104 protein-coding genes and 1 pseudogene (1 of these 105 cut by a window edge) are annotated in these 115,343 nt (G+C 62.3%); 50 read left to right on the forward strand and 55 right to left on the reverse strand.

Annotation, left to right across the window (positions count from 1 at the left end; all coding sequences use genetic code 11):
* On the forward strand, positions 1-1,001 hold the 3' portion of the coding sequence (locus FHT79_RS00835; protein ID WP_097542663.1) for a pyridoxal phosphate-dependent aminotransferase. Its footprint begins 202 nt before the window's first position; the window shows 1,001 of its 1,203 coding nt (coding positions 203-1,203); its start codon lies beyond the left edge, outside the window; it ends in the stop codon at positions 999-1,001.
* Positions 1,002-1,012: 11 nt separating this feature from the next.
* On the opposite strand, the gene nac is transcribed toward FHT79_RS00835, so the two are convergent.
* A complete protein-coding gene (gene nac / locus FHT79_RS00840; RefSeq protein WP_028759096.1) occupies positions 1,013-1,972 on the reverse strand; it encodes a nitrogen assimilation transcriptional regulator NAC in 960 nt (319 codons plus the stop codon).
* A 182-nt stretch (positions 1,973-2,154) separates the two neighbouring features.
* Between nac and FHT79_RS00845 the strand changes: the two genes are divergently transcribed.
* The 6 genes from FHT79_RS00845 to FHT79_RS00870 all read left to right on the forward strand — a co-directional run bounded on the left by FHT79_RS00845 (position 2,155) and on the right by FHT79_RS00870 (position 6,781).
* On the forward strand, positions 2,155-2,934 hold the full coding sequence (locus FHT79_RS00845; protein ID WP_097542528.1) for an SDR family oxidoreductase: 780 nt from the start codon (positions 2,155-2,157) through the stop codon (positions 2,932-2,934).
* Entirely contained in the window at positions 2,931-3,638 is a 708-nt protein-coding gene (locus FHT79_RS00850) for an amino acid ABC transporter permease (protein WP_097542529.1), read from the forward strand. Before FHT79_RS00845 ends, FHT79_RS00850 begins: the two co-directional genes overlap by 4 nt.
* Positions 3,635-4,393, forward strand: coding sequence for an amino acid ABC transporter permease (locus FHT79_RS00855; protein WP_028755771.1), 759 nt, complete (start codon positions 3,635-3,637; stop codon positions 4,391-4,393). The genes FHT79_RS00850 and FHT79_RS00855 overlap by 4 nt, the downstream gene beginning before the upstream one ends.
* Complete coding sequence (locus FHT79_RS00860) at positions 4,390-5,154, forward strand: amino acid ABC transporter ATP-binding protein (RefSeq protein ID WP_028755772.1); 765 nt, start codon at positions 4,390-4,392, stop codon at positions 5,152-5,154. Before FHT79_RS00855 ends, FHT79_RS00860 begins: the two co-directional genes overlap by 4 nt.
* A 31-nt stretch (positions 5,155-5,185) precedes the next feature.
* A complete protein-coding gene (locus tag FHT79_RS00865) occupies positions 5,186-6,022 on the forward strand; it encodes an ABC transporter substrate-binding protein (RefSeq protein WP_028755773.1) in 837 nt (278 codons plus the stop codon).
* Between the two features lie 84 nt (positions 6,023-6,106).
* Positions 6,107-6,781, forward strand: coding sequence for a 4-carboxy-4-hydroxy-2-oxoadipate aldolase/oxaloacetate decarboxylase (locus FHT79_RS00870; protein ID WP_028755774.1), 675 nt, complete (start codon positions 6,107-6,109; stop codon positions 6,779-6,781).
* Positions 6,782-6,867: 86 nt separating this feature from the next.
* Here FHT79_RS00870 and FHT79_RS00875 read toward each other — a convergent pair whose 3' ends face one another.
* On the reverse strand, positions 6,868-7,902 hold the full coding sequence (locus FHT79_RS00875) for a LacI family DNA-binding transcriptional regulator (protein ID WP_063475819.1): 1,035 nt from the start codon (positions 7,900-7,902) through the stop codon (positions 6,868-6,870).
* A 166-nt stretch (positions 7,903-8,068) separates the two neighbouring features.
* On the opposite strand from FHT79_RS00875, the gene FHT79_RS00880 reads away from it, so the two are divergent.
* From FHT79_RS00880 to iolD, 8 genes are all read left to right on the forward strand, one after another.
* Positions 8,069-9,043: a substrate-binding domain-containing protein gene (locus FHT79_RS00880; protein WP_028755776.1), complete on the forward strand. Its 975-nt coding sequence runs from the start codon at positions 8,069-8,071 to the stop codon at positions 9,041-9,043.
* Between the two features lie 112 nt (positions 9,044-9,155).
* On the forward strand, positions 9,156-10,154 hold the full coding sequence (locus tag FHT79_RS00885) for an ABC transporter permease (protein ID WP_028755777.1): 999 nt from the start codon (positions 9,156-9,158) through the stop codon (positions 10,152-10,154).
* Between the two features lie 10 nt (positions 10,155-10,164).
* Positions 10,165-10,977: an ATP-binding cassette domain-containing protein gene (locus FHT79_RS00890; RefSeq protein WP_028755778.1), complete on the forward strand. Its 813-nt coding sequence runs from the start codon at positions 10,165-10,167 to the stop codon at positions 10,975-10,977.
* Between the two features lie 92 nt (positions 10,978-11,069).
* A complete protein-coding gene (locus FHT79_RS00895; RefSeq protein ID WP_183902855.1) occupies positions 11,070-11,975 on the forward strand; it encodes a sugar phosphate isomerase/epimerase in 906 nt (301 codons plus the stop codon).
* Between the two features lie 119 nt (positions 11,976-12,094).
* Entirely contained in the window at positions 12,095-13,267 is a 1,173-nt protein-coding gene (locus tag FHT79_RS00900; protein ID WP_028755780.1) for a Gfo/Idh/MocA family oxidoreductase, read from the forward strand.
* 78 nt (positions 13,268-13,345) lie between these two features.
* Positions 13,346-14,287 carry a sugar phosphate isomerase/epimerase gene (locus FHT79_RS00905; protein ID WP_028755781.1) on the forward strand — a complete coding sequence of 314 codons (942 nt, stop codon included), beginning with the start codon at positions 13,346-13,348 and terminating at the stop codon, positions 14,285-14,287.
* A 120-nt stretch (positions 14,288-14,407) separates the two neighbouring features.
* Entirely contained in the window at positions 14,408-16,321 is a 1,914-nt protein-coding gene (gene iolC / locus FHT79_RS00910; protein WP_183902856.1) for a 5-dehydro-2-deoxygluconokinase, read from the forward strand.
* Entirely contained in the window at positions 16,318-18,153 is a 1,836-nt protein-coding gene (gene iolD / locus FHT79_RS00915; RefSeq protein ID WP_028755783.1) for a 3D-(3,5/4)-trihydroxycyclohexane-1,2-dione acylhydrolase (decyclizing), read from the forward strand. The genes iolC and iolD overlap by 4 nt, the downstream gene beginning before the upstream one ends.
* A gap of 6 nt (positions 18,154-18,159) precedes the next feature.
* Here the strand turns inward: iolD and FHT79_RS00920 are convergent, their stop codons facing one another.
* Positions 18,160-19,083 (reverse strand): LysR family transcriptional regulator, encoded by a 924-nt coding sequence (locus FHT79_RS00920; RefSeq protein WP_028755784.1) that lies wholly within the window; start codon positions 19,081-19,083, stop codon positions 18,160-18,162.
* Positions 19,084-19,213: 130 nt separating this feature from the next.
* On the opposite strand from FHT79_RS00920, the gene FHT79_RS00925 reads away from it, so the two are divergent.
* The 4 genes from FHT79_RS00925 (at position 19,214) to FHT79_RS00940 (ending at position 22,182) form a co-directional block, all read left to right on the forward strand.
* The gene (locus tag FHT79_RS00925) at positions 19,214-20,062 is read left to right on the forward strand and encodes a class III extradiol ring-cleavage dioxygenase (protein WP_028755785.1); all 849 of its coding nucleotides are present in this window, start codon (positions 19,214-19,216) and stop codon (positions 20,060-20,062) included.
* Positions 20,059-20,433, forward strand: a complete 375-nt coding sequence (locus FHT79_RS00930; protein ID WP_028755786.1) for a glutathione S-transferase N-terminal domain-containing protein — start codon at positions 20,059-20,061, stop codon at positions 20,431-20,433. Before FHT79_RS00925 ends, FHT79_RS00930 begins: the two co-directional genes overlap by 4 nt.
* Before the next feature lie 31 nt (positions 20,434-20,464).
* Positions 20,465-20,872, forward strand: coding sequence for a DoxX family protein (locus FHT79_RS00935; RefSeq protein WP_028755787.1), 408 nt, complete (start codon positions 20,465-20,467; stop codon positions 20,870-20,872).
* Positions 20,873-20,997: 125 nt separating this feature from the next.
* Complete coding sequence (locus tag FHT79_RS00940; protein ID WP_028755788.1) at positions 20,998-22,182, forward strand: hypothetical protein; 1,185 nt, start codon at positions 20,998-21,000, stop codon at positions 22,180-22,182.
* A 15-nt stretch (positions 22,183-22,197) separates the two neighbouring features.
* On the opposite strand, the gene FHT79_RS00945 is transcribed toward FHT79_RS00940, so the two are convergent.
* From FHT79_RS00945 to FHT79_RS00980, 8 genes are read right to left on the reverse strand one after another with little or no spacing between them, the layout of a single operon-like run.
* Complete coding sequence (locus FHT79_RS00945; RefSeq protein ID WP_183902857.1) at positions 22,198-23,211, reverse strand: succinylglutamate desuccinylase/aspartoacylase family protein; 1,014 nt, start codon at positions 23,209-23,211, stop codon at positions 22,198-22,200.
* Positions 23,212-23,242: 31 nt separating this feature from the next.
* Positions 23,243-23,587, reverse strand: a complete 345-nt coding sequence (locus FHT79_RS00950; RefSeq protein WP_028755790.1) for a RidA family protein — start codon at positions 23,585-23,587, stop codon at positions 23,243-23,245.
* A 38-nt stretch (positions 23,588-23,625) separates the two neighbouring features.
* A complete protein-coding gene (locus FHT79_RS00955) occupies positions 23,626-24,936 on the reverse strand; it encodes an alanine racemase (protein ID WP_028755791.1) in 1,311 nt (436 codons plus the stop codon).
* Complete coding sequence (locus FHT79_RS00960; protein ID WP_028755792.1) at positions 24,929-25,882, reverse strand: amidohydrolase family protein; 954 nt, start codon at positions 25,880-25,882, stop codon at positions 24,929-24,931. Before FHT79_RS00960 ends, FHT79_RS00955 begins: the two co-directional genes overlap by 8 nt.
* On the reverse strand, positions 25,879-26,820 hold the full coding sequence (locus tag FHT79_RS00965) for an ABC transporter permease (RefSeq protein WP_183902858.1): 942 nt from the start codon (positions 26,818-26,820) through the stop codon (positions 25,879-25,881). Before FHT79_RS00965 ends, FHT79_RS00960 begins: the two co-directional genes overlap by 4 nt.
* Positions 26,817-27,779: an ABC transporter permease gene (locus FHT79_RS00970; protein WP_028755794.1), complete on the reverse strand. Its 963-nt coding sequence runs from the start codon at positions 27,777-27,779 to the stop codon at positions 26,817-26,819. Before FHT79_RS00970 ends, FHT79_RS00965 begins: the two co-directional genes overlap by 4 nt.
* Positions 27,776-29,290, reverse strand: a complete 1,515-nt coding sequence (locus tag FHT79_RS00975; RefSeq protein WP_028755795.1) for a sugar ABC transporter ATP-binding protein — start codon at positions 29,288-29,290, stop codon at positions 27,776-27,778. The genes FHT79_RS00970 and FHT79_RS00975 overlap by 4 nt, the downstream gene beginning before the upstream one ends.
* A 47-nt stretch (positions 29,291-29,337) precedes the next feature.
* The gene (locus tag FHT79_RS00980) at positions 29,338-30,405 is read right to left on the reverse strand and encodes an ABC transporter substrate-binding protein (protein WP_028755796.1); all 1,068 of its coding nucleotides are present in this window, start codon (positions 30,403-30,405) and stop codon (positions 29,338-29,340) included.
* Between the two features lie 217 nt (positions 30,406-30,622).
* Here FHT79_RS00980 and FHT79_RS00985 point away from each other — a divergent pair, with 217 nt between their 5' ends.
* From FHT79_RS00985 to FHT79_RS01005, 5 genes are all read left to right on the forward strand, one after another.
* Positions 30,623-31,408 carry an IclR family transcriptional regulator gene (locus tag FHT79_RS00985; RefSeq protein WP_028755797.1) on the forward strand — a complete coding sequence of 262 codons (786 nt, stop codon included), beginning with the start codon at positions 30,623-30,625 and terminating at the stop codon, positions 31,406-31,408.
* 333 nt (positions 31,409-31,741) lie between these two features.
* Entirely contained in the window at positions 31,742-33,094 is a 1,353-nt protein-coding gene (locus tag FHT79_RS00990; RefSeq protein WP_028757034.1) for an LLM class flavin-dependent oxidoreductase, read from the forward strand.
* Between the two features lie 9 nt (positions 33,095-33,103).
* Positions 33,104-33,955 (forward strand): ABC transporter permease, encoded by an 852-nt coding sequence (locus FHT79_RS00995; protein ID WP_028755799.1) that lies wholly within the window; start codon positions 33,104-33,106, stop codon positions 33,953-33,955.
* A gap of 40 nt (positions 33,956-33,995) precedes the next feature.
* Positions 33,996-34,979: an ABC transporter substrate-binding protein gene (locus tag FHT79_RS01000; RefSeq protein WP_028755800.1), complete on the forward strand. Its 984-nt coding sequence runs from the start codon at positions 33,996-33,998 to the stop codon at positions 34,977-34,979.
* Between the two features lie 9 nt (positions 34,980-34,988).
* The gene (locus tag FHT79_RS01005; RefSeq protein WP_028755801.1) at positions 34,989-35,759 is read left to right on the forward strand and encodes an ABC transporter ATP-binding protein; all 771 of its coding nucleotides are present in this window, start codon (positions 34,989-34,991) and stop codon (positions 35,757-35,759) included.
* Between the two features lie 90 nt (positions 35,760-35,849).
* On the opposite strand, the gene FHT79_RS01010 is transcribed toward FHT79_RS01005, so the two are convergent.
* Positions 35,850-37,664: a chloride channel protein gene (locus FHT79_RS01010; protein WP_028755802.1), complete on the reverse strand. Its 1,815-nt coding sequence runs from the start codon at positions 37,662-37,664 to the stop codon at positions 35,850-35,852.
* Between the two features lie 197 nt (positions 37,665-37,861).
* Between FHT79_RS01010 and FHT79_RS01015 the strand changes: the two genes are divergently transcribed.
* A complete protein-coding gene (locus FHT79_RS01015; RefSeq protein ID WP_028757039.1) occupies positions 37,862-38,296 on the forward strand; it encodes a MarR family transcriptional regulator in 435 nt (144 codons plus the stop codon).
* 30 nt (positions 38,297-38,326) lie between these two features.
* Here FHT79_RS01015 and FHT79_RS01020 read toward each other — a convergent pair whose 3' ends face one another.
* From FHT79_RS01020 to FHT79_RS01040, 5 genes are all read right to left on the reverse strand, one after another.
* Positions 38,327-39,235 carry a homocysteine S-methyltransferase family protein gene (locus FHT79_RS01020; protein WP_028756213.1) on the reverse strand — a complete coding sequence of 303 codons (909 nt, stop codon included), beginning with the start codon at positions 39,233-39,235 and terminating at the stop codon, positions 38,327-38,329.
* A gap of 120 nt (positions 39,236-39,355) precedes the next feature.
* On the reverse strand, positions 39,356-40,045 hold the full coding sequence (locus FHT79_RS01025; RefSeq protein WP_028756212.1) for an ABC transporter permease: 690 nt from the start codon (positions 40,043-40,045) through the stop codon (positions 39,356-39,358).
* 12 nt (positions 40,046-40,057) lie between these two features.
* Positions 40,058-40,783 carry an ABC transporter permease subunit gene (locus FHT79_RS01030; protein WP_028756211.1) on the reverse strand — a complete coding sequence of 242 codons (726 nt, stop codon included), beginning with the start codon at positions 40,781-40,783 and terminating at the stop codon, positions 40,058-40,060.
* Between the two features lie 12 nt (positions 40,784-40,795).
* A complete protein-coding gene (locus FHT79_RS01035; RefSeq protein ID WP_028756210.1) occupies positions 40,796-41,569 on the reverse strand; it encodes a transporter substrate-binding domain-containing protein in 774 nt (257 codons plus the stop codon).
* A gap of 47 nt (positions 41,570-41,616) precedes the next feature.
* A complete protein-coding gene (locus FHT79_RS01040) occupies positions 41,617-42,396 on the reverse strand; it encodes an ATP-binding cassette domain-containing protein (protein ID WP_028756209.1) in 780 nt (259 codons plus the stop codon).
* Between the two features lie 162 nt (positions 42,397-42,558).
* Here FHT79_RS01040 and FHT79_RS01045 point away from each other — a divergent pair, with 162 nt between their 5' ends.
* The 5 genes from FHT79_RS01045 (at position 42,559) to mctP (ending at position 47,074) form a co-directional block, all read left to right on the forward strand.
* Positions 42,559-43,023, forward strand: coding sequence for an Lrp/AsnC family transcriptional regulator (locus FHT79_RS01045; RefSeq protein WP_018246856.1), 465 nt, complete (start codon positions 42,559-42,561; stop codon positions 43,021-43,023).
* Between the two features lie 87 nt (positions 43,024-43,110).
* Positions 43,111-44,496, forward strand: a complete 1,386-nt coding sequence (gene mctS / locus FHT79_RS01050) for a sensor histidine kinase MctS (protein WP_097595534.1) — start codon at positions 43,111-43,113, stop codon at positions 44,494-44,496.
* Positions 44,493-45,164, forward strand: coding sequence for a two-component system response regulator MctR (mctR, locus tag FHT79_RS01055; protein ID WP_028757172.1), 672 nt, complete (start codon positions 44,493-44,495; stop codon positions 45,162-45,164). The genes mctS and mctR overlap by 4 nt, the downstream gene beginning before the upstream one ends.
* Before the next feature lie 247 nt (positions 45,165-45,411).
* Positions 45,412-45,609 (forward strand): DUF3311 domain-containing protein, encoded by a 198-nt coding sequence (locus FHT79_RS01060; protein ID WP_047612199.1) that lies wholly within the window; start codon positions 45,412-45,414, stop codon positions 45,607-45,609.
* On the forward strand, positions 45,599-47,074 hold the full coding sequence (gene mctP, locus FHT79_RS01065) for a sodium:solute symporter family monocarboxylate transporter (protein WP_047614624.1): 1,476 nt from the start codon (positions 45,599-45,601) through the stop codon (positions 47,072-47,074). Before FHT79_RS01060 ends, mctP begins: the two co-directional genes overlap by 11 nt.
* Before the next feature lie 80 nt (positions 47,075-47,154).
* Here mctP and FHT79_RS01070 read toward each other — a convergent pair whose 3' ends face one another.
* Positions 47,155-49,116 carry a methyl-accepting chemotaxis protein gene (locus FHT79_RS01070; protein WP_097595535.1) on the reverse strand — a complete coding sequence of 654 codons (1,962 nt, stop codon included), beginning with the start codon at positions 49,114-49,116 and terminating at the stop codon, positions 47,155-47,157.
* Between the two features lie 806 nt (positions 49,117-49,922).
* Between FHT79_RS01070 and FHT79_RS01075 the strand changes: the two genes are divergently transcribed.
* A complete protein-coding gene (locus FHT79_RS01075) occupies positions 49,923-50,117 on the forward strand; it encodes a diguanylate cyclase (protein WP_245434951.1) in 195 nt (64 codons plus the stop codon).
* Here the strand turns inward: FHT79_RS01075 and FHT79_RS01080 are convergent.
* The 12 genes from FHT79_RS01080 to FHT79_RS01135 form a co-directional block, all read right to left on the reverse strand.
* A complete protein-coding gene (locus FHT79_RS01080; RefSeq protein WP_047614622.1) occupies positions 50,090-51,160 on the reverse strand; it encodes an LLM class flavin-dependent oxidoreductase in 1,071 nt (356 codons plus the stop codon). The two genes, FHT79_RS01075 and FHT79_RS01080, sit on opposite strands and share 28 nt — an antisense overlap.
* Before the next feature lie 57 nt (positions 51,161-51,217).
* Positions 51,218-52,591: an LLM class flavin-dependent oxidoreductase gene (locus tag FHT79_RS01085; protein ID WP_168332942.1), complete on the reverse strand. Its 1,374-nt coding sequence runs from the start codon at positions 52,589-52,591 to the stop codon at positions 51,218-51,220.
* A gap of 37 nt (positions 52,592-52,628) precedes the next feature.
* Positions 52,629-53,378: an ABC transporter ATP-binding protein gene (locus tag FHT79_RS01090; protein WP_028757168.1), complete on the reverse strand. Its 750-nt coding sequence runs from the start codon at positions 53,376-53,378 to the stop codon at positions 52,629-52,631.
* Entirely contained in the window at positions 53,354-54,271 is a 918-nt protein-coding gene (locus tag FHT79_RS01095; RefSeq protein ID WP_097595539.1) for an ABC transporter permease, read from the reverse strand. The genes FHT79_RS01090 and FHT79_RS01095 overlap by 25 nt, the downstream gene beginning before the upstream one ends.
* 34 nt (positions 54,272-54,305) lie before the next feature.
* The gene (locus tag FHT79_RS01100) at positions 54,306-55,331 is read right to left on the reverse strand and encodes an ABC transporter substrate-binding protein (RefSeq protein ID WP_183902859.1); all 1,026 of its coding nucleotides are present in this window, start codon (positions 55,329-55,331) and stop codon (positions 54,306-54,308) included.
* A gap of 309 nt (positions 55,332-55,640) precedes the next feature.
* The gene (locus FHT79_RS01105) at positions 55,641-55,973 is read right to left on the reverse strand and encodes a hypothetical protein (RefSeq protein WP_097595542.1); all 333 of its coding nucleotides are present in this window, start codon (positions 55,971-55,973) and stop codon (positions 55,641-55,643) included.
* Between the two features lie 95 nt (positions 55,974-56,068).
* Entirely contained in the window at positions 56,069-57,166 is a 1,098-nt protein-coding gene (locus tag FHT79_RS01110; RefSeq protein ID WP_047612187.1) for a substrate-binding domain-containing protein, read from the reverse strand.
* A gap of 51 nt (positions 57,167-57,217) precedes the next feature.
* The gene (locus FHT79_RS01115; protein ID WP_028757289.1) at positions 57,218-58,258 is read right to left on the reverse strand and encodes an ABC transporter permease; all 1,041 of its coding nucleotides are present in this window, start codon (positions 58,256-58,258) and stop codon (positions 57,218-57,220) included.
* A gap of 18 nt (positions 58,259-58,276) precedes the next feature.
* A complete protein-coding gene (locus FHT79_RS01120) occupies positions 58,277-59,773 on the reverse strand; it encodes a sugar ABC transporter ATP-binding protein (RefSeq protein WP_097595543.1) in 1,497 nt (498 codons plus the stop codon).
* A gap of 107 nt (positions 59,774-59,880) precedes the next feature.
* Positions 59,881-60,774, reverse strand: a complete 894-nt coding sequence (locus FHT79_RS01125; protein WP_097595544.1) for an NAD(P)-dependent oxidoreductase — start codon at positions 60,772-60,774, stop codon at positions 59,881-59,883.
* A 1-nt stretch (position 60,775) separates the two neighbouring features.
* Entirely contained in the window at positions 60,776-61,321 is a 546-nt protein-coding gene (locus FHT79_RS01130; RefSeq protein ID WP_183902860.1) for a gluconokinase, read from the reverse strand.
* A 13-nt stretch (positions 61,322-61,334) separates the two neighbouring features.
* Complete coding sequence (locus FHT79_RS01135; RefSeq protein WP_047612176.1) at positions 61,335-62,099, reverse strand: SDR family oxidoreductase; 765 nt, start codon at positions 62,097-62,099, stop codon at positions 61,335-61,337.
* 134 nt (positions 62,100-62,233) lie between these two features.
* Here FHT79_RS01135 and FHT79_RS01140 point away from each other — a divergent pair, with 134 nt between their 5' ends.
* On the forward strand, positions 62,234-63,175 hold the full coding sequence (locus FHT79_RS01140) for a 2-hydroxyacid dehydrogenase (protein ID WP_097595545.1): 942 nt from the start codon (positions 62,234-62,236) through the stop codon (positions 63,173-63,175).
* Positions 63,176-63,185: 10 nt separating this feature from the next.
* A complete protein-coding gene (locus tag FHT79_RS01145; RefSeq protein ID WP_097595547.1) occupies positions 63,186-64,217 on the forward strand; it encodes an L-idonate 5-dehydrogenase in 1,032 nt (343 codons plus the stop codon).
* Between the two features lie 105 nt (positions 64,218-64,322).
* On the opposite strand, the gene FHT79_RS01150 is transcribed toward FHT79_RS01145, so the two are convergent.
* Positions 64,323-65,399: a LacI family DNA-binding transcriptional regulator gene (locus FHT79_RS01150; protein WP_047612170.1), complete on the reverse strand. Its 1,077-nt coding sequence runs from the start codon at positions 65,397-65,399 to the stop codon at positions 64,323-64,325.
* A 203-nt stretch (positions 65,400-65,602) separates the two neighbouring features.
* Between FHT79_RS01150 and FHT79_RS01155 the strand changes: the two genes are divergently transcribed.
* Positions 65,603-66,529 (forward strand): SMP-30/gluconolactonase/LRE family protein, encoded by a 927-nt coding sequence (locus FHT79_RS01155; protein WP_097595548.1) that lies wholly within the window; start codon positions 65,603-65,605, stop codon positions 66,527-66,529.
* Between the two features lie 63 nt (positions 66,530-66,592).
* Here FHT79_RS01155 and FHT79_RS01160 read toward each other — a convergent pair whose 3' ends face one another.
* Both FHT79_RS01160 and FHT79_RS01165 read right to left on the reverse strand, forming a co-directional pair.
* A complete protein-coding gene (locus FHT79_RS01160; protein ID WP_183902861.1) occupies positions 66,593-68,722 on the reverse strand; it encodes a VWA domain-containing protein in 2,130 nt (709 codons plus the stop codon).
* Positions 68,719-69,243, reverse strand: coding sequence for an RNA polymerase sigma factor (locus tag FHT79_RS01165; protein ID WP_183902862.1), 525 nt, complete (start codon positions 69,241-69,243; stop codon positions 68,719-68,721). The genes FHT79_RS01160 and FHT79_RS01165 overlap by 4 nt, the downstream gene beginning before the upstream one ends.
* A 224-nt stretch (positions 69,244-69,467) precedes the next feature.
* On the opposite strand from FHT79_RS01165, the gene FHT79_RS01170 reads away from it, so the two are divergent.
* Positions 69,468-70,379: an alpha/beta hydrolase gene (locus FHT79_RS01170; protein WP_047612163.1), complete on the forward strand. Its 912-nt coding sequence runs from the start codon at positions 69,468-69,470 to the stop codon at positions 70,377-70,379.
* Between the two features lie 3 nt (positions 70,380-70,382).
* On the opposite strand, the gene FHT79_RS01175 is transcribed toward FHT79_RS01170, so the two are convergent.
* From FHT79_RS01175 to FHT79_RS01220, 10 genes are all read right to left on the reverse strand, one after another.
* Positions 70,383-72,386 carry a CocE/NonD family hydrolase gene (locus FHT79_RS01175; RefSeq protein WP_047613383.1) on the reverse strand — a complete coding sequence of 668 codons (2,004 nt, stop codon included), beginning with the start codon at positions 72,384-72,386 and terminating at the stop codon, positions 70,383-70,385.
* 65 nt (positions 72,387-72,451) lie between these two features.
* Positions 72,452-74,083: an ABC transporter ATP-binding protein gene (locus tag FHT79_RS01180; RefSeq protein ID WP_183902863.1), complete on the reverse strand. Its 1,632-nt coding sequence runs from the start codon at positions 74,081-74,083 to the stop codon at positions 72,452-72,454.
* Positions 74,076-74,903, reverse strand: coding sequence for an ABC transporter permease (locus FHT79_RS01185; protein WP_047612159.1), 828 nt, complete (start codon positions 74,901-74,903; stop codon positions 74,076-74,078). Before FHT79_RS01185 ends, FHT79_RS01180 begins: the two co-directional genes overlap by 8 nt.
* Complete coding sequence (locus FHT79_RS01190) at positions 74,900-75,904, reverse strand: ABC transporter permease (protein ID WP_063475782.1); 1,005 nt, start codon at positions 75,902-75,904, stop codon at positions 74,900-74,902. The genes FHT79_RS01185 and FHT79_RS01190 overlap by 4 nt, the downstream gene beginning before the upstream one ends.
* Positions 75,905-76,001: 97 nt before the next feature.
* The gene (locus FHT79_RS01195; protein ID WP_183902864.1) at positions 76,002-77,591 is read right to left on the reverse strand and encodes an ABC transporter substrate-binding protein; all 1,590 of its coding nucleotides are present in this window, start codon (positions 77,589-77,591) and stop codon (positions 76,002-76,004) included.
* A 118-nt stretch (positions 77,592-77,709) separates the two neighbouring features.
* A complete protein-coding gene (locus FHT79_RS01200; protein ID WP_183902865.1) occupies positions 77,710-78,492 on the reverse strand; it encodes a carnitinyl-CoA dehydratase in 783 nt (260 codons plus the stop codon).
* Positions 78,493-78,498: 6 nt separating this feature from the next.
* Entirely contained in the window at positions 78,499-80,553 is a 2,055-nt protein-coding gene (locus FHT79_RS01205) for an acetate--CoA ligase family protein (RefSeq protein ID WP_183902866.1), read from the reverse strand.
* A gap of 4 nt (positions 80,554-80,557) precedes the next feature.
* The gene (locus tag FHT79_RS01210) at positions 80,558-81,718 is read right to left on the reverse strand and encodes an acyl-CoA dehydrogenase family protein (protein ID WP_183902867.1); all 1,161 of its coding nucleotides are present in this window, start codon (positions 81,716-81,718) and stop codon (positions 80,558-80,560) included.
* Positions 81,719-81,728: 10 nt separating this feature from the next.
* A complete protein-coding gene (locus FHT79_RS01215) occupies positions 81,729-83,219 on the reverse strand; it encodes a carnitine 3-dehydrogenase (protein ID WP_183902868.1) in 1,491 nt (496 codons plus the stop codon).
* Between the two features lie 7 nt (positions 83,220-83,226).
* The gene (locus FHT79_RS01220) at positions 83,227-84,129 is read right to left on the reverse strand and encodes a 3-keto-5-aminohexanoate cleavage protein (RefSeq protein WP_063475777.1); all 903 of its coding nucleotides are present in this window, start codon (positions 84,127-84,129) and stop codon (positions 83,227-83,229) included.
* A gap of 76 nt (positions 84,130-84,205) precedes the next feature.
* On the opposite strand from FHT79_RS01220, the gene FHT79_RS01225 reads away from it, so the two are divergent.
* Positions 84,206-85,216 carry a GlxA family transcriptional regulator gene (locus tag FHT79_RS01225; RefSeq protein WP_244604761.1) on the forward strand — a complete coding sequence of 337 codons (1,011 nt, stop codon included), beginning with the start codon at positions 84,206-84,208 and terminating at the stop codon, positions 85,214-85,216.
* On the opposite strand, the gene FHT79_RS01230 is transcribed toward FHT79_RS01225, so the two are convergent.
* Positions 85,203-86,066 (reverse strand): LysR substrate-binding domain-containing protein, encoded by an 864-nt coding sequence (locus tag FHT79_RS01230; protein WP_097542547.1) that lies wholly within the window; start codon positions 86,064-86,066, stop codon positions 85,203-85,205. The two genes, FHT79_RS01225 and FHT79_RS01230, sit on opposite strands and share 14 nt — an antisense overlap.
* Before the next feature lie 113 nt (positions 86,067-86,179).
* Between FHT79_RS01230 and FHT79_RS01235 the strand changes: the two genes are divergently transcribed.
* A complete protein-coding gene (locus FHT79_RS01235) occupies positions 86,180-87,085 on the forward strand; it encodes a DMT family transporter (RefSeq protein WP_183902869.1) in 906 nt (301 codons plus the stop codon).
* Positions 87,086-87,657: 572 nt separating this feature from the next.
* Positions 87,658-88,848, forward strand: a complete 1,191-nt coding sequence (fdhA, locus tag FHT79_RS01240) for a formaldehyde dehydrogenase, glutathione-independent (RefSeq protein ID WP_028757431.1) — start codon at positions 87,658-87,660, stop codon at positions 88,846-88,848.
* Between the two features lie 89 nt (positions 88,849-88,937).
* Here fdhA and FHT79_RS01245 read toward each other — a convergent pair whose 3' ends face one another.
* Positions 88,938-89,738 carry a transporter substrate-binding domain-containing protein gene (locus FHT79_RS01245; protein ID WP_047612136.1) on the reverse strand — a complete coding sequence of 267 codons (801 nt, stop codon included), beginning with the start codon at positions 89,736-89,738 and terminating at the stop codon, positions 88,938-88,940.
* 103 nt (positions 89,739-89,841) lie between these two features.
* Between FHT79_RS01245 and FHT79_RS01250 the strand changes: the two genes are divergently transcribed.
* Positions 89,842-92,205 (forward strand): EAL domain-containing protein, encoded by a 2,364-nt coding sequence (locus FHT79_RS01250; protein ID WP_183902870.1) that lies wholly within the window; start codon positions 89,842-89,844, stop codon positions 92,203-92,205.
* Positions 92,206-92,279: 74 nt separating this feature from the next.
* Entirely contained in the window at positions 92,280-92,864 is a 585-nt protein-coding gene (locus tag FHT79_RS01255) for a cysteine hydrolase (protein WP_132573379.1), read from the forward strand.
* A 63-nt stretch (positions 92,865-92,927) separates the two neighbouring features.
* Here the strand turns inward: FHT79_RS01255 and FHT79_RS01260 are convergent, their stop codons facing one another.
* From FHT79_RS01260 to FHT79_RS01280, 5 genes are read right to left on the reverse strand one after another with little or no spacing between them, the layout of a single operon-like run.
* Positions 92,928-93,785, reverse strand: coding sequence for a transporter substrate-binding domain-containing protein (locus FHT79_RS01260; protein ID WP_127429884.1), 858 nt, complete (start codon positions 93,783-93,785; stop codon positions 92,928-92,930).
* Between the two features lie 36 nt (positions 93,786-93,821).
* Positions 93,822-94,604 carry an ATP-binding cassette domain-containing protein gene (locus FHT79_RS01265; RefSeq protein WP_127429883.1) on the reverse strand — a complete coding sequence of 261 codons (783 nt, stop codon included), beginning with the start codon at positions 94,602-94,604 and terminating at the stop codon, positions 93,822-93,824.
* On the reverse strand, positions 94,601-95,341 hold the full coding sequence (locus tag FHT79_RS01270; protein WP_047614607.1) for an ABC transporter permease: 741 nt from the start codon (positions 95,339-95,341) through the stop codon (positions 94,601-94,603). Before FHT79_RS01270 ends, FHT79_RS01265 begins: the two co-directional genes overlap by 4 nt.
* A complete protein-coding gene (locus tag FHT79_RS01275; protein ID WP_028757250.1) occupies positions 95,341-96,060 on the reverse strand; it encodes an ABC transporter permease subunit in 720 nt (239 codons plus the stop codon). The genes FHT79_RS01270 and FHT79_RS01275 overlap by 1 nt, the downstream gene beginning before the upstream one ends.
* Positions 96,057-97,481: a M20 family metallopeptidase gene (locus FHT79_RS01280; RefSeq protein WP_183902871.1), complete on the reverse strand. Its 1,425-nt coding sequence runs from the start codon at positions 97,479-97,481 to the stop codon at positions 96,057-96,059. The genes FHT79_RS01275 and FHT79_RS01280 overlap by 4 nt, the downstream gene beginning before the upstream one ends.
* 177 nt (positions 97,482-97,658) lie before the next feature.
* Between FHT79_RS01280 and FHT79_RS01285 the strand changes: the two genes are divergently transcribed.
* The 10 genes and pseudogenes from FHT79_RS01285 (at position 97,659) to htpG (ending at position 109,585) form a co-directional block, all read left to right on the forward strand.
* Positions 97,659-98,294, forward strand: a complete 636-nt coding sequence (locus FHT79_RS01285; protein WP_028757248.1) for a GntR family transcriptional regulator — start codon at positions 97,659-97,661, stop codon at positions 98,292-98,294.
* Between the two features lie 320 nt (positions 98,295-98,614).
* Positions 98,615-99,300 (forward strand): annotated as a pseudogene (gene cysC, locus FHT79_RS01290) (adenylyl-sulfate kinase); the annotation flags it as partial.
* Positions 99,297-100,034: a sulfotransferase gene (locus tag FHT79_RS01295; RefSeq protein ID WP_047612118.1), complete on the forward strand. Its 738-nt coding sequence runs from the start codon at positions 99,297-99,299 to the stop codon at positions 100,032-100,034. The pseudogene cysC and the gene FHT79_RS01295, both read left to right, overlap by 4 nt.
* 304 nt (positions 100,035-100,338) lie before the next feature.
* Positions 100,339-101,349 carry a LacI family DNA-binding transcriptional regulator gene (locus FHT79_RS01300; RefSeq protein WP_183902872.1) on the forward strand — a complete coding sequence of 337 codons (1,011 nt, stop codon included), beginning with the start codon at positions 100,339-100,341 and terminating at the stop codon, positions 101,347-101,349.
* Positions 101,350-101,395: 46 nt separating this feature from the next.
* Positions 101,396-102,688, forward strand: coding sequence for a sugar ABC transporter substrate-binding protein (locus FHT79_RS01305; protein WP_028757244.1), 1,293 nt, complete (start codon positions 101,396-101,398; stop codon positions 102,686-102,688).
* Between the two features lie 71 nt (positions 102,689-102,759).
* The gene (locus tag FHT79_RS01310) at positions 102,760-103,692 is read left to right on the forward strand and encodes a sugar ABC transporter permease (RefSeq protein WP_028757243.1); all 933 of its coding nucleotides are present in this window, start codon (positions 102,760-102,762) and stop codon (positions 103,690-103,692) included.
* Entirely contained in the window at positions 103,685-104,578 is an 894-nt protein-coding gene (locus FHT79_RS01315) for a carbohydrate ABC transporter permease (RefSeq protein ID WP_028757242.1), read from the forward strand. Before FHT79_RS01310 ends, FHT79_RS01315 begins: the two co-directional genes overlap by 8 nt.
* Positions 104,579-104,580: 2 nt before the next feature.
* The gene (locus tag FHT79_RS01320) at positions 104,581-106,281 is read left to right on the forward strand and encodes a beta-fructofuranosidase (protein WP_063475771.1); all 1,701 of its coding nucleotides are present in this window, start codon (positions 104,581-104,583) and stop codon (positions 106,279-106,281) included.
* A gap of 13 nt (positions 106,282-106,294) precedes the next feature.
* Positions 106,295-107,341, forward strand: a complete 1,047-nt coding sequence (gene ugpC, locus FHT79_RS01325) for a sn-glycerol-3-phosphate ABC transporter ATP-binding protein UgpC (protein WP_063475770.1) — start codon at positions 106,295-106,297, stop codon at positions 107,339-107,341.
* Between the two features lie 351 nt (positions 107,342-107,692).
* Positions 107,693-109,585, forward strand: coding sequence for a molecular chaperone HtpG (gene htpG, locus FHT79_RS01330; protein ID WP_183902873.1), 1,893 nt, complete (start codon positions 107,693-107,695; stop codon positions 109,583-109,585).
* Between the two features lie 153 nt (positions 109,586-109,738).
* On the opposite strand, the gene FHT79_RS01335 is transcribed toward htpG, so the two are convergent.
* From FHT79_RS01335 to FHT79_RS01355, 5 genes are all read right to left on the reverse strand, one after another.
* Positions 109,739-110,653, reverse strand: coding sequence for an SMP-30/gluconolactonase/LRE family protein (locus tag FHT79_RS01335; RefSeq protein ID WP_097622444.1), 915 nt, complete (start codon positions 110,651-110,653; stop codon positions 109,739-109,741).
* 14 nt (positions 110,654-110,667) lie between these two features.
* Positions 110,668-111,618: an ABC transporter permease gene (locus FHT79_RS01340; RefSeq protein ID WP_047612104.1), complete on the reverse strand. Its 951-nt coding sequence runs from the start codon at positions 111,616-111,618 to the stop codon at positions 110,668-110,670.
* Entirely contained in the window at positions 111,615-112,562 is a 948-nt protein-coding gene (locus tag FHT79_RS01345; RefSeq protein ID WP_047612102.1) for an ABC transporter permease, read from the reverse strand. Before FHT79_RS01345 ends, FHT79_RS01340 begins: the two co-directional genes overlap by 4 nt.
* Positions 112,559-114,010 (reverse strand): sugar ABC transporter ATP-binding protein, encoded by a 1,452-nt coding sequence (locus FHT79_RS01350; RefSeq protein WP_063476234.1) that lies wholly within the window; start codon positions 114,008-114,010, stop codon positions 112,559-112,561. The genes FHT79_RS01345 and FHT79_RS01350 overlap by 4 nt, the downstream gene beginning before the upstream one ends.
* Positions 114,011-114,082: 72 nt before the next feature.
* A complete protein-coding gene (locus FHT79_RS01355) occupies positions 114,083-115,099 on the reverse strand; it encodes an ABC transporter substrate-binding protein (RefSeq protein WP_063475766.1) in 1,017 nt (338 codons plus the stop codon).
* Between the last annotated feature and the right edge of the window lie 244 nt (positions 115,100-115,343).

Here is a 115,343-nt window from a genome sequence, read left to right on the forward strand (position 1 = left end):
ACGGCACGCCGGCGCTGAAGGCCGCCATCATCCGGAAGTTCAAACGCGACAATAATCTCGACTACGATGCCAGCCAGATCGTCGTCTCCGGCGGCGGCAAGCAGGTGATCTTCAATGCCATGCTGGCCACCTGCAATCCGGGCGACGAGGTCGTTATTCCCACGCCCTCCTGGGTCAGCTATGCCGATATCGTCAAATTCGCCGGCGGCGTCCCGGTTCCGGTCCCCTGCTACGAGCAGGCCGGCTTCAAGCTGCGTCCGGAGGATCTGGAGGCGGCGATCACGCCGCGCACCAAATGGCTCTTCCTGAATTTCCCGAACAATCCCACCGGCGCGGCCTGCTCCCGGGCGGAGATGGCCGCCATCGCCGAGGTCATGCTGCGCCATCCCAACGTCTGGATCATGACCGACGACATCTACGAACACCTGGTCTATGACGACTTCCAGTTCTGCACGATCGCCGAAGTCGAGCCCAGGCTCTATGAGCGCGTTTTAACGATGAACGGCGTCTCCAAGGCTTACGCGATGACAGGCTGGCGGCTCGGCTTCTGCGCCGGGCCGAAAGACCTGATCTCCGCCGTCAGCAACGTCAACGGCCAGAATGGCGGCGGTATCGCGACGCTGACGCAGGCTGCGGCGACCGCGGCGCTTGATGGTCCTCAGGATCTCTTGAAGGAGCGTGCCGCGATCTACAAGGAAAGACGCGACTTCGTCCTCGACAGATTGTCTGAGGTGGAAGGGCTGCGGTGCCATCGGCCCGAAGGCGCCTTCTACATCTACCCCAATATCTCCGGGCTGATCGGCAAGACCAGCAAGGGCGGGCGAAAGATCGAGACCGACGTCGATTTCGTCATGGCACTCGTCGAAGAGCATCATGTCGCGACCGTGCAAGGGGCGGCTTACGGAATGAGCCCCTTCTTCCGTATTTCCTATGCGACCAGCATGGAAAAGCTCGGCGAAGGCTGCGCGCGCATAGCTCAGTTCTGCAGGGATATGCGCTGAGCGTAGCCCCCTCAGACTTTCAGCCGTGCCGTCAGCTCGAGAAGGATGTCGCGGACGGCAAGGGCCGGTTCCGACAGGGGATTCTGGTCGGAAACGCATAGCGACAGAGTTTCCTCGATCCGTGGTGAGACGAGCCGGCAGATCAGCGGCTCGCTCGATTCCGACACGATACGATCGGCAATGGCTTTCGGCATGATCGTCGCGCCGAGGCCGCTGCCGACCGCGCGGGCCAGCGTGCGGACGATTTCGACTTCGGCCACGACCTTCAGATTGGTGCGGGTGCGCGTGAAGGCGGTGTCGACTGCGCGGCGGACGAAATTATAGGCCGGCGGCAACAGCAGCGGTATTCCGTCGAGCGCATTGACCGGAACGGGTTTCGCATCCGCTTCGATCGCAAAGTCGCGATGCGCGACAAGAAAAAACTCTTCGCTGAGGATCGGTTCGAACCGGACGCCCTTGATCGGTCCGGTTCCGTGGAGAAGCGCCATCTCCAGCCGGCCGTTCATGATCATCTGGCTATAGGTCTGCCCGACGCTTTCGGTCAGATGCAGCAGGATGCCGGGATGGCGTTTACGGGTCTCCGCCAGGAGGTCGACCGATAGCGTGGCGGCACTGCTGAACGGCACGAGACCGACCGAGACGCGCCCGGCAAGCGAATTGCCGGCTGCCGACGCATCCGCTTGCGCCTGCTCCATCTGCCGAAGGATGATCTGCGCATGGCGATACACCGCATGCCCCGCATCGGTCATGCTGACGCCCTGCTGGCTGCGGATCAGCAGCTTGTGGCCGAAATGTTCCTCCAGTGCCGCAAGCTGCTGGCTGAGGGCGGGTTGGGCAATGTGCAAAAGATCCGCCGCTCGCGTGATGCTGCCGCTGTCGACGATCACGATGAAAGATTTGAGGCGTCTGATGTCCATGAGGATCGGGGTACCGTTCTGATGTGCGTGGCTTACATGTTTGCAGACGCGCAATGCTTTTGCAACGCGACACGGTCTCTGACAGCCCGAGGGACCGGTGATGCCGACATCACCTGTTTCTCTTCTTCGGCAGCCGTCTCGCCTCCATAACCGTTGCTTATTGCTCCAGAGATAATCGGTCTTAGGCAAGGGGTTAAAGCTTCGCTACTGTCTCGATCAACAACAAGGGAACGACAATGCCATTCTCCGACTACAAGACCGCACTGGTGACCGGCGCATCCTCCGGTATCGGCGCAGCCGTGGTTGAGCGGCTCCGCCGGGAGAACATCGAGGTCCATGCCATTGCCCGCAGCGCCGACGCGCTGCAGCAGCTGGCCGCACGCACGGGCTGCATCGCCCATGTCACCGATGTGACCGACCGTCAGGCCATGGCCGAGCTCACCCGCCGGGTGGAGTTCGATATTCTCGTCAACAATGCCGGCGTCGATCGGCCGAAGAAGTTCCTGGAAGCCGAAGAGGGCGATATCGATCTCATCGTCGACGTCAATCTCCGCGCAGTCCTGCATCTCTGCCGCCTGGTCGTGCCCGGCATGGTGGCGCGGGATCGCGGGCATGTCATCAACATCTCGTCGATCGCCGGCGCCTATAATTTCGGTGGCAACTCGTCCTATCACGCCACCAAGGCAGGGGTGAGCATGCTGTCCAACCAGCTGCGCATCGACGCCTTCGGCAAGCGGGTGCGGGTCACGGAAATCTGCCCCGGCCGGGTCGCCACGGATATTTTCAATCACGTCCACGGCGATGACCCGAGCATCCGCGAACGGTTCATCGACGGCTTCGAACTGCCGCAGGCAGCCGATATAGCAGACGCGATTGCCTTCGCCATCGCAGCCCCCGTCGCCGTCAACATCGGACACATGGAGATCACGCCGACACTGCAGGTCATGGGTGGCCTGCAGACGGCAAAGCCCCAGACTCCGGCAAAGACGGCTCAATCCGGGGAGCCAAATCCGTGAGCGGTTTCGACCTTTCGGCAATCCTGGCAAATCCGGAATATACCGCCATGCTGCTGCATGGCATCGAGATGACCTTCATCATCTATGCCGGTTCCTGGTCGATGGCGATGGTGCTGGCGCTTCTGCTGCTGGCTTTGCGTTTGTCGCCCTTTCGCTTTGGCGATCCGTTAGTCGCCGCTTACGTCTCCTATCACCGCAACGTCCCCACCCTGGTTCAGCTGATGCTGTGGTATTTCGGGATTTTCACCCTGATGCCAAGCGGGGTGTCGTCGTGGCTCGCCATCCATAATGCCGAGGCCATTTTCGCGGTGATCGGGCTCGGCCTCTGCCAGGCGGCTTATTTCAGCGAGGATCTTCGGTCGGGCGTGCGCTCGGTCAGCCCCGGCCAGATGCAGGCGGCCCGCGCCCTCGGCCACGGTTATATCTCGGCGATGCGTTTCGTCATCATGCCGCAGGGCGTGCGCAACGCATTGCCGCCGCTCATCAATCACAGCGTTTCCCTGTTCAAGAACAGCAGTCTGGCCGTCGTCATCGGGGCCTCGGAACTGACGCATGCCGTCAAGGAAATCGAGAACCTCAGCTTCCGGACCTTCGAGATCTACCTGATCGGCACGGTTCTCTACCTTTTCTTCTCGCTCGTGATCATGAGCATCGGCGCCTATGTATCGATGCGCACCGATCCTGCCAGGAGTGCGCGCGCATGATCCACGACATGATCGCCATCGTCCGGGACTACTGGCTGCTGCTCTTGATCGGCCAATATCCGAACGGACCGCTCGGCGGGCTCGCCAACACGCTGATCCTGTCGGCGCTCAGCATCGCTCTCGCCTTTCCGGTCAGCATCCTCTTCGCATTGGCGCGGCTCTCCAAGTCGGCGCTGCTGCGCTGGCCGGTCACGGCACTCGTCTATTTCACCCGGGGCGTGCCGCTGTTGATGCTCATCCTGTGGAGCTATTTCCTGGTTCCGCTCATGACCGGCGCCGATGTGCCGAGCTTCGTCACGATGTTGACGACGCTCGTTGTCTATCAAAGCGCGTTCCTGAGCGAAGTGGTCCGTGCCGGCATCGTCGCGCTCGGACCGGGCCAGATGGATGCGGGGCGTGCGCTTGGCCACAGCTATATCGGTGCAATGCGCTTCATCATCCTGCCGCAGGCGCTCTACAACATGATCCCGAGCATCATCTCCACCTTCGTCTCGACGATCAAGGACACGACGCTCGGCTACGTGATCAACGTGCCGGACCTGACCTTTGCCGCAAGCCAGGTCAACAACCAGCTGCTGACGCAGCCTTTCCAGGTCTTCCTCATCCTGGCGATCGTCTACTTCGCCATCTGCTGGACGCTCACCCACTTCGCAAATCGCCTCGAGCGGCGCATCACGCGGCGGCGTGCGGGACTTTCCGGCCTTCCCGCCGCCTCTCTGGTCGCGCCATCGAAAATCATCTCGGAGCAGCTATGACCATGACAGTCCCAGCACAGGAACAGCAGACGATCCGGCTTTCCCAGGTCTGCAAGAGCTACGGCGACTATCCGGTCCTCAAGGATATCGATGCGCAGGTGGCGCGTGGCGAGGTCGTGGTCATCTGCGGACCGTCCGGCTCGGGGAAATCGACGCTGATCCGCACGATCAATCGCCTCGAAGAGATCAACAGCGGCTCGATCACGCTCGACGGGCAAAACATTCACGCCGCCATGCGGGCAAAGGAACTCAACGCGCTGCGCAGCCGGATCGGCTTTGTGTTTCAGAACTTCAACCTGTTTCCGCATCTTTCGGTGGTCGAAAACGTGTCGATGTCGCCGATCCGGGTGAAAGGCGTGGCGCCCGACGTCGCCGAGGAGAAGGCGCTCAAGCTTCTCGATCGGGTCGGTCTTGCCGACAAGGCCCGGGCCTATCCCGGTCAGCTGTCAGGCGGCCAGCAGCAGCGGGTGGCGATCGCCCGCGCCCTTGCCATGGAACCGCCGGTCATGCTGTTCGACGAGCCGACCAGCGCACTCGATCCCGAAATGGTCGGCGAAGTGCTCGCCGTCATGAAGAGCCTGGCGTCCGAAGGCATGACCATGCTCTGCGTCACCCATGAAATGGGTTTCGCGCGCGACGTCGCGGATCGGATCTGGTTCATCGATGCCGGCCAGATCATCGAAATGGCGACACCCGAAGAATTCTTCAACAATCCACGCCATCCCCGGGCTCAGCGTTTTCTCGCTGATCTCCGGCATTGATACCAACCACCAAAAACAACGGAGAACAGCAATGAACTGGAAATGCCTAACCCTCACCGTCGCATTTGCCGGCATGGCGGCCGCCGTGCCCGCGAAAGCCGATCAGCTCGACAACATCATCTCGGCGAAAACCCTGCGCTGCGCGACATTCGCCGACGTTCCTCCCTTCGCCTCGCCCGATCCGAAGACCCGCGAAATGGCCGGTTTCGACGTCGACCTCTGCGGCGCCATCGCCAAGGAACTGGGCGTCAAGGCTGAAATCAAGCCGGTTTCGGTCGAGGCGCGTGTGCCCGAGGTCAAGCTCGGCCGCGTCGACATCACCGTTGCCAACCTTGCCTATACGCTCAGCCGCGCCGAGCAGATCCAGTTCAGCGATCCCTATTATCTCGCCAAGGAAATGCTGATCGTGCCGGCGGACGACGCCGGCAAGACGAAGGCCGATTTCGCAGGCCAGCGCATCGCTTCGACCAAGGGCTCGACGTCGGAAATGTCGATCAAGCTCAACAAATCCGACCCGCTGACCTTCCAGGATACCGCCTCTGCCTATCTCGCCGTCCAGCAGGGCAAGGCCCGCGGCATGGTGGCCAACACCATGACGACGACCAAATTCGTCAATGAATCGAAGAGCAAGGGCAAGCCGATGCGGATGATCGAGGAGCCGATGCTCTACCAGCCGATCGGCATCGGCATGGCCAAGGATCAGCCGGCGCTGACCGCCAAGATCAACGAGATCCTCCGCAAGCTCGACACATCGGGCGAGATCAACAAGATCTGGGACAAATGGCTCGGCCCGGATACCGAATACAAGATGAAGCGCACCGACAAGGTCGTATCGCTCTCCGAACTGAAGTTCGACCCGATCCCTTAAGACCTCGGCATCGTCCGATGACGATATCCAAACGAAATCAGACGGCGGGACATGCCCGCCGTCGGCCAACGATGGGAGGCACACATGATCCATATTAAAGATATTGCCGAACGGCCAAGCAAAGCCGATATCGACGCCGTTTCCAAATTTTCGCCCGCAACGATCCACGAAGCCCAAGGACGCCGCGGAGCCCTTTCCTCCCGCCTGAAGCCCGTCGACTACCGCATGAAACTCTGCGGTCCAGCCTTTACGGTAAAATGCGCGCCGCGTGACAACATCATGCTGCAGCTTGCCATCAACTACGCAAAGCCGGGCGATATCATCGTCGTCTCGGCGGGCGAATACGAAGAGGCCGGATCCTTCGGCGATGTCCTCGCCAACGCCTGCCTGGCAAAGGGCATCGGCGGTCTCGTGACCGACACCGGCGTACGCGACACGCTTCAGCTGAGGGAACTTGGCTTCCCGGTGTTCTCACTCAGCGTCTGCATCAAGGGAACAGTGAAGGAAACCATCGCGGCGGTGAACGACACGATCATCGTCGGCGGCGAAATCATCCATCCCGGCGACATCATCGCCGGCGATGCCGACGGTCTGGTGATCGTGCGTCGCCAGGAAGCGCAGGAAGTCGCCAGGCTGTCACAGGCCCGCGAAGATGCCGAGGCCGGCTATATCGCGGCATATAAGCAGGGTAAATCGGTTATCGAGGTCAGCAATCTCGAACCGGTGCTGAAAGCCAAGGGCCTCGTCGTCGACATCTGACGCGACAGCGCAATAGCTATCAGCCCTGCCACCTTATAGGGCGGCTGGTCTTTTCGGCCAGCCGCCTTATGCAAAACTAGAACGGTTCAAACACTTTCGGGCGTGATCGTTTCAAAGGGAACCACGCGCTGAAGGATGGTTGTACTGTCGCGGTGTTCGAGCGCTGCGATCATCGTGCCAATCAATTCGTCTGATATCTGATCCAAGGGATGGCACAAGGCCGCCATGATCAGGCCTTCCGTCAGGCCCTTGCGCGTTTCCGGGCCGATGTCGCGGCAGACGACCCTGACCTGATCCCGTTTTTCGGCAGGGGCTTCGCGAAGAGCACGCAGCACCCCGGAAATTCCCCCTCCAACGATGAAAATGCCTCTGAGGTCATCGAGTTCGGAAAGCAGCTGGCTCACGATCCGGTAGGCTTCCTGCGGCTCCTCATGTGTCGGTCTGCTGTCATCGACCTGAAGATGGGGCGCGTGCTCGCGCATATAGGATCGAAAGCTCGCATCGGAGACATCCTGGCACTGATAACGATGATTGCCGATGAACACGGCGATCCGGCCGGGCATCGGCGTGGTCTGAGCCAGAAACCATGCAGCGGTCCGCCCGAGTTTCCAATTGTCGGTGCCGACGAAGCCGGCGCGATCCCTGGCGGACTGATCGGTTATATAGGCAACAACCGGCTTTCCCCTCTCCTTGAGGGATTGGATGGTCTGCCCGATTAACGGGTGGTCACCCGCAATGACAGCAACTGCATCACAGCGTTTTCCGAGCGCTTCGAGCCGATCTGCAATATTTTGTGGCTCGAGGACATCGACGAAATCGACCACAGCCACGATTTTCTCGTGCTGGCGTCTCGCGGCGGCTTCCGTGATCTTGGAGCCGAACAGCCGGTAAAGCTCGCGGCTTGACTGCTGGAGAAGAAAGCCGAAACGATAATTCGGCAGGAGCCGCTGCCGGCGGTCCTCGATCACGCCGCGGCCATAAAATCCAATCTCTTCCGCGGCATTTTGCACCCTCTCGATCGTTTCCGCACGCACTGCGCCGGCACCTCCGAGGATGCGGTTGACCGTGGCGATGCTGACGCCGGAGGCCTGGGCAAGATCGGCAATGGTCGGTCTCTTCATGATATATTTTGTTCCATTCTTGGATGAAACGAAATGATATATTAATTTCACAGAAACGCAATAGACATTCCATTTCCAGATGTCAGTTGATACAAATATTCCAGCGAGTTGGGAGCCTTGCTTTGAGGAATTGTTACTCTCGACCGCCTTTTTGGGAGGAAATCACATGAGTTTTTCAATGCGCGCCGTACGCGGGCTGCTGGCTGGCGCTGTTTTCGTTCTTGGCGCTTCTTCTGTCCTGGCCGCGAATATTGCCGTCGTCGGCGGCAAGACCGACGACGAATTCTGGAGCCGCATCAAGAAGGGCGTCGACGACGCCCGGCTCGTCGTCGAGAAGAACGGTGGCTCCGTCAGCTATCTGCAGCTGCAGACCTACGACAATCTCGGGCCTGACGCCGCACAGCTCGTCCGCACGGCCATCAGCCAGGGCGTGACCGGCATCGTGGTGCCCGACTGGGTGCCCGAGGCGGAAGACGAGGCCATCAAGGCTGCCGTCGCTGCGGGCATCAAAGTCATCCTCATGAATGCCGGCAACATCGACAAGGCTCGCGAGCTTGGCGCGATCAACTATGTCGGCTCGGATGAATACACCGCCGGCAAGGCAGGCGGCGAATATTTCGCGTCCAAGGGTGCGAAAAATGTCATTTGCGTCAATACGCTCCCGGGTGCGGCAAACCAGGAGGCCCGTTGCAAGGGTGTCATCGACGGCATCACCGGAAAGGGCGGCACTGGCAAGCAGCTGCCGTTGCCGGCGACCAGCTTCGGCGATCAGACGGCGATCGCCGAGGCCGTCAAGGCGACACTGCTCCAGGACGACACCATCGACGGCGTCCTCAATGTTGGGGCTTCCGACGCTGATGCGGCTGCGAGCGGGATCGCTCAGGCGAACAAAGTCGGCAAGGTCGCGCATGGCACCTTCGACCTCAATGCCTCGGGCCTTGCCCGCATCAAGGACGGTTCGCAGACCTTTGCGATCGACCAGCAGCCTTACCTGCAGTCGCTGCTGGGGGTTTCGCTTCTCGCCGCGCATATCGACTACGGCACCAACCTGCCGACCGCACCGGTGCTGACCGGCCCGGGCATCGTCGATACGTCGAACATCGACGCCACCCTGGCCGGCGTCAAGGAAGGCGCTCGCTGATCGTTCGAAACGGGCTCCGACCCGCGGAAAAATACGCGGGTCGAAGTCTATCGGGCGTGCGGACCACCGCGTCCGCACGCCTGGAGATTCACGCCCAAACTGGGATAGGCATATGAACAATCTTTCATTCGGCAACCTGTTGCGCCGTCCCGAGGCGGGTGCATTCCTCGGACTTGTCGGCGTCCTCCTGTTCTTCGTCGTGTTCGGCAGCACCAAATTCCTGGAGCCCGCCGGCGCCGCAAGTTGGCTCAACGTCGCCGCCAATCTCGGCATTATCGCTCTTCCCATCGGACTTTTGATGATCGCAGGCGATCTCGACATTTCGATCGGCGCGATGATCCCCGCCGGCTCCATGACCGTCGCGGTCCTCTCGGGCTACTACGATCTTCCCATATGGGTCGGAATGTTCGGTGCGCTTGCCTTCGGCCTCATCGTCGGGCTGGTCAACGGCTACCTCGTCGTGCACACGGCCGTGCCTTCGCTGATCGTTACGCTCGGCACCCTCTTTGCGGTACAGGGCCTGATGCTTGGCACCTCGGTTCTCGTCACCGGCACGACGAGCGTGGCACTGACGGCCGACCCTTGGGCAAAGTTCCTTTTCGGGCAATTCCTGGGCGGATCGTTTCAGGTGATCATTCTGTGGTGGGTGGCCATCACCGCGATCTTCATCTTCTTCATTCACTTCTCGCCTTACGGAAACTGGATTTTCGCGATGGGCGGCGACAAGGTCAGTGCCCGCAACGCCGGCATTCCGACGACCCGCCTGACGATGGTTCTCTTCGTCCTCTCGGCGATGAGCGCGTCCTTCGTCGGCATGTGCCAAGCCATCCTGTTCAATTCCGCGCAGGTTTCGGGCGGGATGACATTCATCTTCAACTCGATCATCTCGGTCGTCGTCGGAGGTGTGCTGCTGACCGGAGGCTTCGGGTCCGTGATCGGGATCTTCTTCGGCACGATCACCTTTGCCGTCGTCAACCAAGGCATCTATTTCACGACCTTCGACCGCAATTGGTCGAGCCTGATCATCGGCGTGATGCTGCTCGTGGCCGTCCTGATGAACAATACGTTCCGCCAGATGGCGCTGACCTATTCACCCAAGAAGAAGAAGTGAGAGCTGAGACATGGCTGGCCCAATTCTTGAACTTGAAAACGTCAACAAGTCCTTCGGCCCGATCGATGTGCTCTACGACATCACATTGAGCGTTCATCCCGGTGAAGTGCTTTGCCTGCTGGGTGACAACGGCGCGGGAAAGTCCACCCTGATCAAGACGTTTGCCGGTGTCTACAAGCCGACGAGCGGCACGGTGAAGTTCGAAGGCCGGCCGATCGTCTTCCAGAATCCGCGCGAAGCTGCAGACCTCGGCATCGCAACGGTGCATCAGTTCGGCGGCACCTTTCCGCTGATGAGCATCGGCCGTTCGTTCTTCGTGGGGCGGGAGCTGACCAAGGGCTTCGGCCCGTTCAAGATCTACGACCGCAAAGCCGCAAATGAAATCGCCGTCAAGGCCGTGCGCGAGTTCGGCATCACCCGTATCGACGATGGCGATCGCCTGATCGGCGGTCTGTCGGGCGGGGAGCGGCAATCCCTGGCAATCGCCCGAGCCGTCCACTTCGGCGCCCGAGTGCTGATCCTCGACGAGCCGACCGCGGCTCTCGGCGTCAAGGAGGCGGCGCATGTGCTGCGCATTGTCCTGGAAGCGCGCCGTCGCGGCCTCGCCGTCATTTTCATCACCCACAACGTCATTCACGCCATGACGGTGGGAGACCACTTCGCGGTGCTCATCAAGGGTGCGAAGGCGGCAGATTTCCGCAAGGGCGAAAAGACACGCGAAGAGATCACCGACCTGATGGCAGGAGGCGAGGCCATGGCCGAACTCGAAGCCGAAATCGAAGCGTATTCGACGGCGCACAGCGGACATCCCCCGCCGGTCTGAGCGACCGCCGCAACGGATGAACTCCAGAAACTCTAATGAGCTCGCCTACGCCGGCGGGATGGCCCAGCACAATCATCGGACAGGTAACAGCCATGAAGATAGCAATCGACCCCTTTATGCATCGCCACCTCTCACTCGAAGAATTGCCCTCGAAAGTGGCCGAACTCGGATACGAGTGGATAGAACTCAGCCCGCGGGCCGATTTTCTCGAGTGGTTCAAGGCGCCGCGGGTGTTTCCGGCCCGCGCCAAAGCATTCAAGAAAGCACTTTCCGACGCCAAGGTCGGCATTGCCTCGATCTTGCCGATGTACCGGTGGGCCTCGAACGATGAAAATGAGCGGCAAGCTGCCGTCAAGCACTGGAAGCGCGCCATTGAGATCAGTGTCGAACTCGGCGTCGACACGATGAATTCGGAATTCGGCCGCGGGCCCCACCCGGACAAGGGTTCGTGCTACTGCTGCCATACCGGTTCCATGATCGAGGCCTGCGAAGACGCCTGGTGGCGTTCGATGGAAGAGTTGGTGCCGATCTTTGAAAAGGAAGGCATAAATCTGCACGTCGAACCGCACCCCGAGGATTGGTGCGAAACCCTGCAGCCAGCACTCGATATCATCAGGACGGTCAACTCGAAGAACGTCAAGTTTCTCTATTGCGCGCCGCATACCTTCTATTTCGGTGACGACACCAAGGCGATGCTCCGGGAAGCAAAGGACGTGCTCGCCCATGTCCATGTCGGCGACACCTTCAATCACAAGGCCTCCTCCGGGCTCCGCTACATCCTCAACCCTCCGGGCATGCAGGCCAGGGTGCACCAGCACCTGAACATCGGCCAGGGCGAGGTTCCCTGGGAGGATTTCTTCAGCACGCTGGCCGAGATCGGGTTCGACGGCATCATGACCGCATGTGTTTTCGCCTGGGAGGACAAGGCCGACCACTCCGGCAAGTTCATGCGCGCCGAAATGCAGCGCTTTGTCGACAAGTACTGGACCGCGAAATAACGCGCGATGCCCCTCCAGCGCTTCGCGATGCAGCCAGGTGATTGGCGCGAGCGACCGCGACCGGGGTTCTGCCCAGAACGCTCAAACATCACAGACATTCATTCCTGGAAGGACAGAAGATGATCAACGGAGAAAGAACCATCGAGCGCCCGCTGCGCTGGGGCATGGTCGGCGGCGGCCGCACCGGGCAGGTGGGCTACAAGCACAGAACCGGCGCCCAGCGCGATGGCACATACCGGCTCGTCTGCGGCGCCTTCGATCTCGACGCCGAGCGCGGGCGCGACTTCGGCACGAAGCTCGGCGTCGCCGCCGACCGGTGCTACGACGACTATAAGGAGTTGCTCGCCAAGGAGGCCGGACGCGAGGACGGTGTCGAGGTTGTCTCGATCGCCACCCCGAACTTCACCCATTACGAGATCACCAAGGCATGCCTCGAAGCCGGCCTTCATGTGATCTGCGAAAAGCCGCTGTTCTTCACCGTCGCCGAATGTGACGAGGTCGCGAGACTCGCCGAAAAGAAGGGCCTGATCGTCGGCGTCACCTACGGCTTCACCGGCCATCCGCTGGTTCATCAGATGGCGGCGATGGTCAAGAAGGGCATGCTCGGCGATATAAGAATTGTCGACATGCAATATACCCACGGCTTCAACGCGGGCGACGATATCGGCGCCGGCGAAGCCGTGAAGTGGCGCACCAATCCCAAGACCGCCGGCCCGACCTTCGTTCTCGGCGATATCGGCACGCACCTCTACTATCTCTCCGAAGTGGTGCTGCCGCATATGAAGATCGAAAAGCTGCTCTGCGACCGCAAGGCCTTCATTCCGACCCGTGCGCCGCTCGAAGACCACGCGACCGTTCTCATGCATTACGACAACGGCGCCCGGGGCCGTCTTTGGGTGTCCTCGGTGAATGCCGGCAATATGGGTTCGCAGCGCTACCGTTTCGTCGGTTCCAAGGCCTCGATCGAATGGTCCGATTCCCATCCCGATCAGCTGATTTACGAAGTGCAGGGCGAACCGAACCGCACCCTGCACCACGGCATGCCCTACCTCGAAGAGGAAAGCCTCGCCTGCGATCGCATGGGCGCGCTGCATACCGAGGGCCTCGGTGACAGCTGGGCGAACATCTACCTCTGGATCGCCCAGGCGATCGACGCAAAACGCCGCGGCGACGAGGCCTTCCTCAAGAACCATCATTATCCCGGCATCGAAGCCGGCACCGAAGGTGTGCGCTGGCTGGAAAACTGCGTCCGCTCGGCAGACGCAGGTTCGGCTTGGGTCGAGTTCAATTGATCAATCAGGGGACGTGCCGGATCTCCTCCATCCTCCTCCCAGGCGCGTCCCCAACCCCGCTTTTAGAAAGACAATGACATGAAACTATCGATCTGCACCGACGTGATGGGCGACCTTTCCTTCACCGACATGCTCGACAAATGCGTCAAACTGGGTGTCGAAGGCATCGAGATGACCGGCGGCGGCTGGTCTCGTGCGCCGCATTTCCGCGCCGACGAGCTGCTTGCCGACAAGGGTCTCTTGAAGACGAAGCTCAAGGAAATTGAAGCGCGGGGCCTGGAAATCGCTGCCCTCAATTGCTCGGCCAACCCGCTCGATCCGGGTGACATGGGCAAGCGCCACCGCAAGGAGATGGAGCAGACGATCCGTCTCGCCGGTGAAATCGGCGTGAAGACCATCGTCACCATGTCCGGACTGCCGGAAGCAGCACCCGGCGACATGGTTCCGAATTGGCTGGTCTACACGAAAAGCTGGCCGGAGGAGATGCCCGAGCGCGATCGCTACCAGTGGGAGGATCGCGCATTCCCACTCTGGCATGATCTCGTGAAGCTTGCCAAGGAAGTGGGCGTCGAGAAGTATGCGCTGGAAAACTTCTCGGCCATGCTCGTCTGGAACCCCGAGACTCTGTTCCGTCTGCGCAACGAGGTCGGCCCGACCGTCGGCATGAACCTCGACCCCAGTCACCTGTTCTGGAAGGGTGCCGACCCGATCGCCTCCGCCCGGGCGCTTGGAAACGCAATCCACCATTGCCATGGCAAGGACACGCGCATCGAACGCGGGCTTGCCGATGTCAACGGTCTCCTTGAACTCAAGGACGTCACTGATGTCGCCAACCGCACCTGGAACTACGTTGCCGTCGGTGCCGGACATGATCTGCAGTGGTGGAAGGAATTCTTCTCCGTCGTCCGCATGGTCGGTTACAACGGTTGGGTCAGCCTGGAAATGGAAGACTTCACCATGTCGACCGAGGCCGGCATCCAGTCCTCCATCGATGCGCTGCAGGCAACGATCAGCCGCTGATGGGCAGGCGCGGGCGACATTCGCCCGCGCCCCCCTGCATTCGTCGTTTGCTGCGAAGAGGCCGGCGATGCCCAAACCGATCACCAAGACAGATTTCAATAGGACTGCGAGGAAACCGACATGACCAAGACATTGGACGTGATCACGATCGGGCGAGCCGGCGTCGACCTCTATGGCGCACAGGTCGGAGGACGGCTGGAGGATATGGGATCGTTCGAAAAATATATCGGCGGCAGTCCGACCAACATCGCCTGCGGCACGGCGCGACTGGGCCTCAACTCGGCGCTGATCTCCCGGGTGGGCGATGAGCATATGGGCCGGTTCATCCGCGAGGAGCTTGCCCGACATGGTGTCGACGGTAGGGGTGTGGTGACCGATCCCGAGCGCCTGACGGCACTCGTCATCCTCGGCATCCGCGACGAGGAACGGTTCCCGCTGATATTCTACCGGGAAAACTGCGCCGACATGGCGCTTTGCGAGGAGGATATCGACGAGGCCTTCGTTGCCAGCGCCCGCTCGGTGTTGGTGACGGGAACACATCTGTCGCATCCGCGCACGGAAGCCGCCGTGCTGAAGGCGCTCGCCTTTGCTCGCAAGCATGGCGCCCGGACGGCTCTCGACATCGACTATCGTCCGAACCTTTGGGGTGTGGCCGGTCATGGCGAGGGGGAAAGCCGCTATGTGGCAAGTGGGCAGGTGACCGAAAAACTGCAGGCGACGCTTCATCTGTTCGATTTGATCGTCGGAACCGAGGAAGAATTCCACATCGCCGGCGGCACGACCGATACCGTGGCGGCGCTCAGGACCGTGCGCGCCGTCACCGCGGCGACGCTCGTCTGCAAACGCGGCGCCAAGGGGGCGGTCGCATTCGAAGATGCGATACCGGATAATCTCGACGACTGCATTTCGGGCGAGGGTTTCCCGGTCGAAGTCTTCAACGTTCTCGGCGCCGGAGACGGCTTTTTCGCCGGGCTGCTGAAAGGCTGGCTTGACGGCGAGGATTGGCCGACCGCGCTCCGATACGCCAATGCCTGCGGCGCTTTTGCCGTCTCCCGTCACGGCTGCACGCCGGCCTATCCGTCACTTCAGGAGCTGAATTTCTTCCTTAAGCGCGGCATGATGCGCCCCGACCTGCGCAATGATGCCGCACTGGAGCAGATGCACTGGTCGACCAACCGGCATGGCGACTGGTCCGAGATGCGCGTCTTCGCCTTCGATCACCGGATGCAGCTCGAAAGCATGACGGGTTACACGCCGTCGAAGGGCGGCGCCTTCAAGGAGCTCTGCCTTCAGGCCGCCCTGGCAGTGCAGAAGGGGCGATCCGGCTACGGGGTCCTCTGCGACGACCGGATCGGCCGGCGCGCGCTCCATACCGCCTCCGGCACCGGCCTGTGGATCGGCAGACCCTGCGAATGGCCGGGGTCGCGGCCTCTGACCTTGGAGCCGTCCCTCGGTCCCGATTGCGGCGGGCTGTCGGAATGGGCGCGCGAGAACGTCGTCAAGGTGCTCTGCTTCTGCCACCCTGATGACGACGATTCGACCTGGGACCGGCAACTGGCGGAAGTGCGTCGGCTTTACGTGGCGTCGCGCCGCAACAGGTTGGAATTCCTGCTCGAGGTCATCCCGTCCAAGGTCGCAAGCGTCACCACGGATACGACCGCGACACTGATCCGCCGCTTCTATGCCGAAGGCATTTATCCCGATTGGTGGAAGCTCGAGCCGCTGGACGAACCCGAAGCATGGGCGCGGGTCTGCGCCGCCATCGAGGAAAACGATCGTCATACCAGAGGGATCGTCGTCCTCGGCCTGGATGCGCCGGAGGACCTCTTGAAGGCGAGCTTCGAAGTTGCCGCGCGCTTCCCGCTCGTCAAGGGATTTGCCGTCGGCCGGACGATCTTCGGCTCGGTCGCCCGCGGCTGGTTCGAAGGCACGATCGGTGACGAAGAGGCCGTCGAGGAGATGGCGATACGATACTCCAGGCTCTGCGCGGTCTGGGACGGCGCACGGGCGCGCGTACGGGAGGCAGCAGAATGAGAACGATACGACTGACCGCGGCGCAGGCTATGGTGAAATGGCTTTCGGTGCAGATGACGGAGGATGGCGAGCGCTTCATCGAAGGCGTCTGGGCGATCTTCGGTCACGGCAACGTCGCCGGTATCGGAGAGGCCCTGCATGGGATCGGCGATGCCCTTCCCACTTGGCGCGGCCAGAACGAACAGACCATGGCGCATGCGGCGATCGCTTATTCGAAGACGCTGAAGCGCCGGCGCGCCCAGGCGGTGACGTCCTCGATCGGCCCGGGCGCCACCAATCTGATCACGGCCTGCGCGCTTGCCCATGTCAACAGACTGCCCGTGCTGTTCATACCCGGCGACATCTTTGCCAACCGCCGCCCCGAGCCGGTGCTGCAACAGATCGAGGACATGAACGACGGAACCGTCAGCGCCAATGATTGCTTCCGGCCGGTCTCGGCCTATTTCGACCGGATCGCCCGTCCCGAGCATCTCCTGACCTGCCTGCCGCGCGCCCTGGCGGTCATGACCGATCCGGGCAGTTGCGGCCCGGTCACGCTGGCATTCTGCCAGGATGTGCAGGCAGAACTCTACGACTACCCGGAAGCGTTTTTCGAACCGAAAGCTTGGCGCATCCGCCGTCCCGAACCGGACCCGCGGGAGGTCGAAGATCTTGCCGACGCCATCCGGGCCGCGCGCAGGCCGGTCATCATATCAGGCGGCGGCGTCATCTATTCTGAGGCCGAGGCCGAGCTCGCCGCATTCGCGGAGAAGCACCATATCCCCTTTGTCGAAACGCAAGCCGGGAAGGGCGCCAACAGCTGGGAGCACCCGCTGAATTTCGGGTCGCCTGGCGTGACCGGATCGGCGTCGGCCAACGCCCTTTGCGCCGAGGCGGATCTCGTGATCGGCATCGGCACGCGTTTCCAGGATTTCACCACCGGCAGCTGGGCGCTTTTCCGCAATCCCACGCGGCGGCTCGCCTCGATCAACCTTGCCGGATACGATGCCACCAAGCATTCGGCATTGCCCTGCGTCGGCGATGCCAGGATCACGCTCACGCGCCTTTCCGCAGCACTCAAGGCCTATCGCGGGCCTGAGGTCGATGCCGGGATCAGGACCGATTGGCATAGAACGGTCGAGCGCGTGACGGCGGCACCGGAAACGGACGGGCCGGGACACCTGCCCACCGACGCACAGGTCATCGGCGCCGTGCAGCGGGCGGCGACGGAAATCTCCGTGGTCATGTGCGCGGCCGGCACCATGCCGGGCGCACTGCAGGTGCTGTGGCAGTCCGCCAAGGGCGGATACCACATGGAATATGGTTTCTCCTGCATGGGTTACGAAGTGGCAGGCGCCATGGGCATCAAGCTCGCGCGCCCCGACAAGGACGTCATCTGCTTCGTCGGCGATGGTTCCTACATGATGGCCAATTCGGAACTCGCCACCGCCGTCATGCGGCGGGTGCCGTTCACCGTCGTGTTGACCGACAATTGCGGCTACGGCTGCATCAACCGTCTCCAGATCGAGTGCGGCGGCGCCGAGTTCAACAACATGTACAAGGACTGCAATGTCGATGTGCAGCCCGAGATCGACTTTGTCGCGCACGCCGCCTCGATGGGCGCCCATGCCGAAAAGATAGGGTCGATCGCCGAACTCGAGGCACGCATCGCCGCCGCGCGGGGGCGGAACATTCCGAGCGTTCTGGTGATCGACACCGATGCGGTTCCTGGAAGCGACGCAGGCGGCCATTGGTGGGATGTCGCCGTTCCGCAGGTCGGCGGCCCGGAGCGGCTCGAGCGAGCCCGCGCGCGTTACACCGAGAATGCCGCCAATCAACGCGTGTTCGATTGATGCAGGTCAGCCTGTCGGCCGGTTCTCGCCGGTCTCAGAGCAGAGGTTCTTTCGTGAAGCCAGGAAGTCGATGAAGGTGCGGACCTTGGCGGACAGATATTTCCTGCTGGGATAGACGGCGTGCAGGGTCGTGCTGAACATCACCTCTTCGGGGAGCACCACTTCCAGCCGGCCCTCGGCGATATCGGTCTGCGTCATCCACGCCGGCAGGAAGACCAGACCCATGCCCTCCAACGCGGCCAGGTGCAGCATGATCTCGTTTTCGCTCAGCATGACGGGGCGGAACTTCATCGTCGTCTGGCCCTTCGGTCCGTCGAGGGTCATGCTGCCGCTGGGATTCATGCCTTTGTAGAGCAAGATCGAATGCCCGTTGAGATCGCCGACTTTCGATGGCCGGCCGGTGCGCGTGAGATAGGCAGGGGACGCGACAAGATGAAAGGGGACGTCCATCACCGGCCGCGCGATGAGGCCGGGATCGAGCCGGTCGGGCGACGTGGCGCGGAGTGCCAGGTCAAAGCCCTCGTCGACGAGATTGACCAGCCGGCCGCTGAAATCCATGTCGAAGCACACGTCGGGATAGCGCTGATGATATTCCGCGATCACGCGGGCAATCGGCGTGTTCGCAAACCACATCGGGACACTTAGCCTCAAGGTCCCGCGCGGCGTCACCGTGACATTGCTGACGGCGTCTTCCACCTCGTCCAGGCCGTCGAGCAACAGCCTGGCCTGGTTGAAATAGAGCGTGCCGGTCTCGGTCATGCTGACAGAGCGGCTGGTACGGTTGAGCAACCGGCTTCCCAGCCGTTTCTCCAAGTGCATCACATGTTTGCTTGCCATCGCCGGCGAGAGACCGAGACGATCGGCGGCGGCCGTGAAGTTCTTCAATTCCGCCACAGTGCAGAAGACGCGCAGGCTCGTTAACGTATCCATCGATCATCAACATAGAGGAAACGTTCGCTCAATGAAAGCGTGATTGATCAATTGCTACGAAACGACGAATTTGGCTGCCGGAACCAAACTTCCTGTTCCAAGCCAGTATCGCTTCGAAAGAATGCAATCCGTGACCAGTCTTCGTCTTCCCACCTATTTCGTCAGTCATGGCGGCGGCCCCTGGCCCTATATGAGCGGCGAGTTCCGTCGCAACTTCGACAAGCTCGAGCAGTCGCTGATCGAGATGCGGGCCGAACTCGGCGATGCGCCCAAGGCGATCCTCATGGTCTCGGCGCATTGGGAGGAGCAGGGCTTTGCCGTCTCCTCCGGCGAAAGACCGGGGATGCTCTACGACTTTTACGGCTTCCCGGAATATCTGTACCACGTCAAGTACGGCGCTCCGGGCTCTCCCGAACTCGCGCGGCATGTCCGGGAATTGCTGAAGGCCGGCGGCATCGACGCCTGGCTCGATCCCGCCCGCGGCTTCGATCACGGCACCTACGGCATCATGCAGCCGCTCTACCCCGAAGAAGACATGCCCGTGGTCCAGCTCTCCATCCATGCCAGCTACGATCCCGCCGTCCACCTTAAGGTCGGGCGGGCGCTGGCGCCGTTGCGCGACGAGGGCGTGCTGATCATCGGCGGCGGTCTCAGCTATCACAATCTGAGGGCTTTCCAGGATGGCAGCGGACGCGAGCCATCCCGGCAATTCGATGCCTGGCTCCAGCAGACGCTGCTGCGTTCGCCGCCCGAAGAACGTGCCGAGCGGTTGTTGAACTGGGAGCGGGCGCCGCTCGCCCGCGCCGCGCATCCAAGAGAAGATCATCTCATCCCGCTGATGGTCGCGGTCGGCGCCGCAGGGAGCGAACCGGGCGCCGTCACCTATCACCAGACCGATTTTGCCGGCGGGCTCACCGCATCCAGCTTCCGTTTCGGCGCAACACCACGGCCCATCCTTTCCAAGGGAGACCTGCAATGACCGACAATACCCTGAAACCGATCCTCTACTTCAAGCAGAACTGCCCGTTCTGCTTCAAGGTCCGGCTGTTCCTGCTCGAAGCAGGCTTGAACGAAGACGTCGAGATCCGCGAATTTGTCTCCGGATCGCCAGCCGAGGACGACATTCGAGCCGAGCTCAGCCCGCACTTGGACAAGGTGAGTTTCCCCGCCGCCCGGCTCGAACCTGGCCGTTACATTGCCGAGTCGGATGACATCGTCGCCTTCCTAGCGGCAAAGGCCGGCCGCGAACCGGCTTCCATGCCGGCATTCACCAACTATGTCGAAGGCCCTCTGAAGCTCGTGATGAACCTCTGGAAAGAGAACATCGAGCTCAAGGCGGCGGCCGCTTGAACATCAAAACCATCATTCAGGAGAAATACCGATGCCAGACACGACCAAGTGGACGCCTTATATCCTCGCCATTTTGCGGATCGTCACCGCGCTGCTGTTCCTTGAACATGCCACGATGAAATTCTTTCAATTCCCGGCCGCCATCCCGGGCATACCGTCACCTTTGCCCACGATGATCCTCGTCGCCGGTGCAATCGAGGTCATCACTGGCCTGCTGATGACGGTCGGCTACTACACCCGCGTCGCCGCCTTCATCGCTTCGGGCGAAATGGCCGCCGCTTACTGGATGGCGCATGCGCCGCAAAGCTTCTGGCCGGCGCTCAACATGGGCGAGTCCGCCATCTTGTTCTGCTTCGTTTTCCTTTATCTCGCCTTTGCCGGCCCTGGCCGCCTGGCAATCGACAATGCAGCGAAGCAGACGTCGCTCGCGAGAGCCTAAGCCCTCGACCTCCGCACTCCCGCTGTGCAGCGGGAGTGCCTTCAGATGACTGCGCGCAAAGATCCATCTGGACACTATTATGGACACATGTTCTATAAAGTGGACAGATTTGACGGGAGCGGGCGATGCATCTTTCCATGTGGACTTATCCCTGGGACATCCAGGATCAGGGGCTTGGTGCGTTTGCCGCCGAGCTTGACGGCCGCGCGGGCCTGAACACGGTCAGCCTGGCGACCTCCTATCATGCCGGCCGTTTCCTTCAGCCGCGCAGCCCGCAGCAGAAGGCCTATTTTCCCGAGGACGGAACGGTCTATTTCCGGCCGGATGAAAATCTCTGGCAGGACAAGCTGATCCGGCCGCTGATGGCCGGGAATGTCACTGAGCGCGGCGACATGCTGGATGCGCTCGTCAGGGCGCGCGATGCGACGGGCCTCAAGGTCTCCTGCTGGACGGTCTGCCTGCACAATAGCCGCCTCGGCATGCTGCATCCCGATCATGTGACGCGAAACGCCTTCGGCAATGCCAACTACTACAATCTCTGCCCCTCCAGCCCGGCGGCGCGGGACTATGCCGTCACCCTCGTGCGCGACATCACGACGAACTACTGGCCCGACATGGTGGAACTCGAGAGCCCGAACTTCATGGGCTTCGCGCATGAATACCACCACGAAAAAGACGGCGTCGGCCTGAATGCCGAAGACGATTTCCTGCTGTCGCTCTGCTTCTGCGACCATTGCACGGCGCGCGCCGAAAAGGCCGGCGTGCCGGTCGAAGGCGCGCGCCGCTCGGTCGCGCGCTTCATCGCCGAGCTCTGCGAAAGGGCTGTCCCGGAACCGCAGTTCCCGGACTTCCCGGCAGCCGGCATCGATGCCTTCCGCGACCATCCCGACCTGCATGCCTATCTCACCTGGCGCAGCGAGCCGGTGACCAGCCTGATCGGCGAAATCAAGGCGGCCGCCGACCCGGCGACACGCGTCGTGCTGATCGACCTGAAGGACGGCTGGCTCGGCGGCGTCGATCTCGCAGCCGCCGGCAAGCTCTGCGACGGGGCGATCCTATGCTGCTACGACATGGCGCCTGATGCCATCGGCGATGTCATCCGGACCGGCCGGGCGGCAATCGGGCCGGACAAATTTCTCGGGGTGGGCCTGCGCGTCTTCTATCCCGAGGTGAGCGCGGCTGCGGTGCTGGCAGCGCGTGCCAGGGCCGCCGTCGATGCCGGCGCTGACGGCGTGAACTTCTACAATTACGGCCTGATCCCGGCCAAACGTCTCGACTGGGTCAAGGCGGCAGTCGACGCCATCACTTGAGCAGATCGGCGCTCTTCAGGATGTGACGGGTTCGGCGACCTGGATCAGGCAGTCGCCGGCCTGGCTGTCGCAATGCAGCCTGTGGGAAATGACGATGCCGCTCTCGGCAAAACGCAACTCTTCCTCCGGCTGCTCCAGCCGTTCGAGATCATGATACCATCCGGCCAGATCGCCGGCGGCAACGGTGGCGCCGAGGGCAACAGCCGGCTCGAACCAGCCTCGGCGGTGCGCATAGATGCCTTGGCTGTGCCGCGATAGCGACAGCAACTGTAACGGCCCGGGCTCGGCGAGCGGTACGCGCGACAGGACCGGACGCTCGATAATGCCGAGTGTGACGAGCAGCCGGTCGATCGCCACCGCCGTGAAAGCCATTGTCTCAGGCGTCACGGTGCCGCCGCCGCCGAACTCGCCGGAAAGACCGACGGTTCCGGCCCTTGCCGCAGCGCCCATCGATGTCGGCGCCGTCGGCCCGTTATCGGCGATGAAGGCATGCGACGCACCCATTGCACGCATCAGCGAAACGGACCGCTCGAAGCGGGCGGCATCGGCCTGCCGCTCGATCAGCGTGCAGGGAAGGTGCGCCATGGAGGTGCCGCCCGAATGCAGGTCGAGCACGGCGTCATGACGCGGAAAGAGTTCATGTTCGAGGAAATGCGCCATCCGCGCCGTCGGCGAACCGGTTGGATCACCGGGAAAGGCCCGATTGAGGTTGCCGCCGTCGAAGGGCGAACAGCGCTTGGCCGCCATCACCGCCGGCAGGTTCGCCATCGGCAGGATGGTGACGGCGCCGCGGATTTCGGCGGCATCCAACAGCCGCATCAACCGTCCGAGCTGCAGTTCACCCTCATACTCGTCGCCATGATTGCCCGCCATCAGCAGCAAGGACGGCCCCTCGCCATTTTTGAGGCGAAGGACCGGAATGCGGATCTGATAATAGGGCGAACGGTCGACCGAATAGGGAATGGCGAGGTGACCGGCCTGCCGGCCCTCGCACGAAAAGTCGATCGGATTGACGAGGCCGCTATGCATGATCTCTCCAGTGCGGACGGTTGCGATGCCGTTACAGCGCGGCGATCGCGGTCATTTCAACACGCAGATCGGGATCGGCGAGACGAGCTTCGGTGCAGGCGCGGGCCGGCGGATTTTCGATGTCGATCCAGCTATCATAGACGCTGTTCATCGCCTCGAAATCGACGATCGCCGGCAGGAAGACGTTGACGGCGATGAGGCGCGAACGGTCGATCCCAGCCTCCTTCAACAGGGCGTCGATCTTGCCGAGCACATCGCGGGTCTGGTCCTCAATGCCCGCCTTGCGATTTTCCGCGACCTGGCCGGCAATATAGACGAGACCGCCGTAGCTGACGGCTTGGCTCATACGCGAACCTTTCTGATAACGCTGGATCATAAGCGGGTTTTCCTTTTCTTGCTTTTTGGAGGGAGAGTTCAGCCGAAGCTGGTCAGATAGGCCGCCGTCACCGAATGGTCCGGATCGAGCCCGTAAAGGATGGCATGCCGGTCAAGGCAGGTGCAGGGATGCGAGATGCCGTACTCGATGACGTCGCCGACCGAAACGTCGCTGCCATCGGCAAGTGCCACGAAGGCGTGCTGATCGTTAAGGCGAAACACTTCGGCGCCTTCGAGATCGGCAAGATGCGCACCATTGCGGTAGAGCGCCAGCGGCCGCGGCAGGCCCTGGTCCATCGCCACGTCGCGCATGCCCATGCCGCAGATTGCAAGCCGCGGCTCCGGCCGCGACAGCACCTCGGCCCAAACCCGCAGCGCCGGACGGAAACCCGCAGCCGCGGAAATCATCTCGCCGCCGATGCGCAAGCCGCCGCGTGCATCGAGGCCGGCAAGGCCGCGCTCGTAGATGCCGTGATCGTGGAAGAAGATCGCGCCGCTGCGCAGCACCAGCCGACAGGCCGGATCGGCCGCAACGGCGGCTGAAAGCCTGGCAACCACAAGGTCGAAAAACACCGAGCCGCCTGCCGTCATGAGGAGCGGCCGCTCGTCGCCGATGCAGGCGCGCAGCTTCGGCAGGAAATCGGATGTCACCGCCATCAGCGAGTCGATGCGACGCATCGTCTCTTGCGCATCGGCGGTCGCCGCCGCGCCCTCATAGGCGGCGATGCCGGTCAGCCGGAAGGTCGGAGTCTCCACGGCAAGGATCGCCTCGAGAATTGCCTCGGCGGCGTCGGCGCTTCGGGCACCGGCGCGGCCGGCGCCGAACTCCACCAGCAGGCCGAGAGGCGGCAGATCGGCACGTTCCCGCCATGCGGCGCAAAGAGCCTCGACGAGCGCCGTCGAATCCACGAAAATATGCAGTTCCGCATCGGGATATTGGCCGAGCAGGGCCGCCAGCCGTCGGGCGGCGGCAGCTCCACCGATCTCGTTGGCGAGGATCAGCCGACGCTGTCCGGCCTTGAGCAACACGGCCGCCTGACGGATATCGGCGACCGTCGTGCCCCAGGCGCCTGCGGCCAGAAGCGCCGCCGACAGCGCCGTCGACATGGGCGTCTTGGCGTGCGGGGCGATTTCGGCGCCATGGCTCTTCACATAGATCATCATCAGTTCGGCATTGTCGGAGAAAGCCTGCTGGTCGAGCGAGATCAGCGGCAGGGCCATCCTGCCGTCATAGGGCTTCCATCCTTGCTTGCCGATGGCATCCAGCGGGAGCGGCGGATTGCCTGGCGGAAAGCCGCGCACCTGCTCGTCGATCAGTAGGTTTTCGGTCGTGGTATGAAGGTCAGACATGGCAGTCCCTGATCTCGGCCGGATCGGCGATGCCGAGGCGATAGGTGTCATTGGCGGTGGCAAAGAACAAAGCGCGCTGCTCGTCGTAAGAGAGCTGCGCGGCGACCGTGCGGAAAACCTGATAGACCTCGTCGAAAGAGGCGTGCAGGCCGGCGACCGGAAAGTCGCTTGCGAACATGGCGCGTGTCGGGCCGAAACAATCGAGACAATGCTCGATCACCGGCCGCAGGCTTTCGAGCGTCCATTGGTTGTCGTAGGCGACGAGGTCGGAGATCTTCAGGCGCACGTTCGGCTCGCTGCCGAGCGCCCGCAGGCCACCGCGCCAGAGCGTCATGCCATCCGCCGTCCGGTCGGTGGGGCTACCGCCGTGATTGAGCACGAAAAGCGTTTGCGGAAAGGCGCGCACCAGGTCGAGCGCCTCGCTCATCTGCCAGGGATAGAGCATCAGGTCGAAGACCAGCCCGAGCCGCGTGGCGTGCGCCAGGCCCGCCCGCCAGGCGGGATCGCTCATGCAGTTGGCGCGCGACGCAAAACTCTTCGCCACATCGGGATGCCAGCTCAAAATATCGCGGATGCCGACGACGTTGGGATTTGCCGCTTCCGCCTCGAGCAGGCGCATGGCGTCCGGCCCGTCGAGGGGAACGCGCGCGATATAACGGTGCGCCACGCCGGAACTGCGGTCGAGGCCATCCAGCCAGCGGCTCTCTTCCAGCGGATACGCAACGGACCAGCCGGCCTCGACATGCACCGTGGCAACCACATTCTGGCGGGCAGCATCGGCGCGATAATCGTCGATGCCGTAGTTGCGCAGGATCGGCGCCAGGCTTCCGAAAACCATCTCTTCGCCTGATGCCCGCGCCTTCTGAAGCCAGGGATGACGTTCCATCCTAAGGTCCCAGAGGTGATGGTGCGCGTCGATCACCGGCCCGTGATAGAGTTCCGTCATCGGCGCGCCTCCCGGCCGGAAACCAGCAGAAGGGCGAGGATCAACGTGCCGAACATGATCGACCGCCAGCCGGGCGAGGCATTGACGACCGTGATCAGCGCCGTCGTCGTCACAAGCAGGATCGCCCCCGGAACGGTCCCGGCATAGGTGCCGCGGCCGCCGAGGATGGAGGTGCCGCCGAGCACGACGGCGGCGATCGAGGTCAAGAGATAGGGGTCGCCGATGCCGACATAGCCCTGCCGGTTCATGCCGAGGACGAGAATGCCGGTAAGACCGGCGAAAAAGCCCGACAGGGTATGGCCGACCAGCGTGTTGCGCGTGACGCTGACGCCGGAAAGCCGGGCCGCCAGCGGGTTCGCCCCAAGCGCCAGGAAACGGGCGCCGATCGGCATGCGGTGGACGAGCAGCAGGACGACGATCGAAACGACGAGCCACAGGATGATGCCCGAGGGGATGCCGAGCGGCCGCGCCTGCCCGAGCAGGATGACCGCCGGATTGCTGACAGTGACGGCGCTGCCGCCGGCGATGATGACGAGCAGGCCCTGCAGGAAGGTCGCCATGGCAAGCGTCATGATGATCGGCGGCACGCGAAGATAGGCAGCACCGGCGCCGTTCATCAGGCCGATGCCGGTGGCGATGGCAAGGGCCGCCACGATGCCGGCAAGGCCGGTCGGGTCCCAGGCCGGCGAAATCAGCGGCAGCAGGATCGCCGTGACGGTGATGACCGCTCCGACGGAGAGATCGATGCCGCCCATCAGGATGACGAGCGTCTGCCCGGCGGCGGCAATGCCGATCACCGCGGCGAGTTCGAGCAGGTAGCGCAGGTGGCCATAGGCGCCGAAACCACGCAGCGAGAGGCTTGCGACGATCCAGACGAGTGCGACCAGAAGCAGGGTCAGGAGCGGCGGATTGCGGAACGCGGATCGGATCATGTTCATCGCCTTGCCCTCCATACCCCAAGAAGTTCCGGAACAGCGACCGCCCCAACGATGATCAGCCCTTGCGCGACATATTGCGCGACCGGCGGGAAACCCAGGAAGAACATGACGTTGATCATGACCGAGAGCAGCAGGCTGCCGCAGATCGCGCCGCGCATCGTGCCCTTGCCGCCGAGGAAACCGACGCCGCCGAGCACGGCGGCGGCGATCGAGTTCAGCGTGAAGGGCGTGCCGATCACCGGATCACCCGAGCCGGTCTGCGCGGCGACGAACAAACCGGTCAGCGTTGCAAGCAGACCGGACAGCGCGAAGGCTGCGACCTTCACCCGCTCGACCGGGACGCCGGAGCGGAATGCGCCGACCGGATTGTCGCCGGCCGCGTAGATGCCGAGGCCGAGCGGGGTTGCGAGAAAGACCTTCCAGAGCACGAGGATCACGATGAGCAGCAGGAAAGCGACGGGCGTGTGGCCGGCCAGCGTGGTCGACAGCCAGTCGGGAATGAACCCGCCCGGCCGCGGCAGCAGGATGAGTGCCACACCGCCGATGATGAAGGAGCCGGCAAGCGTGACGATGATCGCCGGCAGCCTCAGATACGTGACGATGGCGCCGATGACGGCGCCGATCGAAAGACCGGCGAGCGAGACCGCGAGAATGCCGCCCGGCACGCCGAGCGCTCCTTCCATCGTCGTCGCGGCGATCACCGCTCCAAGGCTGACGAGCGGGCCGATCGCCAGCGTGATGCCGCCGTTCAGCATGAGCAGCGCCTGCGCCATGGTGACGAGCGCCAGCGGGAACCAGTTCTGCGTGAACTTGGAGAAGCCGCCGATGGAAAGGATGCCGGGAAAGAGCAGCGCATAGAGGATGAGAAAGGCGGCGACGACCAGATAGAGACCGGCAAGGCCGCGGTTGCGGCGGAGCTGGATCGAGCCGTAGAGCCGGGATGATGAAATTGTGCTCATGCCGCCTCTCCCTGCGTCGCGGTCGCGATGCCCATGGCCGCGCCGACGATCGCCCCTTCGCTGATCGCATCCTGCGACAGCACCGCCGCGACGCGCCCCTCGCGCAGAACCACGACACGGTCGCAAAGATGCACGAGCTCCGGCGTATCGGAACTGGCCAGGATGACGAGCCGCCCCTCGGCGGCGAAAGCGCGGAGCATGAGGTAAATTTCCCGCTTGGTCTCGATGTCGACGCCGCGCGTCGGATCGTTGAGCAGCAGAACGGAAGGATCGAGCGGCAGCCATTTGGCGAGCGCCACCTTCTGCTGGTTGCCGCCGGAAAGCGCCTGCACCGGGCGGGCCGTGTCGCCCTTGATCGTCAGCCTGCGCGCGAGATCGGCGACCAGGCCGTTTTCCGCCGGCCGGTCGCGTAAGCCGTTGCGAGCGAGCCGTCCGAGCGAGGGCAGGATGAGATTGGATGCGATGGAGTGGGGCAGCACCAGCCCCTCATGCTTGCGGTCGGCAGGGACATAGACGATGCCCGCCGCATTCGCCTCGCCGACATCGGCGGGCAGGGCGGGTTTGCCGGATACTTCCGCGCGAGCGGCTGAGGCTGGAATCGCGCCGTAAAGGCCGAGCAGCAGGTCTTCCTGCCCTTGTCCGACGAGCCCGCCAATGCCGACGATCTCGCCGGCGCGGGCGGAGAAGCCGACGTCACGCACCATGCCGGCGGAGAAACCTTCGACGCTGATGCGTGTTTCGCCGGACTTGGTGGCGGCGCGCGGCGGGAACAGGTCGCCGGTCTCGCGGCCGACCATGAGGCGCACCAGGCCCTCGCCGTCGATGCCGGAGAGCGACTGGTCGGCGGTGACCAGGCCGTCCTTCAGCACCGTGACATGCGAGCAGAGCGCCTGCACCTCATTGAGGCGGTGGGAAATATAAAGAAGTGCCGTGCCGCGGTCCTTGAGCGTCTCGATCAGACGGGCAAGGATGCCGGCTTCGTGGGCGGAGAGCGACGAAGTCGGCTCGTCCAGGATCAGCACGCGCGGCTTGCGGAACAGCGCCTTGGCGATCTCGACCATCTGACGGCGGCCGAGCGCGAGATCGGCGACCGGCATGTCGAGCGCTTCGGTAAGCCCGACCATGTCGCAGACATCCGACACGCCGCGATGAAGCGCTTTGTAATCGATCAGACCGAAGCGGCGCGGAAATGCACCGAGCCCGATGTTTTCGGCAATCGACAGACTGGCCGTCAGGCTCAGCTCCTGCTGAACGACGGCGATACCTGCCGCGCGCGCCGCCGCCGGGCTGAAGCGCCCGACGGGCTTGCCATCGACGAGGATGGAACCGCTGTCCGGCTGGAGAGCACCGGACAGGAGGTTGATCAATGTGGATTTGCCGGCGCCGTTTTCGCCGAGCAGGGCGTGAACCCTGCCCGGCAGAAGGGCGATATCGACGCCCTTCAAAACGGGATTGCCGAAAAATCCCCTGAACACCTGCCGGGCTTCCAGCAGGGGTCGTTCTTCCGTCATGACGGCTTTCCTCAACCCGAGTTACTTGGTCGGATTATTTGGGCGGATTACTTGGCGAGCAGCTTGTCGAAGAGCGCCTGGTCGTAATCGGAGTAGATATAGCCGTCAGCCGGGAACTTGTCGGCCCGGGCGAGGTAGCTGCCGATCGTGCTGTCGTCGATGACGGGCAGCGGCACCTTGACGAAGGCCGGGACATCCTTGCCTTGCAGCGCCTGCACGGCGGTATAGACGGAAAGCGCGCCGAGCCAGTTGGGCTGCATCGTCGCCCAGCCCTTCAGGCCCTTCTCCTTCCAGAGTTCCAGGAACTGCCGGGCGTTTTCACCGGTCGTCGGCACCTGCTCGCGGCCCTGACGCTCGAAGGCAAGGACCGAGCCGGCCGACAGCGCGCCACCGAGCGACAGCACGCCGTCGATTTCGGGATTGGCAAAGAGCAGGCTGGTCATCGCTTCCTGCGCCGGCGCGACATTGTATTCCGTATTCGTCTCGGTGATCACCTGGAGACCCGGATTGGCATCGAGGACCGGCTGGGCGCCTTTGCGGCGGTCGTCGCTCACCGAAATGCCGGCCGGGCCGTTCATGATGATGATCTTGCCCTTGCCGCCGAGCTGGCTGACCATCCACTTGGCAGCGGTCGCGCCCCATTCGTTGGAATCGGTGTTGATCTTGGCGGTCACCTTGTCGGTATTGACAAGGCTGTCGAAATTCACGACGGCGATGCCCTTGTCGCAGGCATCCGATATGACGCGGTCGAGCGCATTGGAGGAACCGGCGATCACGACGATGGCGTCGACATTGGCGTCGATCATCGACTGAATATGCTGGATCTGCGTCTGGGCGTTGCCCTGCGCGTCCGTGATCATCAGGTCCTTCACCAGGCCCGCCTTCTTCAGCTCCTCCACTTCAGCCGTGATGGTGCCTTCGGTCTGCTTCATCCAGGTCGGCACCGAATAGATGTTCGCCCAGCCGATCGTATAGGGCGCCTTCCTGTCACCTTTGATGCAATTGGCGGCGGCCGAGGCCGTGCCTGTGGAAAAGACGAGGAGGGCCGCCGCGGCGGCAGCGCCCGCAAGAAGGCGGCGCAGCGAAGCAGAAATGCTGTTTTCAAAATTCTTCATGTCGATCCCCTTTTTTGTGAGCGGCAGCGTTGACGGCTTGCCATCTTTGTCCAATATATTGTACATATGATCTATATACCGGACGAGGTGATCTTATGCTGATTTTTCTACCCCGCAAGAGGGGTGGAAAAATTTCATCCGCGATGAATGACCGGATCGATTGACAGATGCGGCAGAGGGCTTGAAAAGCTTGGCCGGACAAAAAAGGATCGAAAGAATGGATGCAGTTCAGGACGAAGCAGCCGGCAAGCGCGCCCGAGGGCTCGACCGCGCCTTCGAGATCCTCGATTTCCTGCGCCAGAAGCGGCAGGCCTTGAAGCCAAACGAAATTGCCGCGCAGATCGGCGCGCCGCGTTCATCGGTTTACGAACTCGTCAACCTGCTGCTGAGCAACGGCATTCTGGAATTCACCGGCGGCGAGGGGCGTGTCTATCTCGGCCGCAAGCTCTATTTCCTCGGCGCAGCCTATGAGAACCATTTCGATTTCACCCGCGAATGCGAGGCCGCACTGGAACAGCTTGCCGACGAGACGCGGGAAACGGCGCAGTTCTGCATGCTGGATGGAAACAGATATACGGTCGTGCGCATGCGCGAAGGCGCACGCCCCTTCCGCATTTCGACGGATGTCGGCCAATCGGTGCCGATCCCGTGGACGGCGTCAGGCCGCTTGCTCGTCGCGCATCTGTCCGATCAGGACATTCTGAACTTCATTCCGCCGCAGGATTTCCGCCTGCCGAACGGCGAATGGCTGGAGCCGCAAACCTTCATCGCCGAAGTGCGCCAAGCCGAGCGTGAAGGTCTCTTCACCTTCAACAGCATCGTCGACAGCTTCACCCATTGTTTTGCCGTGCCGGTGCGCGGCGAAGAAGGCCATGCCGCCGCAACGCTCTGCCTCGTCACCCCGCGCGACGACGGCATCGCCAACCGCGACCGCTACCTCGACTGCCTGAAGAAGGCCGCCGCCGGACTGGATCATGCTCCGACCCGGCCCAAACGAGGCTGAAGCCTGAGCAAATCAGGATATTGATATCCGGCGGCACGGACATTCGTGCGAGGGAACGCCGGATGATCTCCTTATCACCGCCCCAGGCGGCTCTTTGTCACGCCTGTAGAATGCCGCCTGTCGGCCTGCCCTATAATTCGAGGGGCGGCGGCCTCGATCGTTCAATTTCGAGTTTCAAGCCGATCCCGGAAATCTATTCACGCTTCCTCCGAAACTATGAAATTAAGTTTCTCTATAAAATTTATGGAGAACGTATCTTAGTGGTCCAACAGCGCGTTTATACTTGGCCTTGGGGAAGGCCAGACTGTTGACGGCAACCGGAGAGGACGCGACATGACACGGAAAATCAGGCTTGGGGCATTTCTTCCCGGTGGCGGACAGCATGTTGCCTCATGGCGGCATCCCGACCAGCCGGCCGACGGCGCGACCAGTTTCGAGTTCCACAAACGCCTCGCTTTGACGGCCGAGCGCGGGCTCTTCGATGCCTATTTCCTCGCCGACGGACTGGCCGTCGGTTTCGGCGGGGCGCGTGAAGGCGGCAATGCCCGCGTCGCCGGCTTCGAACCGGTGACCCTGTTTTCCGCCCTTGCGCCTTTCACCACCCATCTCGGCTTTATCGCCACGTCCTCGACGACCTACGAGGAGCCTTACACGACCGCCCGCAAATTCGCCTCGCTGGATCTGATCTCGGATGGCCGCGCCGGCTGGAACGTCGTCACCACGACGGGCGACCTGACGGCGCAGAACTTCAACCGCGACACCCAGCTTCCGCATGCCGACCGATATCGCCGTGCCGCCGAGCATGTCGACGTCGTCCGCAAACTCTGGGAAAGCTTCGAAGACGACGCCTTCATCCGGGACAAGGATACCGGCGTATTCTTCGACCCGTCGAAGCTGCACGACACCGACCACCGCGGCGAACATTTCAGCGTGCGCGGTCCGCTCAACGTCTCGCGGTCGCCGCAGGGGCATCCCGTCATCGTCCAGGCCGGCCAATCCGAAGACGGACGCGGACTCGCCGCGGCAACGGCCGAGGTCATCTTCACCGCCCACCAGCATATCGAAACCGCCCAGGAGTTCTACCGGGACATCAAGGCCCGCGCCCGCGGTCTCGGCCGAAACCCGGATCACATCCTGGTCATGCCCGGCGTATCCGCTTTCGTCGGCAGGACCGAGGCGGAGGCACGCGAGAAATACGACCGCCTGACCTCGCTCATCGTCGAAGAGGACGGGATCGGCCTCCTCAATGGCCTGACCGGCGGCACGCTCGATCTGCACGGTTATGACCTCGACGGGCCTCTGCCGCCGGCGCCGCCGACCGAAGGCATGAAGAGCCGCCAGGCGCTCATCCGCCAGATCGCCGATGAAAACAACTTCACCATTCGCCAGCTCTATCAGTGGATCGCATCCGCCCGCGGTCACTACACCATCGTCGGAACGCCCGAGCAGATCGCCGATACGCTGCAGAACTGGTTCGAGAACGAAGCCGCCGACGGCTTCAACATTCTGCCGCCCTGGCTGCCGACGGCGCTCGACGATTTCGTCGATCTGGTCATCCCGGAACTGCAGCGCCGCGGCCTGTTCCGCACCGCCTATGAGGGCAAGACGCTGCGGGAGAACCTCGGCCTGCCTTTCCCGACCAATCGGTGGACTGCAGGACATGCAGCTCTCCAGGCGGCAGAGTGAGGAGCGGCCATGACCTATGAAATCAACCAGACTCTCCCGAGAAGCTTTGGCCGCCTGAAAAACAGCGAAAGCCATATTTCCATTCTCGCCTCCCGCCTGCGCGGAGTGCTCGCATCGCTTTTGCCGCGCTACGGCCTTCTCATCGGCTTCCTCCTGTTCTGGCAGGTGTCGAGCACCAGGGGCTGGGTCAATCCCGCCGTCTTCCCGCCCTTGAACGTGATCCTGTCGGCCCTTTGGACCAATCTGGCCAACGGCGCGCTGCTCGATGACATCGCCATCAGTCTGCAGCGATCGGGAACCGCTTTTGCCTTTGCCGTCGCAATCGGCATTCCGCTCGGCCTGTTCATGGGCCAGTTTCGCTTGGTCGAACAGGCGCTCGATCCGATCCTGCAGCTCTTCCGCCAGACCTCGGCGCTGGCGCTCTACCCGGTCTTCATCCTGCTGCTCGGCCTCGGCGAAACATCGAAGATCTTCGTGATCTTCTGGGCGACGCTGTTTCCGGTCCTGCTCGCTACGATCGGCGGCGTCAAGGAAGTGGACAAGAAGCTGATCGAGATGGCGCGGACCTACGGCGCCGGGCCGCTGACCATCTTCCGCCGCGTCATCCTGCCGGCCTCGGTGCCTGCAATCTTCGTCGGCCTGCGCCTTTCGGCGACGACTGCGCTTCTGCTGTTGATTGCCGCCGAGATGATCGGCGCCAACAAGGGCATCGGTTTCCAGGTCATGAACGCCCAGTACAATTTCCAGATTCCGCTGATGTTTGCGGCGATCCTTCTGCTCGCCTTCCTCGGGCTTGCCGCCAATGCCTTGCTCGTTCTCCTGCAGCGCCGCCTCTGCCGCTGGTCTCAGCCGGGCCGTTGACTGCTTCCACCGATTTTCCTCTTCCGAAAAGGACCACCACATGACATTCCATCCCCGCAACCTCCTTCTGCCGGCCGTGATCGCTCTCGGCCTTGCCACACCGGCCGCAGCCACCGACACGGTGAAGCTGCGCTACCTCGCCAGCCAGGGCGGCCTTGCCGCCCATGAACTCGCCGCCGAGCTCGGCTATTTCGAAGGCACGGGCATCACGCTGGAAAATGTCGGCTATGCCCAGGGCGGCCCGGCCTCCCTCATCGCTCTGGCATCCGGTGACGTCGAGATTGGCAGCGCTGCAACCTCCGCCGTCCTGAACTCGATCATCGGCGGCAATGATTTCGTCGCCGCCTATCCTTCGAACGGCATCAACGACGAGGTGCAGTCGACCTTCTACGTGCTGGAAGACAGCCCGATCAAAGGCATCAAGGACATTGCCGGCAAGAGCATCGCGGTCAATACGCTCGGCGCCCATCTCGACTATACCATCCGCGAGGCCTTGCATTCCGTCGACCTGCCGACCGACGTCGCCAATCAGGTCGTCGTCCCCGGGCCGCAGCTCGAGCAGGTGCTGCGTTCCAAGCAGGTCGATATCGCCGCCTTCGGCTATTGGCAGACGACCTTCGAGGGTGCAGCGCTGAAGAACGGCGGTCTGCGGGCGATTTTCGACGATACCGACGTGCTTGGAGACATTGCCGGCGGCTTTGTGGTACTGCGCCGCGATTTCATTCAGCAGCATCCGGAGGCTTCGAAGATTTTCGTCGAGCAGTCGGCCCGCGCCCTCGACTATGCCCGCGAGCATCCTGAGGAAACCAAGAAGATCCTGGCCAAGGCGCTCAGCGAGCGTGGCGAGAACGCGGATATCGCACAGTATTTCCGCGGCTACGGCGTGCGCGCCGGCGGCCTGCCGGTCGAGCGCGACATCCAGTTCTGGATCGACGTCCTGGTTCGCGAAGGCAAGCTGAAGCAAGGCCAGCTGGCGGCCAAGGACATCCTCTTTGCCGCCGACGCCAAGCCGGCAAGCAACTGAGGAACCGTGATGAGCATCGCTGAGGACACGAGCCGCGGAGAGGTAACGATCCGTCACCTCTCCAAATCCTACAAGTTGAACGGGACACAGCTAGAGGTTCTCAAGGATATCAACCTCCACATCCGCTCCGGCGAAAGCCTCGCCATTGTCGGCGCCAGCGGCTCGGGCAAGACGACCCTGCTCAGGGTTCTGGCAGGTCTTGAGGATTCCGACACGGGAGAGGTTCTCGTCGACGGCAAGGCGGTGTGCGGCGTCGGCGCGGAGCGCGCCGTCATCTTCCAGGAACCGCGGCTGCTTCCCTGGCTTGATGTGCTCGACAATGTCTCCTTCGGGCTGGAAACAAGAGGTCTGTCACGTGAGCAGGCGAGGGCGCGGGCGCGCCATTATGTCAAGCTCGTCGGCCTGCAGCAATTCGAGGCGGCCTATCCCCGGCAGCTCTCCGGCGGCATGGCCCAACGCGTCGGGATCGCCCGGGCGCTTGCCGTCCAGCCGGAGATCCTGCTGCTCGACGAACCGCTCGGCGCGCTCGACGCAATGACCAAGATCGGCATGCAGCAGGAGCTAGCACGGATCTGGCGCGATGAGGATGTCACCACCATTCTCGTGACCCACGATCTCGAGGAAGCGATTTATCTCGCCGACCGGATCCTGATCCTGCCACGGGAAAAAGGCAGCGAGCCGCGCCTGATCGAAATCGATCTGCCCCGTCCTCGCGACCGCAGCGCCCCGGAATTCGTCCGACACCGCGAAGAGTTGCTGAACCTGTTCGGACTGCACTGACATCTTCAGTCGTCAGCGCGCGCCACATGGAACCTGTTCCATGTGGCGCGCCGCAGTAGCAGGAGCGAGGGAGAGAACATCAGCGGACCGCTATTGCGCCCTGCTCTTTGAGCCGGCGGTGAGATACGGCCGCCGATCCAGTTCCGCCGACCGGTAGGAACTGCGCAGCCGCAGGAGATCCTTGCGGGCGATCAGGCCGCACAATTTCCCTGAGGTCGGATCGACGATCGGAATGCGTCCGTCGCCGGTCGACAGCATCAGGTCGGCGATGAATGCGACCGTATCATCCGGATGCCCGACAGGAACGGACGCGTCTGTCACATTTTCCGCAAGCGTCTGTCCGGCGAGGTCCAAATTCCCCTGCCAGAGCAGGGCGTCAGCCCTCGATACGATGCCTGCCAATTTGCCTCCTGCATCGACCACCGGATAGATCCGGTGCGTTTTCTCCAGCGAGGCAAAGAAGTCGCACGCCTCTCCCACCGTCATGGTGACCGGAAGCGTATCGACATCGCTGATCATGATCTCCCTTGCCCGCGATAGCTCGAACGGATCGACGCCATATTCGCGGGTGATATGCTGGCCGCGGCGTGCGATCTTCTCGGTGAGGATCGAGCGGCGCAGCAGCAAAACCGTGACGGCATAGGCCGTAACCGTTGCGGCAAGCAGCGGAACGAGCGTGCTGATGTCGCCGGTGATCTCCATCGCGAAGAAGGTTCCCGTCAGCGGCGCGCGCATGGTTCCGCCCATCATCGCCGCCATGCCGAGCAGCGCCCAGAAGCCGGGATCGTTGCCCGGCATAACAAGCCCGACCAGCCATCCGAGAGCGCCGCCGAAAATCAGAAGCGGTGCAAGCACGCCGCCCGAGGTGCCCGACGACAGGGCAAACAGCCAGATGACCGTCTTCACCAGCAGGATCGACATCACAGCCGGCGCGAGCAGCCGGTTGTTGAGCAAGCCATCGATGATGTCGTAGCCGACGCCCATTGCTCGCGGTTCAATCAGGCCGCCGAGGCCGATGACGAGACCGCCGAGCATCGGCCACCACATCCAGTGGATCGGCAAGGCCTCGAACAGATCCTCGATCCGGTAGAGCAGTGTCGTCAGCAATCCCGATTGCAGGCCTGAGATGATGCCCATCGCCGCACAGGCGAAAATCCCCCACCAGGGCAAGTCTGGCTGAAAGTGGGTCGGGAACAGCGGACCGGTACCGAACAGCAGCGGACGCCAGCAGATCGATACGCAAGCGGCGACGGCGACCGGAATGAAGCTGCGCGGCTTCCATTCGAACAATAAGAGTTCGACCGCCAGCATGACCGCGGCGATCGGCGAGCCGAAGATCGCCGTCATGCCTGCGGCGGCACCCGCGACGAGCAGCGTCTTCCGCTCTGCGGCACTCATGTGGAAGAATTGGGCGAACAGCGAGCCGATCGCACCGCCGGTCATGATGATCGGCCCCTCGGCGCCGAACGGACCGCCGGTTCCGATGGAGATTGCCGATGACAGCGGCTTGAGGATCGCGACCTTCGGTGACATCCGGCTGCCGCCGATCAGGATGGCCTCGATCGCCTCCGGAATGCCGTGGCCGCGTATCTTCTCCGACCCGAAGCGGGCCATGAGCCCGATGACCAGTCCGCCGAGCGGCGGAACCAGAACCACCCATAGCGAGCGCGGCACCGCAGCCAGAGAGGCGGGCCGGATGCCGATCTGCCCGAACCAGATGGCATTCGTCACCAGCGCGATGAGGCTGACGAGACACCAGGCGGCAAACGCGCCTGCCGTGCCGACAATGATGGACATGCCAACCAGCAGGAGGACCCGCCGGTCGGTGGTGAAATCTCCGGCCTCACGCCGGGAAAGACCGCCGGTGAAATCGTGCGGCCGGTTGCTTGGTTGATGCTGCGCCATGGAAGCCTCTGCTACGCGGAACGGATACGCTTGAGGGGCGTCAATATATCGTGATACGATATAAATCAAGGGACGAAAACATGAAGACGATCATGTCTCATAAGATGCCTCCCTTGACCGGCTGGCGACTGCCCCTCTATTCGAGATGGCCGAATGGCTTCCAACCTGGGCAGCCGCTGCGGCAAAGGAGAATGGCTTTGAAGAAGACCGCGCCGCCGCTCAGACAGGAAGATTACCAGGCTCTCGCCGACCTCCGGTTCGCGCTTCGCCAGTTCATGGACTTCAGCGCCTCCGCCGCCCAGTCGGAAGGACTGCCGACGCAACAGCATCAGGCGCTGCTGGCGATCAAGGGACAACGCGGCGGTGCCGTAACCATCGGCATGTTGGCCGAGCGGCTGATCATCGCGCCGCATACGGCGACCGAACTTGTCGGGCGGCTGTCGGATGCCGGATTGGTCGAACGTCATGCCGATCCGGCCGACAGGCGCCGCCAGACGATTCTGCTGACCGACAAGGCGGACGCGCTGCTGACGCGGCTGAGCGCCGTCCATCTTTCAGAAATACGGGAGATGGCGCCGAAGCTGATCAAGCTCCTCCTCGAACTGCAGAAAACGGCGCCGAAAGCTGAATAACAGTCGCCGCGGCGCGGCCTACGTGCCGCGTCAACTCAAGAGCGTCTTCTTGAGCCGATGGATATGGGCGGCGCCGATCCCGCAGCAGCCGCCGATGATCGTCGCGCCGGCTTCGGCCCAGGAGCAGGCGTAACGCGAATAGGCATCGTCATTCAGATCGTTGCGGGTTTCATGCAGCCCTTCATTGGCGGCCGCTTCGCCTGTTTCCCCTTCGAAGGCGTTGGCATAGACGCCGATCTCGATGGAAGCGTCCATTGTCCGGAAGACGCGCGCCGCCGTCTCCACGGCCGCCTGCATGACCTCGGGCTTGCTGCAATTGAACAGGAAGGCTTCAGCGCCCGATGACACCGCCCAGGACGCCGCGTCAGCGACGGTTTCGCCGGAGCGAAGCTTCGGTTCGCCGCCTCCGATGGCTGCCTCGTCATCCGCCAATGTGAAGGAAATCCAGAACGGCTTGCCTGATGCCGCCACCGCGTTGCGGACGGCCTCCGCCTCGGCGATCAGGCTCAGCGTCTCGCCGAGCCATATATCGACGAAGGGGCCGAGGTTCTCGACGAGCACCTCGAGATAGTCCTGCACCCGCGACGGCTGAAAGTTCTGTGGCTCGTATGAGCCGAAGATCGGTGGCAGCGAGCCGGCGACCAGCACCTTGCGATGCGAGACGGCATCTGCCGCCTCGCGGGCTAACCGACCGGCGAGACGGATCAACGCCGGCCCTTCCTTCCAAAACCGATCCTCGCCGATGTGAAAGGGCACCAGCGCATAGCTGTTCGTCGTCACGACCTCGGAGCCGGCGGCAATGAATTCCTGGTGGACCTTGCGAACGATATCAGGCGCGTTGATCAGCGCCAATGCCGACCATTCCGGCTGTTTCAGTTCGGCGCCCAGCCGCAGCAGCTCGCGGCTCATGCCGCCATCGAGAATTCGCGTCGTGCTCATGAAGAGGTCTCCATTCAGGCCGTCGCGCCGTGGCCGGCGGCGGGCTTTTCATAACAAAGTGGGCGAGATGCACGTGGTTCGTGCGCGAGGTAGTTCATGGGCCAGTCCCTTTCCGTCCGCCTAACGGCGAACCGGCACCTGCGCTTCGAGACCTCGGAAGACGCGGGCGACCACTGCGGTCAAGGCGAGATAAAAGAGGGTGACGACCAGCAGCGGTTCATAGACGAGCAGCGTGTCCTGCCGGACCTTGTTCGCCACGGCATAGAGATCCATCACTGTCACCGTAAAGGCGAGCGGCGTCGCCTTGAGCTGCATGACGATCTCTCCGGCAATGGTCGGCAGGGCGATGCGAATGGCGCGCGGCAGCCAGATGCGGCGGGTCAGCATCCAGGGCGACAGGCCGAAGGCCCGGCCGGCTTCGAGCTCACCCTTGGGAACGGCGAGCAGCGCGCCGCGCAATACCTCCGCCTCATAGGCCGCATAGTTCAGGGTGAAACTGACGGCGGCGAAGAAGAAGCCCTCGCGCAGGATCGGCCAGAACAGGCTCTGGCGGATACCGGGGATCATCGGCAGCAGCGATCCCACCCCATAGTAGAGAAGCCACAGCTGTATCAGCAGCGGCGTGCCGCGGAAGAAGGTGCAGTAGCCCCGCGCCAGTAGCCGCGTCAGCCTGCCGCCGCTGACTTGCGCGAAGGCGAGGCCGATGGCGAGGGCAAAGCCGAACACCACAGAGATCACCAGCAGGCAAATGGTCTGCCAGGCGCCCGTCAGAAGCAGCGGCCAATAGGAAGAGATCCAGGTGAAACTCATGGGGCGCTTTCTTCAGGCAAGGCGCGGCTGCCCCCGCCGTACCCGCCCCTCGATCAGTTTGAAGACGAGGTTGGAAACGAGCGTGATAGCGAGGTAGAGAAGGGCCGAAGCAAGGAAAAAGACGAAGTAGTGTTTTGTGCTTGCCCCGGCAAGACGGGTGGCGAGCGCCAATTCCTGATAGCCGACGACGGCGACCAGCGCGCTGTCCTTGGTGACCGACATCCACAGATTGGCAAGACCCGGCAGGGCGTTCGGCAAGAGCGCCGGCAGCAGGACGCGGCGAAACCGCAGCACCGGCCCCATGCCGAAGGCCTTGGCAGCTTCGATCTGGCCGACGGGAATGGCGAGGATCGCGCCGCGCAGCACCTCCGTCATGTAGGCGCCCTGCACGAAGCCCAGCACCGCAACGGCCGCGACGAAACCATTCACATTGACCGGTGGCAGGTCGAACACGGCGAGCAGCCGGTTGAGGCCGTCGGTGCCGGCATAATAGAGCCCGACGATCAGGATCAGTTCGGGAACGGCGCGGATCAGCGTGGTATAGAGATCGAGCAGCAGGCGGAGCAGGCGATTGCCCGAAAGCTTCCCCAGCGCGCCGCCCGTGCCGAGCAGGAGGCCGATCGCGAAAGCGCAAGCCGAGATGGCGACCGTGGAGACCGCACCTGCCAAGAGAACGCCGCCCCATCCCGGAGGATAGGGAGACAGCAGGTCCAGAATACCTTGTTGCGCGGTCGCCATTATCGGGATTGCTTACTTCGCGCCGTAGATGTCGAAATCGAAGTATTTCTTGGTGATGGCGTCATACTGGCCGTTGGCACGGACTGCAGCGATGGCCGCGTTCAGCTTGGCCTTCAGCTCCGTGTCTTCCTTGCGCAGGCCGCCCGAAACGCCGGCGCCGAGGATCTCCTTGTCGTCGGCGACGTCGCCCGCCTTTGCGCAGCAATCCTTGCCGCCATCGCTTTTCAGGAAAGCGTCAAGCGCCAGTGAATCGCCGAAGACATAGTCGATACGGCCGGAGGCGAGGTCCTGAAAAGCCTCGTCGAGCGTCTGGTAGGTCTTTTCCTCGGCAGCGCCGGCGAAATACTTCTTGTAATATTCCGACTGGATCGTCGACACCTGGATGCCGATGGTCTTGCCCTTCACGTCCTCGGCGGTGGCGCCCGGCTTCTGGTCCTTGGGACCGATCAGGGTGCTTGGCGTGTTGTAATATTTGTCGGTGAAGTCGATCACCTTCGAGCGTTCCGCGGTGTTCGACATCGACGACCAGATCACGTCGAACTTCTTGCTCTGGAGCGCCGGAATGAGACCGTCCCAGGAAATGTCGACGATCGAGCATTTCTCCTTCATCTCTTCGCAGACGGCATTCATCAGGTCGATTTCCCATCCCTGCCATTGGCCCGACGCGTCCTTGGCGAAGAAGGGCGGATAGGATTCGTTCATGACGCCGAAGCGGACTTCGGCCTGTGCGGTGACGGCGGAAAGCACGAGTGCCGCGCCGGCGAAAAGCGTGGGGAGCAGTTTCATTCGCAGGATTCTCCTGGTTTGTGTTGTCGATGAGAGAGCGGTCGGCATCAGTGGGCGCTGAGACCGGTGAATTCCCGGCAGCGGGCGCTGACCGGCGCCCCGAATATCTGCTCCGGCGGACCTTCCTCCTCGATCCGTCCTTGATGCAGGAAGAGAACACGGCTCGAGACATCGCGGGCAAAGCGCATTTCATGCGTGACGATCAGCATGGTCCGGCCTTCTTCCGCGAGATCGCGGATGACTTTCAGGACCTCGCCGACCAGCTCCGGATCAAGCGCCGATGTCGGTTCGTCGAACAGCATGACATCGGGATCGACGCAGAGGGCTCTGGCAATCGCCGCGCGCTGCTGCTGGCCGCCCGAGAGGAAAGCCGGATAGGCGTGACGCTTGTCGAAGAGCCCGACCTTGTGGAGCAGGGCCTCGGCTTTTTCGACGGCCTCGCGCCGGGAAATGCCCATCACGTGCACCGGCGCCTCGATGACGTTTTCCAGCACCGTCCGATGAGCCCAGAGATTGAAGCTCTGGAAGACCATTCCGAGCCCGGTCCGGAGCCGTTCGATCTGCCGCCAGCTGCGCGGCTGCAGCCGGCCGTCCCGCCCCATCTTCAGCGCGATCTCCTCGCCGTTCACGGCGATGCGGCCACGATCCGGCGTTTCCAGGAAATTAATGCATCGGAGAAAGGTGCTCTTGCCGGAGCCCGACGAGCCGATGATCGAAATCACATCAGACTTGTGGGCTTGCGCCGAAATACCCTTGAGAACCTCTTGCGAGCCGAAGCTTTTATGAAGATCTTCGACGCGAAGAGCAGGAAAGGGTTGATCCGACATGCATGGTTCCGGCTGGACTGGATTTGCGAAGGATAATGATAAAATAACGCGGTTTTTTCGCGCAATTTTTGTCTCTTCTGCATAATTTGTGCAAAATAATCTTCCTCACGCGGCGAATGCGGCAGAAACCGCGAAGTGCCGCAGCGAGAATTGGACTGAACAATGGAACAACTGGATCGTTTTGACCGTGACATTCTCGATATCGTTCAGCGCGACTGCCAGCTGAAAGCCGAAACGATCGCCGAACGGATCGGGCTGTCGGTCTCGGCCGTGCAAAGACGGTTGAAGCGGCTGCGCGAGGAGGGGATCATCAAGGCGGAGGTGGCCGTCGTCGACCGCAAGGCGACGGGAACGGCGATGGTGTTCATCGTCGGGATGGAGATCGAGCGGGACAATTACGACGCGCTGGCGAAGTTCCGCCTGTGGGCGGAGAAGCAGGATCACATACAGCAGGTCTATTACGTCACGGGCGCGGTCGATCTGATCGCGATCGTCACCGCCCGCGACGTCGAACATTATGACGATATCGCTGCGCTGATCATGGCAGACAATCCGCAGATCCGCCGCATGCACACGAATGTCGTGCTGCGCGACGTCAAGCTCGGTCTGTTCGTGCCGCTGGAATAGCGCTGGCGCGGCCGCGCGGACAAGCCGCTGGACTCGCATTCGGCAAAGGGCATAATTCCGGGCACACATTCTCGGGAGGAATGATCGTTGACGCTACGACACCAGATCATCGCATTGGCGATCGTCCCGCTCGTCATTTCGATCCTTGCGATCACCACCTTCATCACATGGCAATCGGCAAACCTCGCCAAGAACAGCATCGATACGTTCGAGCAGAACATGCTGAAGACCAAGGAAGCCGAAATCCTCAATCTGACCAACCTTGCCCTGTCCGCCATCCAGACGATCTACGACAAGGCCGGCGCCGACGACGAGGCTGCCAAGCAGCAGGTGGCGGCGATTCTGACCTCGCTCGACTACGGCAAGGACGGATATTTCTTCGTCTACGACTATGACGGCAACAATATCGTCCATCCGCGCCAGACGTTCCGGCACGGGCACAATTGGCTCGACCTGACCGATCCGGATGGCGACAAGGTCATTGCCGAACTGATCGCCACGGCAAAAGCGGGCGGCGGCCTGCATCAGTACAAATGGCAGAAACCATCGACCGGACAGATCGCCGACAAGCTCTCCTTCGTCGTCAGTCTCGACAAGTGGCACTGGGTGGTCGGCACCGGCGTTTACCTCGACGATGTCTTTGCCCAGAGTGCCGCCGCCAATGCCGACATGCGCGCCGACGTCAGACGGACCTTCATCATCGTCGCGCTGATCGCCGTGCCTTCGGTGCTCGTCGTTTTCACCACCTGCATGCTGCTGACTTTCCACGAGCGCCGCATGGCCGACAGCCGGCTCAAGGCGCTGACGCAGCGGGTCATCGACACCCAGGAAGAAGAGCGCGCGCGGCTTGCGCGCGAGCTGCATGACGGCATTTCCCAGAATCTCGTCGGCGTGCGCTATGCGATGGACCTTGCCGGCCGCAAGGTCAGGACCAATGTCGACGATGCCGCTCTTACCATCGACCGCGGCGTCGAGGCGCTGAACGGCGCCATCAAGGAGATCAGGCGGCTGTCGCACGATCTGCGGCCGCGTGTGCTCGACGATCTCGGCCTGACGGCGGCGTTAGAGGCGCTGTGTTATCATTTCGCCGAGCGGACGGGGATCGAGACGAAGATCGATGCTTCGGGCTTCACCGACACGCTGAAGGCCGAGGCGAGCACCGCGCTCTATCGCGTCGCCCAGGAAGCCTTCAACAATGTCGAACGCCACTCGGGCGCCTCCAAACTCTCGGTCAAGCTCTGGAGCGACGGCGGCCGCGCCCGCATGACCGTCACCGACAACGGCACCGGCTTCGACGGCGCCAGGGGCGACTTATCCGGCAGATCGGGTCTTGGCCTGCGCAACATGCAGGAACGGATGGCCCACTTCCGCGGTCTGTTGCTGATCAACAGCAGCGAGACCGGCACGACGCTGACGGCGATGCTGCCGAAATCGGCCAATCGTCCCGCCGATCGGCAGGCGGAAGCCGCATGACGGAACGCCTGAAAATCAAGGTGCTGTTGATCGACAACCATCCGCTGGTGCTGGACGGGTTGAAGGCAGTGCTCGAAACATTCGACCATATCGAAGTCGCCGGCACGGCCGGGCTTGCGCAAACGGGGCTCGACATCGGCCGGCAGGTGCTGCCGCAAGTGGTGCTGATGGATATCAACATGCCGAAGCTGAGCGGCATCGATGCGATCGAATTGTTCCGGAACGAACTGCCCCAGGCGCGGGTGGTGATGCTCTCGATGCATGACAGCCGCGAATATATTTCCTCCTCGGTCATGCATGGCGCTGCCGGCTATATCCTGAAGGACGTCTCGACCGACGAGATCGTCTCGGCCATCGAGACCGTGGCAGGTGGCGGCACCTATTTCTCCTCCGGTGTCTTCGACGCGCTGATGGGCGAGCGGGTGGAGGAGGGGAGCGATCCCCTGACACCGCGCGAACGCGACATTCTCGGGCTGATCGTTGCCGGCAGGAGCAACCGGGAGATCGCCGAGGCGCTCGGGATAAGCTCCGCCACGGCGGAAACCCATCGCAAGAATCTCAAGAAAAAGCTCGGCATCGCAACCACGGCCGGCCTCATCCGCTATGCGCTCGACCACGGCATCGTTGCAAAAGTCGACGTGAATTCGCGCCTACCCACTTCTGGGTAGGCCCCGGCATTTCACCCTTGCACCCATCTTGTGGGGATGAAACCAGCGCCCTAGGACTCCCCTCACGGCTAGCCGAGTGCGAGCCGTTGGGAGGAATTCACATGCGTTACATCAGCTTCCGATCGACCGGAAAACCGCAAGCGACCCGAACCGGGCCTGCCGCGGCCGCCGGCTGACAGACCTGCCTTCCACGCCGACAACTGGAACATGGCGACCGCCGCCCGCGGCGCCTGAAAGGGATCCCGACATGGAAAAACCACGTAGCAAGGCAGCGCTCTGGCTGCTTGTCATTCCGTTTATAGGTCTGCTCTGGCCGCCATTCTACAATCTCCGCGAGCCGTCTCTTTTCGGCTTTCCGTTCTTCTACTGGTATCAGCTTCTCTGGGTGCCGATCACCGCGACGCTGACCTGGATCGCCTATCGGAGCACCCGCCATGACGACTGACATCAACGGCACGGCGCTTGCCGTCTTCATCTTCTTTTTCGCGCTCGTCACCGTCATGGGCTTCGTCGCCAGCCGCTGGCGCAAGCCGGAGACACTCGCCCATATCGATGAATGGGGCCTTGGCGGACGCAACTTCGGCACCTGGATCACCTGGTTCCTCGTCGGCGGTGATTTCTATACCGCCTACACCGTGATCGCCGTCCCGGCGCTGGTCTATACCGTCGGCGCCTACGGCTTCTTCGCGCTGCCGTATACCATCGTCGTCTATCCCTTCGTCTTCATGGTCATGCCGGTTCTGTGGAAACGCGCCAAGGATTTCGGTTATGTGACGGCGGCCGACGTCGTTCACGGTCAATACGGATCGCGCAGTCTCGAACTCGCGGTGGCGGCAACCGGCGTCATCGCCACCATGCCCTACATCGCCCTGCAGCTCGTCGGCATGACGGCGGTGCTGAAGGCACTCGGGCTGCATGGCGAACTGCCGCTGGCGATCGCCTTCATCGTGCTGGCGCTCTACACCTATTCAGCGGGTCTGCGCGCGCCGGCTCTGATCGCCTTCGTCAAGGACATCATGATCTATATCGTCGTGATCGCAGCCGTCGCATTGATCCCGTCGAAGCTCGGAGGCTACGCCAATGTCTTTGCCTCGGCTGACGCGGCCTTCCAGGCCAAGGGTTCCGGCAGCCTGCTGCTCGGCGGCAATCAGTATGTCGCCTATGCCACGCTCGCCTTGGGTTCAGCGCTCGCGGCCTTCATGTATCCGCATACGCTGACGGGCATCTTTGCCTCCAACAGCGGCAAGACGATCCGCAAGAATGCGATCATGCTGCCCGCCTATACGCTGCTGCTCGGCCTTCTCGCGCTGCTCGGCTATATGGGACACGCCGCCAACCTGAAGCTCGACAGCGCCAATGATGTCGTTCCGACGCTGTTCAAGACGCTGTTTTCGGGCTGGTTCTCCGGCTTCGCCTTTGCGGCGATCGCCATCGGCGCGCTGGTGCCGGCAGCGGTGATGAGCATCGGCGCCGCCAATCTGTTCACCCGCAATTTCTGGAAAGCCTATGTCGATCCCAATGTCAGCGATGCGGGTGAGGCCAAGGTCGCGAAGGTGACGTCGCTGGTGGTGAAGGTCGGCGCGCTTCTCGTCATCATCTTCCTGCCGACGCAATTCGCCCTCGACCTGCAGCTGCTCGGCGGCATCTGGATCCTGCAGACACTTCCGGCCCTGGTGTTCGGTCTCTATACCAACTGGTTCCGCGCACCCGGCCTGCTTGCCGGCTGGTTCGTCGGCTTCTGCGGCGGCACCTTCCTCGTCTGGGATGCCGGCTGGAAACCTCTGCACCTGATCAGCCTCGGCGGCGAACCCTTCACCGTCTACACGGGACTGCTGGCGCTTGCGGCAAACATCGGTGTTGCGGTCGTGGTCAACGCCCTGCTTCCGGCCAAGGTTCCGGCTCGGGCCTAGGATGAAAATAGAAGGGCAGCAAACGCTGCCCTTCGTAACCATTTGCTTTCCAGCACAAGCTGGAGGGGGATGAGCTCGACTTAAAACTCTTCCCAATCGCCGGCCAATGCCGCATTCCCATTCGCCTGGAACGACTTGCCCACCTTGGCAATCATCTGGCGCGCCGGCGAGGCCACCGGTTGAGCATGCTGTGCCACGGCGGCGGGCTGCGATATCCGCTTCGGTGCCACCGCTCCGCCGATGTTGAACTGGCCCAGCAACTGGAACAGCGCGTCGGCTTCCTTGGCGAGGCTATGGGCGGCGGCTGTCGCTTCTTCCACCATGGCGGCGTTCTGCTGGGTGCCCTGATCCATCTTGTTGACGGCGGCATTGATCTCCTTCAACCCCGTCGCCTGCTCCTGCGAAGCGCCGACGATCGCCACGACATTGCCGTCGACCTGCTGTACCTGCACTGCAATTTCCTGCAGGGCTTTTCCGGTCTCGCCAACCAGGGCGACACCGCTTTTCACATGGCCATTCGACGCGTTGATCAGTTCCTTGATTTCCTTGGCCGCCTTGGCCGAACGCTGCGCCAACTCGCGCACTTCCTGGGCGACGACGGCAAAGCCCTTGCCTGCTTCGCCGGCGCGCGCCGCTTCGACGCCGGCATTCAGCGCCAGCAGGTTCGTCTGGAAGGCGATTTCATCGATGACGCCGATGATGCTGCCGATTTCGGTGGCGGAGGATTCGATCTTGCCCATGGCGTCGACCGCATCGCGAACGACGCTGCCCGAGCGTTCCGCATTTTCCTTCGTCTTACGAACGAGCTGGCCGGCTTCCTGAGCCCGGTTGCTCGAGTCGGCGACGGTGGTGGTGATCTCCTCCAGCGCAGCCGCCGTTTCCTCGACGGATGCAGCCTGCTGTTCGGTCCGCTTGGCGAGATCATCCGAGGCGGAGCGGATCTCCTGCGCGCCGCCGGCGATGGCGCTGGCGTTCTGGGCAACCTTCTGCATGGCGGCGCGGAGCTTTTCGACCGCGGAATTGAAGTCGGCTCTGAGCTTTTCCAGAGACGGAATGAACGGCGTGTCGATCTGCTGCGTGAGGTCACCGTCGGCCAGCGCCTGCAATGCGGTGCCCAGCCGGCCGACAGCCTGGTCCGTCTGCTCGGCCAGGGTGCGGCGTTCGCCGGCATCCTGCTCGAGCCGGTGCCGTTCCGCCACCGACCTCTTGGCTTCCGCATCGGCTTCCCGTTCGGCCTTTGCCGAAATGGCGTCGCGCAAGCCGGCCACGGCCCGTGCGAGCCTGCCGATCTCGTCGCCACGCGCTTCGAGGCGACGGTCGCCGTCGAGATTGCCCTCGGCCATAGCCTTCAGCGAAAGCTGAAGTTTTGCCAGCGGGCCGACGATCGTGCGTGCGGTGATGGCAGCGGCAATGATGGACAGAACAGCCGCAATGCCGAGCGCAGTCATCGCTATCGGCTTGAAGCCGCTCGCCGCGCTGCGAACCTCGCCGCCGATCGATTTGTTCAGCGCTTCCTGATAGTCGATGAATTTGTTGATGGCGCCAAGCCAGGCAACGAAGGCCGGCCTCGCCTGTTCGAGCAGGATCTTGCGGGCTGCCTCGCCGTCGCCCTTCTCCTGCAGCGCAATGATCTGGGCGACCAGCGGATTGGTCTTCGCCTGGATGTCGGCGATTTCGCTGAGAATGGTCTTTTCCTGTTCCGTCGCACCTGCCGGCGATGCAACCATCTCCGCCATGCGCTTTTCATTCTCGGCGTAAGACGCGGCCAGCTTTTCGATCAATGCCTCGGCAGTCTTCCGCTCATCGGCAGAGGTCACCAGAGTGACGTCACGGATCGCGATCGCCCGATCGTGCACGCTGCCGCGGTAGTTGATGGCAAAGCGCTGTTTGACGCTGTTGACGTCGTTGATCGTTTCAAGATTGTCGTTGATCTCAGCGACCTTGACCGCCGAATAGATGGTCAGGCCGGCCATCAGCAGAACCAGGAAGCTGAAGCCAAGGGTGAGACGCATCGCGATCCCGAAACTCTTAATGCTCTTCATTCGCACTCTCCATCGTGTGGGCGAGGTTTGTTGAAACGTGTCTGGTCGCCAGGGCCGCGCGTCATATCTTGTGCAAATGCGAGGCCCTCGATCTGTCCCCGAATGCGCCGAAAGGCGCGTTTGCGCGCCGGAACGATGCCATTTGCATGCCCTTGCGCGTTTACCCTGTGAGTGCGCGGAGCCATCGCGCCCAAGATGCGAGGCGGTGTGTCAAAGTAACAACGTCGATATTATGCGAGATTTCGGGGCCTGGTGCGCCATCATGGCATAGGTGACGATCCTGAGACCGTCGCTCCGACATCAAAAAATTTAGGCGAATATATTTTATAGAGTGTAAACGGAGCCGACAGGGCGCCATTCTGCAGCGCTTTTCGTATATTTTCGCGGAAATTTGCACATTCGCTGGGCATATGCCCGCATCAAGAGAATATGATAAGTTGTCCGGCAGAATTTGCACAGATCTTATGTTGTAGGATTAGACCGTAGCACTTTTCTTGCGCCCGATTCGAGCGACGATCTCGGCGAATGACCAACAATAATTACGAGTCTTTCCGGTTGTATTAGGATAGCGAGTCGATGCCGATCAGCGGAGTTCGCCGGTTGTTAAGCCCAACACTTTGAGAATTGTTAGAGGTTCTCATGGACGATGCGGCGTGGAAAGAAATGGGGCGGAGGTGGCACGCCGGGCTTCTTCCGAGTCAAAGCATGACGAGAACCCGGCAGCGAGCTGGCGGGAACTGCTCGACAGCGCCGTGCGCCTGGATTGGGAATGCCGCACCCGGACTGGGTCGGTTCCAGCCTGACCCATGCCGCCCTGTTATCGGTCGACATCGACCATTTCAAAAGCATCAACGACATCTTTTCATTCCATCGGCGATATCGTTCTGCGCCACGGTGCCGGCTTGCTGGGCGATGCCGGGAGGGAAGGTAGCCTGGCAATCCGCATGGGCGGCGAGGAATTCCTGCTTCTGCCTCAGCCGCGTAGCAGCGGCAGGAGCTGATCGCCCTGCCGCCTGATCTCGGAGAGATAGGGCGTGTCGGACAGTACGAAGTGGGTGATGCCGAGATCCTGGTATTTGCGCAGCGAGCGGGCGACATCCGCCGCCGAGCCGACCAGCCAGGTGGTGCCGGCACCGCCGCCGCCGAACTTGCCCGGCGCCGTATAGAGGTTGTCGTCGAGGACGTCGCCGCGCTCATGGAGCTCAAGCAGCCGCTGCTGGCCGACGGCGAGCACGCGCTGGTGATCGTGCCAGCCGGTACCTTTGTTTCTCGCCATCTCGGCGACCTTCGCCTCGGCATCGGCCCAGGCCTGTTCCGTGGTGTCGCGGACCAGCGTCGTGATCCGCAGGCCGAATTCCAGCGGCGGGAGGTCGCGGTCCAGCTCCCGGCTCAGCGCCTTGAGCCGGTCGATCCGCTCGCGGACACCATCCAACGGCTCACCCCAGAAAAGCTGGACATCGGCCTCGGTCGCGGCCACCCGCTCGGCCGCCTCCGAGGCACCGCCAAAATAGAATTTGGGGTGCCGACGGTCGCCACGAACCTCGATGCGCGGCACCACGGTGGATTCGGCGACCCGGAAGTGCTCGCCCGCCGAGGTGACGTTTTCTTCCGTCCACAATCGGCGGACCAGACGCATGAACTCCCTGGTTCTGCTATAACGATGCGCCTGATCGCCCTCGCTGTCGCCGTAGGCGGCTAAGTTGTCCTTGCCCGACACAATGTTGATCCGCACCCGCCCACCTGTGAGGTGGTCCAGTGTCGCCGCCGCGGATGCGAAATTCGCCGGTCGCCAATAGCCAGGGCGGATCGCGATGAGCGGTTCGAAGGTGGTGGTCCGTGCGGCGAGCGAGGCCGCGACGGTGAACGTGTCGGGGCGGCCCCAACCGGTGCCGATGAGCGCCCCCTTCCAGCCATGCTCTTCGAGCGCCCGCGCATGGCTGGTCAGCGTATCCAGGCTGTTGTGGTTCTCGACGGCGGAATCGCCGCGATGACCGGGTCTGACGTCGTTGGGAATATACCAGAGAAATTCGGAATGATTGCTCATGCGATGCTGCAGTTCTGTCGGTGATCGGAACACGGAAACCGGGAAGCCCCCGGGAGATCATACGGCGGCCTGCGCCTTTTGCTGCTGCACCTGAAGTGCGAAGCCGTTCGGCGGGCGCTGGAGGCCGAGGTTCTCCCGCAGCGTCGTGCCTTCATATTCGTGCCGGAACAGGCCGCGCTTGCGCAGGATGGGGACGACCTGATCGACGAAATCGGTCAGCGCCGTGGGCAGCACCGGCGGCATGATGTTGAAGGCGTCGGCGGCTCCGTTCTCGAACCATGATTGCATCGCATCGGCGATCTGCTCGGGTGTTCCGACAACCGTCCGGTGGCCGCGAGCGGTGGCGACCGCCAGATAGAACTGGCGCAGTGTCAGATTGTTGCGCGACACCAGGTCGGAAACCAGCTTGAGGCGGCTTTTGTTGAGTTCGGTATTATCGGGCAGGGGCGGGGCGGGGTCGTCAAGCGAGTAGCCGGAAAGATCGACGCCCCTGTAGTGGCGGGCGAGGATATTCCAGGCAATGGAGGGATGAACCAGGGATTGGATATAGTCGTAATTCGCCTGGGCTTCGGCTTCCGTGCCGCCGAGAACGGGGAATATCCCGGGACTGATCAGCAGTTCGTCCGGCCGGCGGCCGTAGCGGGCGAGCCGGCCTTTGACGTCGGAGTAGAATTCCTGCGCATCCTCGAGAGTCTGGTTGGCGGTAAAGATCATCTCGGCCGTGCGGGCGGCAAGCTCGCGTCCCGGTTCGGATGCGCCGGCCTGCACGATGACAGGATAGCCCTGAACCGGACGGCCGACGTTGAGCGGACCGGCCACCGAGAAGAACTTGCCCTTGTGATCGACGAGATGCACCTTGTCGGGATCGAGATAGACGCCGCTTTCCTTATCGCGGATGAAGGCGTCGTCTTCATAGGAATCCCACAGGCCCTTCACCAGATCGACGAATTCCTCGGCCCGCTCATAACGATCGGCATGGGCGGGATGGCCGGCGATCGAAAAATTCTTCGAAACATCCGCGCCCGTCGTGACGACGTTCCAGGCCGCACGGCCCTTGGAGATATAGTCCAGCGACGCAAACCTGCGGGCGAGAAGATAGGGATCCTCATAGGTCGTCGATGCGGTCGCGACGAAGCCGATATGCTTGGTGACCTGCGAGAGGGCGGCCCAGAGGGTCAGGGGCTCGAAATGCGCGCCCTGGGCGGTGCGGCGAAGCGCTTCCGGGTCCTTGGTGCGGTCCCATCCCGCAGGACTATCGGCGACGAAGACGAGATCGAATTTGCCGCGCTCGGCGGTTTGGGCGAGCTCCCGGTAGTGATCGATATTGAGGCCGGCATCGGCCTGCGCCTCCGGATGGCGCCAGGCGGCGATATGATGGCCCGTCGCCATGATGAACGCGCCAAGCCGCATTTGCCGTTTCGATGTGCTCATTGGCTTATCTCCAGATCAAATTGAGCAGCTGCTCGTTTCAGGCAGCCTTGCGGCCCGGGAGGTCGACCCCGAGCCGGCTGAGGAGGTGGGCGCGGAATTGTGCAAAGCGCGGATCGCCATGATCGCGCGGCGTCGGCAGATCGATCTTGAGATCCTCGATGAGACGGCCTTCGTCGAGGACCAGTATCCGGTCGGCCAGCGAAATCGCCTCGTCGACGTCGTGGGTGACGAGCAGCACCGCAGGACGGTGCCTTGCACACAATTCCCGCAGCAGATCGTGCATCTTCAGCCGGGTCAGCGCGTCGAGCGCGCCGAACGGCTCATCGGCGAGAAGCAGGGCCGGCTCCCGCACCAGGGAACGGGCAAGGGCGACCCTCTGCTGCTCGCCGCCCGAAAGCTGGTTCGGCCACGCCGTTTCCCGCCCTTCAAGTCCCACTTCCGCCAAAGCCTTCCTACCGGCTTCCTGACCGGTGGTGCCGGCCAGGCCGAGCGTGACGTTCTGGATCACGCTGCGCCACGGCAGCAGGCGGGCATCCTGGAAAACCACCGAAAGGCTTTCCGGCGTCTCGAGAGTGCCGGTGCCCTCGACATCGTGATCGAGACCGGCAAGAGCCCTCAAAAACGTGCTTTTGCCGGAGCCGCTGCGGCCGAGCAGGGCGACGAATTCGCCTTCCTCGATGTCGAGATCGACGCCGTCAAGGATGGTCTTTTTCGCAAACCGGCGTACGAGGTTTCGCACGTGGACGGCCTTGGTCGCGGGCTTCAGTTTGCCAGGGTGCGGCGCCATGAGAGGACCCTCCGTTCGAGCAGACGGACGAGACCGTCCGAAACGAGACCCAACAGCACATAGACCACCAGGCCGACGAGAATGACGTCGGTCTGCCCGTAATTGCGGGCAAGATCGATCATGTAGCCGAGCCCGCTGGTGGCGTTGATCTGCTCGACCACGACGAGAGAGACCCAGCAGAGGGTAACGGCAAACCGCAGGCCTAAGAGGAAACCCGGCAAGGCGCCCGGCAGCACCACCTGAAGGATGAAGTCCTTCTGGCTCATGCGCAGCGTCTCGGCCAGTTCGACATAACGGCTGTCGATGCTGCGGAGCGCATTATGGGTGTGGATGTAAATCGGCACGATGACGGCAAGCACGATGGTGGTGACCTTCATGCCCTCGCCGATGCCGAACCATAGGATCAGCAAGGGGATCAGGGCCAGCGTCGGTATCGCGCGTTTGATCTGTACCGGACCATCGATCAGGGCTTCGCCGATCCGGGACAGGCCGGCGACAACCGCCAGGAGCGTACCGATCAGCAATCCGATGCTCAGGCCGAGCAGGGCGCGCGTCGCCGACGTCACGAAATTGTCCTGCAGGCGGCCCTGCTCTATCAGCCTTGCGAAAGCCTCGATGACCGTCCACGGCGCCGACAGGATGCGCGTGTCGATCCATCCCAATGCCGAGCCGACGACCCAGGTCAGGACAAGCAGTGCCGGCCCGATCTGCAGCCCGAAAGGGATCGCGGGTCCGGGACCCAGCCGGCGCCGGGCGCGAGGGCCGGCGGAGCTCACCGGGCCAGCAAAGCTGGCCGGGCCAACCGGCTTTGCCGCGCGTGAGCCTGCATGCGCAACTCTCCCGCCCGATGTCAGGGACAGTTTCGCCTCATCTGCATCCCAAGTGGTTGCCATGCTTCAGATCTCCTCTCCGAAGGGATGTCGAACGTTACTGGCTCTTGGCCAAAGCTTCGGCGCCGAGCTTTTCGAAGCGGTTGTCGAAAAGCTGTTCGACATTGAACGACTTGTAACCGAGCTCGTCCGCAAGCAGATTGATGGTTTCCTGGTGGCGCTTCTTCACTTCGCTCCAATCGCTGGGAACGATCTGTTCGCCGGTCATCTTGACCAGATATTCCCCGTCCTCCCGGCTGAGTCCCTGCTGGCCGACGTAATATTCTTTGATCCAGAGGTCCGGGTTCCGGTTCACCCATTCGGTGGCGCGGGCCCACAGGCCGACATATTCGGCGAGAGCTGCCGCCTTGGCGGGATCATCCAGAACCCATTGCGGTGCATAGAGATGGCTCGGATCATCCCGCAGGCCGTGCTCCAGGAGGGTCGCGCCATCAGGTCCGTATTGGGTGATATAGCGCCTGATATAGACGGTGCCGAGCGGTGCGATGTCGACCTGCTTGCTCGCCAACGCCTTCGGGTAGACGTCGCCGGTGCTCGGCAGTTCCACCAGGGTGACGTCGCTGCTCTTCAGACCTGCCGCATGCAACGCCCGAAGGACGAGCGTGCCCTGGGCCTGGCCCGGGCTGAAAGCGATGCGTTTGCCGCGGAAATCGGCGAGCGTCTTGACGGCTGCGCCTGGTGCAATGCCGAAGCGGTAGATGGGATTGGCGATCGGGTCACGGCGTTCGCGATAGGCGATATTGCGGACGGGCAGGTTGTTCCAGTTGGCGAAAATCGAGGGGATCTCGGCCACCGATCCGATATCGAGCGCATGGGCGCGGAAAGCTTCCGACGTCTGCGGCCCGCCGCTGATATTGGCCCATTTCACTTCAAAACTGAGCTCTTTGTCGAGGCCGGACACTTCGAGGGCTTTCTGGGTGACCGGATCGCCGATCGTCAGCACCGTGCCTGGCGGCACTTTGGCAAGCAGGGGGGCATCTGCCTGGGCCGCCGCCGGACCATGAACGGCACTGAGACCAAACAGACTGAACAACGCAATTTTGAATGTCTTTGCCAATGTCATCGTCGATCTTCCCGTTTCGGATTGTTGTTTGCAGGAACGATGCACGGTAAAATGGCGTATAATCTACTAAATCGGTAGACTATTTAGTTTAATAAAAGCGTCGCTGGTGGAAAATTGTCCCCAAAAGTCGAGCATCCGGAACGATCGTATCCGGCACCTTCGCAGGATGATCGGGGTGAGCAGGCGTAAAAAAAGCGCCTGGGACATCGTCCGCGGCGCTTAATAGGTCTCTTCTGTTGATAAGAGCAGGCGACGGCCGGAGTAACCGACCTTCGCCCGAACCGACGTCGACGTCAAACTCGCCTGATGTCAGGCCGGTGCGTATTCGTTGGCCGAGAATACGTGGTGATGCACCTTGCCGGTGAAGAGTTGCAGGAGTTCGCCGGTGACTTCGCGGCTCTCGGACCGCACATCGGAAAGCAGTGCCGCCTTTACCGCATCCATATCGGGATAACGAATGGCGAGCGCCATGGCATATACCGGGGCGCCTTCGTCTCGTTCCATTCCGTCCAGCACCCGGATTTCCTCGGCGCCCGGAAACTTCGTCCAGAGAGGGACGAGCCGCTGCCGCACGAATGCGCGGAATTCCGCTTCTCTGCCGGGATGGATTTCGCCTTCAAACAAAGCATAACGAATGATCATGGGGTCTCTTTTCCAAAACTCGCCGGAGCTGGATCGATGGTGGTGTGTTGTCGGAGTATCAGGGCGTATCGGTCGATACGCCCTGGCTGAGAGGCTTATTTGCCCCAGATTTTCTTGTATTGATCGCGGTAGCCGTTGTCGGGATCGAAGCTGTTCTTCGGTCCGCCGTCAAACTCGACGTTTGCGCTCGTTACCACATGCAGCGGCGAGACGTAGCCCGACCAGGGAGCGCCGGCAAAGGCGCGGTTCAATTCGTCGACGAGTTGCCAGCCCTGAAGGTTGAGCGGCTCGGCGACCGTGACGGCCTGAAACTGCTTGGCGCGGATCCGCTGATAGGCGCTCTCCGAACCGTCGCCGGCGGCGACGTTCACCGGTTTTCCGTCGCCTGCAATACCGGCCGAGGCGAGCGAAGGTCCCATGAAGTCGTAGTAGAGGTCGTTGATCGCCAGGGAATGCGTCCACTTCGCGCCATATTTCTGCAGAAGCGAGGTGGTGAGCTGCGGCATGCGCTGAGAGGTTTCGGCAATCGGCGTGTCGACATATTCGAGCACCGTGCCGCCGAGATCCTCGATCTCCTTCTTCATGCGATCGGCCTTGGCGATCGCGATCGCATAGGTGGAGTCGGTGAAGATGATGACGCCAGGCTTGCCGCCGGCATCGGCAAAGGCCCAATCCGCCGCGGACTTCGACACTTCCATCGCATCGGTGGTGACGTTGGCGAAGACGCCGACTTCGGGAACCGGACCGACAGCCGACGCCGCATGCCAGGAAACCATCGGAATGCCGGCAGCCTTGGCCGCTTCCATCGCCGGCTTCTGCTCGACCGCGTCAAAGCCGTTGATGATGATGCCATCCGGCTTCAGCGCCATGGCCTGGCCGAAGGCGGCGGTCCGCCCGCCGATCGAACCGGCGCCGTCGAGCGCCTTCACCGTCCAGCCCAGCGCGCCTGCCGCTTCCTGAACGCCATTGACCACGCCGAGGATGCCGCCGTTCTTCATATCGGCGGCAAGAATGACGATGTTCTTTCCGGTCGCGCCCTTGGGGCCGCTCGTCGGACCATCCCAGGCGCTCACCTTGGAAGCATACTTGTCGACCACGGCCTTGGCGTCGGCCATGGAATCGGCCAATGCCGGGATGCTCAGCATAACGGCGACGGTTGCGACCGTTGCCTGCAATAACATTCTGCGCTTCATGTTCACTCCTCCATTTTGTTTGTTGTGAAATGCCGACATGAGCCGGCATCCTCATTTGGATGCGGGTGTGATCCTCCTCACAGCTCCGCGTTTGCGCTGGGCGTAACCTGCTATGCCGATGGCAATCAGCAGGGTGACGCCGTTGAACAGCGGTTCGACGAAGAACGACCCGCCGAATTGCTGAATTCCGGAAATTCCGACCGCCAGGATGATGACGCCGATCAAGGTGCCCCAGACGTTCACCCGTCCGGGCTTGATCGTCGTCGATCCGAGAAATGCGCCAACAAGCGCCGGCAGCAGATATTCGAGGCCGACGCTTGCCTGGCCGATCCGCAGCTTCGAGGCGAGAAGGACCCCGGTCAGGGCCGCCAGCAGCCCCGAGGTGACGAAGGCGCCGATCACGAATTTGCGGACCGGAATGCCATTGAGGGCGGCGGCCTTCGGATTGGCGCCGATGGCGTAGAGATACCGGCCGATCGGCAGGTATTCGAGCACGATCCACATGCAGATGGCGATCAGCAGCACGTAGAAGCCGGTGATCGGCAGGCCGAACAGCATGGTGCCGTTCAGCGCATAGAAACCTTCCGGCAGGACGCCGACCACCTGCCGCCCACCGGTGTGCCAGAGGGCAAGCGCGTAAAGAACCGTTCCGGTGCCGAGCGTCGCGATGAAGCTGTCGATCTTCGCGACTTCGACCAGCAGGCCGTTTATGAAGCCGGTGAAGACGCCGAGTGCGAGAACGATGAGGACTGCGACCGGCCAGGGCAGGCCGTAGGCCGTCTGCAGGCTGATGGCGAGAATGTGCCAGAGCACGATGCCATAGCCGACGGTGAGATCGATGCGGCCCGACGCCATCGGGATCATCGCGGCGAGCGACAGAAGCGCAATGATTGCCTTGTCGGAGACGATCGAGCGGATATTCAACACGGTCGGGAACGTATCGGGCAGCAGGATCGAGAAGATCACGATCAGGCCGACGGTCAGGATCACCAGCCCGTAAACCGGGATCAGGCGTCCGATCTTCTGGCCTGTGGACAGGCCGGCCATTTCGCTCTTGGTCGGCTCCAGCGCCGTGGATTCAATGGATTGCATGGCTGTTCTCCCGATGGCTCAAGCGGCTTCCGATGCGGATGCGGCTGTGATGACCGCCTCCGTCGTCAGGGCGCTTCCAATCAGTTCACTGACGATTTTGCCGCGCGAGAAGACCAGCGCGCGGTGGCAGATATGGGCGATTTCCTCGAAATCCGTCGACACCACGACAACCGCGAGACCGGCCTCGAGCGCCTGGGTGATCAGACGGTAGATCTCCGCACGTGCGCCGATGTCGACGCCGGCAGTCGGATCTTCGGCGATCAGCAGCTTGCGGCCGGTCGCCAGCCAGCGGCCGACGACCACTTTCTGCTGATTGCCGCCCGACAGGGCCTCCACCGGCAGATCCGGGTCGTTCGGGCGCAGGCCGACGGAATGGCCGATCTTATGGGCAAGATCGGCCTCGCCGCGCGGCGACAGGAAGGACAAAAGCCCACGTCCGACGGCGCCCGGGTTGAGATAGGTATTTTCCCGAATGGAGAGCGACAGCGCCACGGACTCCTCCGTCCGGTCACGGGCAATCAAACCGATGCCCGACGCCATGGCCCGCAGCGGGCTCGAAAGGTCCGGGGCCTCGCCATGCAGCAGAACCGAGCCGTTGAAGGGCTCGCAACCGAACAGCGCGCGGCCGATCCTTTCCTGCCCGGCGCCACGCAATCCAGCCAGGCCCAGGAGCTCGCCCTCTCTTATATCGAAGGATATCGGGCTCGTGCCGGCGCAAACGAGATCGCGAACCTCGACGATTGCCTTGCCGGGCCTGATCTCCGTCTTGGAAAAGAGGCTGTCGCCGCTGCGGCCGATGATCATCGTCACCAGCTCGTCGGGTGTCGTCTCGCTGACGGGCTTCTGTCCCACCATGCAGCCGTCGCGCAGAACGGCGACCCGATCGGCGATGCGGAAAATCTCGTCGAGCCTGTGGGAGACGTAGATCATGCCGACGCCGCGGTCCTTCAGCGGGCGGATCGCATTGAACAGCCGATCGACTTCATCGGCGGGAAGGCTCGCCGTCGGCTCGTCGAGCACCAGAACGTCGGCTTCGACGGCAAGCGCACGGGCAATGGCGACAAGCGATTTTTCGGTGCGCGACAGCGCCGAGACCCGCGTGGTGGGATCGAAATCGCAGCCAACCAGCTTCAAGGCTTCCTTGGCACGCGCCTGCGTCCTGTTCCAATCGATCAGGCCGCGACGCATCGAGAAGCCCTGCGACAGGCCCATGTTCTCGCCGACCGTCATCCACTCGATCAGACCGAGATCCTGGTGGATGAAGGCAACCGGCTGCCGCTCGTTCGGCTTCGGAGGGCGGTGATGATAGCTCTGGCCGCGAAACAGGATGTCGCCGCTATCGGGCTTGTAGATGCCCGCAAGTGTCTTGATGAGCGTCGATTTGCCGGCGCCGTTTTCTCCCAGCAGCGCGAGGATTTCGCCCTCGCGCAGGTCGATCGAGACGTCCCGCAGCGCCTGCGTGCCGCCGAAGCTCTTGGTGATCGACTGGAACTCCAGCAGTCTCTTGGCTTCCACTGTGGCTCCTCCCAAAGCTGCAGTTGTCATTGACTGTATGTTATCGATAACATTTACGGATGGTCAAGCGGAAAGATGACGATCGCGAATTTCTCGAGGAATTGACGTCAGCCGGCCTGAAATCCGTCGAGAAGCCGCATCATCTCGGCCGAGTCCTTCGGCCCGAGGCCGGCAGCACAGAGCAGGCGATGAATCTCGACCACCGCGCCGGTCATCGGCAATGGCGTCTTCGTCTTCAGCGCAAAGGCCTGAAGCGAATCCAAGTCCTTCAACATATTGTCTATCCTGCCTGTCGGCGAGAAATCCCGGGCGGCGAATTTCGCCATGAATTCCTGCAATATGCGACTATCCGCCCTGCCGCCGGCAAGGGCTGCCGGAATGGCAGCCGGATCGACGCCGCCGGCTTCTGCGAGCTTGACCGCCTCGGCGACGGCCTGGAACAGCACGGCGCAAAACAGCTGATTGATCAGCTTCGTGGTCTGCCCGGCGCCCGATGCGCCCATCAGCGTGTAATTGGCGGCAAGATGCCGCATCACCACGCGCGCCCGCTCGAAATCCTCGGGGCTGCCGCCGGCCATGATCGTCAGGCGCCCGCTCAGCGCACCCGGCACGCCGCCGGACAATGGGCAATCCACCCATGCCATGCCGGTTTCCCGGCGCAACCGTGTCGCCATGTCGGCCGTTTCGGCCGGGTCGATCGAGGACATGTCGATCAGCACCTTGTCGGCATTGGCAGCCGCCGAAACACCTTTTTCGCCGAAGACGACGGCCCGGACGATATTTGCGTGATTGAGGCTGAGCACACAAAACGCCGACCGTGAGACCGCATCCTCCACGGAGCCTGCCGCATAGGCACCCTTGGCCTGCAAAGCCGCGACTTTTTCGGCGTCCAGGTCGAAGACCGAGACCTTGTGCCCGGTTTCGATCAATCGGCTGACGATTGCCGTTCCCATGATACCGGCGCCGATGACGGCGACATCTGCCCTGTGATCATCCTGCATGCTAATCTCCTCCCTTGACGGCCATGCCGCTGAATCCCTTGCAAGCCAGCGCTACAATATCATCCACGGCATTATCGATCGCCACCGTCACCACACCAGGCTCACCGGCTGGCGGCTCCAGCGTCTGCAACTGGCTGTCGAGGAGGGACGCCGGCATGAAATGGCCCTGACGCGCCTGCATCCGCGACAGCAGCAGATCGCGGGACCCCTCCAGGAAAACAAAGGCCAGGCGCCCGCCCGCCGCCTGCCGCAACCTGTCCCGATAGCTTCTCTTCAACGCCGAACAGGAAATCACCAATCCTTGCGATGCGTCCAGCGCGGTGCTGATTTTCGCGCCGATCCGGTCGAGCCAGGGCAGGCGGTCGTCGTCGGTCAGCGGTATGCCCTGCGCCATCTTCTCGACGTTTTGAGGCGGATGGAGCTGGTCGCCCTCTAGAAACGCCATGCCGTTTTGGGCAGCAATGCGTTCTCCGACCGAGGATTTGCCGCAGCCACTGACGCCCATGACGACAACGGCCAGAGGCGGTGCCATTTTCTCGCGCTTCATCGTCCCGTCTCTATCAGAGGCAGGTCGTGATGCCGCCGTCGACATAAAGCGTGTGCCCGTTGATGAAGGACGAGCCGCGGCCCGAGAGGAAGACGGCAGCGCCGACCAGTTCCTCGACATTGCCCCATCGTCCGGCCGGCGTCCGCTTCTCGAGCCATGAAGAGAATTCCGGATTGTCGACGAGCGCCTGGTTGAGCGGCGTCTTGAAATAGCCCGGCGCAATCGCGTTGATCTGCAGGCCGTACTTGGCCCAGTCGGCGCACATGCCGCGGGTCAGATTGCGCACCGCGCCCTTGGTCGCCGTGTAGGGAGCAATGCCGGGGCGCGCCAGTTCGCTTTGCACGGAGGCAATGTTGATGATCTTGCCCTGGCCGCGGGCGATCATGGGTTTGGCCGCCGCCTGGCCGACGTAAAACACGCTCGAAATATTGGTGGTCAGCAGCAGCTCCCATTTGTCCGCCGGGAAGTCTTCCAGCGGCGTGCGAAACTGCATGCCGGCATTGTTGATCAGGATGTCGAGCGGCCCGATATCGGCTTCGATCGCATCTATGCCTTCTTTGGCGGCGTCCTTGCTGGTGACGTCGAAGATCGCCGCATGGGCCGACAGGCCTTGATCCTTGAGGCTCGCGACCGCGCGTTTGACGCTTTCGGGCGTGCGGCCGTTGATGATGACCTCGGCGCCATGCTGCGCCAGCCCTTCGGCCAGGGCATAACCGATCCCCTGGCTCGAGCCGGTGATCAGGGCAAGGCGTCCGGTAAGATCAAACAAGTTCTTCATCTCATAACTCCTCCGGTCTCGCCGCGGGCGACGGCTGACGCTGCCGCTGGCGGTGAAACTCACTTGACATCCCTTTTTCGAATTATATGTTATCGATAACATAATCAACTGTCAAAATGCGGGATGGAAACGGAATGCCTGAGATGGAAATCTTGATGGCCGGAGCTTATCCGGAATGGGACATGGTGGATCTGGAGGCGAACTACCGCATCCATCGCCTGTGGGAAGCAACCGACCGGCAGGAACTGATTGCAAGAGTCGGCAAGGATATCCGCGCCATAGCGACGCGCGGCGAACTCGGCGCGTCCGCAGAGCTGATGGCGCAATTGCCGAAGCTGGAGATCGTCTCCTGTTATGGCGTCGGCACCGACGCTATCGACCTGTCCTATGCCCGCGCCAACGGCATTCGCGTCACCAACACGCCTGACGTGCTGACCGAAGATGTCGCCGATATCGCCATCGGACTGCTGATTGCCACGGCAAGGCAGATCCCGCAGGCCGACGTTCTCGTCCGCTCCGGCCAGTGGGGCAGCGTCGCCATGCCGCTGGTGACGAGGGTCTCCGGCAAGAAAGTCGGGGTCGCCGGCATGGGGCGGATCGGCAAGGCGATCGCCAAGCGGGCCGCCGCTTTCGGCTGTGAGATCTCCTACTTCGCCCGCAACGAGCACAAGGATGTTGCCTATGCCTACCAGCCGGACTTGGTCGCACTTGCCGATTGGGCCGATTTTCTGATCGTCATCGTCCCCGGCGGGCAGGCGACCATGAAGATCATCAACGCCGATGTGCTCAAAGCGCTCGGTCCCAACGGCATGTTGATCAATGTTTCGCGCGGAACGACCGTCGACGAAGAGGCGCTGATCGCAGCCCTTCGGGATGGCACGATCAAGGCCGCCGGCCTTGATGTCTTCCTGAACGAACCGAAGATCGACGCGCGTTTCCTGACGCTCCCAAACGTGGTGTTGCAGCCCCATCATGGCTCCGGTACCGTCGAGACGCGTAAGGCCATGGGCCAGTTGGTCAGAGACAATCTCGCCGCGCATTTTGCCGGCAACCCGCTTCCAACTCCCGTCGTGTGAGGGTCCCGATATGAAAGCCATCGTCATCCATGCCGCCAAGGATCTGAGGATCGAGGAGCGCGAGCCGGAGGTTGCGGGCGCCGGGCAGGTGGAGATCGCCATCGAAGCCGGCGGTATCTGCGGTTCCGATTTGCATTATTACAATCATGGCGGTTTCGGCACCGTGCGCCTGCGCGAACCGATGATCCTCGGCCATGAGATCGCCGGCACGGTCAAGGCGCTGGGCTCCGGCGTCGCCGACCTTGCCGTCGGAGACCGCGTTGCGGTTTCGCCGAGCCGGCCGTGCAACCATTGCCAATATTGCCTGAAGGGACAGCAGAATCACTGCCTCAACATGCGGTTTTACGGCAGTGCCATGCCGATGCCGCATATTCAGGGCGGCTTTCGCCAGCGGCTGGTGGCGGAACGTTGGCAATGCCACAAGGTCGCCGATGGCATTTCCATCCACGAGGCCGCCTTTGCCGAACCCTTTGCCGTGACGCTGCATGCGGCAAACCGCGCCGGATCGCTGCTGGGCAAACGGGTGCTCGTCACCGGATGCGGCCCCATCGGCATGCTGGCGATCGTTGCAGCCCGCGTTCTCGGCGCCCGCGAGATCGTCGCGACCGACGTGACCGACAGCGTTCTGGCGATTGCCCGCACCAGCGGCGCCGACAGAACGATCAACGTTGCCACGCATGCCGCCGACCTCGCCGCTTATAGCGCCGACAAGGGATATTTCGACGTCATGTTCGAGGCGTCAGGCAATGAACGGGCGGTGCGCGCGGGCCTGGAGACGCTCAGGCCCCGCGCCGTTCTCGTTCAGCTCGGCCTTGGCGGCGATGTCTCGATTCCGCAGAACATGATCGTTGCGAAAGAGATCGAGATGCGCGGGACATTCCGTTTTCACGAGGAATTTGCGCTCGCCGTCGAACTGATCAACGCGCGTCGCGTCGATCTGAAGCCACTACTAACAGGTGTCTTCGGAATCGACGAGGCCGTCGCCGCTTTCGAATTGGCCGGCGATCGCAGCAAGTCGATGAAAGTCCAGATCGCCTTCTGAACCTGCTGGATCATTCCTTAAATCGGAATCGATTCAGAAATAGATGTTCAAAAATTCAAACTGTTGCAACGCCGCGCATCTGAAAGACGCGCGGCGTTGTGGTGCTCAAGCTGTCGGCGTGCCGTTCCTGTCCGTGCTTTCGCGCAGGACAACCCTATAGCCGGTCAATGTGATCTCATCGCCGGTCGCCTCGCCACTTTGCAGGGCGTGCAGCAGGCGACCGGCCGCCTGGCGACCGATGCCATAACAGTCCACATTGATGGTGGTGATGCGCGGATGACAGATGGAGGAGATCTCATAATCGCCGAAACCGGCAACGGCGATGTCCCGAGGAACCTTCATTCCCCTGCGCGTGCATTCCATGATGGCGCCGAAGGCGGAGAGGTCGGAAACGCAGAGAACCACTTCCGTGTCCGGCCAGCGCTCCAGCAGGCTGACGATTGCCTGGCCACCCTGTTCCATGGTGATGGGCGGAACGCCGAAGGAAATCATCCGTCCCGGTCCGAGGCCGAGTTCTTCAACCGTCTTCTGGAAACCGCTGCGCCGCTGGCTGCCGCGCGTATCGCGCGCCGTCGTTCCGCCGATATAACCGAACTTCCGATATCCCTGGCCGGCAAGCGTCCGCACCAGCAAGGACATCGCCTCGCTGTTGGAGAAGCCGACGACCTGATTGATCGGATCTTCCGGAAGTTCCCACGTCTCGACAACGGGAATGCCGGCTTTTGCGAGCATCCGCCGTGCGCGCGCCGTGTGCGAACCACCGGTCAGGATGATGCCTTCCGGGCGGCGGCGCAGCATCGCTTCGATCAGCTCTTCTTCTTTCTCCGCCGAATAGTCGGTATAGCCGAGAAGAAGCTGAAGGCCGGTATTTTCCAGCGCATCGGTAATGCCGCGTGCGGTGTCGGAAAAATTCGAATTGTTGATCGACGGCACCAGGGCGGCGATGAAGCCGCTGCGCCGCGACGAAAGGCTGCCGGCCGACAGATCGAGCACGTAGCCGAGCGCATCGACGGCTTCCATGATGCGCTTGCGGGTCTCCTCGGAAACACTCGCATCCTGGCGAAAGGCACGCGAAACGGTCATGGCGGAGACGCCGACATATTTGGCGACCTCCGCCATCGTCAGCTTTTGAGCCTCTCCCGGCTTGAGACGCTTGTCTTTCGGCACATCCTCGTTCTTCACTGGTCTCCGCTTTCACAAAGCTTCCGAGTTGGGCAATTCAACACAGGATAAAGTTATCGCTATCATCGCACAATCGATTTTATTGCAGTGATGCACGGTTCCGCAGTCGAAAAACCAGGATTCTCGGCGCATCGATACCTGTACGACAGCTTCAAAACACGACAATATGGTATCGATAACAATTGATGAAACGGAGGAGCATCGTGTTCGGGCAAATTGACGGTACGGGGTTCGAGGTTCTCGACCCGCGTTTCGAAAGCTGCTTCGTGGGCCACGCCCGCGTCGAGCGGCTTTGGACGGGCGGGCGCTGGCTGGAGGGACCGGCCTGGTTTGCCGCCGGGCGGTATCTGGCTTTCTCGGATATCCCCAACAACCGGATGATGCGCTACGACGATACCAGCGGGCATACGTCGGTCTTCCGCGCGCCCAGCAACAACTCGAACGGCAACACGGTCGACAATCAGGGCCGGCTCATCACCTGCGAGCACCTGACGCGCCGTGTCACCCGCACCGAATTCGACGGCAGGATTACCGTCCTGGCCGATCGGATTGCAGGCAAACGGCTGAATTCCCCGAACGACGTCGCCGTCAAATCCGATGGGACCGTCTGGTTCACCGACCCGAGCTACGGTATTCTTCACGACTACGAGGGCGACTACGGCGAGGAGGAAATCGGCGGATGCCACGTCTACCGGCATGACCCGACAACTGGCACGACCGATCAGGTCACTTCCGATTTCGTCAAGCCGAACGGACTGGCTTTTTCCCCGGATGAGAGCGTGCTCTACGTCGCCGATACCGGGGCAACGCACCAGCCCGGCGGCCCGCGTCACATCCGGAAGCTCGCAGTCTCGAATGAGGGACGACTGAGCGATCTCGGCGTTTTCGCGGAATGTACCTCAGGCCTGTTCGATGGTTTTCGCGTGGACCGGAATGGCCGGATATGGACGAGCGCCGGCGATGGCGTCCACACCTATGACCCGGATGGAACGTTGATCGGCAAGATCCATATTCCCGAGGGCGTCTCCAATGTCACCTTCGGCGGAGAGAAATTGAACCGTCTCTTCATCACAGCAAGCACGTCCCTTTATGCTGTCTATCTCACTGCCAACGGGTCGAGACCGGGGTAATCACTAAGCCGAGGCCGCCCTTTTGGGACGGCCTCTCGTTTGGGACGGCATTTACGTCTTACCTCACCGCTGGCTGAGGCCGTCCGCCAGCCGGACCAGGCCGAGGAAATCCGACCTGTAGCCGAAGCTATCCGTTCCCCGCGATGCCGCGGCGAGATCGGCAATCGCCTGATAGGAATAGGAATCGAGGGCGGCGATGCGGCTCAGTTTCTGGCCGAAGGCGGCGACGGCCACGGAGAAACGGACATCCTGCGGCGCGGCATCGACGGCGGCGACCGCGTTGCTGTCATTGACAGGCGTGGTGATGATAGCACTCTTGTCCTCGCCCGGCCTTTTGTAGCGCATCTTGACGAAGGCAAGCTCGTCTTGACGCGCGGCATCGGCGGTCTCGGCCGGCGCCTTGTCGCCATAACGCAGGTCGTCATTCATGACCGCGGGGCTTCCCTTGGGCGTAATTTCGTAAATCGCCGTGACGCTGTGGCCGGAGCCGATATCGCCGGCATCGACACGATCGTTGTTGAAATCTTCGCGATTCAGTGCCCGCGTCTCGTAGCCGATCAAGCGGTATTCGGCGATCCTTTCCGGGTTGAACTCGACCTGGAACTTGACGTCGCTGGCGATCGTAAACAGCGTCGGTCCGGCCTCTTCGACCAGCGTCTTCTGTGCCTCCGCCAAGGTGTCGATATAGGCCGCACTGCCATTGCCGTTCTGGGCCAGCGTTTGCATCAGGGAATCGTTGAGATTGCCCCGCCCGAAGCCGAGAACGGTCAGGAAGATGCCGTCCTTGCGCTTCTCTTCGATGATGCGCTTCAAGTCCTCGTCGCTCGACGGGCCGACATTGAAATCGCCGTCCGTCGCCAGCATCACCCGGTTGACGCCGTCCTTGACGAAGGCCTGTTTGGCAAGGTCATAGGCGGCCTCGATACCTTCGGCGCCGCCGGTCGAGCCGCCGGGCTCCAGTCCGTCGATCGCCGACAGGATCTTCGATTTCTCCGCCACCCGCGTCGGCGCCAACACGGTGCCGGCATTGCCGGCATAGGTGACGATCGAGACGGTGTCGTCGGCCTTCAGCCGGTTGACCAGAAGACGGAAAGCGCTCTTGAGAAGCGGCAGCTTGTCCGGCTCGTCCATCGAGCCCGAGACGTCGATCAGGAAGACCAGATTGGCACGCGGCGTGGTTGCCGGTGCGATGTCATAGCCCTTGATCGCCACATGCATCAATTCCGTGTCGTGGTTCCACGGGGTCGGCATGACAGTCACCGTCGCCTTGAACGGCTGGTCGGCATTGTCGGGACCCGGCCAGCCATAGGGGAAATAATTGATCATCTCCTCGACGCGAACCGATTGCGGATCGGGCATCGCCCCACCCGTCAACGACCGGCGGACGAAGGAATAGGAGGCGCTGTCGACATCGGCGGAGAAGGTCGAAACCGGATCCGTCGCGACGCTCTTGATCGGATTTGCCGCGGCATTGGCAAACCGCTCGCGGACGGGATCGCGCTGGATCTGGATAGGTCCGTCCGCCGGCGGCGCAGGCGAGGGGGCGACGGCCATCGGTTCGGCCAGCTGCTGTTGGGGGGCGATGCCGGGTGCGGCCGGCGCGGAGCGTTTGGCCGCCCCGAGGGCCGCGGCAGAACTCTCCGACTTGTTCGTAAGGGCAGCGATGTCGTCGGCATCGAATTCGGACGTCCGTCCCGCATCGGGCTTTGCGAGGATTTGAGACTCCTTGTCCTGCAGGCCTTGCGCGTCAGCGACAGATTGCTCAGTCAGGGGGCCGTTCTCGGCCGGTGCTTGCGGCGGAATCTCCGGCGTGACCGTGACGGGTTGGCCCGCAGTTGCGACCGGTTGTTTCGACGCCTCACCTCGCGACAGGTTGCCGGCGATCTCGGTCTGGTCGACGATCGGCGATCCGTTGCGGGTTAGCTCGATCGTGAGATAACCGGCAGCCGGAATGACGAGCAGCGTCGCAAGGGCTGAACCGGCGAGGAATTTCTTGTTCATGGCAGGGCTCCATATCCAGTTGATGATGGAGCTTTGACGCCAGCCTTTCGCATTTCCTTGGGGCGCCTGCACATTATTTTCGGCGGTGTCGAAGGCCTGCATCGCTGCGGCAAGCGCACGCGCGCGCGCCTCCGAATCGGGTGCCGGCGGTGTGAGGCGGGAGAGCTTTTCCAGTTCCTTGTCCACGGTCATACCTCTTCCTTGCCGAGCACTGTTTTCAGCCTCTTACGCGCCTCGTGGACCTGCCAGGACACGGTCGCCTCCGAGCAGCCCATGACATCGGCGGCAGCAGAATGGCTGAGGCCTTCGCCATAGACGAGCAGCACCGCGTCGCATTGCCTTTCCGGCAAGGCGCGCACGGCGGCCCATAATTCGCCCGATAGCTCGTCGTCATTTCCATCAGGCGCATCCGGCTGCGGTTCGGCGGCATAAGCGCGGAATGTCTGCTCCTCTCGGGCAAGCTTGCGTCTGTGGTCGCGGGCGGCGTTGAGCGTCAGCGTATAGAGCCAGGTTCTGAAGCGACTGGCGCCGCGAAAGCTGCCGATGGCCGCGCCGAGCTTGACGCAGACCTCCTGGGCGATGTCGTCGGCATCCGTGGAACTGCCCGACCAGCGCCACGCCATCGCGTGGACGAAATCATAATGACGCGAGACCAGTTGCCCGAAGGCCTCCCGGTCGCCGCCCTGCACTCGTTCTATGAGCTCCGCATCCAATTCCGCACCTACCCCAAACCGACCAGCAAGATGCTATTTCGAGATTGAGACGTTTCTCGGATGGCTTTCCTTGGGTCGGCGCTGAAAAAATTATCGCGAATTTTGAAAGTCGCGACATTCATGGGTCGCGGCCAGACAGATCGGCTCGGTCACAAAGGCGCATGATGAGGATAAAGTCGGCCAGGGACATGATCTGTCATGCCCCAAATCGCGAAAGGACCTCCATGTCCGCTCAACCGCCTGTCCCCACCGAAAAGGGCATCCTGCAGTTTCTGGCGATTTGCGATTCCTTCTATCCGCCGGACGCCGTTCAAGCATCGATCGAGCAGCAACGCCATTGGTACGATGCTCTTTGCGCGCGTTTCGACCGGCCGCTGCCCCCGGAGATGATCTTTGCCGACGGCATGCTGCAGCGCATACCGATCCGGCGCTACCGTCCGCGCAAAATCAGCACGCGCACCATTCTGCTCTATCTTCATGGCGGCGGCTTCGTCGTCGGTTCGCTCGAAAGCCATCATGCCATCTGCGCCGAGATCGCCGATTTCGCCGGAGCGGAACTCGTTTCCGTCGATTACCGGCTGGCGCCTGAGTATCGCTGGCCGGCACAGACGGATGACGGCTTTGCAGTGTTGAAGCATCTGCTGTCCGCCAACAGCAAGGTCGTGCTGATCGGGGACAGCGCCGGCGCCAATCTTGCCGCCGGTCTTGCATTGCGGGCGCGCGACGAGGGCCTGTCCGGTGTCGTCGGCCAGGTCCTGATCTACCCGGCGCTCGGTGGCGATCTTGCCGCAGGCTCCTATATCGAAATGGCCGCAGCCCCCGGCCTGACGACGGCGGATGTCGCCTATTACCGCGAGATCCTGCAGGCGCCGGCAGGCAATGAGATCGCCGAGCCGCTGCAGGCAGCTTCGCTTGCAGGGCTGCCGCCGGCCTTCATCACGGTCGCGCATTTCGATCCGCTTCGGGACGACGGCCGGCACTATGCCGCCCGGCTCACCGAAGAGGGCGTCGACGTCTGGTTCCGGGAGGAGCCGCAGATGGTGCATGCATGGCTGCGCGCCCGCCACATGAGCGATGGCGCCCGCGACGGCTTCCGTGCCGTCTGCGAGGCCACAAGGCGTTTTGCGCAGACCTGACGATCACATCAGGTCACGCGCGATCCGCTTTTCCGCAAAGACCTTTTCGAAGACCTGTACGTCGTCCTCGAACGCGGTGACGACGGCGCTGATGATCCACTCGGTCCGGGTGCAGGCAATATGCGCGGTCGCGACCGTCCGGACGAACCAGCCGGGGCGGCGCATGTCGCAGGTCCAGGTCGACATCCCGGTCATCGACTGGGGATTATCGGGTGAAATCGACCAGACTTCCTCCCGCAGTTGCCGGGTCGAGAGACCTGTCCCCGGGTGTTCGGTGAGCCCGGTATCCTCGTGGATGTGATACTCCGTCCGGTTGGCCGAGAGATCGCGGACGACCTGCCGCTTCGTCGCGGCCGCCGCGTGCTCGATGTATTTCGGCAGCGGATCGGGATTGGCCGGTTCCTTGATGTCGATCCTCTGATGCTCGCCGAGCATCGGCAACCCCAGACCGAGTGCCGCGATGTCGACCTCGATGCCCTCGTCATCAGGCGGCGGCAGGATCATCGGCCAATAGGCGGTGGAAAGCGAAAGGCGGATGCGATGTCCCTTGCGGAAGCGATAACCGCAGGCATCGAGCACGAGCCGGATCGACACCCTTTCGCCTGGCACCAGCGGCTTGGGATCTGCATTGCCGTCGCGGTGGGTGAGGTTGACGACGCCGAAGGCGACACGCGTTGCCGTGCCATCCGGATGGACATCGACGAGCCGGGCGCAGAGATTTCCGCCCGTCGCCCGGGAGCGCAGTGCAAGCGTCAGCACGGGCCGGCCGAGATAGTCGCAATCGCCGGCAAGCGGCATCGTATCGAAGACCAGCGAGCCGGCATCGTCCGAACGCTGATCGATCGCCATTTCGGCGTCGGGTTTCAGCGTAAAATATTCGCCGGATGCCGTCCCGGTGTCGAGCGGAGAGCGGAGATAGACGGGATGCTCGGGCGCGTGCGGGATCGGCATGCCTTCCGTCAGCTTGCCGAATTGCTCGACATAAAAACACTGCATCCGCGGCGGCGACCAGACGTCCTTGGCAACCCAGAAACCCGGATCGCTGTCACGTCGCGGGGCAGGGCGGATGGCATCGAGAATATAGGCGCGGGCCTGCGGCAGCCCGTCGATCCCGTTATCGTCGCCGCGCAGCCATTTGTTCCACCAGCCAATCGCCTCGCCGTGGAAATCCGTGCGCGGCTTCGGCCAGGCGAAATGCGGATATTTGTGCACCCACGGCCCGATCAGCGCCTTCGCTTTGCGGCCCAAACCTTCAATCGCCATCAGAGGCGTATTGCGGTAGCCGTCCGCCCAGCCGGCGATGACAAGTGCCGGAATCTCCACGCTCGAAAAATCCTCTGAGATCGAGCCGTGACGCCAGAAATCGTCGCGCCGCTGGTGGGCCAGCCACGCCTCCATGAAGAAGGGTTCGCCTGCCAGGCGTTCCAGCCACATCTGCTTCCAGTGCTCGCCGACCAGTGCCGGATCGGGCGGGCGCGACTGGTAGCCTAGCATCGTCGCCGCCCATGAGAGCTGGGCGGAGAGATGGCAACCGTTCTTGTAATGGATGTCGTCATTGTAGCGGTCGACGGTCGAGGCGATCGATATGACGGCCTTCAGCGCCGGCGGACGCAATGCCGCGACCTGCAGGCTGTTGAAGCCGCCCCAGGAGATGCCCATCATGCCGACGGCGCCGTTCGACCATGGCTGCGCGGCAATCCAGGCAATCAGCTCGCAGGCATTGGCAAGCTCGCATTCTGTATATTCGCCATCGATGACACCATCGGATTCGCCGGAGCCGCGGATATCGACGCGCACGCCGGCAATACCGGCCGCGGCAAAGACCGGGTAGGTCGACTCGTCCCTGAGGCAGGTTCCGTCCCGCTTGCGGTAGGGCAGGAATTCGAAGACGGCGGGAACGGGATCTTCGTCCGCGCCGTCCGGCATCCAGATGCGCGCGGCAAGCCGCGTCCCATCCTTCAGCATGATCCATTCATTCTCGATGGTGGTAAAGCCGCGCGAGGTCATGCTCATTCCTTGATGCATATTGCATGCGACGAGGGTTCCGCCCCTCGTCAAGTCACCTAGTCAAGTCAGTTACCGGCGCTCTCCATGCGACGCGTGGCGAGCACCCGTTCCAGCCAGCCGATTTCCATTTCCGGTACGGATTTCAACAGCAGATCGGTGTAATCGTCAAAGGGCGGCGACAGCGCCGTCGATTTCGGGCCGAACCGCACCAGCTTGCCGCGATGCATCACCGCCACGCTGTCGGCGATCGCCCGGACGATCGCGATATCGTGGGTGATGAAGACATAGGACAACTGCTCTTCTTCCTGCAGGCGCAGGAGCAGCTTGAGGATACCCTCCGCCACCAGCGGATCGAGCGCCGAGGTCGGCTCGTCGCAGAGGATGAGTTCGGGCTTGGCGGCCAGCGCTCTGGCGATCGCCACGCGTTGCTTCTGGCCGCCGGAGAGTTCGGCGGGGTAGCGATCGACGAAGCCCTTGCCCATTTCGATCTGGTCGAGCAGTTCCTTGACCCGGGCAGTCTTCTCGGCACCTCTGAGGCCATAATAGAAGGTCAGCGGCCGGCCGATGATGTCGCGGACCGTCTGCCGCGGGTTCATCGCCGTATCGGCCATCTGGTAGATCAGCTGGATGCGCCTCAGGTCGTCGTTCGGCCGGCTCTTGAGGCCTGGCATCAGCGGTTTGCCGTCAAAGACGATGCGTCCGCTGCTCGGCGGCAACAGGCCGGTGATGACGCGCGCCAGGGTCGACTTGCCCGAGCCGGACTCGCCGACGACCGCGAGTGTCTGGCCCTTCGGCACGTGCAGCGAGACATCGTGCAGCACCTTGAAGCCGTTGGAATATTCGGCGCTGACATTTTCCACCTTGAGGAGTGCCGTGGACTGATCGGCGGCCTCCTCGCGATAGGCCTGTCTGACATTGACGAGGGCCCGCGTATAATCCTCCCGCGGTGCCTCGATGATCTGCTGGACGCTGCCATATTCCACTTGCTTGCCATAGCGCAGAACCATGATGTCGTCCGAGATCTGGGCGACGACGGCGAGATCGTGGGTGATGTAGAGGGCGGCGGTATGCGTTTCCTCGATCGCATGCTTGATCGCCGCCAGCACGTCGATCTGCGTGGTGACGTCGAGCGCCGTGGTCGGTTCGTCGAAGACGATCAGTTCGGGGTTGGAGCAGAGCGCCATCGCCGTCATCGCCCGCTGCAACTGGCCGCCGGAGACCTGGTGGGGAAAGCGCTCGCCGAAGGTTTGGGGATTGGGCAGGCCGAGAACCCCGAACAGATAAAGCGCACGTTTGCGCGCCTCCTCCTTGCTCATCAATCCATGTTTGACCGAAGCCTCGATCACCTGGTCGCCGAGTCGATGGGCGGGATTGAAGGCAGCGGCCGCAGACTGCGCCACATAGCAGACCCGCGCGCCGCGGATTTGACGGATGCCGTTCTTGCCGAGCGCCAGGATATCGGCACCGTCGAGCAAGACCTCGCCGCCGGTGATTTCGGCTCCACCCCGGCCATAGGCGAGTGCGGAAAGGCCGATCGTCGACTTGCCGGCGCCCGATTCCCCGATGAGGCCGAGAACCTTGCCCTTTTGCAGATCGAAGGAAACGCCGTCGACGATCGTCACCCGCCTGGGCGGTTCGCCCGGCGGGTAGCTGGTTGCTTCGATCTTCAGATTGCGAACGGAAAGAAGCTCAGGCATCGCCGCGCCCTCCCTTGAGGCTGGATGTGCGTTTCAGGAGCCAGTCGACGACGAGGTTGACACAGACGGCAAGCACGGCGATCGCCGTGCCCGGCACCAATGCTGCCGATATGCCGAAGATGATGCCGTCCTTGTTGTCCTTGACCATGCCGCCCCAATCGGCCGCCGGCGGCTGAATGCCGAGGCCGAGGAAGGAAAGCGTCGAGAGGAACAGGATCGAGAAGGCGAAGCGCAACCCGAACTCGGCCAGCAGCGGCGACAGCGTGTTCGGCAGAATTTCGCGGAAGATGATCCAGAGCTTGCCTTCGCCGCGCAGCTTGGCCGCCTCGACGAATTCCATCACCGCGACATCGAGCGCCACAGCGCGGCCGAGACGGTAGACGCGGGTGGAATCGAGGATCGCCATGACAAGGATCAGCACGACGATATTTTGCGGCAGGACCGCCAGAACGACCAGCGCGAAGATCAGCGTCGGGATCGACATCATCAGATCGTTGAAGCGGGAAAACACTGTGTCGATGATGCCGCGCGAGACGGCAGCGGTGAAGCTCAGGATAATGCCGAGCGAGAAGGAGATGACGGTGGCGGCGGACGAGACCAGCAGCGTCGTGCGCGCGCCGTAGATCAGGCGCGAGAGGATATCGCGGCCGAGATTGTCGAGGCCGAAGATATATTGATTATCCGGCAGCTGCCAGACGTCGCCGACGACCTGCGTCTCGCCATAGGGGGCGAGCCAGGGTGCAAAGATAGCGAAGATGAAGGCGATGGCGATACCGGCCATGCCGATCCAGGCGGTGATGGGGATGTCTCTCAATCTCATCGCGGATGCCTCAGCCGGGGGTTGGCGATAATCGCAAGGATATCGGCCGTCATGTTGAGGAAGATGTAGACGGCCGCGAAGATGAGCCCGCAGGCCTGCACGACGGGCATATCGCGCACGGTGACCGCATCGACCATATATTGCCCCATGCCGGGATAGACGAAGACCACTTCGACAACGACGACGCCGACCACGAGATAGGCAAGGTTCAGCGCGATGACATTGATGATCGGGGCGAGCGCATTGGGAGCGGCGTGCTTGACGATCGCGCGGAAGGCGCTGAGGCCCTTCAGCTCTGCCGTCTCCATATAGGCCGACGACATGACGGAGAGGATCGCCGCCCGCGTCATGCGCATCATGTGCGCAAGCACGACGAGCACGAGCGTCGCCGTCGGCAGCGCGATCGCCTTCAACCGCTCGCCGAAACCCATGCTGTCATAGACCGTCGCCGGGAAGGTCGCCATGCCAAGGTTCACCGCGAAGAAGAGGATCAGCAGGTAGCCGATGAAGAATTCCGGCAGCGAGATCGCCGCAAGCGAGATCACGTTGATGATCTTATCCGGCAGCCGATTGCGGAAATGCACCGACAGCATGCCAAGGCCGACGGCGAGCGGCACCGAGATCACCGCTGCGAAACCCGCCAGGAAAAGCGAATTGCCAAGGCGTTTGCCGATCTGCTCGCTCACCGAATTCTTGCTGGCCCAGGAGGTGCCGAAGTCCCCCTGGACGGCATTGCCGAGCCACTCGACGTAGCGCGTCGTGACCGGACGGTTCAGCCCGAGATCCTGACGAATATTGGCAACCGCCTGCGGCGTCGCCGACTGGCCGAGATAGGTGGTGGCAAAATCGCCGGGCAGGGCTTCCAGGCCGCCGAAGATCAGGATGGAAACGGCAAAAAGCAGGACGAGACTGAGCACGAAGCGCTCGAGGATGAGGGCCAGCAGCGGAAAACGCTGCCGCAACCCGAGGCCGGGCAAGATGCTGGGGGCAGGATTGGTCATGGCGAGGACCTCGCGCTAAAACGGCGGGAGGACCGCGGGTTTCATCCCACGGTCCCGGCTTCGTTGGAGATCGGAGGGGGCAAACGCCCCTTTATCCTCAGGCGTCCAGCCAGACGCGGGTTGCGACGTAGCCGTTCGACATGTCGTTGCCGATGTCGTGGACATAACCCTTCACCTGCTTGGTGGAGGCGTTCACGAAATCGTTGAACATCGGCAGGATTACCCCGCCCTCGTCGCGCACCATCATCGCCATGGTGCGGTACATGTCCTTGCGCTTGGCTTCGTCCAATTCGGAGCGGGCCTGCAGCAGCAGCTTGTCGAAGTCAGGACGCTTGAACTTGGTGTCGTTCCAATCCGCCGTCGAGAGATAGGCGGTGGAATACATCTGGTCCTGCGTCGGACGGCCACCCCAATAGGAGGTCGAGAAGGGCTGAACGTTCCAGACGTTGGTCCAGTAGCCGTCGCCCGGCTCGCGCTTGACCTCGATCTCGATGCCGGCCTTCTTGCAGCTTTCCTGATAGAGGACGGCCGCATCGACGGCGCCGGGGAAGGCGACTTCGGAGGTGCGCAGGAGGACCGAGCCGCTATGGCCGGACTTCTTGTAGTGGAAGGCGGCCTTGTCGGGATCGTAAACGCGCTGCTCGATGCCCTCGGGGAACAGCGCATAGGTGCTGTTGATCGGGAAGTCGTTGCCGACCTTGCCGTAGCCGCCGAGGATCTTCTGCACCATGGTCTCGCGGTCCATGGCGTATTTGAGAGCCAGGCGCAGGTCGTTATTGTCGAACGGCGCCTTGTCGCAATGCATGATGAAGACATAATGGCCACGGCCGGCGGTCGAGAGGATCTCGACATTCGGCGCGCGCTTCAGCAGGTTGACGGTCTTCGGGTCGACGCGGTTGATGTAGTGCACCTGACCGGACGAAAGCGCCGCGATGCGGGCAGTGGCATCGTTCATGCCGATGATTTCGATCGAATCGACATAACCCCGGTCGGTGCGCCAGTCGTCCTTGTTCCTTTCGAAGGTGGCGCGGACGCCGGGCTCGAAGCTCGTCATCTTGTAGGGGCCGGTGCCGATCGAGGCCAGCGGATCGTCGACGCCGCCGTTCGGCTGGATGACCAGGTGGTAGTCCGACAGCAGAAGCGGCATGTCGGCATTGCCTTCGCTGAGCGTCAGCACGAGATTGCCGCCGTCGGCCTTGATCTCCTTGATCGAGCCGAGAACACCGAGCGCACCGGATTCCGACTTTGCGTCGGTGTGGCGCTTCAGCGTCGCAACGACGTCGTCGATCGTCAGTTCCTTGCCATCGTGGAACTTGACGCCCTTGCGGATCTTGAAGGTCCAGGTGACAGCGTCCTTCGAGGGCTCCCAGGATTCGGCAAGCGAGGGCACGGCGGCACCCGTCAGCGGGTCGGACTCGACCAGCATGTCACCCCAGCAGCGGCCGATACAGAACATGACCTGCGACAGGAACTTTGCCGGATCCTTCGAATCGGTGGCTGCACCTCCTTCGAGGCCGAGCTTCAAGTGGCCACCGCGTTTCGGTTCGGCGGCTTGCGCACTTTCGGTGAAGAGCTTGTCGGCGACGGCAAGTGTGATGCCCGCCGCCATGGCGCGTCCCATGAATTCGCGGCGGCTGAGCCCGCCGGCGGTGATACGGCTTGCGAGATATTTGGTGTAGTCGTTCATTCCCCAGTTCCTTCTTTATGGTGCGTTGACAGAACTTCCGGGCAGATCCGCAGGCGGTTTCCTCTCCACCTCCGTCGCCCGCATCATGCGGGAAAATAGTGCGGTTGCTGCCGCCTGGTCATTTTCCTTTCCAAATGGGGCTTCGCTTCTCGGCGAAGGCCCGCGCGCCTTCCAATTGGTCCTCGCTCGAATAGAGTTTGTCGACCGTCGCAAACTGCCGCTTGGTGACCTTGTTCATGGCAGTCTGGAACGTCGAACCCTCCGCTTCGCGCACGATTTCCTTGATAGCGGCATAGACGAGCGTCGGCCCGCTTTCGAGCAGCCGGGCAAGATCCCATGCTCTCTCCATCAGCCTGTCGGCCGGCAGGACCTCGTTGACGAAACCCCAGCGATGCGCCTCGTGAACGTCGAGCCAGCGCCCCGTCAAAAGCATGTCCATGGCGATGTGGTAGGGGATGCGCTTCGGCAGCTTGATCGAAGCCGCATCGGCAACCGTGCCCGAGCGGATTTCCGGCAGGGCGAAGGTCGCATGATCGGCGGCGAGGATCAGGTCGGCAGAAAGCGCGATCTCCAGTCCGCCGCCGCAACAGATGCCGTTGACCGCACAAATGACCGGCTTGTTGAGGTCGCGCAGTTCCTGCAGCCCACCGAAGCCGCCGACACCGTAATCCCCGTCGACTGCATCGCCTGATGCCGCCGCCTTGAGATCCCATCCGGCACAGAAAAACTTCTCGCCGGCACCCGAGACGATGGCGACACGCAATGCCGGATCGTCGCGGAAATCCCGGAAGATCAAGCCCAGGGCACGGCTGGTCGAAAGGTCGATGGCGTTCGCCTTCGGCCGGTCGATGACGACTTCGAGGACTCCGCCGTCCTGTCGTGTGCGAATGGGATCGCTCAACTTATGCTACCTCCTCCGCCGTATCAGGGCATCGACTGCGACAACGCCGCCCCCTTCGGGAAGAACCATCAACGGATTAATGTCCAGTTCCTCCAGACGTGCCGCGTTCATTACGACATAATCTGCCGCTGCTGAGACAGCATCGACAACAGCCTCGAGGTCGCCTTTTGGTCTCCCGCGATAGCCATAGATCAATTCTGCAAGTTTAAGACGCGAAATCGCCGCGCGAATCTCGATTTTCGTCACTGGAAGCGGCAAAATGATCGAATCTTCAAGCAATTCAACGAAGATTCCCCCCGCTCCAAGGGTCAGCGACAATCCGAAGACGGGATCGCGGATGGCGCCGACAATGAGCTCGGCAACCGGCGGATTGATCATCTTCTCGACGAGATAACCTGAATTCGGCGGCATGGCCGCCGCCGCATCCGACACTGCCTCACTATCCCTAAGGTTGAGTGCGATGGCCCCGGCCTCGGTCTTGTGGGCAATACCGAGCGCTTTCAGCACAACGGGGAAACCGAGCCGCTCGGCCTGCTCGGCAGCTTCCCGGGACGAAAAAGCCTGCAGCCCCCGAGGAACAGGGAGGCCGCAGGCAGCAAGTTCCGTCTTTGCATCGGCTTCCGTCAGCGTTTCGATCTCGCCGCCCATGGACGGCACGTCGAGCAGCGGCAAGGGAGGCGGCGCTTCCCAGACCTTGCCAATACCGGCTGCGATTTCCGCCGCAATGATGGTTTCGTCGATGCCCGAGAAGGCGACGATGCCATTCGCCATCAGCCGATCTGCGATCGGCTCGGGCATGTTTTCCGGAAGGGTCGCCAGCACGCCGGCCAGCGCACCGGTTGCGGCGGCGGCCGCAATGACCGCATCCGCCGTCATCGCCCATTCGGAGGCATCGCAGCGGTCGCCACGCGGGAAGTCGAGCACGACGAGATTGAGGGCATAGCCGCCTTCGAACATGGCGCCGAAGGCTTCGGTCTGGCGTGCGAGATCGCCCCAGACGAAGGTATGGTAGTCGAGCGGATTGGAAAGCGTCACCATCTCGCCCAGCACCCGCCGCAGACGCGGTAGCTGTTGCGGCTGCAGCGCCGGGAATTCCACCTTGCGACCGACGGCGGCATCCGCCATCAGCGAGGCTTCGCCCCCCGAGCAGCTCATCGACGAGATTGAATGGCTTGCAAGCGGGCCGGCGACATGCAGCAGCTTCAGGGTTTCGAGCAGTGCCGGCAAGGTCTGGACACGGCCAAGGCCGAGACGGGCCAGTACGGCATCGGCGACGGCATCGCTGCCGGCAAGCGAGGCGGTGTGTGATACGGCCGCACGTTTTGCCTGTTCCGATCTGCCGACCTTCAGCACGACGACCGGCTTCCTCGACCACCGGGCGATGGCGGCCAGGCGTTCGAGAGCAGCGAGATCGCCGAAGCCTTCGACATGAAGGCCGACCGCGGTAACGCGTGGGTCGTCGATCAATGCGCAGGCGACATCGGCAAGCGATGTCTGCGCCTGGTTGCCGGCCGTGACCACATAGGCGATCGGCAGCCCACGGGTCTGCATGGTCAGGTTGATGGCGATATTCGAGGACTGCGTGAGAATCGCGACGCCACGTTCGATGCGCTGCATGCCATGCTGATCGGGCCAGAGCAGCGCGCCGTCCAGACCGTTGATCAGCCCGTAGCAATTCGGCCCGAGGATCGGCATATCGCCCGCTGCCTCCAGCAGGGCCCGCTGCAGCTCGGCGCCATCCTCAAGTTCACCCGTCGCCTCGCTGAAACCCGATGCATAACAGACCGCCCCGCCGGCATCGGCTTCAGAAAGGCTGCGGACGATCTCGACGGTCAGCGTCCTGTTGACGCCGACGAAGGCGGCATCCGGCGCTGACGGCAGATCCGAGACCGAGCGATAGCAGCGCCGTCCGAGCACCTCGTCGAGCTTCGGATGGACAGGCCAGATCTCGCCGGCAAAACCCATACGATCACACTGCTCGATCACCCTTCGCGCCTCGCGGCCACCGAAGACGGCGATCGTTTGCGGTCTGAGCAGGCGGTCGAGCGGGCGAGATGTCATCGGCTCACGCTCCCAAAGGTCTAAGCAGGTCGCGGCTGATGATATGCCGCTGGATTTCGGAGGTGCCGTCCCAGATGCGCTCGACGCGCGCATCGCGCCAGAAGCGGGCGAGCGGCAGGTCGTCCATCAGGCCCATGCCGCCGAAGATCTGGATCGCCTCATCGGTGACCCGGGCGAGCATTTCCGAGGAGTAAAGCTTGGCCGAGGCGATCTGCCGGTCTGCAGGCAGCCCGGCATCAAGCCGCCAGGCGGCGGCAAGTGTCAGCCAATCGGCTGCGTCGATCTCGGTGATCATATCGGCGAGCTTGAACGACACGCCCTGATTGGCGCCGATCGGCTTGCCGAACTGCTTGCGCTCGGCGGCATAGGGCAGCGTCATGTCGAAGACGCGCCGTGCCCGGCCGACGCAGGTGGCGGCGACCGTCAGCCGCGTGCCGCAGAGCCATTGATTGGCTATGTCGAAGCCGCGATGCACCTCGCCCAGCACCTGGGCTTCGGGTATCCGGCAATCTTCGAAGCTGAGCGTCGAGTTGTGGTAGCCACGATGCGAAACGGAGTCATAGCCCTTGCGGATTTCGAAGCCCGGCGTGCCGCGATCCACCAGGAAGGCGGTGATCTTCTTCTTGATGCCTTTCGGCGTTTCTTCCTCACCCGTCGCGGCAAAGACAATGACGAAATCGGCGACATCGGCATGCGAAATAAAGTGTTTCGTGCCGTTGAGGACGAAGTCGCCGCCGTCGCGGCGGGCGGCGCATTTCATCCCGCGCATATCGGAACCGGCGTCCGGCTCGGTGATCGCGAGCGCGTCGATCTTCTCGCCGCGCACGGCGGGCAGGAGGTAGCGCTCTCGCTGCTCGCCCTCGCAGGCCATCAGGATGCCGGAGGGCCGGCCGAAGAAAACCGTCAGCCCGAGGGAACCGCGCCCGAGCTCCCGCTCGACCAGCGTGAAGGTGACGTGATCGAGGCCGGCGCCACCGACCTCCTCCGGGAAATTGCAGGCGTAGAAGCCGAGATCGACGCATTTGCGCCGGATCTCGTCTCCGAGCTCCGGCGGCACGATGCCTGTGCGCTCGACCTCGTTTTCGTGCGGATAAATTTCGGTCTCGACGAAGGCGCGGACCGTCTCGACGATCATTTTCTGTTCTTCGCTCAATCCGAAATCCATGCCGATCCTCCTACCGTTTCTGGCCGACGTGACGGCCGACGCCTTCAGGCGCGGCAAAATTCGCATGCGCTTCGGCGATCGCCTTGACCTTGTCGACAATGACGGCCGGCGCCGGCGTGGCCTTGCCGGCCTTGCTGTCGACATGCAGCAACATGTGCTCGGCAGTGGCAATGGCCTCGCCCGTCGCCGTATCGTGCAACGTATGGAAGACATGCAGCCGCTTGTCGTCGACGGAGAGGACCCGGCAGGTCGAATGGATCGTCTGGCCGAGCTTTGCCTCGCCGAGATGGCGGATGTGGGTTTCCACCGTATAGTAGCTGTGCCCCGCCTCAACATAGGCGACGTCGACGCCGATGAGGCGCAGCAGCGCATCCGAAGTATCGCCGAAAACCTGCAGGTAGCGGTGCTCGGTCATATGGCCGTTATAGTCGACCCAGGCAGGGCTGACTTTCGTCTCGATGAGCCTCAGCGGTTTCGACAGGTCGACAGACGTTGTCGTCCCGCCGCCGGCTGCCCAGAGCGATTGCTCGAAGTCCTTCAAGAGCTTGCCGGCGCCCCAGCCCTTGCCGCCATCGCCGCCCTTGAGGGCCTGCAGGATGCCGACGAGGTTTTCGTCGCGGATGCGTTCAAGCTCGCGGATCGACACGCCGGCCGCCTGTTCGTCGGATTGCCGGCCGATCTTTTCGATCAGCGCATCGTCGAGATCGACGACATCGGTAAGCTTGGTCCAGGGCCAGGCGAGGCAGGGACCGAACTGGGCGAGGAAGTGGCGCATGCCTGCCTCGCCGCCGGCGATGCGGTAGGTCTGGAACAGGCCCATCTGCGCCCAGCGCAGGCCGAAAGAGTAGCGGATGACGTCATCGAGCGTCTCGACGGTGCAGATATCGTCATGGATCAGCCACAAGGCCTCGCGCCACAGCGCTTCGAGCAGCCGGTCGCCGACAAAGGCCTCGATCTCCTTGGCGATGTGGACGCCCTTCATGCCGATCGGCGCCAGTCTTTCCATTGCCGCCTGGATGGTCGCCGCCGAGGTCTTTTCGCCGCCGACGATTTCGACGAGCGGCAAGAGATAGACGGGGTTATAGGGATGGGCGACGAAGAGGCGCTCGGGATGCTTCATGTCGCGCTGCAGATCGGTCGGCAGCAGACCCGAAGTGGAAGAGCCGATCAGGGCGTCCGGGCGCGCCGCGGCATCGATCTCGGTCAGGACGCCGCGCTTGAGGTCGAGCCGTTCCGGCACGCTTTCCTGAATCCAGTCGGCGCCGGCGACGGCTTCCGCGAGCGTCGTGCAGAAGGTCAGCCTGCCGCGCGGCGGCAGGGGCGCGCCGGTCAGCATGGCATAGGCTTTTTCGGCGTTGGCGAGCACCTCGCCGACGATACGGCTCGCTTCCGGATGTGGGTCGAACACATCGACGTCGATGCCGGCCAGCAGGAAACGCGCGATCCATCCGCCGCCGATGACGCCGCCGCCGATACAGGCCGCCTTGTTGATCCGTGTCATGCCGTCCTCAGCGCTTCGTCAGTTTGAGTTTCTTGCGAACGTCTTCCGGACCGATGATCCGGGCACCCATGCCTTCGACCACCTGCACGGCCTTTTCGACGAGCTGGGCATTGGTGGCGAGCTGGCCCTTGCCGACGAAAAGGTTGTCCTCCAGGCCGACGCGCACGTTGCCGCCGGCGAGAACCGCGGCCGCCGGATAGGCCATGGCGTTACGGCCGATCGAAAAGGCCGAGAAGGTCCAACTCTGCGGAACGTTGTTGACCATCGCCATGAAGGTATTGAGATCGTCCGGCGCGCCCCAGGGAATGCCCATGCAGAGCTGGATCAGCACCGGGTCTTCGATCAGGCCTTCCTCGGCAAGCTGCTTGGCAAACCAGAGATGGCCGGTGTCGAAGGCCTCGATCTCCGGCCGCACGCCGAGATCGGTCATCTTCTTCGCCATCGCCCGCAGCATGGCTGGCGTATTGGTCATGACATAGTCGCCGAGGTTGAAGTTCATCGTGCCGCAGTCGAGCGTGCAGATCTCAGGCAGGCATTCGGCGACATGGCTGACGCGCTCGGTGGCGCCGGCCATATCGGTGCCCTTCGGATTGAGGGGAAGGGGGCTTTCGACATCGCCGAAGATCAGGTCCCCGCCCATGCCGGCGGTGAGGTTGAGCACGACGTCGATATCGGCCGAGCGGATGCGGTCGGTGACTTCCCTGTAGAGGTCGTTGCGGCGGCTGGCGGCACCCGTGTCCGGATCCCGGACATGGCAGTGGACCACCGCAGCCCCGGCCTTTGCCGCGTCGATGGCGGACTCGGCGATCTGCTTGGGCGTGATCGGCACGTGGCTGGATTTGGAAACCGTATCGCCGGCGCCGGTGACGGCACAGGTGATGAAAACATCGCGGTTCATCGCAAGAGGCATGTTTTTGTTCTCCCTCGTCTTGTCAGCATTACGCGACAGGATGGATGGCGATGCGTTGCACTTTCGGAAGTAATCGATACATTATCGGAACTCGACGGAGGCGACCTTGCTGCAGCGATCGACGGAACGGCTCGACATTGACCTTCTCGTCCTGCCGGACGCGAATTTGATCCTGATCGCCTCGGTCATCGAGCCGCTGCGCGGCGCCAACCGCATTTCCGGCAGCGAGCTCTATCGCTGGCGGCTGCTGACCCCGGATGGAGCACCGGTCCCGACCACCAGCGATATTGCCGTGCCCGCCCAAGGCGCTTTCAAGGCGACGACCGAGGATACGCCGCTTTTCGTGCTTGCCAGCTACAACTGGCGCCGAAGTGCTACGCCGGCGCTGAAGATGCAGCTCTCCCAGGCTGCCCGCTACCGTACGGTGATTGCCGGCATCGAATCCGGCACATGGCTGCTGGCGGAAGCAAGCCTGCTCGACGGACTGCCGGCGACCGTTCATTGGGAGGACTACGAGGATTTTGCGCTGGCCTATCCGCAAGTGCGAGCGGTCAAGGATCGCTTCGTCATCGACGGCAAGCGGCTGACGACCTCAGGTTCGCTTCCAACCGTCGACCTGATGCTGGAGGTGATCCGGCAGCGGCAGGGTTATTCGCTGGCGCTCGAAGTCAGCCGGCTGTTTCGCTACGAGCAGCCGTCCTTCCATGCCGATGAGCCGCTTTCGGCAGCCTCGGCGGGATTGCGCATGCACGATCCCCGCGTGGCGCAGGCAGTAAAGCTCATGGAGGAGCATATCGAGCAGCCTCTGATTCTCACGCGGCTCGCCCGCAGGGTGGGCATCAGCGCCCGGCATCTGCAGGATCTTTTCCAGCAGAACATCGGCGCGCCGCCGCATGTGCATTATCTCGCGCTGCGCCTGAACGCGGCGCGCCGCAAGGTGATCGAGACGACCGCCTCCTTCGCCGACATCGCGGCGGCGACCGGCTTCAACTCGGCCTCGGCATTTGCGAGAAGCTACCGCGCGAGTTTTTCAGAAAGCCCGTCCGAGACCCGGCGCCGTCTGCGCCGCCGCATCACACCGACGTAGGCTGGAAGGCGTCTCGTAACATATCCGCGAGTTCGCGAACTGCCTCACTGGATCGGTAGGGATTGCGCCGGAGCACGACTTTCGAGGAATCGACCGGTGGGAAGCCGTCTTCGGCAGTCAACTCGCGGCAGCCGGGCGGAATGTTGCTGCGACACAGCGTGGTGACGGCAAGGCCCGCGGTCACGGCATTCTTCAGCCCCGAGCCGGTATCGGCGATGAAGGCGATCCGGTAATGGCGGCCGATCTGCTCCAGCGACCGGAGCGCGTAATCGCGCGACCAGGTGGAGTTACGATAGGTCGCAATCGGCAGGGGATCGATATCGTGCAGCCGGTGAACCATGGATGTGACCCAGACGGTCGGGTCGATACAGAGGACCTCGCCTTTCGTCTGGTCGCTCCAGTCGAAGACCACGGCCAGATCGAGTTCGTCCCGCTCGAGGGCGGCGAGGTTGCGGACGGTATAGTCACAGGACACCGTGACCTCGACGGCCGGATGGCGTACGGCGAAAGCCGCAAGGGCCGCCGGCAGCACCGTCTGGCTGTATTCCTCGGGAATTCCGATGCGCACCGGCCCATCCAGCGGTTTGCTGCGGATCGTCGCGGCGGCCTCGCTTAGGAGGTCGATGATCCGGCGGGCATAGGGCACGAGTTGTATGCCCTGGCGTGTAAGCAGCACACCGCGGGCGCCGCGCTCGAACAGAGCTTCGCCGATCGTCTGCTCGAGCCTCTTGATCTGGGTGCTGACAGCCGACTGCGTCCGCCCGATGCGCTGGGCAGCCGCGGAGAAATTCGAGGTCTCGGCGACGACAAGAAAGGTCCTCAGCAGGTCGCTCTCAATCGGCTCGTGCATGGGAATAGCCATAGAAAAAATCGATGATAGCTATCTCTACTATTCGTTTGTCTAATGTCAATTCTTGAGGCAGAAAAGAGCCGCGTTCGACTTCCTTCTTTGAGAATATCCGCGTGACCATTGAAAATCCGGCCAGACACCTCGCAGGCAGCGAGCACGAGAAGGGTGTGCTTCTCATCATTGCCGCGACGCTTGCCTGGAGCGCGAGCGGCGTCTATTCGCGGCTGCTCACCACCGACGTATGGACGGCGATCGCCTGGCGGTCGTTGTTCGGCGGCCTGTTCCTGCTGATCCCCTGCCTTTTCCTCGAGGGGGGTATTTCACGGCAGCAATGGCGTTCCGTCTTCCATCCGTCCGGACTTGCGATGATCGCATGCCAGACCTTCAGTCAGGGATGCTTCATCGGGTCGCTTTACATGACCACCGTCGCCAATGTGACGATGATCTATGCGACCGCGCCCTTCATCGCGGCTCTGCTCGGCTGGCTCATCCTCAAGGAGAGGGTCGCCAGGCGGACGCTGATTGCCGGCGGCGTCTCGCTCCTCGGCGTCGCGGTCATCGTCGCCTCGTCGATCGGGGGCGGGACGGGGTGGGGCGATCTGCTGGCGCTCGGCATGACGGCGTCCTTCGCGCTCGTCATCATCATTCCGCGCATCAGTCCGCAGGTGCCGAGCCTGCCGCCGACCGTGGTCAGCGCTTTCCTGACCCTCGTTCTCTTCGCGCCGTTCGGTTCGGTCGGCTCGCTCGACCTGCACAACTGGATCGTCCTTGCCGCCTTCGGCGCGACCAATTTTTCCCTGGCGCTGGTGCTCTTTCTTGCCGGGGCAAAGCGGATGCCGCCGGCAGAAGCGGCGCTGATCGGCACGATGGAAATCGTGCTCACGCCCTTCTGGGTCTGGCTGCTGTTTTCCGAAGAGCCGCCCGTCGCCACCTTTTTCGGCGGTGCGATCATCCTCGGCGCCGTGCTCTGGCATACGGCCATCGACGTCAACCGCAGTCGGCGGCCACATCGCGCCTAAGTCTCCCATATCAAATCTTCCCCGACGATCCGGAAAACCGCCGTATTCGCGGGATCAATTATTTCCGCTACGCAGCGAGCCATTGCGACCTTGCCGACTGTCGTCTTTGAGTTGCGCCCATGTCGTTTTCTTGATCGCTGTTTTCCGTCAGTCGTGGTTTGCTTGTGGTGTTCAAAGCGCTATCTCGCAAACTGGCGAAATGGACCTTGGGACACCGGCCTGACGCCGGCGCTGTTCCGCAGCGGTAGAAGAACTGAAATCCTCAAGGAAATCGCCGGATAGAGGTCCGGAGAGATATCGAGACGGATCGAAAGGAGATTCTGGAGCCGGAAACCAGCTCTTGGCACAGCAAATCGACGGATTGCGGCGGGCGATCGCGAGCAGAACGACAGGCAAAACCCGGGCGTTCACTTCTCTTCTCCATCCAATCTGTTTTTGCAAAATCCGAATATCGCCCGATGCGGCGGTATCCTGTGTTGTAGACCGGGCTGCAGAGGAGGCAGGCCGGAGGGAAGGTTGCCATCGGCTGCATCGGTTGCACATCGAGGCATTCAAACAAGTGGGAGGAATCCATGAGCAAGAATAGAGGCGTCGTCTATCTCCGGCCGGGCAAGGTCGAAGTTCGCGACATCGACGACCCGAAGCTGGAAGCGCCCGATGGCCGCCGCATCGAGCACGGCGTGATCCTGAAGGTGATCTCGACCAATATCTGCGGCTCCGACCAGCACATGGTCCGCGGCCGCACGACGGCAATGCCAGGCCTGGTCCTCGGTCATGAAATCACCGGCGAAATCATCGAGAAAGGCATCGACGTCGAGATGCTCGACGTCGGCGATATCGTCTCGGTGCCGTTCAATGTCGCCTGCGGCCGTTGCCGCTGCTGCAAGTCTCAAGACACCGGTGTCTGCCTGACGGTGAACCCGGCTCGCGCCGGCGGTGCTTACGGTTATGTCGACATGGGCGGCTGGATCGGCGGGCAGGCACGCTACGTCACCATTCCCTACGCGGATTTCAACCTGCTGAAAATCCCCGATCGGGACAAGGCGATGGCGAAGATCCGCGATCTCACCATGCTCTCCGACATTCTGCCCACCGGCTTCCATGGCGCCGTGCGGGCAGGTGTCGGTGTCGGCTCGACCGTCTATGTCGCAGGCGCCGGCCCTGTCGGCCTTGCGGCTGCAGCCTCGGCTCGCATTCTCGGCGCTGCTGTCGTGATGATCGGCGATTTCAACAAGGATCGTCTGGCGCATGCGGCCAAGGTCGGTTTCGAGCCGATCGACCTGTCGAAGAGCGACCGTCTTGGCGACATGATCGCGCAGGTCGTCGGCACCAACGAGGTGGACAGCGCCATTGATGCGGTCGGCTTCGAGGCCCGCGGCCACTCGGGCGGCGAACAGCCGGCGATCGTGCTCAACCAGATGATGGAGATTACCCGCGCCGCAGGTTCGATCGGTATTCCCGGCCTCTACGTCACTGAAGACCCGGGCGCCGTCGACAATGCCGCCAAACACGGCAATCTGTCGCTGCGTTTCGGTCTCGGATGGGCCAAGGCGCAGTCGTTCCACACCGGCCAGACGCCGGTGCTCAAGTACAATCGCCAGCTCATGCAGGCGATCCTCCATGACCGGCTGCCGATTGCCGATATCGTCAACGCCAAGGTCATCCCGCTCGACGATGCCGCCAGTGGATATGAGAGCTTCGACCAGGGCGCGGCGACGAAATATGTCCTCGATCCGCACGGCGAGGTCGCGAAAGCCGCCTAGCGATTGCGACCGAGGAACTTTACCTGACAGGGATGGCCGGCGGAAAACCGGCCATTCCGCATTTGTCACATGACAATTTGAGTGACGAACTACTGAATGCTGAACGGAAAATATTTTGCGTTGATCATGTCGTAGGTCCCGTCCGCCTTGATGCTCTTCAACGCTTCGTTCAGGCGCGCAAGGCGCTCCTTGTCATCGAGGCGCAGCGCGATCCCGGCACCTTCGCCAAAATAGGTGATATCGACCAGATCCGGCCCCTTGAACTCGCAGCAGCTTCCCGCCTTCGTGTTGGCAATCCAGTCGTAGATGGCGAGCTTATCCTCGAGAATAATGTCCACGCTCCCATCCGCCAGGCCTTTGTATAATTCCGGCGAAGACCGAAACACCGTCTTTTTCATGTCCGGATAAAGATGGTTGGCATAGGATTCCTGCGCCGTCGACGACGTCACGCCAAGAATTTTGTCGCTGAGAGCGGCGGGGCTGACATCGCTGATTGCGGAATCCTTCCGGGCAATAAATACCGACGGACTGTTGTAGTATTTTTCAGTGAAGGCAACCTTTTGACGCCGCTCAAGGCTCATCGACATGGATGAGATGATCGAGTCGTATTTCCCGGCAACGAGATTGGGAATGATGTCGTCCCACTTCTCGATGATGAATTCGCATTCGAACTTGCCGACCTCGCAGAGGGCATTGGCTATATCGATGTCGAAGCCTTGCAGCTTGTTATTCGCATCGAGATAATTGAAGGGCGGAAATGCACCTTCGACGGCAATTCTCATCGGCATGCGATCTTGCGCAGCCACCTCGAGCGGCGAGATCGCCAGAAAGACACCCACCGCGCCCGTCATCAGCGCGCCGCGCACGATAGTCTGAATGGATATGCGCATCGTCGGGAGCTCCTTGGGGCGTATCGATCTCGCCCATAGTGCGCCGCAGCTTTTAATTCTACGTGAACGCTTCTTTGTTAGCCTCGGCCAATGCGCCCGTGTCGTGGTGTTCAGGGGTCCAGGCTTGCACATCGTTCTTCCTTCCAGCTCCAACACGTTTCAGCAGTCCTGGATTGCTTCGGGGAGAATTCTGTTTCTGATTGCCGTCAGCGGGCTTGGAGCGATCGGACTGGTCGTGCTGTCGGCACTGTGGGCGGGAACCGAGAGCGATGCTGCCGCCCTTGATCGACAGCGCCACCTTGTCAATGCCCGCTTGCGCGAACAGGTCGATCAAGTCGCGCATGTCATCGGCCAGTTTGGCAACGGCTATCTCACCCGTGTTTATCCCGCCGCCCGTTCGGCCGGAGGTTCCTCCAGCCTCGATGCGGTTCTGACGGCGGCGGCCGGCAGCGCGATCAGCCAGACCGCGATGTCCGCCTTCGGTTATGATCAGGCCTTCGTCGTCGACGAGAAGGCGCAGCTGCTCATGCTGGCGGACGCCCAAACGGAAAAGCGTTATCGCTGGATGAAGCCTCTGTTTTTGCCGCTGCTTCAGGATGCCCGCCTTGGGTTGAGACAAGGCACCGTTTCCAACGAGAGAACACCGTCCTCAATGGAAAGCCGCCTTGCAAGCACTGGCAGCTCCAACCCAGCGCTCGCCAATCTGATGCGGCTGGAAGGTCGGCCGACGATCGTCGGCGTCGTCGCCATCAACGAACCCGATGAGGGGCAACGGCAGACGATGCGGCAATTCCTGATCGTCGTGCGGTTTATCGACGGTGCGGCGCTGGACGAATTGAGCCGGCAACAGGGCCTCAACGGCGCGCGCTTCGCGCGCACGGCCGACGCAGACGAAAACGAAGTTGCCTTCCAGATCGACGCCACGGCAAACGGCGAGCCGATCGGCTTCATCGTATGGCGGCCCGATCTTCCGGGTTCGAGGGTGATCGGCCGGTTGATGCCGGCGCTTTCGATTGCCGCCCTGGTGATCGCGATCCTGTTCTCGGTCCTGCTGGTGCGCCTGCGAAGCAGTCTCGGCGAGTTGAAGAAAAGCGAGCTGCACGCAAGGCAGCTCGCCTTGCATGATGTGCTGACCAACCTTCCCAATCGCGCCTTGTTCGCGATGCGGTTTGAGGAGTGCCTGGCCGAGACGCAGAATTCGACCGAGCGCTCGGCGGTCGCACTTCTCGACCTCGACCGCTTCAAGGCCGTGAACGACACGTTCGGCCATGCCGCCGGCGATGAACTGATCAGGATGGCTGCGGAACGGATTCGCGCCCTGCTTCGTCCGGGCGACACGCTTGCCCGGCTCGGAGGGGACGAGTTCGCCCTGCTTCTGCGTGATATCAAGGATGATGATCAGGTTTTGCCGGCAATATGCGACGCGATCGTTGCCGAACTCGGCAAGCCCTTCCCGCTTTTGCGGGGCGAGGCCGTCGCACGGGTCGGCGGCTCGATCGGCGTGACCGTCGTGCCGGACGCCGGGCGGAATGCCGATGACATCATGCGCTACGCCGATGTCGCGCTATACGAGGCAAAGATGGGCGGGAGAGGCCAGTGGCGCATCTATTCCCCATCCATGGACGGCGGCAGGAATGCGCGCGACATTCTCAAGAACGAATTGCGGGACGTTCTGGCCAAAAGTGCGGCCTCCTCCGCGGACGGTTCACCATCCGAACCGCTTGCGAACAGGCCGGACTACGGATCGCTCGAGGTCTACTACCAGACGGTACATCGTGCAGAGCCGGGATATACGGCGTCTGGCGCGGAGGCTCTGGTGCGCTGGCGTCACAGTCAGCGCGGATTGTTGACGCCTGCGAGCTTCATCCCTGTCGCCGAGGAAGGCGGCCTCATCGACGCCCTCGGTTTCTGGGTATTGCGCGAAGCCTGCAGGGCTGCCCGCAAATGGCCGGAAGGCACATTTGTTGCGGTCAACGTGTCTCCCGCCCAGTTGAGAAGGCCGAATTTTGCCGAGGAAGTCTTCGCCGTGCTGCAGGAGAGCGGCCTGCCGCCGGCCCGGCTCGAGTTGGAGCTCACCGAGTCCTCGCTCATCGAGGATAATTCGGATGTCTATACCGTGCTGAAGTCGCTGCGCAGCCGAGGTGTTCAGATTTCGCTCGATGATTTCGGAACCGGCTTTTCCTGCCTCAGCCATCTGGTGCGTTTCGACATCGACCGTATCAAGATCGATCGATCCTTCGTCTCGCAACTCGGCACAAAAGCCAACGGAGCGGCCATCATCGGCGCCATCGTCGCGCTCAGCCGCAACCTCGGGATCTCGACGACGGCGGAAGGCGTCGAAACCGAATATCAACGCGACTTTCTAGCCGCCCTCGGCTGCACCGATCTCCAAGGCTATTTCTTCTCCAAACCGGTTCCTGTTGGCGACCTCGATTGTTTTCGCAAAGCCGAGAGCGCCGTCGCCTGAGAGGCTTTTGATCTTCCGCCAGGAACTTTCGCCGGGCACGGCGGTTGACGCCCGAAGACCGGATGGAGGATCTGATGGGCGAGGACGGGGAGTGGCGGCACCTTTGCGTCGACATGCAGCGGATGTTTGCCGAGGACACGCCGTGGCACGTTCCCTGGATGGTGCGGATCTCTCCGCAGATCGAAGAACTGGCCGGGCGGCATCCGTCCCGAACGATCTTCACCCGCTTCCTGCCACCCGAGCGCGCCGACGACATGCCGGGGAAATGGCGAGATTATTACCGCAAATGGTGGATGATGACGGGCGAACATCTTCCCCGCGGCTTCATCGATCTGGCCTCGTCGCTGGCAGCACTGGTTCCGCCGGCAAGGCACTTCGACAAACGCACCTATTCCCCTTGGATCGACGGCCGCCTGCATCCGATCCTTCAATCGGAGCGGGTCGACACGCTTGTCATAACAGGCGGTGAAACCGATGTCTGCGTGCTGGCCACGACGCTCGGTGCAATCGATCTCGCCTATCGCGTCATCGTGCTGAAGGATGCCGTCTGCAGCGGCGCCGACGATACGCATGATGCGTCACTGGAACTTCTGCACGATCGATTTTCCGTGCAGCTCGAACTCATGGAGACCGAAGAATTTTTGAGGGTCTTTACGTAGGGCGCTCTGCGGTTGCCCGGCGATGCTGCTCGCCGGGCTTGATGTCTTGGAGGAATCAGCCGTTCACTTCGGCGTCACGTCGAAGCCGAACCACTTTTCCGACAGCGTCTTGATCGTGCCGTCGGCCTTTGCCGCGGCAATCGCGTCGTTGAACATCGCCTTCAGCTTGGTGTCGTCCTTGCGCAGGCCGACGGAGCTGCCGCGGCCGAGGAAACCACCCTGGAAGCGCGGACCGGCCGTCGTCATGTCTTCATTGCCCGGCTTCTGCGAAGCGGTGATGAGATAGGCCATGGATGCCATCACCAGATCGACGCGGCCGGCCTTGAGGTCGAGGTCGTGCTCCTCGGTCGTCTTGTATTCGCGCACCTCAAGCACACCCTTGAGATATTTATCGACGAAGGCGGCGCCGGTGGAGGCGGTCTGCACGCCGATCGTCTTGCCCTGCAGCATCGGCTTGATCTTGTCGATCTCGGCGATCGCCCCGGCTTCGTTGCTGCCAAGCGAAAAGACCTCGCCCTTTTCCGGCAGGTTGACGAGGTCGCTTTCCCTGGAGGTTGCGAAGGCCTGGCCGGTGGAGCCGTAGGAATCGCTGAAGGCGATCACTTCCTCGCGCTTGGCCGTTGCCGACATGCCGGAGATGATGGCATCGAACTTGCCGGCATTGAGCGCCGGGATCATGCCGTCGAAGTTCTGCACGACGATCTTGCACTCGACCTTCATATGGTCGCAAAGATATTTCGTCAGCTCGATCTCGTAGCCGTCCAGCGTGCCATCCGGCTTGGTGAAGTTGTAGGGCTTGAAGGCGCCTTCGGTGGCGATCGTCACCGTCTTCCAGGTCTTGTCTTCCGCATGCGCCGTGCCTGACAGGGCCAGTACCGCGGTAGCCGACAGGGCGGTCAGAACCCGTGAAATGAATGTCATGTTTTGTTCCCCTTTTCTTCGTTTGAGCTGATGGAATTATTGGCTGATGAACTGCCGGAAACGATCCGACTGCGAATGGGCGAAGACATCCTGCGGCCTGCCGTCTTCTTCGACGACGCCCTTGTGCAGAAAGACGACGCGGCTGGAGACATCGCGGGCAAAGCCCATTTCATGGGTGACGACCAGCATGGTGCGGCCTTCTTCTGCCAGCGCGCGCATGACCCGCAGCACTTCGCCGACGAGCTCCGGATCCAGCGCCGAGGTCGGTTCGTCGAACAGCATCACCTTCGGCCGCATCGCCAGGGCGCGGGCGATTGCAGCGCGCTGTTGCTGGCCGCCGGAAAGATGCGAGGGATAGAAATTGCGCTTCTCGGCAATGCCCACCTTGGCAAGCAGGGCTTCCGCCTCTTCGATGCATTCGCTCCGGGAGCGGCCGAGCACATAAATCGGCGCCTCGACGACATTTTCGAGCACGGTCTTGTGGGACCAGAGATTGAAGCTCTGGAAGACCATGCCGAGCTGCGAACGGATGCGGTCCACCTGCCTGCGGTCGGCTGGCCGACTGCCGCCTCTCGCGTCGGGAAGCATGCGGATCGTTTCACCGGCGACGGTGACTTCCCCGGAATTCGGTGTCTCCAGCAGGTTGATGCAGCGCAGGAAAGTGGATTTTCCCGAACCCGAGGAGCCGAGGATCGACACCACATCGCCTTCACGAGCGTCGAGCGAGATGCCCTTGAGGACTTCGACCGGGCCGAAGCTCTTGTGCAGATCCTTGACGCTGAGCGCGATCGGGGAAGGGGAAGCATTCGCCGCTGTCATCGGGCGTTTCCTTCAAGTGGAGATACGGATGTCGCAACCGGATGGTATGGAGCAGGCTGGCGCAAATGCGGGCTTAGCCAATATTCGGCGAGATGGACGAGACGCGTCAGCAGGAAATTGATCGTGAGATAGATGGCGCCAGCGACGATGAACACTTCGATCGCCCGATAGCTTTCCGAAATGATCCTGGCGGCAACGCCGGTGACTTCCATCAGCGTGATGATCGAGGCGAGCGAGGTGGCCTTTACCATGGCGATCATTTCGTTGCTGTAGCCTGGCAGTGCCTGGCGGATGGCAAGTGGCAGGACGATGCGCCGGAACTGCATCAATTGCGGCATGCCGCAGGCGCGCGCGGCTTCGATCTGGCCGAAGGGCACCGACAAAAGCCCGCCGCGGATGATCTCGCCGGCATAGGCGGCGGTGTTCAGGGTGAGCGCCAGGACCGCGCACCAGTAGGGCTCGCGCAGGAATGGCCAGAGGAAACTGTGGCGCACCTCCGGAAACTGGCCAAGCCCGTAATAGATCAGGAAGATCTGGACGAGCAGCGGCGTTCCGCGGAACACGAAGACATAGGCACGGGCGAACCATTCGAGCACGATGATGCCGGAAAGCCGGCAGAGGGCGAGGCTAAGCGCCAGAACGGCGCCGAGCGTAATCGAGGTGGCGGCAAGTTCCAGCGTCAGCGGAATGGCGGAGATGAGGCTTACGAAGGTTTCGAACAGGAATTGCCAGTCCATCAGCCCCTCCTGACGCCGCGCGAGAAGTGCCTTTCGGCGCGCCTGAGAAAGAGGCCGGAACCGGTGGAGATCATCAGATAGATCGCTCCGGCAATGACGTAGAAGTCGAAGGGAAGGCCCGTCGAGCCGGCCGCCACCTGCGTCTGCCGCAGCAGCTCGGCAACGCCGGTGATCGAGACGAGGGCGGATTCCTTCAGCACCACCTGCCAGACATTGCCCATCCCCGGCAGTGCGTGGCGAAGCGTCAACGGCGCAATGATGCGACGAAAGCGCAGCAACCGGCCCATGCCGCAGGCAATCGCCGCCTCGATCTCACCCGCATGCACGGCCTTGAAGGCGCCGCGAAAGATTTCGGTGAACTGCGCGCCCGAGGTGACGCCGACGGCGAGCGACCCGGCAAGAAAACCCGGAAAACCGAGAAAACCCTCGGCGCCCAACAGCCGGCCGACAGCCGTGACGACGGCGCTGCCGCCGAAATAGAAGAGGTAGATGACCAGGAGATCGGGGATGCCGCGCAGTACCGTCGTATAGGCGTCGGCGGCGATCCGAAGGCTGCGACCGCCCGAAATTTTCGCCCAGGCGCCGAATGAGCCGATCACGGCGCCGATCGTATAGCCGGCCAGAGCAATCAGTATCGTCATCCACGCGCCGGCAAGCAGCGCCTTGCCCCAACCATCGGAGCCGAAGCTGATGAGCTCGAGGATGCCGGGCTGGCTCATGGCGCCTGCCTTTCCGGCAGCGGCGGTTGGACATCGTCCGGGATCGGGTTGACGAAGGGCATGCCGTCGAGGCGCTCCTTGAGATCGGCCTTGGCGGCCTCGATGAGGCCGGGATTGCAAATCAGCTCTATGGCCGTGCTTGCGATGACCTTGGCCGCATGTTCGGTGCCCTTGTGCGCCGCCGGAAGTTTGCCCTGGGCAACCAGCTGCCAGGAGTGGCCGGAGGTGCCGATGGCATAGGTCGCGCCACGCATCTGCACGGTCGGCACGACCCAGCTGACGCTGCCGACATCGGTCGAGCCGACGATCGTGCTGTCACCGGCGTAGAGCGGGAAGATCTCTTCGCAGAGCGGTTGATCCTTCTTCCGCTTCAGGCCGAAGCGCGCATAGGAAGAGGCGATGTCTTCAGCGCTCATCGTCGTCTGAAACTGGCGGGCGGTGGCGCGGTCGGCGTCGTCGAAAACAGGGGGGCCGAGGCGCTGAAGGTTGGCAAACATCAGTTCTTCGAGCGGTGCGTTGCCGACCAGATTTGCATCGCCGCTGATGACTTCGCTGCGCACCGACGTCTCGGTCATCAGCGCAGCGCCTTCGGCGACCTTCTTCACGCGGGCAACGAGCGACAGCAATTCCGGCAGGTTGCGCGCACGGATGAGATACCGGACGGTGGCGCGCGCCTGCACGACATTCGGCGCCGAACCGCCGGTGTCGGTGACGGCATAGTGGATGCGGGCGGTCGACGGCATATGCTCGCGCATATAGTTCACGCCGACATTCATCAGTTCGACGGCATCGAGCGCGCTGCGCCCAAGATGAGGTGTCGCCGAAGCATGCGAGGCGCGCCCGGTGAAATGGAAATTGAGCTCGTTGCAGGCGAGCGAAACCGGATTGTTGACGCCGGCAAAGGCCGCCGGATGCCAGGAAATGGCAATGTCGACATCGTCGAAAACGCCTGATCGAACCATGAAGCCCTTCGAGGAGCCGCCTTCTTCCGCCGGGCAACCGTAATAACGAATGCGGCCCTTCAGGCCGTTTGCTGCCAGGAAATCCTTGACCGCGGCTGCCGCCAGCATCGAGCCGGCGCCGAGCATATTGTGTCCGCAGCCATGGCCATTGCCATTCGCCGTGACTTCGCGCTTTTCCGCGACACCCGCCTCCTGGCTCAAGCCCGGCAGGGCATCGAATTCCCCGAGGATGGCGATAACAGGACCGCCTTCGCCGGCTTCACCCATGACGGCGGTCGGCAGGCCGGCAATACCGCGCTCGACGCGAAAACCTTCGGCTTCGAGCTGGCGCGCATGCTCCGCGACGGAGCGGTACTCCTCGTAATTCGTCTCCGGCATGTCCCAGATCCGATCGCTCAGCGCAAAGAAGGTCTCGCGCTTAGCCTCGACGATATCCCAGACGGCTTCGGTGTTTTTCATGGCTTTCAAAACGACTTCGATTCGCATAGTATCCAAAATTGGCGCCAATTTAGGATACAAAATTTTTCTGCGCAATCCGTATGCATGAATAAATTTTGGACATTTTTCTAAGACGTTCGAACGCCTACAGAAATTCGATCGGGCGTGTTAACGGTGATGCGAAACAGGGGATTTGGAATGGCAGACGTCGTGATGGACCAGCAGCAGGCGGCTTCCGACACGCGCGATGTGACGGACCTTGTCCTTCAGGACATTCTGGCCGGCGTGCTGTTGCCGGGAACCTGGCTGAAGCAGATCGATCTGGAGCGGCGCTACAATTGCACCCGCCCGGAAGTGCGCCGCGCGCTCGATCGCCTCGCACAGAAGCGGCTGGTCGAACATGTGCCGAACCGTGGCTACCATGTCTACGAGCCGGATGGCCGCCGCGCCCGCGAGGTCAGCGAGATCCGCATCATCCTCGAAACGGCCATTGCCGGAACGATCGTGCAGAATGCCTCGCCCGAGGACATCGACACGCTCAGGACGCTTGCCGAGCATTTCGACCAGATGGTGCTGAACGGCACGATGTTGGAGCTCTACGAGGCAAACCTCGCCTTCCACCGCCACCTGCTTGTCCTCGGCGGCAATCTGGAACTGGTCGACCTGATCACCGAAATCCGCCAGCGCACCTCGTCTGCCCCGGTATCCCAATGGCGCACCCGCGCCCGTATCGAGCAATCCGGCCGCCAACATCACATGATGATCGACGCCATCGCCGCTGGCGAAGCCGAGCGGTTGCAGGAACTCGTCCGGCAGCATATCCTTCAGAATTGAAAGGGCTTTTCTGACTGCTGCAGAGAACGGTTTACCGGGGTCGAAAATCGACGCCGTGGTACACAATGGGCCGCTTCCCTCACGCCCCGCGCTACCAAAGATCGCTATTGCAATTGGGTAGCTTCTTATTTATGGTACCTAAAGGTTCTGTAATGCGTTCACACCTCCCTTATCCATCATAGAGGAGCGCCCGTGATCACAAGCACGTCAACATCCGCCGCCACGTCATATCTTTGGTCGTCCATCTCATTTCGTCTTGAACACCGGATCGAGGGCGGAAGCTGCAGCGTGAACGCCATCATGGCAAACGTAACGCCTGCAATTTCATTCTGATCGACCGATGGCCAATCTGACTGTCGGCGCCGCTATGATCGATCTTTCCCTGCGTCGAACGGAAAATATTCGTTGGCAGGCGCTTGAGGTTAGCCGCAAGTCGCGTGCGGCCCTGCTGAATCAGCGACCAGCCGTCGTTTGGCTTACCGGGCTTTCAGGATCCGGCAAGTCGACCATTGCCAATAGTGTCGAGAAACTGCTCCACGGCAAAGGGCGCTCGACTTATGTGCTGGATGGCGACAATATTCGCCACGGTCTCAACCGCGACCTTGGCTTCACCAATGAGGACCGCATCGAAAACATCCGCCGCGTTGCGGAAGTGGCCAAGCTGATGGCCGATGCAGGCCTCATTGTGCTCGTCTCCTTCATCTCGCCGTTCCGTGCAGAACGGCAGCTTGCCCGCGAGATGATGGAAAAAGGCGAGTTCTTCGAAGTGTTCATCGACACACCGATAGAGGAATGCGCCAAGCGCGATCCGAAGGGACTCTATAAGCGCGCGATCGCCGGCGAGATCAGACACTTCACCGGAATCAGCTCCCCCTATGAGCCGCCAGAGAATCCGGAGCTCTGTCTTCGCACGGTGGGTTCCGATCCCGATCAGCTTGCCATCCAGATCGAGACATTGCTCGACGCCCGCCCTCAGCGGAGCGATTGCACAGGAGATGTTTTTTGAACAATTTATTAGCAAGGCATATTGCTGAAGCTCGAAGCGCCCTTGCATCCAGACGGAGTTTCAACAAGGTATTCGGGATAGGCGGTCACAAGACCGGGACGACGACTCTGGCCGACGTTTTTACGCTCTGCGGCCTGAAAGTCGGAAATCAGGTTGAGGGCGAGTTGACAAGCTACTCGGCTCGCCGGGGAGATTACAGTAAGCTCATTGCTTATGTGCAAAATGCCGATGCTTTTCAGGACAGTCCGTTTGCCGAAAGCGAAGTTTTCATCGCCCTCGACGCGCTCTTCCCCAACTCGCGTTTCATCCTGACGGTCCGAGATCCGGAAGACTGGTTTCGCTCCCAAATGCGTTTTACGGCCAAGCGCTTTGGCCTCGCCGACGGCAGCCAGATAACCAAGGAACATATCCAGCAAGACCAATATATTTTTAGGGGCTACTGTGCGGAAGCCCATGCCTACGCCTTCCTGATGCGTACGCCTGACTACAAGTTTCATTCACTTTTCGACATCGGCGAGGATGCGATAGAATGGGAGAAACTCTTCGATAAAGACGAGTATATCCGGGCCTATCTGACCAGAAACGAGTTGATCAGACGGTTTTTTCGCGGCCGGCCACATCAACTGCTTGAAATTGACATGACCACGGCCGAGACGATCGAAAATATCGCCGAGTTCCTGGGGCTTCCGGAAAGCCTGTCCAAGCTGCCGATGCCACATGCAAACAAGACGTGACATTCCCGAGATATGAATGCTGTATGGCAGAGAGGAAGCGGCGGTCACGTTTTGATCTGCGTTGTGGGGCAAATGCCAGGCAAATGACTGACAAAGCCCCGCCTCGCCGACCGCTATTCGTTCCTTTGTCGTTCACGGCGTCGCCAACTGCGCCACTGCAAGCAGCGTGTCGGCGCTGGTTGTCGAGGAGATCGGTAAGGATTGATGTCGACAGATAGGTGTTCGGAACGCCGAGCGTGCGCATTAAAGCCGCTTGACAAAACGCGTCCGCCGCCACTATTGGGTAATCGATCACCCAAGGAGGATGGTGAGGATCGTGGCAGTATCGCTTTCTGACATCGCGGAACGTGCGGGCGTCTCGGTGAAGACGGTTTCCGGCGCATTGCACGGCGGCTCCGCCCGCATGTCGGACGATACGCGCCAGAAGATCAAGGCCATCGCGGAAGAACTCGGCTACGTGACCAACTTTGCGGCGCGTGGCGTGCGTCAGGGCTGGCTGCCGCTGGTCGGCGTCGTCTCCGACGGCCTCATCACTTCGCCCTTCGCCACCGAGATCGTGCGCGGCCTCGACGGAGCGGCCCGCGGCGCCGGCATGGCGGTCTTTGCAGTCAACCACAGCAGCGGCCAGTCTATCGGCTCGGTGCTCGACGAGGTGCAGCAGTTTCGGCCGCGCGCCATTGCTTATGCCGCCATGTACCACAAGGAGGTGGCGCTGTCGGACAGGTTGGCGGGCACGGTCGGCGTCATGATCAACTGCCGCGAGGCGGCCGGCCGCGTCACCGCGCTGGTGCCGGACGAAGAGGGCGGCGCGCGGGAGATCGTGCGTTATCTCCTCGCCGCCGGCCGACGGCGCATCGCCTTCATCAACCTGCCGGGCATTCTCGCCGGCACGCTGCGCGAGATGGGGTTTCGCGCGGCGCTTGAGGAGGGGGGCATCGACCCCGTCGGCGTGTTGCCGGCAGTGCGCCGCAGCGTCTACAGCGACCGCGCGCCCAGCCTTGTTGCCTCTCATGTGGAGGCGCTTCTGAAATCCGGTCAACGGCCTGATGCCATCCTGTGCGGCAATGACCGCGTGGCGATGGAAGTCTATGCGGCGCTTGCCCGCGCCGGCCTTCGCATTCCGGATGATATCGCGGTGGCAAGCTTCGACAACCAGGTCGAGCTTGCCTCGCGGCTGGACCCGCCATTGACGACGATGGCCCTGCCGCACCGCGCAATGGGCCGCCTTGCCATGGAGATCCTCCTGGCCGAGCAGCCCGAACCGCCGCATCTGCGGAAACTGCCGTTCCATCTGGTCGAACGGGCATCCGTCTGAACATCGAATAGTGTCTAACAGGAGGAGAATATCAATGAAGACTTCGATGGGTAATCGTTTACTTTCCGCGCTCTTCGCGTCCGCCGCGCTGGTCGCAACCGCCGGTTTTGCCGAGGCGAAGACCGTCATCCACGTTATGCACCAGGGCGATCCCGGCTGGGTGAAGGCCTATGGCGACGTTGCCGCCCGCTTCGAGGCCGCCAATCCCGATGTCGACATCGAGATGATCTACGCGCCGCATGATGCCTATAACGAAAAGTTCAGCGCCGCCGTCATGGCCAAGCAGCTGCCCGATATCATGGAGCTCGATGCTCCGTTCCTCGCCAACTATGTCTGGTCCGGCTATCTGCAGCCCGTCAAGCCGCTCATTGACAAGGATCTGCTCGATGACATGACGGATTCGAATATCGCCCAGGGCACCTATCCGATCGACAAGGACCTCTATGCGCTCGGCCTCACCGACTCCTCGGTCGTGCTCTACGGCAACAAGAAATATCTAGAAGCCATTGGCGCCCGCATTCCGAAATCGGTCGACGATGCCTGGACCCGCGAGGAGTTCGAAGGCTATCTCGAGAAGCTTTCCAAGCTCGAAGGCGTGAAGTGGCCGATCGACACCTTCCGGGGTTACGGCATCAAGACCGAGTGGATCACCTATGCCTACGGCCCCCTGCTCGAAAGCGCTGGCTGCGACCTGATCGACCGCAAGACCTGGAAGGCCAGCGGCACGCTCGATGGCGAGGCCTGCGTCAAGGCGCTGACGATGATGCAGGACTGGGTGAAGAAGGGCTGGGTGGTACCGACGTCGTCGGGCACCAACCAGTTCTACGCCGAGGGACAGCCGGCCGCACTCGCCATGGGCGGCCACTGGTTCTACGCCGAGGCATCGGCAGCGATGAAGGACAATATCGTCGTCATGCCGCTGCCGAAGATCGGCGACAAGGGCGTGAGCCCGAACGGAACCTGGATCTGGGGCATTTCCGCAACCTCGGAAAACCCTGAGATCGCCGGCAAGTTCCTGAGCTTCCTGCTGAAGGACAAGGAGTACCGGGAGTACGCCAAAACCCAGTCCGCCTATCCGGGCCTGAAGAGCTTCGCCGCCGCATCCCCGCTCTATGCGGAAGGCGGTCCGCTCGCCATCGCCTTTGAGCAGGCTTCCAAGACCGCGATCGCCCGTCCGCCGCACCCGGCCTATCCGACGATCACCTCGGCCTTCATGCAGGCCGTCGACAAGATCTTCAACGGTGGTGACGCGCAGGAAGCGCTGACGGCCGCTGCCAAGAAGATCGACGAGGATATCGAGGACAACGCCGGCTACCCGCCCTTCGACGAGCAGCAGTAAGAGGTTTTGACGGGGCCGGTTCTCGGGCCGGCCCTACACCATCTCCGGACGATACCGATGAGGAGGAAACAGTGACTTTGCAACAGACCTCCACGCCCGCTTTGCGGCGTCCGGCAAGACGCCGCGACACGCAGCGGCTCTGGCAGGAAATGGCGATGATCGCGCCTGCCGTTCTGCTTCTGACGATATTCCTGATTACGCCGTTCCTCTTGTCCTTCTGGACGGCGATGACCAACCAGCCGCTCGTGCCGCGCCCGACGCCGGTGCGCTTCGTCGGCCTCCTGAATTTCGAGCGCGTCTTCACCGATCCGTTGTTCTGGACCGCGCTGTGGAACGTTACGCGCTTCACCATCTGGGTGCTGCCGGTGCAGTGCGGCCTCGCCTTCCTGACCGCGCTGCTCTTGCATCAGAAGCTGCCGATGCAGAACCTGCTGCGCGGCCTGTTCTTCCTGCCGGCGATCACCTCCATGGTGGTGGTCTGCGTCATCTGGGGCACGCTGTTTCAGTATCCGAGCGGCCCGCTCAACCAGATCGTCGGGTTCCTTTCCGGCGGCACGATCCAGCCGATCGACTGGCTCGGCGACCCCAACTGGGCGATGTTCTCCATCGTGTTGCTTTCGGCCTGGCAGGCCTATGGCTTTCAGATGATCATCTATCTCGCCGGCCTGCAGGGCATTCCCGAAGAACTATACGATGCCGCCCGCATCGACGGGGCAAGCGCGCTGCGCCGCTTCTGGCACGTCACCATGCCCGGCCTTCGCCCGACCCATGTCTTCGTGCTTGTTATCACCACCATCCAGGCCTTCAAGCTCTATACGCAGGTGGCGATCCTCACCCAGGGTGGCCCGAAGGAAAGCACCGAAACCGTTGTCCACTACATGGTGCGCGCCGGCTTCGAGGAGCAGAAACTCGGCTACGCATCGGCCGTTTCCGTCATCCTCTTCGTCATCGTTCTTCTGATCGCGCTCCTGCAACGCAAACTCCTGAGGCGCTTCGATGTCTGATATCGCTTTGAGCCAGCCAGCCCCGCTGGCAATCGCAACGGGCAGCGGCAAGAGAAGCCTGCGCATCGTGCAGAGCCTCTGCATCCTGGTCATCGCGCTGGTGATGATCTCGCCGCTGTTCATGTTGCTGATCGCCAGCCTGAAGGACGACCGCTTCCGCATCCTCGCCGACATGGGCAGTTTCCGCGCCTTCTGGGTCAGCGACCCGACGCTGTCGAACTACAAGGAGATCGCCCATTTCTCCGGCGAGCTGGCCTATGGCCGATATCTCTTCAATTCGCTGGTGATCCTCGTCGCCACAGTCGTCTCGGGTCTGGTCATCAATTCCATGGCGGGCTTCGTTCTGGCCTGGGGCTCGCTGCGCGGCAAGGCGGTCCTCTTGGCGCTGGTCGTCGCGCTCTATGTCATCCCGCAGGAAAGCATCATCATGCCGCTCGTCGTCATGATGTCGCGGGCGGGGCTGACGGATACCTTCGCGGTGCAGATCCTGCCCTGGGTGGCAAGCCCGCTCTATGTCTTCCTCTTCTACCAGTTCTTCGCGCAGCTGCCGAAGGAACTCTATGAAGCGGCGGAAATGGATGGCGCATCGGCCTTCCGCATCTACCGGTCGATCTACATGCCGCTCAGCCTGCCGGCGCTCGCCACGGTTTCGATCCTCATGGGCATCGAAAGCTGGAACCAGTATCTCTGGCCGACGCTGGTCACCCAGACCGACTATGCTCGGCCAATCGCCGTCGCCATCGCCACCTTCTTCGGACAGGACAGCATCTACTGGGACCGCGCCATGGCCGCCTCGGTGCTGATGATGATCCCGGTCCTCATTCTCTATCTGGCTTTCCAGCGCTGGTTCGTCAGTTCATTCGTCGGCTCCGCCGTGAAAGGTTGATTATGTCTCTGCAGGCCAAGTCCGAAACGTCAGCACCTGAAACCATCGAAGCGGCGCTCCCCGAAGGCACGGTGCTGCATCTCTGGCTGAAGGCGCGCCATGCCGGCGGCGAGGCGAAGCTCTTCGTCGCCGCTGATGGCAACGACATCGGCGAGCCCTCGACCCGCCACACGGGGGAATTTGAATTCTTCGCTGTGACGCTCGCGAAAGGCGGTTGGGCTACGCTGTCCTATGATGCGGCAACCACAGCGCTCTCCGTCGCTTATGCCTTCCGGCCGGAAACCGTGATGAAGGAGGGCATCAGCGTCCTGCACAGCGATGCCCGCACCACCGCCCCCGACGTGCCTGACAGCTATCACTTCCGCCCGCCCTTCGGTTGGATGAACGATCCGAACGGTTTTGGACGGTTCGGCGGAAACGCTCACCTCTTCTACCAGCATTATCCGCATGAGCCGCGCTGGAACACCATGCACTGGGGCCATGCCGTCTCGAAGGATTTCGTCCGCTGGACGCATCTGCCCATCTTCCTCTTCCCGGCGGCGCATCTATCGGAAAAGGACGATGGCCGTGGCGGCGCCTTCTCCGGCTCGGCGATCCCCTGCACCGGCCCGGAAGGCGCGGAAATCCGCGTCTTCTACACCGAGCATGTGCGTGACCGGCAACCGGAAGAGCAAGTCCAGCTTTCCGCCGTCAGCCGCGACGGCATCGTCGCCGGCCTGCCGGAAACCGTACTGCCGCTGCGCCCGGAAGGCTTGAACCTCACTACCGATTTCCGCGACCCCTATGTCTTCAAAGGCCCGGACGGCCGCTGGAAGATGCTGCTCGGCAGCCGCGACCGGCAGGGCGGCGTCGTGCTGCTCTATGAAACCGCCGACGCGCAAGGCGCCGTTGGCTGGACCTTCCTCGGCATCATCCATCGCGAGGACGGTTTCGGCATGACGGCGGCGGAATGCCCCTGCATGGTGCCGCTTTCCGGCAAAAACGGACAAACCCGCTGGGCGCTGATCTTCGGTCTGCTCACCAGCCGCGACCCGGCTACCGGCCGCCGCAACCTCACCTCCGTCACCGTCGGCAGTTTCGATGGCCGCACCTTCACGGCGGAGTTCGAGCAGGAGTTGGATTTCGGTTCGGATGCCTATGCCTTCCAGGCCTTCGTTGACGACGACGAGCCGGTCGGCATCGCCTGGCTCGCCAACTGGACGGATTTTTCCAAGAAGGACGATTTCCCGACGGCCATGACCCTGCCGCGCCGCGTCCTTCTCGACGGCGACACCGTACTGACCCCGCCGGTCGCAGCCGTCGACAGCCTGCGCCATCAGTTGCTGGACGACAGCGCGCTTGCCGCCGGCAAGACCGTGCCGCTCGGCACCGGCGCCGTCGAGATCACACTTGATCTCACCGAGCCGGGCGCCGCCTTCAACCTCACCTTCGATCATCCGGATGTCGATCTCGGTGTGAAACTCGATGCCGATGGTCTGGCGATTGTCTTCGACGCTCGCACCGATAAGCCGCCGCCACGTTACATCGCCACCGGCGCCAAACCGTCGAGCCTGCGCATCTTCCTCGATGCCGGCTCCATCGAGGTCTTCGCTGACAACGGCCGCTGGACGGGGGCCAAACGCATTCCGGGCTTTGCCGCCGCACGTTCGGCAACGCTCACCGGCGCCGTCGCCGAGGCCGGCGTCTGGCAATTGAAACTGTAAGGGAGGACAGACAATGGCATCGGTAGCAATCGACCGGGTTCTGAAGCAATACGGCGCGGCCTCCGTTATCCACGGGGTTTCCGCGGATATCGAGGATGGTCAGTTCGTCACGCTCGTCGGGCCGTCCGGCTGCGGCAAGTCCACGCTTCTGCGCATGCTGGCGGGGCTAGAGGATATCAGCGGCGGTGAAATCCGCATCGACGGCCGCGTCGTCAACGACGTCGCGCCGAAGGAGCGCGATATCGCCATGGTGTTCCAGTCCTACGCGCTCTATCCGCACATGACGGTGCGCGAAAATATGGGCTTTGCCCTCAAGCTGCAGGGGCGCGACAAGGCGACCATTAACAAGCTGGTGAGCGAAGCCGCCGGCATTCTCGCACTTGAACCCCTGCTGGAGCGCCTGCCGAAACAGCTTTCCGGCGGCCAGCGCCAGCGCGTCGCCATGGGCCGCGCCATCGTACGCCATCCGAAAGTCTTCCTGTTTGACGAGCCGCTGTCCAACCTCGACGCCAAGCTGCGGGTGACCATGCGCAGCGAGATCAAGGAGCTGCATCAGCGCCTTGGCACGACCATCGTTTACGTCACCCACGACCAGATCGAGGCGATGACAATGGCCGACAAGATCGTCGTCATGCGCGCCGGCCGCATCGAGCAGATCGGCAAGCCGCTCGATCTCTACGACCGTCCGAATAACACCTTCGTCGCCGCCTTCATCGGCTCGCCGTCGATGAACCTCTTCGAGGGTGGCGTCAGCGACGGCGGCTTCCGTATCGAAGGCGGCGTTTCCCTGCCGCTTCCGCCGCAATTGAGCCAAAGCGCGGCGCGCACCTACGGCATCCGCCCGGAAGACCTCGACATTGCTGAGACAGGCATTCCGGCCACCGTGCTGACTGTCGAGCCGACTGGTGCGGAGACCCATCTTTCGGTGCGTGTCGGCACGCAGACGGCAACCATCGTGCTGCACCAGCGGGTCGATTTAAAGCCCGACCAGCAAATTCACCTCGCGCCCAAATCCGAGAAAATCCACCTCTTCTCCGCCGAAGGCAATCGGATAGACTGATCCTCCGGCGCCTCCCGCTGAGCCGCGTCCGTCATTTGACGGGCGCGGTTCGGTTCCGGTACCATCCAGCCTTGCGTCTTGGTTTTGGGTGTTCGGCCCTTCAGTTGATCGAATGGACCAATTGCACGGCGATCTGTTGCCACAGTTCGAATCTCTTCAAGAGCGACGATGTCGGGTTCAAGGTAAAGCGCTCGCGGGTCTCGCGCGCCATCGCGCAGCGGCGCGAACTGGTAGGCTCACGGTGCAGGATAGGCCATCGCTGGCGACCGATAAGTTACCCGCCGCCACCGCTTGACAATTACCGGCACAAAAACCATCTGACGCCCGGTTTCTGCGAAATGGGGATTATCGATGACCACGGTACAAGAACGGCAGCCTGAGCAACATGCATTCGAAGCTGACGTCAGCCGGCTGCTGCACATGATGGTGCACTCGGTTTATTCGGACAAGGACGTCTTCCTCCGAGAGCTGATTTCCAACGCGGCGGACGCCTGCGAAAAGCTGCGTTACGAGTCGATTTCCCGGCCGCAGCTCTCGACAGATGGAGCTCAGCCGGAAATTCGGGTCACGCTCAATGATGAGGCTTCGACCCTTGTGGTCGAGGATAATGGCATCGGAATGAGCCGTGACGAGATGATCGACGCGCTCGGCACGATCGCGCGGTCTGGAACTCGCGCTTTCATGGAGCGGCTGGAGGCGGCCAAAGCGGGTGAGAAAGCCGAGTTGATCGGCCAGTTCGGCGTTGGTTTCTATTCTTCGTTCATGGTTGCCGACAAGGTCGATGTAATCTCCCGGCGCGCCGGGGAGGAGCAAGCCTGGAAATGGTCGTCCGATGGCAAGGGCAGCTATGAGATCGTGGCTGTTGACCTCAGCGAAGCGCCCGTCACGGGAACGCGTGTCGTGCTGCATCTGATGGACGACGCAAAAAAATATACCAGCAAATGGACGGTCGAAAAGATCATCCGCGACCAGTCCGGCCATGTGCCGGTTCCCATCCGCCTCGCGGAGAAGGAAGGTGCCGAGGCTTCTCAAGTCACCGATGGTGCGGCGCTGTGGACCAAGCCCAAGAGCGAGATATCAAAGCAGGATTACGACGATTTTTATCGCGGTGTATCCGGCCAGTGCGACGAGCCGCTGACCAATATCCATTTCCGCGCCGAGGGCCGCCATGAATATACGGCGCTTGCCTTTATACCCGGCTCGCAGCCGTTCGATCTTTTCGATGCAGATCGTCACGGTCGCATGAAACTCTACGTGAAGCGCGTCTTCATCACCGATGAAGCAGAGTTGCTGCCACGCTATCTGCGGTTCGTGCGAGGTATCGTCGATACGTCGGATCTGCCGCTGAACATCTCGCGCGAGATGATCCAGGATAGCCCGATCCTTGCCGCCATCCGCAAAGGTGTCACCAGTCGCGTGCTAACGGCGCTGGAAAAGATGGCCGAGGGTGATGCCGAGACGTTCGGCAAATTCTGGGATCTATTTGGGGCAATCGTCAAGGAGGGGATCTACGACGATTTTGAACGCCGCTCCCAGCTGCTCAAGCTGTCTCGTTTCCGCAGCACCGCGTCGAGCGAGGCAACGCGCAGTCTGGCCGACTACCTGCGTGACATGAAAGAAGGGCAATCGGCGATCTACTACATCACGGGCCTTTCCCTTGATCAACTGAATGCATCGCCACAGCTCGAAGGCTTCCGCGCCAAGGGGATCGAAGTCCTCCTGCTCACAGATTCCGTCGATAGCTTCTGGACAACAAATGCCCGGGACTTTGAAGGCAAGCCATTCAAATCGATCACGCAGGGCCTGTCCGATCTGGACGACATAGCCGGCAACGATGAGGGCGGCGACAGCAAGCATGAAGCCTCTCCGGAAGTTGCCGCGTTTATCGACTTTGCTCGAGGTTTCCTTGGGCAGGAAGTCGCCGATGTCCGCGTCTCTGGCCGATTGACCGAGAGTGCGGTTTGCCTTGTCGCCTCTGAACATGGCCCGGATCGACAACTCGAGAAAATACTCCAGGGGGCAGGCAGGCTACAGACCGCATCGAAACCGGTCCTCGAGGTCAATGCGCAGAGTAGTCTGGTGAAGGCCATCGCCGCGATGAAAGATCAGGCCTTTCGGGAAGATGCTGCCTGGCTTCTCCTCGATGAAGCGCGAATCTTGGACGGCGACAGGCCGACCAACCCGCGCGCGTTTGCTGAGAGACAAGCCAGGCTTTTCGCATTAGCGATGGCGCAGAACACATAGTCGCCTGATATTATCGGGCCTCGGGCGATCGCCTGAGGCCTCGTCATATGCTGGTGAGGTTAGAGATAAGGTAGTAGCCTAAAACAAAGAACTGGCTAGCCGCGAACGTTGTCACTGAGGGTCCGCGGTTCGAATACGGTCGAGGCCAAACCCTCACGGCATCTGAGCCCCACTCACAGCAACGTACACCGCATAAACAGACCGTGTTGCCGCAATAAACAGCCGGTTGCGTCTCGGCCCGCCGAAGGTGAGGTTGGCGACGGTTTGGGGGATGCGGATCTTGCCGATCAGTTTGCCTGTGGGGTCGAAGCAATGGACGCCATCGGCGGCACTCGACCAGAGGTTCCCGTTCATATCGGTGCGGATGCCGTCCGGGATGCCGGTGTCGATCTGGCAGAAGACGCGGCCGTTGGCGAGGCTTGCGCCGTCGACCACGTCGAAGGCGCGGATGTGGCGCGGCAGGTTTTCGTCGTGGCTGGCTGCCGAATCCGCGACGTAGAGGATCGTCTCGTCGGGCGAGAAGGCAAGGCCGTTCGGCTGGGTAAAATCGGTGACGACGGCGGAAAGCGCGCCGGTCGCCGGGTCGAGCCGGTAGACGTTGCGGGTCGGCTGCTCCGGCACGGCGCGATAGCCTTCATAGTCCGACATGATGCCGTAGGTGGGATCGGTGAACCAGATCGAGCCGTCCGATTTCACCACCACGTCGTTCGGCGAATTGAGCCTGGCGCCCTCGAAACGATCGGCGAGCACGGTGATCGAGCCGTCGACCTCGGTGCGGGTGACGCGGCGCGTCCCATGTTCGCAGGAAATCAGCCGTCCCTGCCGGTCGCGTGTATGGCCGTTGGTGAAGTTGGAGGGCTGGCGGTAGACGGAGACGCCGGCCTCCGGCGTCCATCGCAGCATGCGCTGGTTGGGAATATCGCTCCATAAGAGCTGGTTCGCATCATTGAACCAGACGGGCCCCTCCGCCCACCGGCAGCCGGAATAGAGTTCGTCGAGACCGGCGCTTGTGACGATCAACTGCCGGAAGCGCGGGTCGTGAATTTCGTAGATGCTGGCCTCGGCCATGGCGGTCTTCCCAATTATCGCATGCCGGCCCGGCGGCCGCCGGCGAGCATGATGACGCTGATGATGATGAGGCCGGTCATGATCAGGCGGATGCCCGCGCCGAGCCCGTAGGTGTTGAGCATGGAGACGACCAGGAACATGAAGAGCGATGCGCCCCAGATGCCCGGAACGTTGGAATCGCCGCCGGCGACCGCCGTGCCGCCGATCACGACGACGGCGATCGACATCAAGAGATATTCCGAGCCCATGTTGAGCGCCGCGCCGCCGGAAAAGCAGGCGAGCAGATAGCCCGCGACCGAGGCAAGAACGGCGCAGAAGAGGTAGGTGACGAAACGCGTGCCGTCGACCGGAATGCCGGCCATGCGGGCTGCCGGCATGCTCTGGCCAATCGCCGAGATCCAGCGCCCATAGATGGTCTTCTCGAGCAGGAACCAGGCCAGCAGCGAGATGAGGAGTGCGACGATCGCCACATTCGGCACGCCGAGCGTGTGCGACGTGGTGAATTCCGCCAGCATGCTCGGCGGCTTGATGCGCAGTCCCCGGTTCGTCCAGATCGCGGCGGACTGCACGATGAAGCTCATGGACAGCGTGGCGATGATCGGCGGAATGCGCAGCGCCTTGATGAGCGCATAGTTGCCGAGGCCGACCACGAGGCCGATGACGATGGCGACGAGAAGACCGGGCAGGATCATGCCGTTTTCGACGTTCATCAGCTTCAGCGCCACCGTGCCGGCAAGCGTCATGGTGGCGGGAACCGAGAGGTCGATATTGCCGGGGCCGAGCGTGATGACGAACATCTGGCCGATGCCGACGATGACCGAGAAGGCCGCGAAGGTGAGGGCTGCCTGCGACAGGCCGAGCGTGCTGGCGCCGAGCGTCACCATGATCGTCAGGAACCAGACGATGAAGGCGGCAAGCCACGACCAGATCCAGGGTTTGCGAAAGAGGCGAAGGAGAGGGGTCATCGGCGCTTCTCCCGCTTTTCCAGGCGGTTCAGCATCAGACGAAGTGCGAGCACGATGATCAGGATTGCGCCCTGAGCCCCGATCTGCCAGTCCGGCGAGATCCGCAGGAAGGACAGGAACGAGCCGGCGAGCGTCAGCGTCAGCGCGCCGATGACGGCGCCGATCGGGGAGACGCGGCCGCCGATGAACTCACCGCCGCCGAGGATCACGCCGGCGATCGACAGCAGCGTGTAGCGCAGCGCGATATTGGCATCGGCCGAGGTGGTCAGGCCGACAAGGGCAATGCCAGCGAGCACCGCAAAGAGGCCGGCAAGCCCATAGGCGGCAGCGCGCGCCGCGACGATCGACCAGCCGGCGCGCTCGACCGAGCGCTGGTTGCCGCCGATGCCGCGCATCAGCACGCCGAGCGAGGAGCGCATGACGAGGAGATGGGCAACCACGGCGATGACGATGCTGGCGACGATCGCCATCGGCGCCAGCGGCGGCTTGACGGTCATTAGCCAGCGTACCCAATCGGGCGCCTGTCCGCCCGGCGCCGGCAGCAGCAGTACGGCAAGGCCGCCCCAGACGAAGCTCATGCCGAGGGTCACGACGATGGAGGGCAGGTCGCGCAGATAGATGACGACGCCAAGCGCCGCATAGGTTGCGATCGCCCCGGCAAGAATCAGCACGCCCATCAGAGGCGCATCCCGCAGGAAGGTCGCGGTGACGCAGGCGACGAAGCTGACGAATGTGCCCATCGAGAGATCGAGATCGTTCACCGCCATCACGATCATCTGGGCGATCGTCGCCAGCGCGATCGGCACAGCCAGGTTGAACAGCAGGTTGAGTCCGACATAGCTCATGGCGCGCGGCTGCAGCCAGAAGACGGCGGCAAGCAGTAGCGTCAGCGACAAGGCGGGAATGGCAAGACGCATGGCGTCGGACGACAGCCGGACCGTCATGCGGCGACCCCTTCGAAGGAGGCGGCGATGATATTCTTCTCGTTGACGGCGTCGCCGGCGAGTTCGGCCGTGATGCGGCCTTCGCGGAAGACATAGACACGGTCGCAGAGGCGGACCTCGTCCATTTCGGTCGAGTACCAGATGAAGGTCCGGCCATGCGCCGCTTCCTCGCGGATAATCGCGTAGACCTCCTGCTTGGTGCCGACGTCGACGCCGCGCATCGGATCGTCCATCAAGACGACAGGCGCGCGTGTCGCCAGCGCCCGGGCAAAGAGCACCTTCTGCTGGTTGCCGCCGGAAAGCGACAGGATGCGATTGTCCATATCGGGCGTGCGGATCTCGATCCGCCGCTTCCAGTCAGCGCCCTTCGTCTCCTCTTCGCCCGCGCGGATGAGGCCGCGCCGGGAGAGGTCACCGAGCGAGGCGATGGAGAAATTACGCAGGATGCTCCACAGCTCGAAGACGCCGTTGAGGCGTCGGTCGCCGGCGACAAAGGTGACGAGCGGATCGCGCTCCGGCAGCCAATTGCCGGATTGGGCGGCATGCAGGGCGAGCAGCAGCTCGGTCTGCCCGTGGCCGGCCAGACCCGCCAGTCCGATGATCTCACCCTTGCGCGCCGCAAAGGGCAGGCCTTTCGCCTGATGGGACAGAATGAGCGGGGCTGTGGATTGTTCGCGCGCCGAGCGCTGCTTGGTCTCCTCCTTCGCAACGGTGCCCATCGCTTCCACCAGGCCGTGATGGTCGAAGCCCTGCGCCGGGCGCTCGGCGACGACACGGCCGTCCTTCATGACGACGATGCGATCGGAGGTTTCGAGGATCTCGTGCAGGATATGCGAGATGAAGATGACGGACCCGCCCGTGGCGATGAAGCGGCGGACATGATCGAGCATCTGCCGGGCAAGGCTTGCATCGAGCGACGAAGTGGGTTCGTCGAGGATCACCAGACGCGGCGCAATGCCGGCGTCGGAAAAGGCCATTGATATCTCGACCATCTGCCGCTCGGCGATCGAAAGATCGCCCACAGTCCGGCTGCTGTCGATGCCGTGGCCGGGAAAGACGGCATCGAGGCTTTTCTCGATGATCTCTGCGGCGCGCCTGCGCCAGCCGAAGCCGCCGAGATGGCGATGCATGATACGCGTGTTCTCGACGATCGAAAGATTTGGGCAGAGCGATAGCTCCTGGAAGACGCAGCGCACGCCGCGGGCACGCGCCGCGTTGATACCGTAGCGCTCCAGCCGCTCGCCGTCGCTCGCCACGCTTCCTTCGTGCGGCGTGAGGCCGCCGTTGATCACGCTGACGATGGTGGACTTGCCGGCGCCATTGTGTCCCACCAGCCCGACGCATTCGCCCGGCATGACGCGGAGGGTCACGCCGTCGAGTGCCCTGACCGCGCCGAAGCTCACCTTGGCGCCCTCGACGGCGATCACCGCCTTCAAAACCTCATCCATGCTGCCCGCCATGCCTGCTTCGCAAAGAATGCCGCGCGGCCAATTGCGGCCGCGCGGCAGTCGCCGGGAGATTTACTTTGCCGACTCGATGACCTTGATTGCGTCCGCCTGCGTGTATTCCACATTGGCGACGCCGCCGGCCTGGGTATTGGCGAGGTTGGTTTCGAGATTGTCCTGGTCGATGCGCAGGAAGGGCACGACGAGGTCCTTCTTCACCTCTTTGCCGTCGAGGATCTGCTGCGCCACCCAGAATGCGAGCGTCGAGACGCCGGGCGCGATCGACACAGACATGGTCTCGTAGCCCTTCGCGTCCTTCTGCTCCTTCCACCATTTCAGCTCGTCTTCGCGGTTGCCCATGATGATGATCGGCATCTTCCGATCGGTCGCGGCAATCGCCTGTGCGGCGCCATAACCGTCGCCGCCCTGCGTCACCACGCCGGCGATGTCGGGCAGGCTCGGCAGAATGCCGGCAACAGCCTTCTGCGCCACGTCCTGCGCCCAGTCGCCGTGAACGGAGCCAACAATCTTGAACTGCGGGAATTGCTTGACGCCCTCGTGAATGCCGGCCGAGATCTCGTCATCGACGAAGACACCGGCAAGGCCGCGGATCTCGAGCAGGTTGCCGCCGTCCGGAATCTTCTTCGACAGGTACTCGACTTCGCTGCGGCCCATTTCCTTGAAGTTGACGGCGATCCGCCAGGCGCAGGGTTCGGTCACGATGCCGTCGAAGGAAACGACGGTGATGCCGGCGTCGCAGGCTTCCTTGACCGCACCGTTCAGCGCCGTCGGCGAGGCGGCGTTCAGCACGATGGCGTCATAGCCCTGCAGGATCATGTTCTGGATCTGCGCGGCCTGCTCCGTCGCCTGGTTCTCGGCGGTGGTGAAGGGGTCGGCTGCGGCAACGGTGCCGGCCTTCACGGCCTCGCCCGTCACCTTGCCCCAGCTCGTCAGCATGGCCTGGCGCCACGAGTTGCCGGCATAGTTGTTGGAAAGGGCGATTTTCTTGGCCGACGTGTCGGCAAAGGCGGAAACGGGCATCGCGGCGCAAGCAATAGCGGCCGATGCCAGAAGCATCTTGCGGATTGTCATGTCTTCCTCCCTGATGATCGCGCCGGCGGCGGATCGCTTCACTCCTGCCGGCCCAATCGGGCCCGAGTGAAAATTGTTCTTGCACTGAGCTTCCTCCTCTCAGTAAGGGCAGGATGCGGGAGATCGACCGGCCTGTACAGTGGCAAGGCGGCAAGTCGTTTGCGGGTTTTGCGCAACAAGCTGCGGGTTTACGCAAGACGGCGGCCCTTCCGCGGGCGCTTACTGGGAAGGGATCGCTGCGGGT

The sequence above is a fragment of the Rhizobium sp. BK212 genome (assembly GCF_014197475.1).
Taxonomy (GTDB): Bacteria; Pseudomonadota; Alphaproteobacteria; order Rhizobiales; family Rhizobiaceae; genus Rhizobium; species Rhizobium anhuiense.

Excerpts from the sequence above, each read along its gene's own strand:
- FHT79_RS01265 (WP_127429883.1), bottom strand. The coding sequence starts at position 94,604 with ATGACAGCGGCGAATGCTTCCCCTTCCCCGATCGCGCTCAGCGTCAAG.
- FHT79_RS01245 (WP_047612136.1), bottom strand. The coding sequence starts at position 89,738 with ATGCGCATATCCATTCAGACTATCGTGCGCGGCGCGCTGATGACGGGC.
- FHT79_RS01305 (WP_028757244.1), top strand. The coding sequence starts at position 101,396 with ATGGGTAATCGTTTACTTTCCGCGCTCTTCGCGTCCGCCGCGCTGGTC.
- FHT79_RS01160 (WP_183902861.1), bottom strand. The coding sequence starts at position 68,722 with ATGACCGTGGACAAGGAACTGGAAAAGCTCTCCCGCCTCACACCGCCG.
- FHT79_RS01140 (WP_097595545.1), top strand. The coding sequence starts at position 62,234 with ATGCCTGAGATGGAAATCTTGATGGCCGGAGCTTATCCGGAATGGGAC.
- FHT79_RS00930 (WP_028755786.1), top strand. The coding sequence starts at position 20,059 with ATGACCGACAATACCCTGAAACCGATCCTCTACTTCAAGCAGAACTGC.
- FHT79_RS01090 (WP_028757168.1), bottom strand. The coding sequence starts at position 53,378 with ATGGCGCCGCACCCTGGCAAACTGAAGCCCGCGACCAAGGCCGTCCAC.
- mctR (WP_028757172.1), top strand. The coding sequence starts at position 44,493 with ATGACGGAACGCCTGAAAATCAAGGTGCTGTTGATCGACAACCATCCG.
- FHT79_RS01340 (WP_047612104.1), bottom strand. The coding sequence starts at position 111,618 with ATGACCCCTCTCCTTCGCCTCTTTCGCAAACCCTGGATCTGGTCGTGG.
- FHT79_RS01095 (WP_097595539.1), bottom strand. The coding sequence starts at position 54,271 with ATGGCAACCACTTGGGATGCAGATGAGGCGAAACTGTCCCTGACATCG.
- FHT79_RS00945 (WP_183902857.1), bottom strand. The coding sequence starts at position 23,211 with ATGCATAGCGGCCTCGTCAATCCGATCGACTTTTCGTGCGAGGGCCGG.
- FHT79_RS00895 (WP_183902855.1), top strand. The coding sequence starts at position 11,070 with ATGAAGATAGCAATCGACCCCTTTATGCATCGCCACCTCTCACTCGAA.
- FHT79_RS01020 (WP_028756213.1), bottom strand. The coding sequence starts at position 39,235 with ATGAGCACGACGCGAATTCTCGATGGCGGCATGAGCCGCGAGCTGCTG.
- FHT79_RS01125 (WP_097595544.1), bottom strand. The coding sequence starts at position 60,774 with ATGCAGGATGATCACAGGGCAGATGTCGCCGTCATCGGCGCCGGTATC.
- FHT79_RS01100 (WP_183902859.1), bottom strand. The coding sequence starts at position 55,331 with ATGACATTGGCAAAGACATTCAAAATTGCGTTGTTCAGTCTGTTTGGT.
- FHT79_RS01350 (WP_063476234.1), bottom strand. The coding sequence starts at position 114,010 with ATGGATGAGGTTTTGAAGGCGGTGATCGCCGTCGAGGGCGCCAAGGTG.
- FHT79_RS01280 (WP_183902871.1), bottom strand. The coding sequence starts at position 97,481 with ATGAAAAACACCGAAGCCGTCTGGGATATCGTCGAGGCTAAGCGCGAG.
- FHT79_RS01335 (WP_097622444.1), bottom strand. The coding sequence starts at position 110,653 with ATGGCCGAGGCCAGCATCTACGAAATTCACGACCCGCGCTTCCGGCAG.
- FHT79_RS01320 (WP_063475771.1), top strand. The coding sequence starts at position 104,581 with ATGTCTCTGCAGGCCAAGTCCGAAACGTCAGCACCTGAAACCATCGAA.
- FHT79_RS01105 (WP_097595542.1), bottom strand. The coding sequence starts at position 55,973 with ATGATCATTCGTTATGCTTTGTTTGAAGGCGAAATCCATCCCGGCAGA.
- FHT79_RS00860 (WP_028755772.1), top strand. The coding sequence starts at position 4,390 with ATGACCATGACAGTCCCAGCACAGGAACAGCAGACGATCCGGCTTTCC.
- FHT79_RS01175 (WP_047613383.1), bottom strand. The coding sequence starts at position 72,386 with ATGACCTCGCGCGGCTTTACCACCATCGAGAATGAATGGATCATGCTG.
- FHT79_RS00870 (WP_028755774.1), top strand. The coding sequence starts at position 6,107 with ATGATCCATATTAAAGATATTGCCGAACGGCCAAGCAAAGCCGATATC.
- FHT79_RS01035 (WP_028756210.1), bottom strand. The coding sequence starts at position 41,569 with ATGAAACTGCTCCCCACGCTTTTCGCCGGCGCGGCACTCGTGCTTTCC.
- iolC (WP_183902856.1), top strand. The coding sequence starts at position 14,408 with ATGACCAAGACATTGGACGTGATCACGATCGGGCGAGCCGGCGTCGAC.
- FHT79_RS00950 (WP_028755790.1), bottom strand. The coding sequence starts at position 23,587 with ATGATCCAGCGTTATCAGAAAGGTTCGCGTATGAGCCAAGCCGTCAGC.
- FHT79_RS01345 (WP_047612102.1), bottom strand. The coding sequence starts at position 112,562 with ATGACGGTCCGGCTGTCGTCCGACGCCATGCGTCTTGCCATTCCCGCC.
- FHT79_RS01300 (WP_183902872.1), top strand. The coding sequence starts at position 100,339 with ATGGTGAGGATCGTGGCAGTATCGCTTTCTGACATCGCGGAACGTGCG.
- FHT79_RS01085 (WP_168332942.1), bottom strand. The coding sequence starts at position 52,591 with ATGAGCACATCGAAACGGCAAATGCGGCTTGGCGCGTTCATCATGGCG.
- FHT79_RS00965 (WP_183902858.1), bottom strand. The coding sequence starts at position 26,820 with ATGAACATGATCCGATCCGCGTTCCGCAATCCGCCGCTCCTGACCCTG.
- FHT79_RS00975 (WP_028755795.1), bottom strand. The coding sequence starts at position 29,290 with ATGACGGAAGAACGACCCCTGCTGGAAGCCCGGCAGGTGTTCAGGGGA.
- ugpC (WP_063475770.1), top strand. The coding sequence starts at position 106,295 with ATGGCATCGGTAGCAATCGACCGGGTTCTGAAGCAATACGGCGCGGCC.
- FHT79_RS00960 (WP_028755792.1), bottom strand. The coding sequence starts at position 25,882 with ATGACGGAACTCTATCACGGGCCGGTGATCGACGCGCACCATCACCTC.
- FHT79_RS00845 (WP_097542528.1), top strand. The coding sequence starts at position 2,155 with ATGCCATTCTCCGACTACAAGACCGCACTGGTGACCGGCGCATCCTCC.
- FHT79_RS00935 (WP_028755787.1), top strand. The coding sequence starts at position 20,465 with ATGCCAGACACGACCAAGTGGACGCCTTATATCCTCGCCATTTTGCGG.
- FHT79_RS01030 (WP_028756211.1), bottom strand. The coding sequence starts at position 40,783 with ATGGCGACCGCGCAACAAGGTATTCTGGACCTGCTGTCTCCCTATCCT.
- FHT79_RS01010 (WP_028755802.1), bottom strand. The coding sequence starts at position 37,664 with ATGGCGCAGCATCAACCAAGCAACCGGCCGCACGATTTCACCGGCGGT.
- FHT79_RS00905 (WP_028755781.1), top strand. The coding sequence starts at position 13,346 with ATGAAACTATCGATCTGCACCGACGTGATGGGCGACCTTTCCTTCACC.
- FHT79_RS01060 (WP_047612199.1), top strand. The coding sequence starts at position 45,412 with ATGGAAAAACCACGTAGCAAGGCAGCGCTCTGGCTGCTTGTCATTCCG.
- FHT79_RS01205 (WP_183902866.1), bottom strand. The coding sequence starts at position 80,553 with ATGACATCTCGCCCGCTCGACCGCCTGCTCAGACCGCAAACGATCGCC.
- FHT79_RS01195 (WP_183902864.1), bottom strand. The coding sequence starts at position 77,591 with ATGAACGACTACACCAAATATCTCGCAAGCCGTATCACCGCCGGCGGG.
- FHT79_RS01045 (WP_018246856.1), top strand. The coding sequence starts at position 42,559 with ATGGAACAACTGGATCGTTTTGACCGTGACATTCTCGATATCGTTCAG.
- FHT79_RS00855 (WP_028755771.1), top strand. The coding sequence starts at position 3,635 with ATGATCCACGACATGATCGCCATCGTCCGGGACTACTGGCTGCTGCTC.
- FHT79_RS00865 (WP_028755773.1), top strand. The coding sequence starts at position 5,186 with ATGAACTGGAAATGCCTAACCCTCACCGTCGCATTTGCCGGCATGGCG.
- FHT79_RS01270 (WP_047614607.1), bottom strand. The coding sequence starts at position 95,341 with ATGGACTGGCAATTCCTGTTCGAAACCTTCGTAAGCCTCATCTCCGCC.
- FHT79_RS01070 (WP_097595535.1), bottom strand. The coding sequence starts at position 49,116 with ATGAAGAGCATTAAGAGTTTCGGGATCGCGATGCGTCTCACCCTTGGC.
- FHT79_RS00920 (WP_028755784.1), bottom strand. The coding sequence starts at position 19,083 with ATGGATACGTTAACGAGCCTGCGCGTCTTCTGCACTGTGGCGGAATTG.
- FHT79_RS00890 (WP_028755778.1), top strand. The coding sequence starts at position 10,165 with ATGGCTGGCCCAATTCTTGAACTTGAAAACGTCAACAAGTCCTTCGGC.
- FHT79_RS01255 (WP_132573379.1), top strand. The coding sequence starts at position 92,280 with ATGGGCGAGGACGGGGAGTGGCGGCACCTTTGCGTCGACATGCAGCGG.
- FHT79_RS01215 (WP_183902868.1), bottom strand. The coding sequence starts at position 83,219 with ATGACACGGATCAACAAGGCGGCCTGTATCGGCGGCGGCGTCATCGGC.
- fdhA (WP_028757431.1), top strand. The coding sequence starts at position 87,658 with ATGAGCAAGAATAGAGGCGTCGTCTATCTCCGGCCGGGCAAGGTCGAA.
- FHT79_RS01230 (WP_097542547.1), bottom strand. The coding sequence starts at position 86,066 with ATGCACGAGCCGATTGAGAGCGACCTGCTGAGGACCTTTCTTGTCGTC.
- FHT79_RS00980 (WP_028755796.1), bottom strand. The coding sequence starts at position 30,405 with ATGAAGAATTTTGAAAACAGCATTTCTGCTTCGCTGCGCCGCCTTCTT.
- iolD (WP_028755783.1), top strand. The coding sequence starts at position 16,318 with ATGAGAACGATACGACTGACCGCGGCGCAGGCTATGGTGAAATGGCTT.
- mctP (WP_047614624.1), top strand. The coding sequence starts at position 45,599 with ATGACGACTGACATCAACGGCACGGCGCTTGCCGTCTTCATCTTCTTT.
- FHT79_RS01005 (WP_028755801.1), top strand. The coding sequence starts at position 34,989 with ATGAGCATCGCTGAGGACACGAGCCGCGGAGAGGTAACGATCCGTCAC.
- FHT79_RS01275 (WP_028757250.1), bottom strand. The coding sequence starts at position 96,060 with ATGAGCCAGCCCGGCATCCTCGAGCTCATCAGCTTCGGCTCCGATGGT.
- FHT79_RS01260 (WP_127429884.1), bottom strand. The coding sequence starts at position 93,785 with ATGACATTCATTTCACGGGTTCTGACCGCCCTGTCGGCTACCGCGGTA.
- FHT79_RS01180 (WP_183902863.1), bottom strand. The coding sequence starts at position 74,083 with ATGCCTGAGCTTCTTTCCGTTCGCAATCTGAAGATCGAAGCAACCAGC.
- FHT79_RS00900 (WP_028755780.1), top strand. The coding sequence starts at position 12,095 with ATGATCAACGGAGAAAGAACCATCGAGCGCCCGCTGCGCTGGGGCATG.
- FHT79_RS01075 (WP_245434951.1), top strand. The coding sequence starts at position 49,923 with ATGCCGCCCTGTTATCGGTCGACATCGACCATTTCAAAAGCATCAACG.
- FHT79_RS00885 (WP_028755777.1), top strand. The coding sequence starts at position 9,156 with ATGAACAATCTTTCATTCGGCAACCTGTTGCGCCGTCCCGAGGCGGGT.
- FHT79_RS01170 (WP_047612163.1), top strand. The coding sequence starts at position 69,468 with ATGTCCGCTCAACCGCCTGTCCCCACCGAAAAGGGCATCCTGCAGTTT.
- FHT79_RS01220 (WP_063475777.1), bottom strand. The coding sequence starts at position 84,129 with ATGCCTCTTGCGATGAACCGCGATGTTTTCATCACCTGTGCCGTCACC.
- FHT79_RS01210 (WP_183902867.1), bottom strand. The coding sequence starts at position 81,718 with ATGGATTTCGGATTGAGCGAAGAACAGAAAATGATCGTCGAGACGGTC.
- FHT79_RS01130 (WP_183902860.1), bottom strand. The coding sequence starts at position 61,321 with ATGAAGCGCGAGAAAATGGCACCGCCTCTGGCCGTTGTCGTCATGGGC.
- FHT79_RS00880 (WP_028755776.1), top strand. The coding sequence starts at position 8,069 with ATGAGTTTTTCAATGCGCGCCGTACGCGGGCTGCTGGCTGGCGCTGTT.
- FHT79_RS01190 (WP_063475782.1), bottom strand. The coding sequence starts at position 75,904 with ATGACCAATCCTGCCCCCAGCATCTTGCCCGGCCTCGGGTTGCGGCAG.
- htpG (WP_183902873.1), top strand. The coding sequence starts at position 107,693 with ATGACCACGGTACAAGAACGGCAGCCTGAGCAACATGCATTCGAAGCT.
- FHT79_RS01145 (WP_097595547.1), top strand. The coding sequence starts at position 63,186 with ATGAAAGCCATCGTCATCCATGCCGCCAAGGATCTGAGGATCGAGGAG.
- FHT79_RS01315 (WP_028757242.1), top strand. The coding sequence starts at position 103,685 with ATGTCTGATATCGCTTTGAGCCAGCCAGCCCCGCTGGCAATCGCAACG.
- FHT79_RS00990 (WP_028757034.1), top strand. The coding sequence starts at position 31,742 with ATGACACGGAAAATCAGGCTTGGGGCATTTCTTCCCGGTGGCGGACAG.
- FHT79_RS00970 (WP_028755794.1), bottom strand. The coding sequence starts at position 27,779 with ATGAGCACAATTTCATCATCCCGGCTCTACGGCTCGATCCAGCTCCGC.
- FHT79_RS01040 (WP_028756209.1), bottom strand. The coding sequence starts at position 42,396 with ATGTCGGATCAACCCTTTCCTGCTCTTCGCGTCGAAGATCTTCATAAA.
- FHT79_RS00985 (WP_028755797.1), top strand. The coding sequence starts at position 30,623 with ATGGATGCAGTTCAGGACGAAGCAGCCGGCAAGCGCGCCCGAGGGCTC.
- FHT79_RS01080 (WP_047614622.1), bottom strand. The coding sequence starts at position 51,160 with ATGAGCAATCATTCCGAATTTCTCTGGTATATTCCCAACGACGTCAGA.
- FHT79_RS01115 (WP_028757289.1), bottom strand. The coding sequence starts at position 58,258 with ATGCAATCCATTGAATCCACGGCGCTGGAGCCGACCAAGAGCGAAATG.
- FHT79_RS01000 (WP_028755800.1), top strand. The coding sequence starts at position 33,996 with ATGACATTCCATCCCCGCAACCTCCTTCTGCCGGCCGTGATCGCTCTC.
- FHT79_RS00955 (WP_028755791.1), bottom strand. The coding sequence starts at position 24,936 with ATGTCTGACCTTCATACCACGACCGAAAACCTACTGATCGACGAGCAG.
- FHT79_RS00875 (WP_063475819.1), bottom strand. The coding sequence starts at position 7,902 with ATGAAGAGACCGACCATTGCCGATCTTGCCCAGGCCTCCGGCGTCAGC.
- FHT79_RS01110 (WP_047612187.1), bottom strand. The coding sequence starts at position 57,166 with ATGAAGCGCAGAATGTTATTGCAGGCAACGGTCGCAACCGTCGCCGTT.
- FHT79_RS01355 (WP_063475766.1), bottom strand. The coding sequence starts at position 115,099 with ATGACAATCCGCAAGATGCTTCTGGCATCGGCCGCTATTGCTTGCGCC.
- FHT79_RS00940 (WP_028755788.1), top strand. The coding sequence starts at position 20,998 with ATGCATCTTTCCATGTGGACTTATCCCTGGGACATCCAGGATCAGGGG.
- FHT79_RS00995 (WP_028755799.1), top strand. The coding sequence starts at position 33,104 with ATGACCTATGAAATCAACCAGACTCTCCCGAGAAGCTTTGGCCGCCTG.
- FHT79_RS01135 (WP_047612176.1), bottom strand. The coding sequence starts at position 62,099 with ATGAAGAACTTGTTTGATCTTACCGGACGCCTTGCCCTGATCACCGGC.
- FHT79_RS01285 (WP_028757248.1), top strand. The coding sequence starts at position 97,659 with ATGGCAGACGTCGTGATGGACCAGCAGCAGGCGGCTTCCGACACGCGC.
- FHT79_RS01185 (WP_047612159.1), bottom strand. The coding sequence starts at position 74,903 with ATGAGATTGAGAGACATCCCCATCACCGCCTGGATCGGCATGGCCGGT.
- FHT79_RS01025 (WP_028756212.1), bottom strand. The coding sequence starts at position 40,045 with ATGAGTTTCACCTGGATCTCTTCCTATTGGCCGCTGCTTCTGACGGGC.